Source organism: Neptunomonas qingdaonensis (assembly GCF_900113275.1).
In the GTDB taxonomy this organism is placed as follows: domain Bacteria; phylum Pseudomonadota; class Gammaproteobacteria; order Pseudomonadales; family Balneatricaceae; genus Neptunomonas; species Neptunomonas qingdaonensis.
On the sequence record NZ_FOOU01000011.1, the window covers coordinates 57,672 to 157,848 of the forward strand.

Genomic DNA, 100,177 nt, shown 5'->3' on the forward strand with positions numbered 1-100,177 from the left:
TCGAGCTCATTTAGAGGGCTAAGAAGGTGCTTCTCATCTCTGAGCACCACTTCTAGAACCTCCCTCGATACTACCGGGAAACCTTCAATACATTGCCCGTCTAGTTCAATGGACGTATCAACTATCCAGCAGTGCAGTGCGTCGTATGATGTGTCTGAAGTGTACCCTAACTGTAGCTTGAGTTTTTCATCGTGCTGTATCGCCGTGATAAGTGCTTCTCGCTTTCGGTTTAACTGCCAGGCGGCTTTACGAAGAGTGCTGGTTTTGTGAAGCCATACCTCTTTTCTGCTACGACGGATGTAACCGGATTTAACTTCCAGCAATAACAGATTGCCATCGAGATGACAGATTAGGTCGATTTCACCGGGATTGTCGTTGCCAACAGTAGGTGGGTGATAGCCAACTACAACTTTAAATCCTCGTTGCTTAAACGACTCTCCTAGCCGTTGTTCGACTCGCCGCGTCTCCTCCTGAAGTTCTCCACGGTGCGTACCCAATCGCCGTAGATTATTGACTGCTGATGTTAGATTGTTCTGCTTACCCGCGACCCAGGGAAATTGAAAAATATAATGGCCAATCTTGCTGTAGGGGAGCTCTGAAATCCTCGGATTTTTTTTAGGAGTCAGGCTTTTTAAGTCGTTGCTCCAAAACTTGATAATGGCATCTGCAATGGCAATGCTGCCATTTGGGTATTCATCGCAAACCGTCCAACCTTTAATACGTTTAGCCTTTTCTGACGTAGTTGACCAGGTGATCGGTAAGCGATTTTCACCTTGTGCGAATCCGTCGAAGGCAAGGATGCTTAATGCCTCCGTTGTACTTTGTGTTGTACGTGCAAGTTTCTGTAATGGCTGAATGAAGGATTGCTCAAAGAACTGTGAACTTAATTCGCTTGCTAATAGTAGTTGGAACAGAGGGACAGATGTACCGTCATTCAAAGTGATATGGTCATCTAATCCATAAACCTCACCCAACTGTAGCCTGCTTCTTATAGCTTTAATATAGGCTAGCTGATTACCTTCATGGTTTTCCGGAAGTCCTATCGTTTTCAGTACAAGGTCTGTGCTGACAAATGCTTCCATAGCCCTGTTGATCCAGTAGTTCCAGAGAAGGTCAGATTTATGGCCTGTTTTTTCCCATTCGCGTGTTCCTGCATCACTAATGTTGTAGATGACAGATTCACCGGGAGCCATCTGGTAAGCGCACAGAGGATCAAAACGGAACCAATCGATGGAATCCTCATAATCTATTCGTTCTGAGGTGGCTGCAATCAGACATGCTAGGTCTTCGATATTTTGATGAGAGCTTTCGCGCCACCCCGAATTGGATGGGAATAACAGAGATGACAAATGACGTTTGAGGGATTTGCCTATTATTTTGTCATTCAACTGAAAGTCTCGAGGAGAGCACGATTTTAGTTTACGTTGAATGATACGGTCATATACGTTCCATTGTTGATGAAGCTTATTTGACGATTCTTCAAGCATATCGGAGCAGGCTATTACGCTTAGATAAGACAAAAGCTCTAAAAGCGACAGTTTTTGGAGCGGCTGTTCAAAGCGTTTGATTAATAGGTCAAAGGGTTGTAACTGCTCAAGGAGGCGGTCGCAGACATCAAAGAACGTATTCCAATCCTGACTTGTGCAATGAGAGCGAAGGTGAAGCCAAACTGGGGAGTTAGTCCGTTCAAACAGTCCAGAGTAGCGGATGGCCCAGCGCAGCGTGTCCGGGTTTTGAGATGCCAACTGATCTGCTAATTGCGTCGGTAAAAAATCGTCATAGTGCAGGACTTTACTTAGCGCCAGACTCGCTAAAGCTGAGTCTGAAATTGTTTTACTGTCTTTCCATAGTTCAGTTGTAGCCAGTCCATATGCTCTCGCCTTAGCGGTCAGATTCTTACCTTTGGGGCTCTGATTTAAAAAGCGATGTAAACAAGCATCAAAAGCTTTTTCTTTACTACCAGAGTTTTTTAAGTGGTTCTGAAAAACTGATTGATAGTAATCTCGGCATTGCTCATGATGCTCTTTTTGCACAGATACTCTCCCTGTATTTGCAAATTATTCGGGGAGTATAGCGCGTTATAAATATTATGCAGATCGTATTTTTCCAGCCACGATTAAGTTGGAATGCCGCAGTATTATTCAATCGGACAGAAAAGCTAACGCAAACGTTCGGCTTGAGGGTTAATCAGAAAGGGGTTACAAAGGTGCAGACTGTATTCCAATTTCTATAACTACTTTTTGAAAGGGTTGGGCCTGCTCAAGGTTTGAGGATAATGCCAAGCTTTGAATGGTCCGTGAGATACTTATTTCAATCTTCGTAGTGGGGCGTCCTTGAACTATCGGCATTTCAGGGGAGGGCGTTTAATTAATAGAGAGAAGCCACTGCTTAAGGCTTCTCTCTTGATTCTGGTTTGGGTGATGAGGCCCTTGTCAGTGCCTGGAGGAGGCATTAAAGGCTAAGTCTTAAGAGTCTATGCAATGGCACAGCTCATCCGATAGCTGTGCTTTTATGCAGAATGAAAGATTTCTATCAACCGGCAAAGGCTTCTTTCGTACGGGCAGCCAGCTCATCTTTAGACAAGTTTTCAATCTTGGACGCCAGAGTCCAATGATGGCCAAACGGATCCGATATGATTCCGTATCGCTCACCCCAGTAGGCATCTTGCAAGCCTGTAACAGGGGATGCGCCGCAATCTAGCGCCTGTTGCCAGAGTGTATCAATATCATCGATGTAAAGGTGAAGGCTGGCAGCAGCGCCCCCTAGTGTTGAAGGACTCAAGATCTTGTTTTCTAATGACTCCTCCATCACGCGCACCAATGAGTTACCTATCTTAAGCGTGGCGGCAACCACCGTCAGCTCATCCGGACTGAGAAATTTATGACTCAGTTCAGCATTAAAGCAACCCTGATAGAATTCGATGGCGTCCTGAATCCCTTTAACCACAATTACTGGTGTTACGGTGCGATACCCTTTAGGTATCGGCGATACTTTTTTTCTCATAACAGATTCCTCGGTTATATTTTATAAACGATAATTTGTGTAAGCCTGAATAATTTTATTCAAGTCAAAAGACCACTCGGTAATGGTCTGAGTAAGTAGCATCAACGCATTTTTCGGGCTTCTGTTATCCAGTATGGGAGCTTATTCGTGGGCTGCGCTAAGTGTGAAGTCGTACCCTTTTTTTGTGGGAAATAGATCCTATGGATCGAGTCTTGAAATGCTCTACCCAAATACCTACCAGTAAGCTGGCTGTAGCCGAGGAGTTCTGCCTAAGTTAGAGAATTTTATCCATGTAGACCTAAATTGTAGACATAAAAAACCCGAGGGCCATAAAGCGCTCGGGTTTAAAATAACTGCTTATTTATCAAAGAGTTAAATGGTACCAGTGGCCGGACTCGAACCGGCACACCTTGCCGCAACGAATTTTGAATCCGTCGTGTCTACCAATTCCACCACACTGGCTCAACACTTAACTCTACATGGCTCCACAAGCCATTTTAAACACGATGCTTTAGCTATTTCAGCGCACCGGTACATCGATCAATACACCTTACTCGCGTAAAGTGTGGGCGTATTATAGGCAGCTTTCGCCGTACGTCAATCCCTATATTTTTAATGATGATAAAAAAATTAATTTTGCTGTACAATCACCGGCCTCTTTAACGGCCTTTTTGTAGTGATATGCAGGTAAAAGATTTTCATTTTGACCTCCCTGAGGAGCTAATTGCCAGTTATCCGCTAGCACAGCGTACGGCGAGTCGTTTACTGTGCATGGATGGTAATACGGGTGAGTTAGCACATCGTCATTTTTCGGATGTGCTGGAACTGTTAACGCCAGACGATTTGGTGGTTTTTAATAATACCCGGGTGATTCCTGCGCGTTTGTTTGGTGAGAAGGCCTCAGGCGGTAAGGTTGAGGTGCTGGTGGAGCGAGTGCTGGATCAGCATCGCGTGTTGGCGCATGTCAGATCCAGCCGATCACCTAAACCCGGGACGGTGTTGATACTCGAAGGTGTCGCGCAAGCGACGATGGTCGCACGCCACGAGAATTTGTTTGAGCTTGAGTTTGCCGGTGAAACACCGGTTCTTGATCTGCTTGAGCAGCATGGGCATATGCCGTTACCTCCTTATATGAAGCGTGAAGATCAGCTGGAAGACAGAGAACGTTATCAAACGGTGTATAGCTCGCAGCCGGGTGCTGTCGCTGCGCCCACCGCAGGTTTGCATTTTGATGAAGCATTGCTGGCTAAGCTGGATGAAAAAGGTATTCAAAAAGCGTTTGTCACCTTGCATGTGGGTGCGGGTACGTTTCAGCCGGTGAAGGTTGAACGTATCGAAGATCACATTATGCATGCCGAATATATCGAGGTGGATGAAAAGGTGTGTGAAGCGGTGAGAGCAACCCGTGCCCGTGGTGGTCGCGTTGTCGCCGTGGGCACGACCAGTGTTCGCTCGCTTGAAAGCGCCAGCCAAAACGGTGAGATTGAGCCTTTCTTTGGTGATAGCTCTATCTTTATTACGCCAGGATATGAGTTTAAAAGTGTCGATCTGCTCATCACTAATTTTCATCTCTCTGAGTCAACGCTGTTGATGCTGGTGAGTGCTTTTGCCGGATATGCGCATACGATGCACGCCTATGCTGTGGCGGTGAAGGAAAGATATCGATTTTTTAGTTACGGTGATGCTATGTGTATCAGTCGTAAAACAGACACAACGGAGGCTTTGTGAGCCGTAACTGCTTTATGAAATTTGAGAAGATCGCGACACAGGGCAAAGCTCGTCGTGGTCGTATAACCTTTCCACGGGGTGTTGTTGAAACGCCTGCGTTTATGCCTGTTGGTACCTATGGCACGGTGAAAGGGGTGTTGCCTAAAGATATTGAGGCGATCGGTGCGCATATGATTTTGGGAAATACTTTCCATCTGATGCTGCGCCCGGGTACTGAAATTATTCAGATGCACGGTGATCTGCATGACTTTATGCAGTGGCAAGGGCCTATTTTGACGGACTCCGGTGGTTTTCAGGTGTTCAGTCTGGGTAAGATGCGTAAAATTACCGAGCAGGGGGTGACGTTCCAGTCACCGGTGAACGGCTCTAAAGTTTTTATTGATCCTGAGCGTTCGATGCAGGTGCAGCGTGAGCTGGGCTCTGATGTGGTCATGATCTTTGATGAGTGTACGCCTTATCCTGCAACCGAAACGGAAGCGGCTCAGTCGATGCGTTTGTCGTTACGTTGGGCGAAGCGCTCTAAAGAGGCGCATGGCGATAGCCCTTCGGCACTGTTCGGCATTATTCAGGGCGGAATGTACGAGCATCTTCGTGATGAGTCGTTGGCTGGATTGACCGAGATCGATTTTGATGGCTATGCCATTGGTGGTTTATCGGTAGGCGAGCCCAAAGACGAAATGGTTAAAGTGCTGGATCATCTGGCACACCAGATGCCTGAAGACAAACCGCGTTACCTGATGGGTGTCGGCAAGCCGGAAGATCTGGTGGAGGGCGTACGTCGCGGTGTGGATATGTTCGACTGTGTTATGCCCACGCGTAATGCACGAAATGCCCATCTGTTTGTTTCTACAGGGGTTGTAAAACTAAGAAACGCCTCCAATAAAACTGATACGCGTCCATTAGATGAAACTTGTGATTGCTATACCTGTCAGAATTTCAGTCGCGCTTATCTGCATCATTTGGATAAGTGTCATGAGATTTTGGGCGCGCAGTTAAATACTATTCATAACCTACGCTATTACCAGATATTGATGGCAGGTTTGCGTGCGGCTATTGAACAGGGTAAATTGGACGACTTTGTAACAGAGTTCTACAGCAATCGGGGTATGGAAGTGCCGCCGTTAGCCAAAAATTAATTTTAATTTCATAACGTTAGGAGTAGCAATGAGCTTCTTTATTTCCCCAGCTTACGCTGAAGCAGCAGGTGCTGCCGGAGAAATGGACCCGGGTTTTTTCAACATTATTTTTCTGTTGGGCTTTGGTTTAATTTTCTATTTCTTCATGTGGCGCCCACAGGCTAAGCGTGCCAAAGAGCATAAAGCACTGATCAATGATCTGGCCAAAGGTGATGAAGTGTTAACCGCTGGTGGTATCTTGGGCAAAGTTGTTAAGCTGAACGATGATTATGTAGTTCTTGAAGTAAGCGCTGGTACTGAGCTGACTTTCCAGAAAGTACACGTTGCAGCTGTATTGCCTAAAGGTACTCTGAAAAGTATCTGATACTTAAGTTTGTTTGAAACGCCACTCTTCTTAGTGGCGTTTTCGTTTGTATACAAGGAACGGGCACCATGCTCAACCGCTACCCACTGTGGAAAAATCTACTTCTCATCTTTGTATTGCTGATTGGTGCGTTGTACGCATCCCCCAATCTGTATCCTGAAGATTATGCTGTGCAGCTGTCAGGAAATCGTGACATTCATCAGGTAGATCAACCACTGATGGATACCGTGATCTCTGCCTTAAAACGCGAAGGTTTGGCGTATAAAGAGGTTGAGCTGGCGAATAATAGTGGCTTGATTCGTTTTGCTGATGGTGAAACGCAATTGCGTGCCAAAAAAGTCATCAGCACTGCGGTGGGTGACAACTATGTGGTTGCACTTAATCTGGCAGCCACTACACCGGAATGGCTGGAAGCGCTTGGCGCAGGTCCGATGAAGCTTGGGCTTGATCTGCGCGGTGGTGTGCATTTCTTGCTGGAAGTCGACATGGCGACGGCTGTTGCACAGCGTCTTGATGTTTACGTTTCAGAAATCAAACTGAAGCTTCGTGAAGGAAAACTGCGCTACCGTTCGGTAGACCATCGTGACGATGGCAGTTTGGAAGTGAAGTTTGCGGATGCAGAAATCCGCGATAGTGCCTTGGCATTGATGCGCAAAGACTATACCGAATTTCTCTATGAGACCGATGATAACGAAAATGGTAATTATCTGGTCATTACGCTGACAGAGCAAACAACGCGTGCGATCGAAGATTATGCGATCAAACAGAACCTGACAACCTTGCGTAATCGAGTTAATGAGCTGGGTGTCGCTGAGCCGTTGGTGCAGCGTCAGGGGCGTAATCGTATTGTCGTTCAACTGCCGGGTGTGCAAGATGCCGCCGCAGCGAAACGTATTATCGGTAAGACGGCTAATCTTGAGTTCAGGCTTGAAGCAAAATCAGATGTTAGCCGTGCGTTGACTGAAACGTATGAGTTCCGCAATGAACCAGGGCGCACGGCGGTGCTGGAGAGAGATATTATCATCACCGGCTCGAGTGTCTCGAATGCGCAGTCAACGTTTGACGAGAATGGCCAGCCTCAGGTGTCGATCACGCTCGATAGCAAGGGTGGGCAGCTGATGGGTCGTACCACGCGTAATGCGGTGAAGCGGCGTATGGCAGTAATTTTTGTTGAGCATAAAGCGCGTACCTTGATTGAGACTGTTGATGGGGAGCAGGTCGAAAGGCGTATCCCTTATATCGAGAAGAAGATTATTTCGCTGGCGACTATTCAGTCGGTACTGGGTTCTTCGTTTCGTATAACAGGTCTGGATGGCGGTGGTGAATCTTCAGAGCTGGCGTTGTTGCTACGCGCAGGTGCGTTGGCGGCTCCGGTGTATTTTGTTGAAGAACGTACCGTTGGGCCGAGTCTGGGGGCTGAAAATATTAAACAGGGTATTACCTCAGTGCAGATAGGCTTTGCCCTGGTGCTGCTCTTTATGTTGGTGGTGTATCGCGTATTTGGCTTGCTGGCGAATATTGCCTTGTGTGTTAACTTGGTATTACTGGTGGCGGTCATGTCCTTGCTATCGGCAACACTGACGCTTCCGGGCATCGCGGGTATCGTCTTAACCGTGGGTATGGCCGTTGATGCTAACGTGCTTATATTTGCGCGTATTAAAGAAGAACTGAAGAATGGTCTGCCGCCGCAGTCAGCTATTAATGCGGGTTTCGATCGTGCATTTACCACTATTCTTGATTCCAATATTACCACCCTGTTAGCCGCTGTAATTTTGTTTGCGATGGGAACCGGGCCGGTGAAAGGGTTCGCGATTACATTGTCGGTGGGTATTTTGACCTCAATGTTCACTGCAATTCTGGTGACACGAGCGTTAGTCAACTTAACCTATGGTGGCCGTCAGCTTAAGTCGCTGTCGATCTGAGGTAATTGAAAATGTCTGCACATCTAAAAACTTATAACTTCATGGGTTTGCGTAAGCTGGCCACGATTTTTTCTGTGATTTTATTGCTCCTCTCAATCGGCTCGATGGCGGTCCGTGGCCTGAACTTTGGGTTGGACTTTACCGGCGGTAGTTTGGTTGAAGTCGGTTATGAGCAGGAAGCGGATCTTAATAATATTCGCCTGCAATTGCAGAATGCTGGTTTTGAAGGCGCAGTGGTGCAAACCTTTGGCGCATCCACTGATATTCTGATTCGTTTGGGATCTGATCATGATCCTAAGTTGGGCGACAAAGTCTTGGCTGCGCTTCAGGAGGGTGAAACTCAGACCATTGAGTTACGTCGTAATGAATTTGTCGGCGCTCAGGTTGGTGAAGAGCTGCGTGAGCAGGGCGGGTTGGGATTGTTGCTCGCGCTGTTTATGATCATGGTTTATGTGTCATTTCGCTTTCAGCTTAAATTTGCTGTGGGTGCGGTGGTGGCACTGGCGCATGATGTCTTAATTGTTGTCGGCTTCTTTGCTCTGTTTCAGATTGAGTTTGATCTGACCGTGCTGGCAGCGGTATTGGCGGTTATTGGTTACTCATTAAACGATACCATCGTTGTTGCCGACAGAATTCGGGAGAACTTCAGGAAGTTACGTAACGAAACCTCAATCGAGATTATGAATATCTCCCTGAGCCAGACGTTAAGCCGAACCCTGATGACCTCGCTTACTACTTTGCTGGTGCTGGTTGCATTAGCGTTTTTTGGTGGTGAGATGATTCATGGTTTTGCGATTGCGCTGTTGGTGGGGGTGGTTGTGGGTACCTACTCTTCTATCTATGTAGCAGCCAACGCGCTCATTATGATGGGGCTTTGTAAGGAAGACTTAATACCACCGCCTAAAGATGATCAGGAAGCGATAGACGAGCTTCCATAAATAAGAAAAACACAGGCCGGCATCTTGCCGGCCTGTTTGTTTATGCGACATACTGTTAAAAAAAGTTGTTCTATTGGATGGAAAGTCATGAGTAAAGATTGGACCCAGAATGATCCAGAAGCTCAGCGCGAAGCTGATAAATATCAGAATCCGGTACCTAGCCGTGAGTATATTCTTGATTTTTTGTTGAGTTGGGGGGCTCCAATCAGCCATGGCAGACTATGTGCTGAACTGAAGGTTGACGACGAGGATGGCATAGAAGCGGTTTCCAGACGACTTAAAGCGATGTGTCGCGATGGTCAGTTAATGAGTAATCGTAAAAACGAGTTTGGTCTGATTAAGAAAATGGATCTTATCTCTGGGCGAGTGATTGGGCATCGTGATGGTTTTGGTTTTGTGAAACCGGATGAAGGCGGTAATGACTTGTTTATCAGCCCACGACAGATGCGTCAGGTGTTTGATGGTGATCGTGTGGTGGTGCAGGAGATCGGCGTTGATCACAAGGGGCGGCGCGAAGGTAAGATTGTTGAAGTACTGGAACATTGCACGCATAAATTGGTAGGACGTTTTAAAGGATCGGCTGGTTTCGGGCATCTGCGCCCAGAGAATCAGCGTATCACGCAGCAGGTGATGGTGATTGCTGATCCTGACAGTGCCTTGGTTTATGAAGATGATCAGCTGGTGGTGGTTGAGCTTACTCAGCAACCAGGTAAGCGAAATATGCCACAGGGGCGTGTCATCGAGGTTCTCGGTGACCATATGGCTGCCGGAATGGAGATTCAGGTTGCCATTCATAATTACGATATTCCGAATGAATGGCCAGATGCGATTCATCAGGAGATCGGTGATTTAACACCCGAGGTTGAAGAATCAGCCAAACTGAACCGTGTTGATTTGCGCCATCTGCCTTTTGTGACCATTGATGGTGAAGATGCCCGGGATTTTGATGATGCTGTTTATGCAGAAGTAAAGGGCAGTGGCGGCTGGCGTTTGTGGGTCGCTATCGCAGATGTGTCCTGGTATGTGCTCCCTGCCACGGCGTTAGATCAGGAGGCGCTTAAACGCGGCAACTCGGTCTATTTTCCTGAGTTTGTGGTGCCGATGTTGCCTGAGCTGCTCTCCAATGGCTTATGCTCGTTAAATCCGAATGCGGATCGTTTAGCGATGGTCTGTGAGATGACCGTGAGTGCGGCAGGGGTTCTCTCGGGTTACCAGTTTTATGAAGCGGTTATCAACTCTCAGGCAAGGCTTACCTATACAAAAGTAGGCGCTATGCTGATGGAGCCTGAGTCAGATGACGGTGCTGCTTTGCGCAATGAGTACTCACACGTCGTACCTCATCTGGAACATTTATATTCTTTATATTTTGCCTTGAGAGCTGCGCGCGTTAAACGCGGGGCGATTGACTTCGATACTACCGAAAGCCGTATGATTTTCGGTCCGCAGAGGAAGATTGAGCAGATCATACCTGTGATACGTAATGACGCTCATAAACTGATCGAAGAATGTATGTTGTGTGCCAATGTGGCCACCGCACGCTTTCTCAGCAGTGCCGATATGCCAACCCTTTATCGCGTTCATGATGGCCCTAAAGTCGGGCGCCTAGAGAGCCTTAGGGCATATTTAGGAGAGCTGGGGCTTAACCTGGGGGGTGGTGATGAGCCCGATCCTAAAGATTATCAGCAGCTGGCTGAATGGATCGAAGAGCGTCCCGACCGGCATGTGATACAAACCATGATGTTGCGCTCTATGGCACAGGCTGTTTATAGCCCCGAGAATCATGGTCATTTTGGCTTGGCTTATCCTGCCTATACGCATTTTACATCGCCGATTCGTCGTTATCCTGATCTGCTGGTACATCGGGCTATTCGAGCCCTGATTCATTCTGATTCACAGGCACGTACGATTCGTCGTCCGGAGGGTTTTTCTCCAAACCCTGCTTTTCGCTATCGCTATACCACTGAGCAAGTGGTGCAGCTAGGTGAGCACTGTTCAATGACTGAGCGGCGTGCCGATGATGCTACCCGTGATGTCGAAGCCTGGCTCAAATGTGAGTTTATGCAGGACCAGGTAGGGCATGAGTATGAAGGTGTGGTTTCAGCGGTAACCGGCTTTGGGCTTTTCATCGAGCTTGAGTCTGTTTATATCGAGGGGCTGATACATATCACCGCTCTGCCCAGTGATTATTATCACTTTGATGCGGCAAAACAAAGGTTGGTAGGTGAGCGTACGCGTAAAGTATTTAAGCTGGGTGATCGCTTGCGTGTACAGGTGGCAAGAGTTGATCTGGATGATCGCAAAATAGATTTTGAATTGATCGGTACCTTGAATAGCGGCCAGGAAGTTAAAGCGAAAGTGAGTCAGCGGCAATTGTTGGCTGAAGGCAAAATCGGCCCTGAAGGCGATCGGCCTAAGTCAAAAGAACGTAGCGGCCGTGGCGCCTCTAAATCTAAGACTGGCGGTAAAGGTAAGACTGACACTAAAAAGAGTGGGCATCAGGGCTCGGCGCATAAAAAAGCGCATCTGTCCGCGGCTGAAAGAGAAGTGGCGGCGCTTTCTAAAGGTGGCGAAGGGAAAAGCAAGAAGGCGCGCAAACGGCGTTCGAAAAAGACTAAAAAACCCACCTCAGCTAAGTGATCTGAAACCAGCAAGTGATTCATGGCGGATTTCCTTTGGTATAATCCGCCCATTATTTATTGGCAAAATGTGTAGTTAAGCTGAACTGGAAGATTTGATGAAAGAGATTATCCTGTTAACGATTTCTGGTGAAGATAAGCCAGGTGTTACGTCCACTATAACGTCCATTCTGGCTGGCTTTCAGGTCAATATTCTGGATATTGGCCAAGCCGTTATTCACAATACCTTGTCTTTGGGTATTCTGATTGAAGTACCCCAGGTTTCAGAATCTTCGCCTATTTTGCGTGATCTTTTGTTCAAAACCCATGAGATGGATATGAAAGTGCGCTTTCAGCCTATCGATGAGGATGCGTATGAGCAGTGGGTGACAGGTCAGGGTAAAGCGCGCCATATTATTACTCTGCTGGCGCGCAAAATTACCGCAGCGCAGATTGCGACAGTGACGGATGTGGCGGCTCAGCATGGCCTTAATATCGATAAGATAACGCGTCTGTCCGGGCGTTTATCCTTGCTAAATGATGTGCCTGAAAAATCTAAGGCCTGCGTAGAATTCTCGGTTCGGGGTGAAACGCCAGATATATCGCTGGTACAGAAGGAGTTTCTTCGTACAGCCAATGAGTTAGATGTCGATATCGCTTTTCAGGAAGATAATATATTCCGTAGACATCGCCGTTTAGTGGTGTTTGATATGGATTCGACGCTGATTGAAGCAGAAGTCATTGATGAGTTGGCTAAAGAGGCGGGTGTCGGCGATCAGGTGATTGAAATCACTGAAGCAGCTATGCGTGGTGAGCTCGATTTCAATGAAAGCTTCCGGCGTCGGGTAGCGTTGCTCAAAGGGTTGGATGCGAGTGTGCTCGAATCGGTTGCACAGCGCTTACCTCTGACCGAAGGGGCGGAAGATCTGGTTTCTCATCTGAAAATGCTGGGCTTTAAAACCGCTATTCTTTCGGGTGGTTTTACTTATTTTGCTGAAAAGTTGCAGAAGCAGCTTGGCTTTGATTACGTCTATGCTAACCAGTTGGATATTCGTGACGGTGTGGTGACGGGCGAGGTGGTCGGCGAGATTGTCAACGGAGACCGCAAAGCTCAATTGCTCAGAGAGATAGCCGAACGTGAAGGTGTGCGTCTTGAGCAAACGATTGCGGTAGGAGATGGCGCAAACGACCTGCCAATGCTATCTATTGCTGGGTTGGGGGTTGCCTTCAGAGCTAAGCCGTTAGTGCGTCAGAGCGCCAAACAGGCGATCTCAACACTCGGTCTGGATGGTATCTTATATTTGATTGGCTTTAGAGACCGCGATTCGTTGCGTTAACCTGATATTTGATTAGCATGTAAAAAAATGCCAGTGAAACCCGTGATGGAGTTCACTGGCATTTTTTATTGTTCTTTTTAATGCCAACCTTGTTACCCGTTTTTCCCCGCCTTATTGCCCTTCGAAAAAATCATAATCCATCTTGTCACGCGGTGGCTGTAGATAATAGCCTTGAATCAGGCCGACTCCCGACTTCCATAAGCGGCTCATTATTTTAGGGTCTTCAACAAGTGGCGCGATTGTGATCTTGCCTTGCGATTTTAATGCTTCTGCCATTGTCTCAAATGTCACATCAAGCGCGTTGGTGGTAGCTAGCTCCTGAACAAAGGAGCCGTCCAGTTTTACGTAGTCTGCATTGATTTGTCGTAGCACCTGAGTGGCGTTACTGGAGCAGCCAAAATGTTTGATGCAAATCAGGCAGTGTAATTTCTTCAAACCGGCAGTGAATGCCTGAGCAGCGGCTAAATGGCTGGAGCAGTCACTTTCGCTGATTTGGAAAACCAGATGGTCTGCCGGGATGCGAAGCTCCCTTAGCTGCTCGGCTAGCCATTCAAGAATCTCCGGATCTCCCCAGGTTTTTTTGGTTACGCTGATAAACAGGCGGTGTTTATTGCCTTTGTTGAGTTCTTCGCGTAAGTGGTGGATACACTTGAGTATTACCCAGCGATCCATGGTTATGCTGAGTTCGGCAAGTTCCACTGTATCTAAGAAGGTGGTGGGGGAGAGCTCGTTTTGGTTTTTGTCGAGTAATCTTAAGAGTGCTTCGTAGTGACTTAGTTGGCTGTTGTACGAAAGTGGAACGATAGGCTGAAACAATAATTTAAAGTTTTGATTCTGCACCGCTGCCTTGAGCGCCTTAACAGCGTCAGGGTTATCTAGTTCGGTGGGCGAATTGTCAGGGATGTAAAACTTAACGTTATTGGTGCCTGTTGTGATGCTTTCGGCTGCCTGCTTGGCGCGCTCAATCAGTTCGACTGTGCCTGGTGACGTATCGGTAATGGTCACAATACCGATGGAGCAAGTGAGTGGCAGCTGAATATTGTTGATAGTGGATGTATGTTGCCTAATGATGGCACTTAGCTCCTCAGCGACCGACGCGGCTTTGTCCTGACTGGGGTCTTGGAAAATAACACTAAAGGTGTCTTCTGAAAGTCGGGCCTTAATGTGTACCGGGTTGATGTTCTTTTTTAGTATGTCGGCCAGGTCGCGGGCAATATGGTCGCAGCTGTCGCTGCCGTACTCGGCACGAATTTGGGCGTGATTATTTAAGAGGATATAAAACAGGTGGCAATCACGTCCGCCGGGCAGTGCAGCCTGGATGGTTTCGTCCAGGCGTCGCTGGAAAAAATCAGCGTTATATAGTCCGGTAATAGGGTCATGCTCGCTGAAAGACTGTTTACTTTGGTGTTGGCTTTCGGCGCGTACGATAATCTGCACGCAAGGTTTGTTGTTGATGCGTGTCTCTTGTAGTTCTAAATGCGCTTTAAAGTTAGAGTCGTCTGCCCGGCGGCCGGTAAGCTGGAAGATAAGCTCTTTTAAGTTCTCTTCGGCAAAATAGCGAACCTGTTCATATAGCTCATTGCTATCTTGTGGAACGACAAACTGATCAATCAGTTTGCCCTGAAGTTTTTCCGGGTTGTCATAGCCAAAGAGTAACGCAAATGCGTTGTTAGCGAGTAATAAGCGTTCTGCATCAAAATAAGCAATCGCCAGCGTAGAACGCTCCATTAATAAGCGTACGCGCTTCTCTGCTTCGGTCAACTGAGACTCTACCAGACGCATCCGCCGGCGGTTCTCCAGGTGCTCCAGTTCTCTGCGAATAGTGATGAGTAGTAGCTCTTTCTCATCCAGAGGAACAACCGCCTGCATATTGGCTTTTAATCCTTGCAGTAGAAGCTGGCTATCCGGGTGGGGTACTAATTGAATCACAGGGATGTCTTTATCAAAGCGTTTGAGGTGTTGCATGGCTTGCTTAATGGCAAAGTCTTCACGCTCAGAAGTGCATATAATCAGATCCCAGGAGCGTTCGCTGAGTGCTTCAATGAATTCGCTTTCAGTATTTAACTGTCGACCACGAGGGGCGAGGCGTGCGCCACGTAGCAGTGAAATAATGGGGTTGGTTTCTTCCGACCTAAGGCCTAGAAAAAGAATCTGGACGTTTTTACGTAGTCGCTGCCTGCGCTGATCAGATAACCGCTGTATCAGAGCGTCAGATGTGGTGACCGCCTCTTTCATCCAAAATTCCCTTAAATCGATAGCTGAGTACTGCATAAAAACGTACGCTAAAGTTTAGCTGGTTTGCTAAGATCTGTCAGGAAAATATAGAAGGAAGAAATGGCAGGGGTAGAAGGATTTGAACCTACGCATGCTGGAATCAGAATCCAGTGCCTTACCGCTTGGCGATACCCCTGTAACAAAGAATATGAATCTAGAGATTCATCAGAGAATGGTAGGGGTAGCAGGATTTGAACCTGCGCATGACGGGATCAAAACCCGTTGCCTTACCGCTTGGCTATACCCCTATATCTCTACGAATGGTGGCGATGGCGGGATTTGAACCTGCGACCCACGCATTATGAATGCGTTGCTCTAACCAACTGAGCTACATCGCCGTAGTCATTCGAGGCGCGCATTATTCTATTTTTTCTAAATTGTGTCAACACGTAAAATGTAAAAAATTAAAATAGCGTTGATTTATATGAAAAAGCCGACAGAAAAGTCGGCTTTTGGTTGTGCGTGTGGCTTTCCGCTAACCCGTAGAAGGGTAGCGTTTACACGTTGAAGCGGAAGTGGACTACGTCACCGTCTTTTAATAAGTAGTCTTTACCTTCCAGACGCCATTTTCCGGCATCTTTCGCGCCTTGCTCACCTTTAAATTCGATGAAATGCTCATAACCAATCACTTCTGCGCGAATAAAGCCTTTTTCAAAATCAGTATGGATGACGCCGGCGCCTTGTGGAGCCGTAGCGCCGATAGGCACAGTCCAGGCACGGACTTCCTTAACACCTGCAGTAAAGTAGGTTTGCAGGCCTAAGAGCACGTAACCTGCGCGGATGAGGCGATCCAGTCCGGCTTCTTCCATTCCCAGGTCCTGGAGGAATTCGTTTTTCTCATCGTCATCGAGTTCGGCGATTTCAGCTTCAAGTTTATTACAGATAGCAACAACCTGAGCGCCTTCTGCCTTAGCGAATTCGTTGACCTGATCCAGATAAGGATTGTCTTCAAAACCGTCTTCATCGACGTTGGCGATATACATCATCGGTTTGATGCTGATCAGGTGGAAACTCTTGATGATTTTCAGGTCTTCAGGGCTGAAGGTTAATGCACGAGCCGACAGTCCCTCTTCCAGGTGAGGCTTAAGGCGTTCGAGTAACGCTTTGGCTTTAATGGCGTCTTTGTCGCCGCCTTTGGCTTGTTTCTGGACTTTAAACAGCTGCTTCTCGACCGAATCCAGATCCGCTAATGCCAGTTCCATATTGATGATTTCAATATCGGCAATAGGGTCTATTTTGTTAGCAACATGAATAACGTTGTCATTATCAAAACAACGAACAACATGTGCGATAGCGTCTGTTTCGCGGATGTTGGCAAGAAACTTATTGCCTAAACCTTCACCCTTGGAAGCACCTGCTACCAGGCCTGCAATGTCCACAAATTCCATGGTAGTTGGCAGTACGCGCTCTGGTTTAACAATCTCTGCAAGCAGATCCAGGCGTGCGTCAGGCATAGGGACAATGCCTGAATTGGGTTCGATCGTGCAGAAGGGGAAGTTTTCTGCGTCAATGCCGGCTTTGGTGAGTGCGTTAAAAAGTGTTGATTTACCTACGTTAGGCAGGCCAACGATTCCGCATTTAAAACCCATAGTGTATTACCTTTCGTTAGCCTTTAAAGCTGTGGAGTTTATTCATGGCTTTTGCCCAATCGCCGCTCACTGCTTCAGGAAGATAGCGGATCGATTCTTCAATCGCTGCCTGAGTGTTATTGCGTTCGCTGATAGGCCCTTTACTGAGTACAAAATCTGCAACGGCGCTGGCGTGACCGGGGTGACCGATACCAAGACGCAGTCGATAAAAATTCTTGTTATTTCCCAGCTTGCTGATGATATCTCTGAGGCCGTTATGCCCACCGTGTCCGCCGCCCTTTTTTAAGCGCGCAGTGCCGGGTGGCAGGTCTAGTTCGTCGTGAGCAACAAGGATGTTTTCAGGAGGAATTTTATAAAAATTGGCAAGTGCTGAGACTGACTGCCCACTGAGGTTCATAAAAGTCATGGGTATCAGCAGATGTATCGTCTGATTGTTCAGAATAATCTTCCCGTACAAGCCGAAAAACTTTTTATCGGCTTGCAGGGAAGTGAGTTGTTGGGCAGCAAGCTGCTCGACAAACTCTGCTCCGGCATTGTGACGGGTTTTAGCGTATTGAGCACCCGGGTTACCGAGGCCTACAATGAGCTGTATTGTGTCTTTCATGCCAGAGTTGATGTCCTAGAGCGTTTTAGTCTGCTTTAACACCGCGTGGGGAGTATACATAACCGATACCCTGGTTATGGTCTTCACCACGACGTAAAGCAGCAATTTCGATGCCTTTTGGTAGAGTAATGTCAGAGAAGTGAAGCGTCTGTGCGATTTCAATACCTGAAAGATCTACGTTCAGTGATTCTGGTAAGTCTGCTGGCAAGCAAAGAATTTCAACAACGTTGCTCTCAACTGCAAATTTTGCAGCAGCTTTAGAGGCTGCAGATTGTGCAAAGTTTACGAAATGAAGAGGCACTGTGATTTTGATTTTGCTGTCTTTATCAACGCGCTGAAAATCAGCGTGCATGACGACTGACTTGGCAGGATGACGCTGCAGATCTTTGATGATTACTTTTTCTTCTTTACCGTCGATTTTTAGTGTCAGGATTGAAGAGAAGAATGACTCATCAGTGATTAACTTGGTTAAATCTTTGTTGATCATGGAGATAGAAACAGGTGTTTCACTGCCATATACAACGCCTGGTACCAGGCCTTCGTGACGCAGGCGGCGGCTCGCACCTTTCCCCTGATCTACACGAGTTACAGCTTCAACTACAAAATTAGACATTTTTTTACCTATAATTAAACTACCTTCAGAACCTCGCGACCAGGGCCCTAAAGTGATTTTAAATAGCCCTTTTCAGGACTTCGTATACCCGGTAGCGGGCTTCTTTTCAGACTATGTTCGTTATTAACGAAACATAGCGCTGATAGATTCTTCGTTGCAAACGCGTCGAACGGCTTCTGCCAGTAATGGCGCTAAAGTCAACTGACGGATTTTGCTGCATTGCTGCGCATCTTTTGACAGAGGAATGGTGTCAGTGACAACCAGTTCATCCAGCATAGAGTTTGTAATGTTTTTAATAGCAGGGCCTGACAATACGGCATGTGTAGCATAAGCGATGACGCGTGCCGCGCCGTTCTCTTTCAATGCCTGCGCTGCTTTGCAAAGTGTGCCTGCTGTATCGCACATGTCATCGACCAGAATGCAGGTGCGGTCTTCGACATCACCGATGATGTTCATCACCTGAGATTCATTGGCACGCTCGCGACGTTTGTCAATGATGGCCAGGTCACAGTCCAGCTGCTTAGCGACTGCACGCGCACGTACTACACCACCCACATCAGGAGAAACAACCATTGGGTTTTCGTACTGTTGATCAACGATATCATCCAGTAATACTGGCGAACCATAGACGTTATCTACAGGGACGGAGAAGAAACCCTGAATCTGATCAGCATGCAGGTCAACGGTCAATACACGATCCACGCCGATAGTTGTCATCATGTCGGCGACAACTTTGGCGGTAATGGCAACACGAGCTGAACGCGGACGACGATCCTGTCGGGCGTAACCAAAATAAGGTACAACAGCCGTGATACGGGCAGCAGATGCGCGACGTAGAGCATCTGCCAGGACAATCAATTCCATGAGGTTGTCGTTGGTCGGTGCACAGGTGGATTGAATAATAAAAACATCTCTGCCGCGGACGTTTTCCTGGATTTCGACACTGACTTCACCGTCGCTAAAACGCGCAACGTGTGCTTTTCCCATCGGTATGTCGAGTCTCTCGACAACTTTGAGCGCAAGCTCTGGGTTAGCATTGCCAGTGAAAACCATCATTTCAGACATGGATTGCACCTTTTCGGACTTGTCATCATTGGAAGTCATGTTGAGTGGGAACTCATCATTGATTACTGGCTGGGGTAGCAGGATTCGAACCTGCGGATGCTGGAATCAGAATCCAGTGCCTTACCACTTGGCGATACCCCAGTATATTCTCTGGAGGATGTTCCCCTCAAAAAGAGGGCGCTATTCTCTTAAAAACAGCCTAAATGGTCAAGTAAAAATGAAAATTGTGCTCTTTTTAATCAATTCTGCGCCAGTTACCGATGATAAGAGTGAGTTTTAGCGATTCTCTGCTCAGAGTCAGCTTGCCTGGCAGGCTGGTTTCATCAGCTTCCAGATAATTCTGATATTCAATTTCCCATCCTTGCTGAGTAAGTCTGGCTAAACGGTTTTCATACAGAACGGTGTCATAATCGCTGCCTGGTGCAGGGATGCCTTTTATCCAGTATTGAGCATCTTTTACCGGAATTTCCCAGCCAAGGCGAAGGCTTAGTAGTTCTTCTGGAGACCCCGCGGCCATTGGTTGTTCTCCGGGGATTTCCAGGGTGGCGGAATGTTGATCACCGCTTATGGTGGCGCCGCCCTGACCCAGAGGGCCTTTCAGGCTGATTTCATACGCCTGCTGATCTTGTTGCCAGGATAAAGAGGCGGATTGAGAGTCATCCGGAGTGCGAATGCCAATTTTCCCGGTCGCGACCCAGCGAGTCATTTGGCTGACGTTTAATTGATGCTCTTCCCAGCTATAGGTGGCCGTTGGTGCGGGGACTTCTCCGCGGGGGATCAGGCTACAGGCTGACATAAAAAAAGGGATAAAAAACAGTAAGATTATTTTTTTCATAAAGGCGCGTTCAGTGCTCTCTGGGCATCCGGTAGATGTGGACTATCCGGAAATTTTTTGGATAGCTCGGTGAAAATCTGTTGTGCTTTGGGGCGCTGATTTAATGCGACCAAAACAGCGATAAGATGACCTCCTACTTCCGCATCAGGGTATACCTTGTAGGCTTTTTGTAAATAATTGAGTGCCTCTTCATGGCGTTGTAGTTTGAATAACACCCAGCCGATCGAGTCCATAATAGCAGGGTCGTCGGGCTTGATTTGAATCGCTCTGTTGAGCAGTTCGTATGCCTCGTTATAACGTTCGGTATAAAGAGACAGTGTGTAGCCCAATGCATTCAGTGCCATGGCGTTGTCAGGCTCTTTCTCTAAAATGAAACGAAAGTCGATTTCGGATTGCGGAAACTCTTCGGGTGGGCGCATCATCGCCCGGGAGTAGCGTAAATTTATGTGTTCGGGATATGCACTGACTCCTTCACTCAAGCGGCTAATGGCCTTGTCGTTAAAGTCAAAGCTTCTCAGCCAGTCTGCATGCAGGTTGATTAAGTCCGGGGCGAGATTGGCGTGTTTATTGATCGCATTTTCCATAATAGTGTTGACGCGAGTTTCGTCCTGAGCGTTGCTCAGCAGTGCCAGGCTGCGATTGTATGACGGTAAAATGTTGTTGCCGCGATCGACCTGCAGATAATGTTGTATAGCCAGTTCCGGGTTGTTTTGTTGCTCTTCTATCAGGCCCAGATAAAAATTCAGAGTGTTATCCCGGGTTCGTGCAAAAATAGTTTTCAGCATGCTTTTGCTGTCATCGAGGCGATTGAAATCCAGGGCGAGCAAGGCTAGATAGAGATGAAGTTGGTTGTCGGTGCTGTAGTCTGAGATAAGCTGCTGGCTGTGTTTGACGGCCGCATTAGGGGAGTCAGCTTTATAAAGCGTCTGCACTTTGAGAATAATTAATTGCTTATTTTCGGGGTCTTTGTCCAGCCATTGAGAAATGACCGCTAGCGCCTCTTTAAATCGTCCTGCATCTTTCAGTAAATCTGCTTTTTGTACAAAAGCAGTTTCAGCCTCAGGGTTGTAGCGAATGGCCTTATCAAAACTTATTAATGCCGCTTCTGTTGCATTCAGGTGGCGCTCGAAGACTCCCCTGGTTAACCATAGATCAGAATTCTTTGGCGTGATTTTGCTTTGCTTAATGAGTACGTCCAGATATGCCTGCGCATCGGCGGCTGACATTTTTGTAGCACGGCTATTGAGTAAAGCTAAGATCGGATGGCTATCGGTGGCGAGTGCCTTATCAATAAAGGGGAGTGCCGTTGAAAATTTACCCTGCTGAATCAGCATGCCAACCAGTAATGTTTGCGGTTCATTGCTTTCAGGTTCGTACTTAACCCAGATTCTGGCGGCTTTTTCCAGTGCAACTGAATTTTTTGTAAACTGTGCGATACGTGCAGCACGTCGGATAACACCCGGGTCGCCGGTGAGTTCGGCTTGTTTCAGGTATTTTTCAAGCGATATGTCATATTGCTGCTGATGACCGGCCAGCTCGGCAATGAGCAGATCATACAGCGACTCGCCATTAAGCTCGCCTTGTTGATAAGTACTTTCCCATAGTGGGCTTGGCGTGACGGTTTCTTTTACAGTCTGCGTTGAGCTGCAGCCGGTCAGTATCCCTGTACTGAAAACTATCAAGTAGAATATTTTTTTTAGCACAATATATGATCGATCCAAGGTTGATGTACTACTGACTACCGTCACTATAGTAGAGATTGATAGGCCTTGTCATCGCCAAAGCATACCCAGATTAGTGTAATACAGCTTTAATAGGTTCCATTTAATGTATTTTCAATCCCCGGGTAATTTATGTTTTAGGCTAAACAGGTGTATCATTGCGCGCTTATTGAATGTCTGGTGTAGTTAATCGATCCATGTCACTTCTTGCTTTAGGCATAAATCATAAAACGGCATCTGTCTCCGTTCGCGAACGGGTGGCATTTAGTCCGGATAAGCTGGCGGATGCCCTGCGGCAAGCGCATGGATTTGCACAGCTAAAAGAAATCGCCATCCTGTCTACCTGTAATCGAACAGAGCTGTATTGTTCGACAGAGTTGCCGGGTACTCGTGCTGTGCTGGAATGGCTGGGTGAGTATCATGGTCTTGAGCTGAGCGAGCTTGAGGCGTGTGCCTATACTCATTGGGATGAGTCTGCAGCAAAACATATGATGCGGGTTGCCAGTGGTCTTGATTCGTTAGTGCTGGGTGAGCCGCAAATTTTAGGTCAGCTTAAGTCTGCTTACTCGGTCTCTCAGGAACAGGGCTTTGTCGGCGCCGAACTCGGCCGTTTATTTCAACAAACGTTTTCGGTGGCCAAAAAAGTTCGCACCGATACCGCTATTGGTGAGAACCCTGTCTCTGTGGCGTATGCTGCGGTTAATCTGGCTCAGCATATTTTCTCTGATCTTAAAGACAGTCGGGCGTTGCTGATTGGCGCAGGGGAAACGATTGAGCTGGTCGCTCAGCATTTAGTCAATGCAGGGGTCAGCCAGATTACCGTCGCGAATCGCACCATCAGCCGTGCTTTAAACGTTGCGCAAGCCTTCAATGGTAAGGCCATCATGCTGGGTGATATCCCCGATGCTTTAGTCGACGCCGATATCATCATCTCCTCTACTGCCAGTCAGTTACCTATTTTAGGCAAAGGGGCTGTTGAGAAAGCGTTGAAAAAACGTAAGCATCGTCCTATTTTCATGGTGGATATTGCAGTGCCGCGGGATATTGAATCACAGGTTGCAGAGCTGGATGATGTTTATCTGTATACCGTAGATGATTTGCGTGAAGTGATTGAAGAAAATCAGCGTAGCCGTGAAAGCGCAGCAATAGAGGCAGAAGCGATCATCGACGTCGGTGCGCATGACTTTATGCGCCAGTTACGCTCATTGGATGCCGTAGATACCGTGACCCGGTTACGAGGCAGTTATGAATCGCTACGGGATCAAGAAGTAGAAGTGGCCTTGAAACAATTGAAAAAAGGCACAGACCCTGAAGAAGTGCTAACTCAGATGGCGCGACGTTTAACCAATAAAGTACTTCACCACCCAACAATTCAACTTAGAAAAGCAAGCGCCGAAGGGCAGTCTGACATTGTCAATGCTGCGCAAACGCTTTTCCAATTGTCTGATTCGGACGAAAACTGATACATGAAAGAGTCTATACAAACCAAGCTGGAAAAGCTGGCAGATCGCTTTGAAGAGCTATCCGCGTTATTAAGTGATGCGGGTGTTATCTCAGACCAGAATAAATTCCGTGATTATTCTAAAGAGTATGCTGAACTTGAGCCTGTGGTGCAGTCGTATGCCGCTTACCAGCAGGCAAAAGATGATGTTGAAGAAGCGCAGCTGATGATGGAAGACAGTGATCCGGATATGCGCGAGATGGCTAAAGATGAGTGGTCGGATGCTCAGGCGCGTATCGCTAAGCTCGAAGAAGAGCTGCAGGTGCACCTGTTACCTAAAGACCCTAATGACGGCAGTAACGTTTTTCTTGAAATTCGTGCCGGTACCGGTGGTGATGAAGCGGCTATCTTCTCAGGTAACCTTTTCCGTATGTACTCAAAGTTTGCGGAAGCGCAGGGTTGGCGCATAGAAATTGTCAGTAGCAGTGATGGCGAACATGGCGGCTATAAAGAGCTGATCGGACGGATTGTTGGTCAGGATGTTTATTCGCGGATGAAATTTGAGTCCGGTGCACATCGCGTACAGCGTGTTCCTGAAACCGAATCACAAGGGCGTATTCACACGTCTGCCTGCACTGTGGCGGTGATGCCTGAGCTGGATGATGTTGAAAAAATCCAGATTAATAAATCCGATCTGCGTGTAGATACTTACCGTGCGTCGGGTGCGGGTGGGCAGCATATCAACAAAACAGACTCAGCGATCCGTCTGACCCACATTCCGACAGGTGTGGTGGTGGAGTGTCAGGAAGAAAGGTCACAGCATAAAAACCGTGCCAAGGCGATGGCGCTGTTGGCATCGCGCTTACAAGCAGCTGAGATGGAAAAACATGCTGCCGAGCAGGCGACTACTCGTAAAAGTCTGGTCGGTAGCGGTGATAGATCGGAGCGTATTCGAACCTATAATTATCCTCAGGGGCGAGTCACTGATCACCGTATTAATCTAACCCTCTATAAGCTGGATGAGATTATGGAAGGTAAGCTGGAAGAGGTGATTAACCCGCTGATGCACGAATATCAGGCAGAACTGCTGGGGGCTCTCTCTGAATAGAAGGGTCTGAATACCCGGATCTGATTCAATAGATCCGAATAAACGGGAAGGGCTGTGATGCGAATTGCTGAAGCGTTAGCGTTTTCGAAAAGACTTGAAGACATCAGTGATTCGCCACGCCTGGATACTGAAATTTTTCTCTGTCATGCGTTAGAAAAACCCTCCAGCTACTTAATGACCTGGCCGGAAAAAGAGCTCACGTCTGCTCAAATTGAGCGCTTCACTGCCTGTCTGCAACGCCGCCAAAACGGCGAACCTGTTGCCTATATACTCGGCACACAGGCTTTTTGGACGTTAGATCTTGAAGTGACTACCGATACCCTGATTCCCCGGGCCGATACCGAAGTGCTGGTTGAGGTCGCGTTGAATCTTTTTCCTGAAAACACCCCCTTACGCATAGCTGACTTAGGAACCGGAACCGGAGCCATCGCATTAGCACTGGCAAGTGAGCGGCCTGCCTGGGAGGTCTGGGGTTGTGATCGTATTGATGCAGCCGTTGATCTGGCAAAGCGTAATCAGGCAAGGCTGGGGTTGCCTGATGTGAATTTTGTTCAGGGAAGCTGGCTGGCACCGCTTGGCGGGCGCTTTGATATGATTGTCAGTAATCCCCCTTATATCGATCAGCACGATGAGCATTTAAAGCAAGGCGATGTTCGATTTGAACCGTTGAGCGCGTTAGTCGCGGCTGAAAACGGGCTGTCTGATATTATGCATATTATCAATACCGCCCCTGATTATTTGCTCAAGGGTGGCTGGTTGTTGTTTGAGCATGGTTATCAACAGGCTGCCGCTGTCAGAAAGCTGTTTTGCGATAGTGGCTATGAGCAGGTGAATACCTATCAGGATTACGCCGGCAATGATCGTGTAAGCCTGGGTTGTTGGAATCGGTTGTAGAAAATAGTTTGCTGGAGAAATACGAATGCTAAGTGATGCACAATTATTACGCTATAGCCGTCAGATAATGCTGGCCGATGTTGATATTGATGGTCAGGAGCGTTGGCTTGCATCTAAGGTGCTGATTATCGGTTTAGGTGGATTGGGTAGTCCGGTCGCGCTTTATCTGGCAGCCGCGGGTGTGGGTGAATTAGTGCTGGTGGATGATGATCAGGTTGACCTCTCCAACTTGCAGCGACAGATCGTGCATACCACCGCACGTATTGGCATGAATAAAGTCGATTCGGCTGCACAGATGCTGCGTGAAATTAATCCTGATATCAATATAGTGACACGCGCTGAGCGACTGGATGAGAAGGCATTGCAGACATTGGTTGCTCAGGTCGATCTGGTGTTGGATTGTACAGATAACTTTTCAACGCGTTTTGCGGTGAATCGCGCCTGTGTAGAGCATCAAAAGCCGCTGGTGTCGGGTGCGGCGATTCGTATGGAAGGCCAGATAGCTGTTTTTCAACCAGGCGTAAAGGGTAGTCCTTGTTACCAATGCTTATACAAAGAAGGTGACGATGAAACGCTAACCTGTTCAGAATCCGGGGTGTTATCACCCTTGGTTGGTATTATTGGTTCGATGCAGGCATTGGAAGCACTCAAAGTACTCGCTAATATTGGCACTTCATTGACCGGGCGCCTGCTGTTACTGGATGCTAAGCATATGGAGTGGCGTTCTCTTAAACTCAAACCAGATCCTGCATGTCCTGTCTGCTCGCAAAAGGAGTTTGTTGTATGAATGAGATAGAAACGGTTAAACGTATACTGGAAAATAGTCGGGTAATCGCGTTGGTGGGCGCCAGCCCTAAGCCGGAGCGTGCCAGCTATCGTGTGATGGCTTTCTTATTGCGGCAAGGCTATCGGGTCATTCCGGTGAATCCTCTTAAAACGGGAGTTGAGATTCAGGGGCAGAAGGTTGTCGCTTCGCTGAGTGATATAGATGAGCCGCTCGATCTGGTGGATATCTTCCGTAACTCTGATGCGGCAGGTGGGGTAGTCGATGAGGCTATTGCTGTCGGTGCCAGGGCTGTGTGGATGCAGTTGGGTGTGATTGACCATGCTGCCGCTGAACGTGCCACAGCAGCCGGATTAGATGTGATCATGGATCGTTGTCCGGCCATTGACATTCCAAGACTGGGTATCGCCGCAATTACATCATAATCTGTGATCGCCAGAATAAATAACACGGTTAACCTTTACGGTTTAGCCGTGTAAATAGCGCTGTGTAGTTAGAGTGTCATCTCGCCCAGTAATGGCTTGGCCATGAGTGTTTTGATATGCGGGATGTCAGTTTCAGTGGCGAGTAAAAAAAGCAGTTTGGTAAAGGCTGCTTCAACCGTCATATCCCCCCCGGGAATGACGCCTAATTGATTGAGCTTTGCGCCGGTCGCATAGGAACCCTGAATGACCTGTCCGTATGAGCATAATGTCAGATTAATGATAACGACCCCACGTTGATTCGCTTGCTCAAGCAGAGACATTAAATATTGGTTGTTATCGGGTGGGTTGCCTGCACCGTAACTGAGCATGACAACGCCGCGGATAGCGTCATTATCCAGGGTTGCTTTCAGCTGGGCATTATTGATCCCCGGATAAAGATGTAATTGAGCAACCTGATGCGTGAATTCTGCTACCTTAAAGTCTGGCACCTTAAAATCAGGAGTCTTAAAGGTTAATTTCTGTTTAGCGGTTACATGAGTATCTGCAGACGTAGTCAGGCAATCCCCGTCCTGTGCATTCTCATTAGCCCGACTTCTCTCATTAACCCTTACAGTCTCATTAAATAGCTGAATGTTAATACCAGACTCGCCGAGTGCTCTGAAGTTGGGTGAGTCAAAGGCTCGCAGTGATGACGTATGAATCTTTTTAGCACGATTTCCTCTGAGTAATTTTCCATCAAAGCAGATACATACTTCCTGATTGTTTGGCTTGCGGGCAAATTCAATCGCGTTTAATAAATTATTGGTGGCATCGGTACGCGGTTGCGCTAAAGGGATCTGAGAGCCGGTAAGTATCACTGGTTTGGTTAATCCCGTCAGCATAAACGAGAGTGCCGAGGCAGTATAGGCCATCGTATCCGTGCCGTGTAATATCACAAATCCATCATACTGATCATAATGTTGAGTAATTAAGTGAGCCAGCGTTGTCCAATCCTTTGGCTCAATGTTTGAGCTGTCGATCAGATTTTCAAGCTCTATAATGTCAAATGGCTGGAGTGCCGAAATAGAGATCTGATTCAGTCTCTGTTTCAACAGCGCATCAAAGCCACCTTGTGGTACATAGCCACTGGATGAGGGCCACATGCCGATAGTGCCGCCCGTGTAAATAATTAAAACTCTGGACTTATTCATAGGCAGGCCTCATCGGGGGAGTATTCATACCGCTGTTTTCATGGAGGGAGTCACGGCGGTGGAGGTAAAGCGACTTAATGATGTCGCATCCAATAGTTTGTCTTTTAGTGCTTGCTCTGCAGTGGGTAAATGGCGATGAGGCATTTGTGCAGTCATCATCTCCGAGTTGTTTGCGGTTACACCGCGGATACAGCGATGATCCAGCATGTAGATAGCCGAACTCAGCATTTTCATTGAGTTCAGTATGTTGTAGATAATCACCGGCTCCATGGCGTTGTGCTGCAGGTTTCCGGCTTGGGCGGCTATGCAAACTGTCAGGCTATGGCCCATCACCTGAAACGCAGTCTGATTAACCGCTTCAGGAATAACCGCTGTTGTCGTGTCACTTGCAATGGAAGAGCCCGCTTGTGCTGCGGGTAAATTAATCTCATTAAATCCGTTACGCTGGTTACTGGATAACAGGCATAAATCATTGCAGATGCTGGACAATTTAACGGCCAGGTGTTTTTGTATTTCTGAAATGGCTAACAGTGCCTTTATATCTGCATCAGGTTCCATCGGCTGGCTTGAAAACGTAACCGGTAACGAGGATATCAGAGCCAGATGGCTGATCACCAGAGTTGAATAGCTTTTGTGTTCACTCATTGAGGAGATATTAACAGTGGAGCCTAAGTTGACTTTGCATAGCTGTATACAGGCTGTTTCAATGTGCTGGATTTCATCTTCGAGCATCTGCGCAAACGCTTGAAATGATTCTCCTAAGATAACCGGTGTGTGATCTTGAGTGGATGTCATCCCGACTTTCAAAATCCCGGAAAACGCCTCCGCTTTCTTTTCAAAGCTGCTTTTTATTGAACGCAGCGCATGAGAGAGGGTTTGCGTGCTGAGAACAACCGCTAAGCGGGCAGCCGTGGGGTAAGCGTCATAGGTTGATTGTGACTTATTTATATCATTGTTGGGGTGTAGATACTGATATTCACCTTTTTCGTGCCCCATGATGGTCAGAGCGAGGTTGGCGATGACCTCATTGGCATTCATGTTGGTTGATTGGCCGGCTCCCCCCTGAATCAGGTCGACGACAAACTGATTATGCAGTTCTCCTTCCCTGATGCGCATGCATGCCTGGCGTATGGCGTCATTTTTTTTGCTATTGAGCAATCCTAATTCGTGATTAGCTTCTGCCGACGCTTGTTTCACCATGGTTAATGTATTGATCAGATCCTGAAAGTGGTGAATCGGTACGCCGGTGATGTTGAAGTTACGCAGCGCCCGCAGGGTCTGTATTCCGTACCAGGCTGTATCCGGTAGCGTTTCATCGCCTAATAAATCGTGTTCAGTTCTGCTGCTCATTAGGAATTACGCTCTTAGTTATAGTTATATAGGATATTGAAGCATACTTAAGTAGTAGTTAACGATTGGGCATAGATGCAGTTTGTGATGCATATTGTTGCTTGTAGTGCGTCATACAGCGTCGCTATAATAGGAGTATCTAAATTATAGGTTTTTGGTATGTATCAGGATCTTTCCAGTAATTTGAAACTGCTTTGTAGTTATTATGATTCGATAGCTGAGGTCTGCCGGCGTGTGGACCTTAACCGAACCCAGTTTAATCGCTATCTGAGTGGCCGTTATAAACCTTCACCCAAAACTATGCGTAAACTGTGTGATTTTTTTGGTGTTGAGGAATACGAGCTGCTACTGCCAGCGACGCAGTTTGAGCGCTTGATTCAGGTGCGGCCTAAAGTTCAGGTTGCATCAGGATTGCCGCGTATCGAAGACCGGCATTTGGAGGCCCTGAGTCATGCCGGTTCGTTGCAGATGGAAAAGTATCTTGGATATTATTTCGAGTATTACATGTCGATGGCGTGTCCGGGGAAGATTCTCAGAAACCTGATATGTATCGAAAAACGAGATGAAGGTTTTTATTATCAGCGCACCGAGCGTTTGAAAGAGCATCCGGAAGAGCCTGCTTTTCATAGTAAGTACCTTGGCGTCGCATTGTTTCTTACCGACCGGATTTTCATGATGGATTATGAAGCGCTGGCGACGAATGAGATTACCGAAACCATTTTGACTCCCAGCTATAAAAACCGTATTACCCGTTTAAATGGTTTACGCATCGGTGTGCCGGCTAATGGTATGCGTACGCCGAGTTGTGCGCGTGTAGTGATGGAGTATTTAGGTTTGCAGGTCGATATCAGGAAAGCGCTGGGTCTATGCGGGCTTTATGAATTGCAGGATGACGCTATTGATGAATCTATCAAGTTGGCGGTACGCAACTCCATGAGTGGTGCCGAATGGCACTTTACTGCACTTGCTTGAGGGGGCTTGCCTGATTGCACTTGCTCGAGGGCTATTTCTCGAAGGAAACCAGTAAAAAAGTTACTGCTCCAGAAACATCTGCCTGATACGCATGTCATCTACACAGCGGTTGAGATACACCTTTAACGCTTCAGGAGTCGACTCAGGCCAGACCTGTGGCGTGTTGGCTCCCGAGACGATCAGAAAATTTAATAGCTCTTTGTTTTCGGTTTTCAGTGCATGCTCCAATGCTGTTAAGCCTTGGGAATCTGGTTGGTTCAGGTCCATACCGTATTGTATAAAACGGTTAAGATGCAGCATCAGTGTTGTCGAAGAACAATGCTGAAAACAGGCCGTTACTGCATGAGTATCTGACACTGTTATTATTTGCTGAGGATCAGCGCCGGATTGTAAAAGCACACTAATGAGTGGCAGGCTGTGTTCCTGCTGTAAGGCTAATAGTAGGTAAGGCTCGTTTGTTGATGCTAGGTGCTCAAGATTGGCTCCTGCGTCAATCAGCATGCCCAGTGCTTTGGCCTGGCCGGCACGTATGGCTATTTCGATAGTGCTTAATCTGTCCGTCTGTTGGTTTAATAATTCGGCATCAATCTGTTTAAGGCGCTTGGAAAGCGTGTTCAGATCTCCAGTTTCAATGGCTTTTAACAATTTGGATTCTTTTTGTTTTTTGAAGAGGGCGAGCATACTTAGAAGACCTCCAGCAATTTCATCAGATAAATGCCACCGCTTAGTGTAAATACAGAACCAATGGTGGTGGTCAGAATGATATTAGCTGCCAGTTGTGCGTTGCCACCCATCGCTTTTGCCATGACAAAACTGGCAGCAGCTGTTGGGCAGCCAAACAGCACAAACATTAATACCAGGTCCTGTTCTCTGAAACCGAACAGCCAGGCACCGTATGTCAGTATAACGGGTAGAAGTATCAGCTTGATGGCCGTGGCCCAGAATGCCTGGGATGATGAGTGCTTCAGGCTTTTCAAATTCAGGGTGGCACCGATGGTGAGCAGCGCTAATGGTAAGGTTAGATTGGCAAAGTAACGGCCGGTTTTTTCAGCCACTTCGGGTAAAGTGAAACCAAAATAAGAAAAGGGTAATGCTAATAATACGGCAATGATCAGAGGGTTCTTCAGAATTTCTAAAGCGATACCTGATAGCGATAATGCTTTGCTGTTTTTCATCGGAAATGAGAGTGCGATAATAGCCAGCACGTTATAAAGAGGGATGATCAGCGCGAGTAATAATGAGGCTTTCGCTAATCCCGTCTGGCCAAATAAGTTGAAACAGACCGCCAAACCGATAATTCCAAAATTACCTCTGAAAGCCCCTTGAATAAAAACGCCGAGATTTTCTGCTTCGCTAATCCAGCGTTGTGCCAGCCACCAAATAGCCGCAAAAGTGATCAGCGTACCCATGGCAACATAACTGAGCTGTGCCGGATTAAAGACGGCATGAAAGTCGGTACGGGCAATACTCATAAAAACCAGAGTGGGTAAGGTAACAACAAACACCAGTCGTGAGCCGGTGCTGACAAACGCATCGTCGATGAGCTTGACGCGTTTGAGTAAGACGCCCATGAATACGATAAAAAAAATCGGGGCCACGATGTTGGCCGTAAAAGCCAGCGTGTCTAAGTAAAGGGCCACTGTGGATTCCTGATCAGATAAAAATTGGATGATACTGTTGTCGGAAGCGCTATTCTATAAATAAAGAACGCTATTAAAAAGAAGAGTTAGCAATAAAGACTGTTGCAATAAAGAGTACTAATAAAAGAGCCTGTTAACGCCTGCCTGAAAGAAATATTTTGCTCTATTTCTGAGCCTGCTTCTTAGTCACTTTCTGGTGCAGTTTGGGATAATCAAACCATTCAAGCGTGCCACAGCCTTCGCTTAATTCAGACCAGCAGGTGACCCCTAAATGAATATGCATGACGCCACAGGTGGGAAGGTTGGGTATCTGCTCTGCACTCAGGTACTCGCCTAAACGTTGCAAGCCCGGGTTGTGCCCAAAAACCATGACGTGGTGGTCTTTATCTGAATGGCGTTGTAACACGTCTAGCAGTGTTTCCATGCAAGAGTCATAAAGCTCTGGGATAACTTCGATCAAGGGGCGATTAGGCAGTCGTTTACTGGTGGCTTTCGCGGTCAAAAAAGCACGGGTTGCTCCGCTGGAGAGGCACTTGTCCGGCGTAAGCCCGGCGTTTTTCAGGCGTTCAGCCATCGCGGGCAGATCCCGCTTTCCGCGTTTGTTGAGAGGGCGGTTAAAGTCCTCAATATCCGGGTTTTTCCAGCTGGATTTAGCATGCCGGATCAGAGTGATTGTGCGCATAAGGAGCTCCGCTGTGCAAAACGTATGCTCGCAAGATATCATGCTTTGCGTTGTCTGCAATAAAAATCAGGCAGCAAACTCGCTGTCTTTTGGTGTGTTTTCCAACATACGCTTCCAGATAGAGCGCATATGCCGCATCGGCATGCTGCCCACATGTTGTAAGTTCATCGGGCCATCATTAAACAGGCGCGGGTCCATCAGCACATAGTCGTCATCGATTATGGGCAAAAAATCCATCTGGTCGAGGATGTCGGTTTGCAGGTCAACCCCCGGCGCTATTTCCAGTAGTTTGAGTCCGTCTGGCGTGAGTCGAAACACGGCTCTTTCCGTGATAAACATGACATTTTGCTGCTTTTTAAGAGCGAACTGTCCATTAAAGGTAATCTGTTCAACTGCAGCAAGAAACTTGCGAATAGGGCCATTCTGAACGACAGAGAGTTGGTTGTTGTTGATGTCGAGTTGTTGTGCTCCTGACGTGAAAGTACCGAGAAAATAAAGATCCTGAGTATTTTGGGTGATGTTGATAAAGCCGCCGCAGCCCGACAGCCTGTCACCAAAACGGCTGACATTAATATGGCCTTCGGGGCAGGTTTCTGCCAGCCCTAAGAATGCCTGATCTAAGCCGCCGCCATCATAAAAATCAAATTGGGCGGGTTGATCGATAATGGCATCTGCATTCGCAACGGCACCAAAGCTCAGTCCACTGGCCGGTGATCCGCCAATACCGCCGGGTTCGACTGTCAAGGTGAACTCTTTCAGGCGGTTTTCTTCTGCGGCCACCTGGGAGATTACTTCCGGCATACCGATACCCAAATTAACAACCGCGCCTTTGCGTAGCTCCATCAGCGCACGTCGGCCAATGATCTTACGGGCTGAGAGTGGAATAGGCTGTAGCGGGTTGCCGCTACGGATCTCACCACAGTACGCAGGGTTGTATTGCTCAGCAAAAGTTTGCGGATGATCTTCAGGTTCCGATAAAACAACATAATCGACCAGAATCCCCGGAATGCGGACGCGGTCGGGTGTTACCTGATGCTGTTCTGTCGTGCGTTCAACCTGAACGAATACCAGTCCTCCGCTGTTTTTCACGGCTTGCGCAATCGCCAGTGTTTCTAACGGCAGTGCTTCCTTTTCCATTGAAATATTACCGCGCCGGTCAGCGGTGGTGCCGCGTAGCAGCGCGATATTAATCGGGAATGCCTTATAAAAAAGGTAGGGCTCGCCCGCCAGATCGATACGTTGAACTATCTCTTCTGTAGTGAACGAATTGATTTTGCCTCCATCCTGTTCCGGATCGACAAATGTATGTAAACCTACATGGGTCAGTGTGCCGGGTTTACCCGCGGCTATATCACGAAACAGATGGCAGATAACGCCCTGAGGCAGGTTGTAAGCTTCTATTTTATTCTCAAGTGCCAGTTTTCCCAGACTGGGTGCCAGCCCCCAGTGCCCGCCGATGACACGCTTAATCATGCCCTCATGACCAAAGCGGTTCAGCCCACGGCTTTTTGCATCGCCTTGTCCTGCTGCATAAACCAAATTCAGGTTGGATGGGTGTCCTGTGTCTAAGAAACGTTTTTCAATGGCCTTTGCGAGGGTTTCGGCGAAGCCGATGCCAATAAACCCGGCCGTTGCAATAGTGACGTTATCATTGATAAGTAGTGCGGCTTCTTCTGCTGAAATTAGACGAGCTGACATCTTGGTACCTGCATAATTTTATTTTTATATCAGTGCTTTTTCGATTAGTAGAGCAAAAGCCAGGCCAGTCGGTTTTATGTCAATAAAATCAGTTGGTTGCTTATAAATCGTCAGTGATGGCTATTGTTATATGTCTGATTTTATAAACACTTCTGTACGTTTTGTGTATAGTTTGTGTGTGGTCTGATTAGTTATCCGGACTTTTTTTTAAGCGCTCATACAAGGTCGCCCGGGAAATACCTAGCAACTTAGCGGCGCTACTCTTATTTCCCCTTGTTTGTTGTAACGCGTCTTGCAGTGCGCCTTGCTCTGCTTTTAAGCGCGTCTCAGCCAAACTGGTAAGTGAAGTGTCAGTATCAATACCAGTGACAATAGCAGAATCAGGACAGGGTAGGTCATCCAGAGCCCCTAAGTCTTCTGGTTCAATAGCTGTGCCTTCTGCCATCACACAGCCCCGCTCTAAACGGTTATGAAGTTCGCGGACATTTCCAGGCCAGCTGTATTGAAATAGCCAGGCTAATGCTGAATCAGTCAAGGCGAGTGCCGGAATTTGTGCCTGTTGTTGGATGCTCTGTAAAATATGAGCACAGAGTAATGGGATATCTTCTTTTCGTTCTCGCAGTGGTGCTAAGCGGATGGGGAGTACGTTCAGGCGGTAATAAAGATCGGCACGAAATTTTCCTTCATCGACCAGTTGTTTAAGGTTTCCGGATGTCGCGGCAATAACACGCAGATCGACGTGCTCTAAGCGATTGGATCCCAGCGCCTCTACTTCGCGTTCCTGAAGTACCCTGAGCAGCTTGGCTTGCATGCTAAGCGGCATTTCGGCAATTTCATCCAAAAATAGAGTGCCGCCATCTGCCAGCTGTATTTTTCCTTTTCGTCCGTTTTTATCAATACCGGTGTAGGCTCCGGGCGCAGCCCCAAACAGTTCTGCTTCGACTAACGATTCTGGTAGCGCGGCCATGTTGATGCCAACAAAGGGGCCTCCGTTACGTTGGGAAGCATGATGAATGCCTTGGGCAAGTAGTTCTTTTCCTGTGCCTGTTTCGCCCAGGAGGAGCACGGTGGTATCCAGCAGTGCTGCTCTGCGTGCTTGTCTTTTTAGTTGCTGGATGATGGCAGACTGGCCAATTAAGTCATCTAACGCATAACGGGAAGGGCGAATCAGCTTTTGCTGTTCGAGCTGTCGTTTGAGGCGGGCAAACTTATCAAAGAGCGGCCTCAGGCTTTCCAGATCGGTATAAAAAATAAATCCAATAGCGCCCATCACTCTGGCGTCGTTATCTTTTAGCGGCATGCGTGTGACGACACACCAGCGACCGTTAATTTGCATCAGATCGACGAAGGTTGGTTTTCCACTTTTTAAGACGCGTGGCAGTTGTGTGTTAGGCAGAAGTTCCTCAATGGGAGTGCCGATGAGTTCTTTATCTTCAGGTATATTAATCAGCTGCCGATATTTAGGGCTCATCCAGATAATACGACAGGCCGTGTCTACGGCAATGGCGCCCTCACAGAGGCTCGACAGTAGCTCAAAAGGATGCTGTTTGATGGTTTGCCCGCTAAGTAACTCATCCAGGCAGATGTGTTGCTCTGGCAGGTGATTTGTCGGCTTTATCAATGAGGCATCCCTTGCTATGTAAAAATGTTTTGTTTGCATTAGGTCTATAAATTTGTACTCATATGTCGCATGGAATACAAGTGTTAGTCTTAAATTACGCCACTGATTAATCGCCTTTCAGGAAATGCTGCATGGATAAAATATCAACCACAGCCTTATCAAAATTACGCGGCATGTCGAGCAAAGCGCTGTTTGCTCAATTGGAAAATGCCGGGTGGATTGTGCGTTTGGAAAACAGCTGGGAATTAACCCACAATGGCAGGGAGCAGGGCGGAGAAGTAAAACAGAGTGACAAGTTCGGCTCTTACATTGTATGGCCTCCTCAGTTAAAAATTGAGGGCAGTGAAGTAGTGGTCGCGTATGAAAAAGAGGATCTTCACAGTGCCGCCAATATAGGACAAAAAGTTGAGTTATCTGCCCGGCAAGTCAATGCGGTGTTTTCTGAATTGGGGTGGGTCAATCGCCACCGCAAAGGCTGGCAACTTACAGAGCAGGGGAAAGCGCTGGGGGGCGTACAGAAAGAGAATCAAAAAACAGGTATTCCTTATGTGCTGTGGCCGTTTGCTTTTATTCACAATCTGGCTTTTCAGCATTCTTTAAAAGCCTTGAAAGGAGACCTTGGGCAAGCATTAGGATTGAATGAGGCTAGTAACGAAGCAACATCGGCTTTCAGGAAAAAATTCCCTGCCAACTTTCGTGCGGTTGATGGGCATCAACTGCGCTCAAAGGCTGAAGTGCTGATCGATAATTGGCTCTATCTGGCTGATATAGCGCATGCTTATGAGCGTCGCTTACCGATTGATGAGGATGTATATAGTACTTTTTATATTCCAGCGGGGAAGATATATGTTGAGCTCTGGGAGCATGAAAATGATGCTGACTATCAAAGAATTAAGCAACAAAAGCTACAAGCCTATGCAAAGCATGGACTCACACTCATGGAATTGAGTGTGAGTGATCTGGCACGTTTGGATGATGTCATGCCTCGCTTGCTGCTAAAGCACGGTATAGAGGCCTATTAAGGCTTGTGGAAAGTAAACTAACTACTCAACCATACATCACTAATCCAATCCCACAGATTATCCCATTGCTCTTCTGAGACCTCTTCTTCTGCTGACCAGAAGCCAATAGAACCATCTTGCTCGATAAAATAGTAACCGTCATTCGCTTCACAAATTGGAATCAACTCGCGGGGTAATCCGAGTGACCAGGCCGTTGCTGTCAGTTCTGGCAGATGGGTTTGTTCGTGAGGCTCGGTTGCCGTTACAGGAGACAAGCTGCCATAGACAACATCGCTGGCCTCCAGTAAAAACTCTTTCAGGTCGGCAGGAATAGAGATAAGAATTTCTTCTTCCAATTCTACCAATTCATCTTCAGTCGGAAGGCGCATTGAGTTAAAACGATCTTGGTTCAACTCACGCAGTTCATCAATCACGTCGTTCATATCGGTTTCTGGGTGTCCTGAGGCCGGAGCCATTTTACAGTAGAATTTTATCGGCAGTTTACAGTATAAATCAGAATACTGTCTGGCCTTTATGCTCTACTTCTTCTTCGTCACTTTCCTCCTCTTTTTTGTCTTCTTCAAGGCTGAAATTAAGCCCGCCGGCGTTGCTGCTACTGCTCTCTTCGCTGAGTTTGAACTTTAAGCGCAGGTTGTTGGCAGAATCGGCATTCTTGATCGCTTCTTCTTCGCTGACTTTTCCCTCTCTGACAAGCTTAAAGAGTGCTGAATCAAAGGTTTGCATACCGAGGGCTTCTGATTTGTTCATAATCTCTTTGATACCGTCGATGTCACCTTTGAGTATCAGTTCTTTGATCGTCGACGTACCTAAGAGGATCTCGATAGCCGCCGCACGTTTGCCATCAATGGTATGTACCAGCCGTTGTGAGACGATGGCGCGAACATTCAGCGAGAGGTCCATTAATAGTTGGTTGCGTTTTTCGTCGGGGAAAAAATTAATGATCCGGTCAAGGGCCTGATTGGCGTTGTTGGCGTGTAGTGTTGAGATAGCCAGGTGGCCTGTTTCGGCAAAAGCCAGACAGTGCTCCATGGTTTCTTTATCGCGTACCTCACCGATCAGGATGACGTCAGGGGCCTGTCGTAACGTGTTGACCAGTGCATTGTGGAAGCTGCGGGTATCAACACCGACTTCGCGTTGATTGACGATCGATTTTTTGTGGTGGTGGACAAACTCGATTGGATCTTCGATGGTGATGATGTGACCGCCGCTGTTACTGTTACGATGGTCTATCAAGGCTGCCAGTGAGGTTGATTTTCCTGAGCCGGTCCCGCCGACAAACAGTACCAGGCCGCGTTTTGCCATAACGACTTCTTTTAATATCTCCGGCAGACCCAGATCGTCCATCCGTGGAATATCGGTTTTGATATTACGCGCAACGATGGCCACGTCATTGCGCTGTTTGAAAATATTCAGACGAAAGCGTCCCGTCTTCTCAACTGAGATAGCCAGGTTCATCTCTAGTTCGTGCTGAAATTTTTCGCGCTGTTCGGCATCCATCACTTGTAGCGCTATTTTTTCAATATCACCCGGCTGATAAGGTGTTTTGCTAAGGGGTTTTAACGCTCCCTGAAACTTGGCACACGGTGGCGCTCCGGTGGACAGGTAGAGGTCTGAACCATCTTTCGCCGCTAACAGGCGAAGGCAATCATAAAATTCCATTGTCGAAGAATCCTGTTTATCCGTCAGCGTTAATCTGTGCGATAAGCTTCAGTAATGTGTCTTCAGCTTTGTCATTGTCTACCTGGCATGTTCCTGCGGCCTCATGACCACCCCCGTGATAGGCCAGCATTAGCTCGCCAACATTGGTTTTTGACGAGCGGTCAAAGATGGATTTACCGGTGGCAAAAACCGTGTTCTGTTGTTTAAGACCCCAGAGTACATGAATAGATATATTACATTGAGGGAAGAGGGCGTAGATGACGAAGCGGTTTCCAGCGTAGATCACCTCTTCATTACGCAGATCCAGTACGACTAAATTTCCGTAGACTGTTGCGCAACGGTTGATCTGATCTTTGAACTTTGTTTCCTGGTCAAAATAGAGGTCAACACGCTCTTTAACATCAGGGAGTTCGAAAATCTGGTCGATTGAATGGTGCTTGCAGTAATCGATCAGATCCATCATCAGATTGTAGTTGGAAATACGGAATTCACGAAAACGCCCCAGACCCGTGCGGGCATCCATCAGGAAGTTCAGCAGTTCCCATTTTTTAGGATCGAGCACTTCTTTCTGGTTGTATTGGGCGGAATCGCCTTTATCGACGGCCTCCATCATCTCATCCCATTCTGCGGGAAAGGCATCGTGGCCGCCGTAATGCAGCCAGACGACACGAGCAGCGGAGGGTGCTTCAGGATCGATAATATGGTTGGTTCTTGTGCCTTGATTACGAATCGTTTCTGATGAGTGGTGATCAAAGCTTAAGTGAGCTGATGCGACATAGGGTAAGTTGGTCGTAATGTCGTTTGCATTGATATCTACGCTGCCGTCCTGCATATCTTTGGGATGAACAAACTTGATATCGTTGATCAGATCAAGATGTTTGAGTAATACTGCGCAAACCAGCCCGTCAAAATCGCTACGGGTGACTAATCGAAATTGGGACATACCTGTATTCCTGCGTTAGCTTCCAGATTTTATAGAAAGCAGTATAGTCAAGGATTAGCGATATGCAGGCCCAGTTATCAGGAAAGTTATCAGGAAAGTTGTTAGGAAGGTTATTTAGAAAAGTGATAAAAAAAGCCACTCGTTATGTAAATAGCGAGTGGCTTTTTGGTTCAGTGTTAAGTCCGGCACTCTGGCAGTCTGCTAGCCACCCAAGTAGGCTTTACGTACTTCAGGGTTTGTCAGCAGGGCATCTCCGCTATCACTAAGAACCACACGGCCGTTCTCCATGACATAACCACGATCAGCAATACGCAGCGCCTGATTGGCGTTTTGTTCTACTAAAAAGATGGTAACGCCATCATCGCGCAGCTTCTCAATAATGGAGAAAATCTGTTGAATAATGATAGGCGCAAGCCCCAATGACGGCTCATCCAGCAAAATCATACGTGGACGACTCATCATGGCGCGGCCGATGGCTAGCATTTGTTGTTCGCCACCAGACATAGTGCCTGCTCGCTGATCAATGCGTTCCTCTAATCGGGGGAACAGCTCCAGTACGTGTGCCAGGCTTTCCTTGTATTCAGCGTTACTGCGAAAATACGCACCCATGTGCAGGTTTTCCTGCACGGACAAGCGGGAGAATACGCGACGGCCTTCAGGCACGACAGCCAGTCCTTTGCGCATGATTTCAGGGGTGTTAACAGAGGAGATATCCTCTTCATCGAAAAATATTGTCCCGGATGAAGCACGAGGATCGCCACAGATAGTCATCATCAGTGTGGTTTTTCCTGCCCCATTCGCGCCGATCAGCGTTACGATTTCACCTTTGTGTACGTCGATGGAGATATCGTGCAATGCCTGAATCTTGCCGTAATGAGTGTTTACATTTTCCAGTTTCAGCATCTTACGACTCCCCGAGGTAGGCTTTGATGACATCAGGATTGTTCTTGATCTCGTCGGCATTGCCGTCGGCCAGAGGCATCCCTTGTGCAATCACATAAATGTGATCTGAAATACCCATGACCAGCCCCATATCGTGCTCGATCAGCAGGATAGATATTTCATGTTCATCTCGTAGCCTGATAATCAGCTCATCCAGTTCCTTGGTTTCATTCGGGTTCAAGCCTGCTGCAGGCTCATCCAGCATGAGTAATTCTGGCTGGGTGACCATACAGCGGGCAATCTCCAAACGGCGTTGCTGACCATAAGAAAGGTTGCCTGACTCACGGTTGGCCGAATCCAGCAGATTGACCTCCTTCAACCAGAAAACCGCTCTGTCCATGGCTTCCCGCTCGAGGCGACGGTATGAGGGGGTCTTAAATAGTCCGGATAGCAGGCCAGTATTTAAATGGCGATGCTGTGCAACCAGCATATTTTCAATAACCGTCATGTTGGAAAACAATCGTACGTGCTGAAAAGTGCGGACTAAGCCCTGACGAGAGATCTGAAAATCTTTCATGCCGGCTATTTCTTTGCCTTTGAAAAGGACACTGCCGGTGGTTGGAATATAAAAACCGGATAAGCAGTTAAACACGGTAGTTTTACCTGCACCATTGGGGCCAATGATAGAGACGATCTGGCGGTTTTTTACCGTTATATTTACCTTGTCTACTGCCTTCAGTCCGCCAAACTGCATGGTCAGCCCATTCACATCGAGTAATAACTGACTCATTATTTTAACTCCAGAACAGGGCGTTTCATGGGGACTAAACCTTGTGGGCGCCAGCGCATCATCAGAACCATGGTTAAGCCGAACAACAGCATGCGGTACTCAGAGAACTCACGCGCCAATTCAGGCAGAATCGTCATGACGATAGCGGCCAGAATGATGCCTATCTGTGAGCCCATCCCCCCCAGAACAACAATCGCCAGAATGATGGCGGATTCAATAAAGGTGAATGACTCAGGGCTGATAAAGCCTTGTCTGGCAGCAAAGAACGAGCCCGCAAAACCCGCTGTCGATGCACCAATTGTGAAAGCCGACAGCTTGATCGCAGTACGGTTAAGTCCGAGTGAGCGACATGCGATCTCATCTTCACGCAATGCTTCCCATGCGCGGCCAATCGGCATACGCATCAGACGGTTGATGACGTAGATGACGAAGGCAACCAAGACGACGGCGATCAGGTAAAGGAAAATCACCTTGTAGGTGCTAGAGTAATCGATACCGAAAAACTCATGAAAAGTCGTACCACCTTCGCTTGGGCGGCGGGAAAACTCCAGCCCGAACAGGCTTGGCTTATCGATGCCGGAGATACCGTTAGGGCCGCCTGTTACTGCTGTCCAGTTATTCAGTAGAATACGGATGATTTCACCGAAGCCTAAGGTCACAATGGCGAGATAATCACCGCGTAACCGCAGGACCGGGAAGCCTAGCAGAAATCCGAAAAGTGCTGCCATCCCGGCAGAGATCGGTAAACAGACCCAGAAAGATAAGCCGAAATACTGGGACAGCAACGCATAGGTGTAGGCACCGACTGCATAAAAAGCGACATAACCTAAATCCAGCAGACCGGCCAGTCCGACCACGATATTCAGACCAAGGCCGAGCATGATGTAGATCAGCGCGAGTGTCGCCAGGTCAACAGAACCACGGGACACCAGGAAAGGCCAGATAACCATACAGACAAAAACACCGGCAAGCAGCCAGGGTTTCAACCGCACCATTTTGTCGCCTTCAGGTATTAGGTTGCTTAGGTTTGGCTTAGGGATTTTGCCAAAAGCAGCATCGATCTGATCAGCAAAAAGCTGTGAGAGAAAGACCAGTGCGATACCGCCAATAATCCAGCTCCATTGCTCAGGCGATGCGCCATGTACTTTTAGTGTTGTGCCGTCGGTGTCCAGCTTGACGCCAATCATCAAACAAGCCAGCACTAAAGCAATACCCGCAGAAAAAATTGCGTTGTAGAGTTTACCCATCAGACTTTCTCCACTTCCGGTTTGCCTAGCAAGCCGCTAGGACGGAACAGGAGGATGAGTATTAATAAGCTGAAGGCAACGACATCTTTGTATTCCGAAGGAAAGTACGCTGCTGTGAGTGCTTCGGTAACACCGAGTATGAGCCCACCCAATACTGCGCCAGGGATTGAACCGATACCGCCGAGCACCGCTGCTGTAAAGGCTTTCAGGCCTGCCATAAAGCCAATAAAAGGGTTCACTACGCCGTAGTAAAGGCTCAGAAGTAAACCGGCAATGGCTGCCAGGGCTGCACCAATAATAAAGGTCATAGCGATAACCCGGTTAGTATCAACACCGAGTAAGTTGGTCATGCCGAGATCTTCTGAACAGGCACGACAAGCGCGCCCCATACGCGAACGCGAGATAAACAGGGTTAAGCCTAGCATCGTGATGAAAGTAGCCACCCAGATGAATAGTTGCATATATGAAAAAGAGACTTCAAATAAGCTTGGATCGCCAAAGGTCCAGCCGCCGGAGATCATGGGAGGCAGCGCGACATCACGTGAACCCTGCGACAAAACAACATAGTTTTGCAGAAAGATAGACATACCGATTGCCGAGATCAGCGGAATCAAACGGTTCGTACCACGTAATGGGCGATAAGCAACACGCTCAACTGTCCAACCGTAGGTGCTGGCGATCAGTACGGCGATGACTAAAGCGATAAACAGAATCAGAGGCAGGCTGACCATGCCCATGCCGAGTAAACCAGCAATGACGATAAAGGATATGTAAGAGCCGATCATATAAACTTCGCCATGAGCGAAATTAATCATGCCGATGATGCCGTAGACCATGGTATAGCCAATAGCGATCAGGGCATAGGTCGACCCGATAGTCAGCCCGTTAATAAGCTGCTGAATCAAATAAAGAAGTGTTTCTGACATATGCGGGAACCGTATAATGAAACACCCTTGATCCCGGATCACGGAATAAGGGTGTTATTTTGGATCAACTCGGTACTGAGTACCGATCAGATTCTCTTATTGTTAACTGCATTACTGAACCGGTGTTTTAGTACCGTCAGCATGCCAGTCGTATACGACAAACGAGAACTCTTTCAGATCACCTTTTTCATTAAAGGAAAGCTCACCCGTTGTGGTTTTGAATGTATTCGCACGGATGTAGTCAGCTAATTTTTCTGTATCGGTTGTTCCTGTCGCTGTCATTGCTGCTGTCATGACTTCGATGGCAGAATAAGCAGGGAACACGAATGGGCCGCTTGGGTCTTCACCTTTATCTGTAATGGCCTTAACCAATGCTTGGTTAGCAGGGTCTTTTTCGAAGCTCTGTGGCAGTGTTACTAACAAGCCTTCAGATGCTTCGCCGGCAATTTTAGAGATATCCGGGTTACCCACACCTTCTGGTCCCATGAATCTGGCGTCTAAGCCTTTCGCATTTGCCTGACGCAGAATCAGACCGAGCTCCGGGTGGTAGCCGCCGTAGTAAACGAAGTCAACGTTGTTCCTTTTCAATTTAGCGATCAGCGCGGAGAAATCTTTATCGCCGGGTGTGACACCTTCAAACATTACAGGTTTGATGCCCGCCTTTTCCACTTCATTTTTCACCGCAGTTGCTAAGCCTTCACCGTACTGCTGCTTATCATGGATGATCGCCATGTTTTTTGGCTTAACGCTGTTAATAATGTATTGAGCGGCGAAGGGGCCCTGCATGCTATCCAGACCGATCGTACGAAAGATCATCTGATAGCCTTTCTCGGTGATACTCGGAGAGGTAGAAGCAGCGGTAATCATCAATACGCCTTCTTCTTCATAGATATCAGAAGCGGGTTCAGTCGATGATGAACACAGATGGCCAACAACGTGGAGAATACCATCGTTAACTATTTTGTTAGCGACCGCGACCGCTTGCTTTGGATCACAGGCGTCATCATAAATTACGCCTTCAAGCAGCATGCCATTGACGCCGCCCGCTTTGTTGATCTGTTCGATCGCTGCCAATACACCAATTTTCTGCATATCGCCGTATTGAGCAACAGGACCTGTTGCGGGGCCCGCCAGACCGATTTTGATGGTGTCAGCCTGCGCTGCTGCGCCGTATAAGCAAAGTGCAGTACCAACAGACAACAGCGTACGTGTAAATTTCTTCATGGGAAATATACCCTCTCCGTCCTTTGGCTCGATATAACGATGCCCGGACCCTATAGTTATTATTCAGACAGGTTGAATAAACTATAAATAAAAGAAAAAATCAATGTTTACTATAGGAAACGAGGTTTCTGAAAAGTTATCTGATCGATAATGTCACCAATGTTGGGAGCTTCTGTTATTGAGCGGATGTGATGAACAAACGATGCTATCAACAGGTTAAGAATGTCGCTTATCGTGGCAGGAAGAACATCACACAGAGTGTTATGCTGGTGTTTCTTTTGATTCCCCAAATAATGATAAGAAATGGGGGCTTTATGCTCAGTTTCACTAAAGTCTTGCAGCGTGCGCGCTGGTTTGTTTGTTGTTTATTGCTGGCAATGACGGCGTGGGTGTCTGCGGCGGCAGATCGGATAGATACCCCCAGCTTGCTGTCGTCACGGGCAAGTGAAGGGTTGTTGCTGGATATTGCAAAAGCCGGTGATCGTCTTGTGGTTGTGGGTGATCATGGGCGTGTTCTTGTTTCGGATGATCAGGGAGAAGACTGGAAACAGGTTCAGACCCCGGTCAGTGTATTACTCACATCTGTTTACTTTTCTGATGACCAACACGGGTGGGCGGCAGGTCACGATGGTGTTGTCATTCATACAGCGGATGGCGGTGACACCTGGATCAAGCAACTTGATGGACGACAGTTAAACCAGTTGCAACTAGACACTTACCAGGCGTTATTTGATGCAGGAGGTGATCCTAAGGCAGCGGATCTATCACTCGAGGATCTGGAGCTCTTCTTAGATGATGCCATGGTAGCGGTAGAAGAGGGGCCGACTCAGCCAATACTGGATATCTACTTTGTTAATAACCAGAAAGGCTTTGTGCTGGGTGCGTATGGCCTGCTACTGAAAACCGAGGATGGCGGAAGCAGTTGGGCGGTGTTGTCGCATCATGTGCCCAATCCGGACCGTTTTCATCTGAATGCACTTTTAGCTGATACGAAACTAGTTAATCAGCAGTCAATCAATCAACAGATGACAGACCAGCAAACACTTATCATCGCCGCTGAAGCAGGCCTGTTATTCAGATCAGACGATCAGGGGGAGTCATGGGTGGCACTGGACTCTCCTTATGAGGGCTCATTTTTTGGCTTATCCGCCTATCAAGATCAGGTATTAGCACTGGGTTTACGAGGCCATCTGTTTGCCAGCCAGGATCAGGGTGATTCATGGCAGCAAGTGGCGTTGATCCGTTCGGCATCCATGTCGGGTGCAGCCACCTATATGGATGAGAAGAAGGAAGAGATTATGTTGGTGGGGCAGGGAGGATTAGTCTTACACGGTCGGTCGCTTGATCAACTTAACGTATTTGATGCGCAAGATCGTCGGGCATGGAGTAGCGTTGTTCGTGTCAAAGATGGATGGGTGCTGGTGGGCGAGAAAGGCATAAAACGGATAACGGATAAGGCACTGGAGGCGAGTTATGAGTAGTTCATCGCCTACGCCAGAAAAAACATCAGGGCTGACATCCGCGTTATTAGGGCCGATTAAGCTATCTGAGCAAATTATAGAGCGGGTGCTGTTTCACAAACGCTTGCCGGTATTACTGATTTTTGTGCTGATGACGCTTTGGTTAGGCTTTCAGGCAGTACAGATTCGACCGGATGCCAGCTTTGTTAAGATGATTCCGACCAGCCATCCCTATGTTGAAAACTATCTCAAATACAGAGACGACCTGTCCGGCCTGGGCAATAGTTTACGCGTGGTGGTGGAAGCAAAAGAAGGCGATATTTTCACTGCGAAGTTTCAGGACACGCTCAAACAAGTCACCGATGAAGCTTTTTTTATTCCGGGCGTAGATCGCTCGGCGCTTAAATCGATATGGACGCCTAACGTACGTTGGACCGAAGTGACCGAAGAGGGCTTCGAAGGCGGACCGGTTATTTCGCCTGAATATGATGGAAGCGCCGCCAGTCTGAATCAGCTGCGCACTAACGTGCTGCGCTCAGGGCAGGTGGGTATTCTGGTGGCGAACGATTTTAAATCCGCCATTATCCAGATGCCGCTGTTTGATAAAGATCCCTCCACCGGCGAAAAACTTAACTATCAAGCCTTCTCCGGCAAGGTGGAAGAATTAATCCGCCAGAAGTATGAAAACGAAGACATTCGTATCCGTATTACCGGCTTTGCCAAAATCATCGGTGATCTGATTGATGGCGCCAAATCGGTCGCACTCTTCTTCGCCATTGCTATCGGCATCACGCTGGTATTGTTATATCTCTACTCCGGCAGTGTGACCGGTACGCTGATTCCGATTGGCTGCTCGCTGGTGGCTGTTGTCTGGCAAATGGGTTTATTAAAAACTCTCGGTTATGGTCTCGATCCTTACTCCATGCTGGTGCCTTTTCTGGTATTTGCCATTGGTGTGAGTCACGGCGTACAGGTAGTGAATACGATTCGCCTGGAACAGTCAGAAGGCGCCGATCCGTGGTTAGCCGCCCGTCGTGCTTTTCGTGCGATCTATATTCCTGGCTTAACCGCGTTATTGTCGGATGGCTTAGGCTTTGTCACCTTAATGGTGATCGATATTCAGGTGATACAGGATTTAGCGGTAGCGGCCTCTGTGGGTGTCGCGGTTATCGTTTTAACAAACCTGTTATTGCTGCCATTGCTGATGTCTTATGTGGGCGTGGGTGACAAAGCTATCGCTAAAATGCACGCCAGCCAGAATAAAGCCAGCTCCCGTTGGGAAGTGCTCACGGTGTTTGCAAAACCTCGCGGTGCTGCTATTGCTGTGGCCTTTGCGTTGCTTGCCTTGGCTGCAGGTCTCTACGGAAGTCAGAATCTGAAAATTGGCGATCTGGATAAAGGTGCGCCCGAGCTGCGGGCTGATTCACGTTACAACCTCGATAATGCTTTTGTAACGGACCATTATTCCACCTCCAGCGACATCTTTGTCGTGATGGCTACTACGGCAAGAGACAAATGTACCAGCTTCGCAACGTTGTCGATGGTAGATAACCTCCAACAGTTCTTAACCAATGTGCCGGGTATTCAAAACAGTGTATCACTGGTGGATGTCTCTAAACGTGTCACCTCGGGTCTGAATGAAGGTAACCTGAAGTGGCGCAGTGTCAGCCGTAATCAGTATGTGATCAACGCGTCGCTGGCGTATGTCCCTTCCGGCTTTATGAATGGGAGCTGCTCGCTGTTACCGGTGATTATCTTTCTCGATGATCATAAAGCAGAAACACTGGAGCGTGTCTCGACCGCCATTGCCAGTTTTGCCGCTGAACATAACAGTGAGGAGCTGAAATTTGAAATGGCTGCCGGAAACAGCGGTTTTGAAGCAGCGACTAATGATGTTATCGGCACAGCACAATACGAGATGCTTGCCTGGGTGTATGGTGTGGTGAGTATTCTCTGCTTGCTGACCTTCCGCTCAATCAAAACAGTGATCTGCATTATTGCACCGTTAGCGCTTACCTCTGTGCTGTGTCAGGCGTTGATGGCGTACCTGGGTATTGGCGTTAAAGTTGCCACCTTGCCGGTTATCGCTTTAGGTGTCGGTATCGGTGTGGATTATGGCATCTATATCTATTCACGCTTGAGTACCTATCTATTGGAGGGTAAACCTTTGCCGGAAGCCTATCTTGCTACATTGAAAACTACCGGCTCCTCAGTTGCATTTACCGGACTGACGCTGGCGATAGGTGTGGTCCTGTGGCTATTTTCACCAATTAAATTCCAGGCCGACATGGGCGTGTTGCTTACCTTTATGTTCCTCTGGAACATGTTGGGTGCACTCATCTTGTTGCCAGCGTTAGCCTGCTTGCTGCACAAACGGGAAGTGGTTCAGGCCGAGGAGAATTTGCATGTTTAATAATAAGATACTGGTGGCACTGGATGCCAGTGACGCAGCCGAAAAGGCGTTTAAGCGCGGTGTGTTAATCGCCGATCGCATGGGCTGTAAACTGGAAATTCTCTGGTTGTTTGTACCCTTGTCGGACCACCCGCTAAAACGTTTAGTTGCGGCACTGGAGGCTGATGGGCTCACGATTAAAGAGCACTATCAGGAGGAAAAAACCTTATTGCAGGATGTATTAACACGTTGGCAAGATGATCATTTCTCACTGCTGGTTAAAAGCTGCGAAGCCACCCACAAAGGCCTGATGGCACCGCTGGATTGGCAACTGCTGCGCCAAACCCCCTGTCCTGTGTTACTGGTAAAAAGGGACAGCCTGTGGGAAGGCGGCAAGATTATAGCGGCGGTAGACCCGCTTTCGCGCAAAAAAAGTTGCTTACAGCTCAATCAAGGCGTTTTGATGATGGCCGAATTTGTCAGCAGAGAAGCTAAAGCCGAACTGCAGGTGGTGGTTTCATATGCGCCGCCGATGTTAGGTGCCGAGCCCGTCAATCAATCCGCCAGCCTCTCGGAAGAAAGAGCAGCCAGCGCCGCAAAATCACTGCTTAGCAGCATGCAACTTAAACCCTCCGCATATCATTTGGGAGAAGGACCGCCAGAATACTGGATTCCCAAAGTAGCCGAAGATCAACACGCCGCGCTGGTGGTTATCGGCACACATGGCCGCGATGGCATAAAAGGCGCCTTGCTTGGTAATACCGCTGAACGCATACTCGATCGTCTTAGCTGTGATGTGCTGGTATTGCGTGCGGGCTTATGCGTGGATATTGATAAAAGTTTGTAGCCCGCCAAAGAATCTCTACAATAGCGACAAGCTCCTAACCTTCTGATAAGCACGGGAGCACTAAGGAGCTTGTATGCGTTTGAAAATGATCACACTTACCCTGTTAACATTGGCTTTATCCGCTTGTTCAATAATTCCCGACCTGCCCGGTCCAATTGGCATTCCTGGCTTATAAGCTGGGTTTTATGCTTCATTGTTATTATTAACAGGTGTTCTCCCTGCGCATAAAATTAAGCGCTAACATCGGGAGCATGCTGATTCCCGACCCATATAGGCAATAGGCTGAAATCCATTCTGTAAAATTCCTTGTTCAGTGAGCCCTTTCCAGTTAATAAGAAAGTATTAGTGATAGCTCATTGATCTTTAAGGCAATAGGTTTATTCTCATGCTAAAGGAATGAATAACAGCAAGAGCATGGAGGCTTCTTTTGTCGATCAACGCCACTCCCATGCTTCTTTCAAGTTATTGGTTTATAAAATTATGTGCCGCCAGTCTTATTGTTTGTCTCCTTGTTAAGGGACAAATAGTTATCAGGCTGCGGGCTTTATAATTTTAGCGGTTAGAATTTTTTTAGGGCATATAGGGATATCTGATGAGAAGAGGACGATATTATCTTGGCCGAGTCGTTAAAATAAATCTCGATCAAGTAAGCTTGATGAATGCTATTGCAAACGCTCCTATCATTACGATCGGTAAATTCGACTGGACTATTACAGACATTACAGATAATAGGCATGATGAATTTCCTTATGTTTTTGGAAAGTTGTCTAAATATGCAAAAGATGGTCATGCGAAAGTCATTGACGAAATTAGTCGCTCACAAATAGACGCGGATGTACCTAATCTCCTCGAGGCAAGTTCTTCCTTTGTATATTTACCTGAATGTTCAGGAATAGCTTTTTTACATGTATGGAACGGAATTCAAGAAGATGTATTCACTAGAAGGTTTAAATCTGTAATTGAGGCTGCATTTGACGGTTTTATGGTCGCTTGTGATGTCGAGCCAATATCGGATTACCGTGCGTTTACTAGTCGGTTGAAAAAGTTGAGCCACTTTACAGAGTTTTCGGCAACTGTTTATCCTCCCAACCCTTTATTTGGCCGATTGTGGGGGAGTCTAAATGAATATATTGATAGCCGGAATGCATCAGAAGTCTCAGTTAAAGAGCTTACCTCCAAGCCAAAAGGTTTGAAATCAAAAATAATCGAGCTTATGGATAAGATCATGGATTCTCCAGACTATGAGCCAGATGAAGTACCCGCGATTGGTGATGCAGCAATACTCATGGCTGCAGATGGTTATGGAAGAGGTAAAGTAGTTGGTTTTGACGGTGTTGATGAAGTTGTAATTAAAACAAGCGACACCCAGAAAAGCTTCCTCCATGAAAAAGAACCAGCGCCTAATGAACTTGCTTTAAAGGCAAAATCTCAGTTTGATAAAGTTTCAAGAGAAAGGGATATGAAGCACTAATGAAAGCGCTCTACTATTTAAGAGTTTTTTTCATCAGCTATGAGTTCGTTTTCCTAATTTTAAGTTTTGCTATCTATATCTTTTACGGGGAATTTATTGGGAAGTATTTTCTGACGATGTCAATAAATGAAGATGCCCTAAAGTGGGCAATGTTTTTCCCGATTAGTATTTCTGGTTGGACACTGAAAGAAGGAATTGGTGTGCTTTTTCCTGACGACCGGACTTCCAAAATATTACATTCATGGCCCGATTATTGGAGGCTCAAAATTCATTTTAATGTTGGTGTTTTGAATTGTATTATTTATCTTCTTCCATGTATCGGTGTCTGGTTTGTTGGTGGACTGAATACATTTGATGGAGCATGGTTGTTTTTCATGTTTGCTGTTGCTATCTCACTGAATGCTATTAGTTTCTACACTGCGAAAATAAGTATTAGAAGTGCATTAATCAGGTCTATTGAGTAGAAAAATTCTAACAAGAGCGTCAATATGATGCTCTGATGCTCGATCGCAATAAATGGGATCAGAGTAAACTTACTGTTGTGGATTAGTTCCTCTGACCTTAATCTGGGAGTTGAATTCGTGCTCAACTAAAGCCTGAGAGCTGGTTAGGGCCTCCAAAAAAAGCAATTGAAGCTCATCGAAAAATCAAGGAAAAAAATAATGAAAAAAGTAGTACTTTGCGCTGCTGTAACGGTGTCACTCTTATCAGGATGTGCCTCTGTTCCAATGGAGTCTCTAGAGCAAACTGAGATGGCAAAACAGTTTAATGCTCCTTCTGCTGGAAATGCTGGATTATATATTTATCGTGCAGGCTCATTTGGCGGAGCACTCAAGAAAGATGTCTGGGTTGATGGCAAATGTATCGGGGAAACGGCGCCTAACATTTTCTTCTACGAAGAGGTTAGCGGTGACGCGGAGCATAAAATATCCACAGAATCGGAGTTCTCACCAAACGACCTTCTTCTAAAAACAGAAAATGGTAAAAATTACTTCGTGAGTCAATACATTAAATTAGGTGCTTTTGTGGGCGGGGCTAATGTAGAACTGGTTGATGAGGAAAAAGGAAAGGCAGCCGTTGCAAAACTAAAAATGGCGAAAAAGGGACAATGCAGTAAATAGAGCAACACGTGTGGCGTGTTGTGTAGCTGCAATCTGCCTTATTCATTCGCCCGATGTACGAAGTTTTAGCTGTTGAGGAGCCCCGCATGTTCCATTTACTGTACAAGTTGACCTGCTGAGACTAAACTTGTCTTATTAGTTGTACATGTGGAGGCTGTATGAAAATCGTATCTTTTACAGAAGCTAGAAATGGCTTAAAAGCGGTTTTAGATGGTGTGGTTAACGATGCGGATACCACCGTCATCACACGTCGGGATGCCGAAGATGCCGTTGTGATGTCTTTAGATTATTACAATAGCCTAATGGAAACCGTGCATTTATTGCGTTCGCCGGCAAATGCAGAGCATTTGAACCGTTCAATTGCACAGTTCAAAGCAGGCAAAGTCACTCAAAGAGATTTAATGGATGAGTAGTCGTTTGCTTTCATGGACGGATGAGTCATGGAGTGACTACTTTTATTGGCAAACACAGGACAAAAAAACGCTTAAACGTATCAATAAGCTCATCAAGGATGTTAAGCGTTCCCCTTTTGAAGGCATTGGTAAGCCTGAACCTTTAAAAGAAAATTTAGCTGGTTTATGGTCTAGGCGTATCGATGATACGAATCGCTTGGTTTATGCTGTTGATGACAATGTAATTACGATAATTTCATGCCGCTATCACTATTAAATTTGGAGCTGTGCCGTGCAGCCCACAGATCTGAACCTTGTCTATTAAATAAGCCCAAGTAACGCTTATAGGCCGTGTCAGTGGCCAACCATAAAACCATCTGCAAGGCTGTTTACTTCATCTGTCTTTGTTGGCTGTTAAGTGTACTTAACAACCAACATACGGTTACCCCCCTACGCTTTTATCTTTCCTGCGAAGCTTTCAATCACCTGTGTTACTTTAGATGAATATTTTATTGGTTTTTTTACAGGGGCTTTTGTGCAGCCAGAGCAGATAGAAATTCAGCGCTTTTTACAGCGTTTCCCACCTTTTGATGCGCTACCGGATGAGGCATTGTCGCATTTAGCTAAGAAAGTCGAGATTGCCTACTATGTGGCGGGTAGCGATATCCTCAATTACGGTGAGCCGGTTAATGATTTGTTTGTTGTGCGCAGCGGTGCGGTGGAAACCTTTCGGCGTAATGGTGAGCTATACAACCGTCTGGACGTTGGAGGGGTTTTTGGCCAGATGGGGTTGATGATGCGTGGCCGGGTGCGCTTTCCCGCCAGAGCGCTGGAAGATACTCTGGTATATTGCATCTCGGCGGATCTGTTCAATGATTACTGCGATCAACATGATGACTTCTCCAATTATTTTGAAGTGGATAACGCCGCTTTGCTGCACCAGTCTGTTGCTGATCAGACTAACAAAAATGATTTGACGACGGATAAAGCAAAGAGTCTGCTGATGCATGGTGTCGTGACGGTGACTAAAGATACGCCAATCTGTAAAGCAGCGTTGATTATGACTCAGGAGAACGTGTCATCTTTATTGATCACCGATCCCGATAAGCCCATAGAAAATGATCCGGAAGATGATGACGGACAAGCCGTTGGCATTATTACGGATAACGACTTCATTAGCCGTGTCATCGCACAAGAGTTAGATTTGCAAACGCCGATCAGTGAAGTGATGTCCACTGATATGGTGTCGTTGGATGAAAATGCTTATGTCTATGAAGTGATGTTAACCATGTTGCGTTTTAATCTGCATCACTTGCCACTTCTTAAAAAGAAAAAGCCGATAGGCGTTGTTACTCTGGAGGATATTGTTCGCTACGAGTCCAAGAGTAGCTTGTTTTTAGTCAGAGGAATCTTTGCACAGAATAACGTTATGGAACTTGCCCGCTATGCTGAGTTAGTACCTGAAGCTTTCGTGCGCATGGTCAATGAAGATGCTAACTCGCACATGATTGGTTCGGCGATGTCGGTCATTGGGCGCAGTTTCAAACAGCGATTGTTAGAACTGGCGGAAGCAGAGTTGGGTCAACCGCCGATCCCGTATTGTTTTCTTGCGCTGGGGTCTATGGCGAGGGATGAGCAGTTACTGGTGACTGATCAGGATAATGCCATTATTTTTGATGATAGTTACGATGCCGATCTTCACGCTGAATACTTTTCTGCACTGACTACATTTGTTTGTGATGGTCTGAACGCTTGTGGTTATAGCTATTGCACCGGCGGTATTATGGCGACCAACCCTAAATGGCAGCTAACACGGAGCCAGTGGAAGAGGCTGTTTAGTCAATGGATTACCCGTGCTGATCCTGAGGCATTATTACACTGCTCAATTTTCTTCGATTTGGAGGGGGTGTGGGGCCGAGAGCAGTGGGCGACTGAATTACGTCGGCATATAGCTACTCAGGCAAAAAACAATAGCAGGTTTCTGGCAGCGCTGGCCAGAAATGCCTTATCCCGTACGCCGCCATTGGGTTTCTTTAAAGCATTTGTTATGGAAAAAGATGGACGGCATAACAATACCATAAACCTTAAACGCCGGGGGACAGCACCCTTGACCGATGTGATTCGTGTACATGCATTGGCGGTTGGGTCCAGAGCACGCAATTCGTTTGAGCGTCTCGACGATATCATTGAGACTAAATTGTTGCCGGAAGGCAAAGCCCAGGATCTGAGTGATGCGCTTGAGTACCTTTCTATTGTCAGGGTTAGGCATCAGGCGCACGATGTAAATCAGAAACTGCCGCCGGATAACAATATAGAGCCGGATAACTTGTCTCGTTTTGAACGACGAAACCTGAAAGAGGCGTTCCAGGTGTTAAGTGTAGCGCAGAATTTTCTTAAATTTCGCTATACGGCAATTACGCCTATCTCAGGTAAAAAAGAGTGACTACTGAGCGCGATCTACCCTTGGATTGGGTTGAATATTATATGCAGCGCTCGACCTCCTGTAAGAGTGAAATGGTCTTTGATTTTTATAGACAGGGAGTTATAAACCCCGAAACCCCGATTCGACAGGCACCGATGGTTGCGATGGATTTTGAAACCACGGGTTTGTCTTTAGAGGACTCCGAGATTGTCAGTATTGGTCTTGTGCCTTTTGATATCAGGCGGATTTATTGTGGTGAATCTAAGCATTGGGTTGTAAAGCCGGAGCAAGACATGACGGAGGAGTCCATCGTGTTTCATGGTATTACGCATTCTGCGGTGGAAGCCGCACCACCCCTTGAGGTAATTCTGGATGAGGTGCTGGATGCTATTGAAGGTAAGTTGGTCGTGGTTCATTATCGTTACATAGAAAGAGAGTTCTTTCATAAGGCGGTCATGGAGCTGTTGCATGAACCGCTTCTGTTTCCGCTGCTTGATACGATGCAGATAGAGGCAAATATCCTCAAGGGGCAGCAGGGGTTCTTTGAAAAATTACTAAAGAAGCCGCTTGATCCGGTTAGGTTAGGGTATTGTCGCAGACGTTATAATCTCCCACATTACGATGCACATAATGCTCTCACGGATGCGGTGGCCACTGCTGAGTTATTGCAGGCGCAGATTGCGCATCACTTGGATCCAGATATGCCTGTTAAGGATTTATGGGCATAAAAAGCTGGGCATAAAAAAGCTCGGCGAACCGAGCTTTGTGAATTACAGCATCAATTAATTAATTAATTGTATTTTCTTTCTGTTCTCAAGCCTAAGACCAGGCTCACACACATCAACAACAGTACGATGGTGAAAGGTAGGCCGGTAGAAATAGCACCGGCTTGCAATGCCTGGATAGCTTCTGTGCCGCCTATCCAGAGTAGCGCTGCTGCAATCGCACCTTCTGTGCTTGCCCAGAAAATTCGCTGAGGTACCGGAGCATCTATCTTACCGCCTGAGGTGATGCTGTCGATAACCAGTGAACCTGAGTCAGAGGAGGTAATGAAAAATACCAGAACCAGCAGAATGCCGATGACAGACAGAATAGTACCCATTGGCAGCTCATCAAACATCTGGAACATCGCCAGAGGTACTGATGTCAGGCCATCTGTGCCTAATGCTCCTATATTGTTCACCACCTGATCAATCGCAATGCCTCCATACACAGACATCCAGATGACAGTGACGCTGGTAGGGATAAGCAGTACGGCGGTGATGAATTCGCGGATGGTACGGCCTTTGGATACACGCGCAATAAACATACCTACAAAAGGAGACCAGGAGATCCACCAAGCCCAGTAGAAGACAGTCCAGCCCTGAAACCAGGCCTCATCTTCACGTCCATGCGGGTTGCTTAATGGAATAATATTTCCCAGATAGGCGCCGATTGTCTTTGGAATAGTACCCAGAGAGATAGCCGCTGCAGAAAGCGCTACAAAGACCAGCAGGACAAAGGCAATGATCATATTGACGTTACTCAGCAGTTTTACACCGCCTTCGATACCTCGTACCACTGAAATGATCGCCAGCAATGTAACGACAACAATCACCAATATTTGCAGACCGACACCTGCTTCAATACCAAACACATGATTAATACCCGCTGCCGCTTGCTGAGCGCCAAGGCCCAACGACGTTGCCAGACCAAACAGCGTTGCTAATACGGCGAGTATATCAATGATATGACCGGGCCATCCCCAAGTACGATCACCTAACAAAGGGTAAAAGACGGAGCGGATGGACAGTGGCAAGCCCTTGTTATAGGTGAAAAATGCGAGGGATACCGCAACCACCGCGTAGATTGCCCATGGGTGCAAGCCCCAGTGGTACATAGTGGCGCCCAATGCCATACGAGCGGCTTCAGGTGTTAGTGGTTCAACACCTAATGGCGTTTCATACCATCCAGTGAAGTAAGCAACGGGTTCTGCAACTCCCCAGAACATCAGCCCAATTCCCATTCCTGCAGCGAACAGCATCGCTAGCCAGGAAATCGTAGAGTGTTCTGCTTTAGCATCATCACCACCCAGGCGAACTTTTCCCCAGGGTGAGACAATCAAAAATAGGCAGAAAATAACAAAGAAATTTGCAGACCACATAAACAGTACGTCAAAGGTACCGATAATGTTCCACTTTATGCCGTCCAGATATCCTTTTGCAGTGGCTGGGTCTGATAACAATGTTGCTAATAGGAAGATTAATACCAGCGCAGCACTGATACCAAAAACACGGTTGTGGATATCAAATCCCCACTTTTGGACGTTGTCCTGACCAATAGTATAGTCCGTGTTATCTATACTATATTTATCTGTTTGTTCACTCATTTAACCCTCTTTAACATCCGTTATTACTATAAAAATATCTAGAAATGCATCACTTACAGGTTGCTACTAAGGTGTAGTGATGCCGCGATACAATAACATTTACCAGCGCTAAATAGGCGTCTAACTCAAATTATATTGAGATCAGATTGCAATGATTGCCAAGACATGTTCTTTTCCGTTGTTTGTAATAATTAAAGTACCTTCCAGAGGGTATTCTGTAGGTCTGCCTTTAGAGAGGTTTTCGCATGTCCGAAGTCAAACAAGAAGCGGCTACTAAAGGAAACGTTACTGAAGTTTTTAAAACGTTTCTCAAATTAGGGCTCACCTCATTTGGCGGGCCTATTGCTCATATTGGGTATTTCAGGAAAGAAATAATTGAGCGGCAGGGGTGGGTGAGTGAAAGCCAATTCAGCCAACTGCTCGCGATTTGTCAATTTATTCCTGGCCCTGCCAGTAGCCAGCTTGGTTTTTCTCTCGGTTTATTACGCGCCGGTTGGCTGGGGGCTATCGCCGCTTTTATTGCGTTTACGCTTCCCTCCGTGATCATGTTGCTTGCTTTTGCATTGGCACTTCCCGTTTTGGATGGACACATCGGGGAGTCGGCAATTCATGGACTGAAACTGGTGGCTTGTGCTGTTGTTGCCGACGCCGTACTGAGTATGTCTAAAAAGCTCTGCCCAGACATCTATCGACAGAGTTTAGCGGTATTGGCTGCCTGTGCGTTGTTACTAATGGGTTCAGTGTGGGCTCAGATTCTGGTCGTATGTGGTGGTGCGATTGCCGGTATGGTGTGTTGCCGTGAATCGGCTCAGGCAGTTGATAATCATACCCAAGTGACTTATGGAAAGCGGCTGGGCTTAGTGCTATTGGCAATGTTCCTGTTCCTTTTGCTTGCATTGGGGGTGGGTCCGGAAAAAGAGGGGCTCTACTCAGTTGCACAGGCTTTTTATAATGCTGGGGCGATGGTCTTTGGTGGAGGGCACGTAGTCTTGCCGTTGCTCGAAGACTCTGTTGTGGCGACGGGATGGGTTTCTAATGAAAGCTTTCTTGCCGGGTATGGTGCAGCGCAAGCGATTCCGGGCCCCATGTTTGCCTTCTCTGCCTACTTAGGTGCCATTATTCCTACGGAGCACGGGAGTTGGTTGGTCGCGTTAGTCGCTCTGACTTTTATGTTTTTACCGGGGTTCCTTTTAGTAGCGGCAGTGTTACCACTATGGCAGGCCATTTCTGTTAATCCGATAGCAGTCAATGCCATCGCAGGTGTTAATGCGGTTGTTGTGGGCATTTTGGGTGCGGCGCTTTACGATCCGATTTTAACATCAGGGATTACATCCGGCAGCGATTTAGCAATCGCGCTTGTCGCTTTGGGCATGTTAACGATATGGCGACTCTCACCCTTGTATGTGGTCGTGTGGTGTCTGTTTGCAAGTGTACTCTCTGCGCTGTTGTAGTCGAAAATATATTACTTTTATATCATGAGTGTAGGTACACATCGTTCATGCATAGCAGGGAAAAGTATTATACGGGTGGGTTAAAAGTAACCCATATGCCTATTAAGCGTCTCCCTGTACTTAAGTCTCTGTTTATATTCAACAAAACAACAAAAAATCTATCAGCAAAGCAGCTGCTGTAGTTCTATGCTGGGTGTTTTTTGCCCTAGCTTAAAGAAACTTTTGCATTTAGTTATTAATAATCAATTAGTTATGTTTTGGCATGTGATTTGTATGATTTCTAATAATGACTGCCGTTAACAGGGTATTGTTATGCGGTTTATGGTTTTTAAGCTGAGGAGATCGACATGGATATGGCGAATATACCTCGTAGTTTTTGGCATGCGCTGAGTTTTTGTATGGTGGCTGCAACGCTGGGGCTGCTGTATATCGCACAGTCATCCAGCAGTGTCTCAATCGAGATTGCTAATGCAAAAATTGAGTTGTCTTCGGCTATTTCGCAAGTAAAGGATATTAAGAGCGACCTTGAAGCAGAAAATATACGTCTGGCTGAGGTTAACTTACAGTTACAGGAGAAAATTAAAAATTGGGAAGCCGCTGCCAGACGGGATCCAGGCGCTATGTCATTGGAAGATCTCAATCTGGGTGAGGTACTCGGTCGCCCCAGTCCTATTGTTCAGGAAGCTATCGATCAAAGGCCTGCTAATGAGAACCCTGTTGTTCCGAATTCAAGTGCGCAAAATCCCAGAATTGCCCCACCGAGTGACCCGTATAGGGATATAGATGCCAAGATTCAATCGGCTGAGCAATATATAAGAAGTGATCGCAGGTCGTCAGCGAACTGAGGTTTGATATGAATAGAATTGCGAATATTCATATATTAACGAAGCGGTTGATTATTATGACCGCCTTGGCTGTGCTGTTGTTTAGTGGCGTTTTTGCGCTTAGCTTCTATTTTAGCCATCGGTTGATGATGACGTGGGCTGGTTTTATGTGCGGCATTATTGGTGGCTTTGTGAGTATCCAGCAGCGCATTAAAACAGTTTCAGATGAGGAGCTTGTATTACTCACTCAATCTTGGTTTCAGGTTTTATTGATTCCGATTTTTGGTGGAGTGTTTGCGCTGGTACTTTATTGTATTTTTTTATCTGGAATGATCTCGGGGAATTTATTTCCCCTTTTTTATATTCCTGAGCCGCAAAATGATACGCCTGATACGGCGTTTATGATCGATATATTGACAAAAACGTATCCGCTGACCGGGCAGGATTTGGCGAAGTTTCTGTTTTGGTCTTTTGTTGCGGGGTTCTCAGAAAGGTTTGTTCCGCAAATTATCAGTAATGTCGTTCGTAGCACAACAGAGCCAAGCGATACAACGGCGGATCATGGCAGTGAAAAGGGCAGCGCAAAGTAAGAAATGAGCCTTGATAATCAATGAGTGGGATCCAGGGGGATGGCGCCTGCTACTCTTGCCTCGCTAGCGGTCTGCTTGTTTTTAGCTTCTATCCATTGCGCCATGTATTTTGTACTTTTGTGATGGTGGTGACGCAGCATCTGCCCAGTGAAGTTATTTAACCGGTGTGCTGTTAGCTGCTCCGGTTCTAACAGGGCTGTAATGCGTTCCATCAGCCTCGCTTGGATAATAGTCTGATCGAATCGTTTGTTAAGTATCTGATATCCTACTGTTTGTGATACTTGCCACTGTGTTGCATCGGTATATAAACGGACAGCCGCCTGTGCAAAATCGACGGGTGTGTTGGCTTGCTCTCCACTCCAGACCTCCAGAGGATCAATCATTCCTTCGGTTCCGATTGAAGTAGTCACTGAGGGTGTGCCGTTTCTCATGGCATCAACGAGTTTTCCTTTTATCCCGGCACCAAAGCGTAGAGGTGCCAGCAACACGCGTGCTTCACGGATAACCTGATGTGCATCGTCTACCCAGCCCTTGATAAAAAAACCTTCTTTTGCATTGTGCAATGCTGTGGCTTTTGGCGGCGGGTAAGCACCGTAAATATGTAACTCAGCATGGGGTAATTGTAGACGGATCAGCGGCCATAATTGTTGTTTTAGCCACAGAACCGCATCCCAATTGGGAGCATGGCGGAAGTTGCCGATACTGATAAAGTGCTGCCGATCTATAAATGCAGGTTTATGAGGTCGTTCGCGGGGCAGCATAAAGGGGCAGTGAATCAACTGACTAGCGGGAACGTTAAAGTGCTCGGTTAATAGCCGTATCTCGATATCGGAAATCATCAGTGTCAGATCGCAGCGGTAAATAGCTGCAATTTCCCGCTGCGCCAGGTCGGTGTTGGTCATGCTTTGATACAAAGCGGGTAGTGATGAACCTGAGGATAGTGCCGGGATATCTAATTGATCGTCACGTAATTGCTGTTTTAGTAGCTGATGGCGTGCTTGCCGAAGGCTGTGCAGATCTTCGCTATCCAGTATCCGCAGTGCATCAGGGCAGCATTTCTCAACCCGCCAACCAAACTGCTCTTCCATCATGAAGCGATCAAATAAAACAATATCGGGTTGTAATGGCTTGATCCAGTCATCGAAGCTTGTTGAATTAAGCTCGATTGCTACCTCATCTACGTTCAATGCGCCAAGATCTGCCCGGTGCTCACTTAACGCCGCCGGGCTGGCAAAGGTGACCTGCCACTGCTGTGCTAAAAATAGCTCGATAAACGAAAGCATGTGGTATCCCGCTGCCGATGAGCGCGGTTCTGGCCATACATAACCGATAATCAATAATTTTTTCATCGCGCTATTTTAAACTAAAAAATGCATTCTCAGTTATATTATAAAGTGTTGGTTGAATTAATTTGTCAGATTTTTGCAGTGCACAATTATAGTGTTTATGCAGGTTATTGGCATGTTGAAACTATTTGTTAGTGATATTGGCATCTTTTGTTATTGGTGGTTGTGAGGTTTTCATCCATTCTTACTGAAATGATGAAATTGATGCTTACCCATTACATCGTGTTTTGCGGGTGCATAAAAAATAAGAACTAAGGAATTGATGACCATGCCAGATTATAAAGCGCCTTTACGTGAAATACAGTTCGTGATGAATGAAGTATTGGAGTCGGAAAAACACTATGCCAGTTTGCCCGGTTGCGAAGATGCAACGCCAGATATGGTGAATGCGATCATCGAAGAAGGCGCTAAATTTGCTGAGCGCGTGCTCGCTCCGCTAAATCAGGTAGGAGATCAGGAAGGCTGCCAGTTTAATGATGGCGACGTGAAAACTCCAACCGGCTTTAAAGAGGCTTATCAGCAGTATGTTGAAGGCGGCTGGCCGTCACTGTCTCACGACCCTGCACACGGCGGCCAGGGTTTGCCTGAGTCCATTGGCACGATTATCAGCGAAATGGTCGGTACGGCTAACTGGTCATGGGGTATGTATCCGGGATTGAGCCATGGAGCGATGAATACGCTTAGCGAGCATGGTACCGACGAGCAGAAAGCGGTTTATTTAACTAAGCTGGTGAGTGGTGAGTGGACGGGTACTATGTGCCTGACCGAATCACATTGTGGTACTGATCTGGGGTTGCTGCGTACCAAAGCTGAGCCGCAGGCAGATGGCAGTTATAAAATTTCGGGCAGCAAGATTTTTATCTCTGCCGGTGAGCACGATATGGCAGAAAACATTATTCATATCGTGTTGGCTCGTCTTCCGGATGCACCGGCAGGAACAAAAGGTATCTCCTTATTTATCGTGCCTAAATTTATGCCGCAAGGCGATGCTGTTGGCGCGCGTAACGGGGTTGTCTGTGGTTCAATTGAGCACAAAATGGGTATTCACGGCAACGCTACTTGTGTGTTGAACTTTGATGATGCGACCGGTTATCTGATCGGCCCGCCGAATAAAGGTTTGAACTGTATGTTTACCTTTATGAATACGGCGCGTTTGGGTACGGCTTTGCAGGGGTTGGCGCATGCAGAGTGGGGCTTCCAGAACTCCCTTCCATATGCCAAAGATCGTTTGCAGATGCGCTCGCTAACGGGAGCAAAGAACACTGACGGTGCGGCTGATCCGATTATTGTGCATCCGGCCGTGCGAAATATGTTGCTAACGCAGAAGGCCTTTGCGGAAGGTGGCCGGGCATTGATCTACTTCTGTGCCCAGCTTGTTGATAAGGCCAAACTGGCGGGTGCGGATGAAAAGCTTGAAGCAGATGCGCTGCTTGCGTTTTTGACACCGATTGCCAAAGCATTTTTGACTGAAACAGGCTTTGAGTCGGCTAATCATGGTGTGCAAGTGTATGGCGGCCACGGATATATTGCTGAATGGGGTATGGAGCAAAACGTACGTGATGCGCGCATCTCGATGTTGTATGAAGGCACGACTCAAATTCAGGCACTAGACTTGTTAGGCCGTAAGGTATTGATGTCACAAGGTGAATCGTTGAAAGGGTTTACTAAAATAGTACATAAATTCTGTAAAGAACACGCAAATAATGATGCAATGAAGCCTTTTGTTGAGCCATTGGCTACGCTTAATCATGAATGGGGCGAGCTAACCATGAAAGTGGGTATGAAAGCGATGCAGGATCGGGAGGAGGTCGGTGCTGCTGCGGTTGATTATCTGATGTACTCTGGTTATGTGACCTTGGCTTACTTTTGGGCGCGAATGGCTCAGCAGGCACAGCTGGCATTAGATCAGGGAACGTCTGAGGAAGCTTTTTACAAAGCAAAAGTAACAACGGCGCGCTTCTACTTTGCCCGTTTGTTGCCACGCACGCGTGCGCATGCTGAAATTATGCAGTCCGGGGCAGAGAGTCTGATGGCGTTGGATACAGAACACTTTGTCTTTTAAGGCGTGGACTTTATAGTGAGGCCTTTAAAGTGTGGATAGTAAAGTACCGGGCTGGCCGTTGGCTTGCGCAGCAATTTTTAAGTTATAAAGCAACGCGTTATCAGAAGAAGCGTAACCATATAAATATAAATAAAGTGATAAGTAACCGAGTAGAGGGAACCACTATGTCTGACCTGAGCAATATATTTGAAGAGATGAAAAATCGTTTTAATAGTGCAGCAGCCGCTGGATTGGATGTAGTCTTTCAGTATCAGATTGACGATGGCGAACCGTACCATGTCACTGTTAGTGAGGGTAATTGTGTTGTTGCTCAAGGTGAGCATGATGAGCCTTCCGTTACTTTATCTATGGATAGCCAAACTTTGCAGGAAGTTATTTCGGGTGAAACCGATGGAATGCAAGCATTTATGACGGGGCGTATCCGTGCAGATGGCGATATTATGCTGGCAACACGTTTAACGGCGCTTTTCCCGGTCGCATAAAGAACTTAGGTATAGAACTTAGGTAAAGAGCTTAGATAAAGCGCTTAGGAATGAATTTAAAAAAGAGTCGTTTACCTCATGGTGAGCAGACTCTTTGCGCCTACCCATAACAATAAAAGCAGGGGCAGTTGATGGATAATGCACGTGGTACCTGGATTCCTGAAGATCTCAATCCCGAGGGATATAAAACCGTTCTCGATGTAGTGTCCAGTGTGTGTCAGCGTTATGCCGAGCGCCCGGCATTTACCAGTTTCGGCAGGACGTTGAGCTTTGATGAGTTGAACCGCCTGGCCGATGCGTTTGCGGTTTATATTCAGCAAGAAACAGATTTGCAGCCGGGCGACCGGTTGGCGATTCAGTTACCGAATTTGATTCAATATCCCATTGTACTGTTTGGTGCTCTGCGGGCGGGCTTAGTAGTGGTGAATACTAACCCCTTGTATACCCCGCGCGAGTTGGAGCATCAGTTCAAAGACTCCGGGGCTAAGGCACTGGTGATTCATGCCAGCATGGCGCACAACGCCGAAAAAATTATTGATAAAACTCAGATCAAACATATTTTTGTGACTCAGGTGGGTGATTTGCATGGTTTTATCAAACGTACGCTGCTGAATACGGCAATCAAATACATAAAGAAGATGGAACCTGATTACAACCTGCCGATGGAAATATCGCTGCGTCAGGCGTTACTCAGCCGGGTAGGGCAACAACCACAGCCTGTGGTAGTGAAAACCGAAGATATGGCCGTTCTTCAGTATACCGGTGGCACCACGGGAGTTTCTAAGGGGGCTGTGTTAACACACGGTAATTTGGTGTCTAACATGCTGCAGGGCAGAGACCTTATGCGTCAGGCTGATAGTCATTGGTCTGATACATCGATAGCGCCCTTGCCTCTTTATCATATCTACGCATTCACTCTATCGCAGATTGTTATGGAAGCCGGAGGACACAGTGTTCTTATCGCTAATCCTCGCGACATCCCTGGATTCGTTAAAGAGATGAAAAATTGGAGTATGACGAGCTTTATGGGGTTGAATACCCTCTTTGTAGCCTTGTGTAATAACGAAGATTTTAAAGCGTTGGATTTTAGTCAGTTGAGGGTGACCATTTCCGGCGGAATGGCACTCACGCATGCGGCGGCGGATCAGTGGAAAGTCGTGACGGGGTGCGACATTATGGAAGGCTATGGATTAACTGAAACCTCGCCTGCTGTTGCGATCAACCCACCCGGTAATGTGAAGATAGGTACCATTGGCTGGCCGTTGAAAGCGACGGATGTACGTATCATTGATACTACTGGTGCTGCTGCGCCAACGGGTGTGGCGGGTGAACTTTGTGTTAAAGGTCCTCAGGTTATGCAGGGATACTGGCTGCGCGAACGTGAAACCCAGTCATGCTTTACCGATGATGGTTTTCTGATAACGGGTGATGTGGCTGTTCGTGAAGAAGATGGACGTTTGCGAATTGTTGATCGTGCAAAAGATATGATTATTGTTTCCGGTTTTAATGTCTATCCCAATGAAATTGAAGATGTAGTGACATCTCATCCAGGTGTTGTTGAATGTGCCGCCATTGGTGTTAAAGATGAACGTAGTGGCGAGGTGCCAAAACTGTTTGTCGTACGCAAAGACCCCTCGCTCACTGAGAAGGAGGTGATCAAGTGGTGTAAAGAGCATTTGACCAACTATAAAGTGCCAAAATCCGTGGTTTTCGTAGATGACCTGCCTAAGTCTAATGTGGGTAAGGTGCTGCGTCGCATGTTAAAAGATGATGTTGGCCAGCAGAAGGATGCAGACTGAGGAATGAGAGATGTCTTTATCTAAGCCGGTTCGTCGTAAACATGCTCATCGGCGCACCATTATCTGTAATGGCTATGAGCGGGAAGATGGGATGTGGGATGTTGAAGCACAAATGACCGATGTGAAAGCCGACTCTGTGGATAACCCAGAGCGTGGCGGATATGTCGCTGCAGGTGAAGCTTTTCATGATATGAAGCTGCGTTTTACGTTAGACAAGACGTTCTTAATTCATCAGGTTGAAGCGGCCATTGATGAATCTCCATTTATGATGTGTCCCGGTGCTGTGCATGTATTTAAGCGCTTGGAAGGCACACGTATAGGGCCGGGCTGGCAACGTAAAGCTAAAGAATTAGTTGGGGGCGCGCAGGGCTGCACGCATCTGCATGAATTGTTACCTGTTATGGCCACGACCAGTATCCAGAGCCTCTGGCCGAGTATGGACGAGGATGTCATGGATGCGGGTGCTAAAGTAATGTTAAATACGTGCCGTACCTGGGCGCAGGATAGTGATGTGGTAAAGCGCTACCTGCCTGAGTTATATATTGAAGATCCCGCCCTTCAGGGTTCATAGAATCTGGTCTTTTTAAAATATCCATGAAAACTGAGTGAAAATTATGAGCCAAGGAACACATGTCTTGCAACAGCGAGATGAGACATTAATGTTACTGAAAATTAACCGTCCGGATAAAAAGAATGCGCTAACGCTGGATATGTATCAGGCGCTGATTGATGGGCTGGTCGGGGCTGAGCAGGATGATAGCGTTCGGGTCGTGGTGATTTCAGGAACGACTGATTGCTTCACCTCCGGTAATGATATATTGGATTTCATGGCGGCAGCCTCTCAGCCTGATAAAGGCGCGTTACCACTGAAGTTTTTACAGACAATATCGACGTTTAGTAAACCCATTATTGCGGCCGTAGAAGGTGCTGCAGTAGGGATTGGTACCTCGATGTTACTGCATTGTGATCTGGTTTTTTGTAGCGAAACATCACGTTTTCAGCTGCCATTTGCACGCTTAGGTCTGGTGCCTGAAGGCGGAACTAGCTTATTACTGCCTCAGCAATTAGGGCATCGGTTAGCATTCGAGTTACTGGTGTTAGGTAATGCTGTTGATGGCAGGCGTGCTGCTGAGTTAGGCCTTGTGAATTATGTTGTTAATGAACCATTAGCTGAAGCGTTGAAAACAGCCCGGCAACTAGCCAGTATGCCGCCTCAGGCAGTGAAACAGAGTAAGCAAATGCTGAAGAGTCATCATCAGGAACTATTACAATCGGTACTGATTGACGAAGTTGAGCAGTTGACTGAGCGTTTAAGTTCTGCAGAAGCCAAAGAGGCTTTTACGGCGTTTATTGAAAAGCGTCAGCCGAATTTTAATTAAGCTATCAGGATGATAGTTGCAGACAGTTGCAATTGAAGTGGTTGGTATCAGTTATTTAAGATTTCTTTTACGTTCGCCTTTACGTTTACGTTAAGGTAATATAAATAACTGCTAAAAGACTACGTAGTTTCCCTTGTATTTGCGGAGTGTTTTGCGAGAATGGATGCAGTCGTCCATGAAACAGATGTTTTGTTATTATGGCTTGGCGGTGCAGAGCTATTATTGACCTAGACGTAAGGTCTGGCGTTCAGACCATCAAAAGAACAACAAAAGCGAGGCTTGTATGAAGATACTTGTCGCTGTAAAACGCGTAATTGATTACAACGTCAAAGTACGTGTTAAAGCGGATAAAACGGATGTGGATTTGGCTAACGTAAAAATGGCTATGAACCCGTTCTGTGAAATTGCAGTTGAAGAAGCTGTACGCCTGAAAGAGAAAGGTGTTGCCAGTGAAATCGTCGTAATCTCGATTGGTGCTAAACAGTGCCAGGAACAGATTCGTACGGCATTGGCGCTGGGTGCTGACCGCGGAATTCATATTGAAACAGTTAATGCACCGGATTCACTGTCAGTGGCAAAATTGATGGCTAAAGTCGTTGCTGAAGAACAGCCAGGTTTGGTTATTCTGGGTAAACAAGCCATCGATTCTGATAACAATCAGACTGGCCAGATGCTAGCGGCATTGCTGGATCGTCCTCAGGCAACCTTTGCTTCTGAAGTTGTTGTTGAAGGTGATAAGGTCACTGTGAAACGTGAAGTAGATGGCGGTTTACAAACGCTTGAGCTGGACCTGCCAGCTATCGTTACTACTGACCTGCGCTTAAATGAGCCGCGTTACGCATCTTTGCCTAATATCATGAAAGCTAAGAAAAAACCGCTGGATGTGAAAACACCCGAAGAACTGGGTGTTACGCTGAGTAGCAATATTACATTGGTTGCCGTTGAGCCACCTGCTCAGCGAAAAGCGGGTATTAAAGTAAGCTCGGTTGCTGAGCTGGTCGATAAACTGAAGAATGAAGCGAAGGTACTGTCATGAGTATTCTAGTTCTTGCAGAACATGATAATCAGGAGCTGAAATCAGCAACACTGAATACCGTTGCTGCGGCAGTTCAAGTCGGTGGCGATATCGATATTCTGGTAGCGGGTAGTGGCTGTCAGGCAGTTGCTGAACAAGCGGCAAAAATAGCGGGAATTCGCAGCGTACGCGTCGCTGATAATGCTGTTTATGAAAACCATTTGGCTGAAAATACGAGTAAGCTGATTGTTTCCATCGCTGAAGGTTATACCCATATTTTTGCATCCTCAACGTCGGATGGTAAGAATATTTTGCCACGTGTTGCTGCATTGCTGGATGTTAACCAGTTATCTGATATCACTGCGGTTGTTAGCCCTGATACTTTCCAGCGCGCTATCTATGCAGGTAACGCCATTGCGACGGTTAAATCAGCAGACGCTGTCAAAGTAGCTACTGTCAGAGGTACTGCTTTTGACGCGGTTGCAGCAGACGGTGGTAGCGCATCTGTTGATGCCATCGCCGATGTGATTGCTTCTGAGAATTCACGTTTCTTGAGTGCTGAACTGGCTAAATCCGATCGTCCTGAATTGACGTCTGCATCTATTGTGGTGTCAGGCGGGCGTGGAATGGGTAACGGCGAAAACTTCGAGATGTTATACACTCTGGCTGACAAGCTTGGTGCGGCTGTGGGTGCATCACGCGCGGCAGTAGATGCGGGCTTTGTTCCCAATGATATGCAAGTAGGCCAAACCGGTAAGATGGTGGCGCCTGATCTGTATATTGCTGTCGGTATCTCGGGTGCGATTCAGCATCTGGCAGGTATGAAAGACTCTAAGGTTATTGTTGCGATCAACAAAGATGAAGAAGCGCCTATCTTCCAGGTGGCTGATTATGGTCTGGTTGCTGATCTATTCGACGTGATTCCTGAGTTGCAAGCTGCACTGTGATATCACAGTTGTTTTCGTAGCATCGCTACGGACCTCCAGAAGGGCTGCTTAATGCAGCCCTTTTTGTGCTCTGCATCATGATCTTTTCTTGGCTTTTACGCCTGCAGTAATTGCCATGCGCATGGCTTCTTCAACGCTGATATCTAGTCGGGTTAAGCGATTTTGTTCGACATAAACAGTAAACCCGCCTATCTGATAACTCATCGGCAAGTACACACCTACTTTATCCTCTTCAGCGAATAGCTTTTTTCCGGCGGCGACGCCCGTTACGAATCCTATCAGGTGGATATTGTTGCCCATGTCGATTGATACGACACTGCGTAAATCATCCTTTTTATTCGTAATATTAAAGACAGTGACAATGTCTTGAATGGTGCTGTAAACCGATTTTACCACCGGGATTTTTTCTAGCAGTCGGTCGCCTAATTTTACCAGATAGCGAATACCGTATAGATTCACCACTATGCCGATTAATACTAAGACGACGACACTGGCAAGAATGCCTAGTCCGGGGAAGTAGAAGGGAATGGGAATCAGTGAGAGCAGCAACGGTTTGGCGAGTTCCTCCATAAAAGTAAACAGCCAATAGATGAAATAAACAGTCAGCCCTAACGGCAGAACAGCAATAAGCCCCTGCAGAATAAATGTAAATATCCGGTTCATTTGTCGTCACTCTCTATGAGCTTACGCAGGTATAGCGCAATACTCTACCTGCGTATGCTATCAACATTGGTTGAACTTTGTTCGTATTTCGCTGCACTGCGGTATTAATAGCTTTGTGGAGTTTACCCCATGCTCATGAGGCTGGTTATCCACAGGCTCTGGGGGTAACTCTTCAGATGATTCCTGAGATAATTTTCAGGTGTGTCAAATCTCGTGAAAGATAAAAGCAGCCAAAAGGCTACTTATTGCTGAGGTGTCAACTATAGTTAAACTTTTGGTAGATATGATAGGGAGGAATATCCAGATATGATGGCAACTCTCGTACAGCAGATAGAATAAACATAATACGTTGGAGGATGTTGTCGACCGCCAACATTACACATGCTAATAGTGCGTAGGCCTCTGTTAGAGCCTTCTTTTCACTCGAAATAAATCAACACTCCAGACGCAGGCTCCTTACGGTGTTCGCTGACCAATTGGTTATTACACCTGAAAAGGGAGTGCAGAAAATAGGAAAATGAGTAACGGATCTTAACTGGCATACTGATAAATATCGTTTAATTTACTGGAAATATACGTGCAGAAAAATTTTAAAACACCAACAAAATTGAGTAAATTTAAGTATAAGGAAGATCGCTGGCCTGTTTTTATCATTCTAACACTGACTATTATTGATTTTGTCCTGTACTTTACAGTCAATAACATCGTGCTTCTTGTTAGCTATTATCTGTTGATGATTCTTCCAAAAGGGGTCATCTGTGCATGGAATCACCACCACCAACACCTTTTTACATTTCGAAATACCTTACTCAATCGCGGTTTAGAATTCATTTACGCTTTGCACACCGGTGTAACAACGCATCTTTGGCGCCTACATCATGTATTGGGCCACCATGTGAACTTTCTCAATCAAGAGCAGGATGAGAGCCGTTGGAAACGCAAAGACGGTACTCGTATGGGAGTGGTAGAGTACACACTAATTGTTGCCTTAACCGCTTATACACGGGGCTATAGCGTAGGAAAGCGCTACCCAAAACAATTTAAACCCTTTCTGATTTATACCGCGATAACATCTATTATCGTCGCCATTCTTGTCTGGTATAAGCCCGTTGCAGGCCTGTTGCTATTCGTCTTACCCATGATCACCAGCCTTCTTTTCACCGCCTATGTGACATACGATCATCATTCAGGTCTGGATACGGAAAACGAATTTGAAGCCTCTTACAACAACCTGGATCCGCTTTTCAATCGTTTAACCGGCAACCTCGGATACCATACCGCACACCACCATAAACAAGGAGTGCACTGGTCAAAATTACCGGCACTGCATGCGAAGATTGAAGCTGAAATTCCTACTCACCTTTACCAAAAATCTATTTTTACCCGAATGTTTGTTGGAAGATGAATCCGTTCATGTTTTGTCTTTTACTTCTGATTTTTATCTGCAATTGCGACTCTTTCCGCTCGATATTCTCAGGCCGGTTAAAACCAGCATCGTGGTTTAAATCTCGATCTTATCAGACACGCTGAAAGGCTTTTTCGCGTCTTATCTCGCTGCACTCAACATCAGGCAATGTATGGCTCTAACTGAATTAAATTGTTACTGATTGGTGTAATAGTATGTCCAGTGTTTATTGGGGTATATTGGCTAATGAAGGGTATCGTTAGTGATGCTGATTGAAACTGTCATTGTAACAATATCACTTCCGGCTAGACTGGAATAACTTAGCGACATAAGTCACAAAATAACAGTACATAACCTGACGTATGGAGTCATCCCATGTTAATGGAAGGTCAAGCGATCCGCTTGCAAGCAGTTGAAGAGGGTATTTATGAGGTGGTGTTTGATCTCAGAAATGAGGCAGTAAACACACTCAGTCAATTGGCTATGCAAGAACTACGAGAAGCGGTTACTCAGCTGCAAACAACGGCCGGCGTAACCGGCGTTGTTTTTACCAGTGCCAAAGATAGTTTTATTGTTGGTGCTGACATTACCGAATTTGCGCAGATGTTCGATCATGATGAGGAGACCATTGTCGCGAATCTGATCCGGCTACAAGGTCTGTTTAGTGAAATTGAAGACCTGCCATTCCCAACAGTAACAGCCATCAATGGTATCGCATTAGGCGGCGGTTTTGAGTTGGCGCTGGCGACAGACTATCGTGTGATGGCTGATACGGCCAAAGTAGGGCTGCCAGAAGTGAAGTTGGGTATTTATCCTGGTTGGGGTGGTACGGTGCGTTTGCCACGCCTGATCGGTATTGATAATGCTAACGAGTGGATCTGCGCTGGCGCTGAAAAACGTGCAGCAGATGCGCTGAAAGATGGTGCAGTTGATGCGGTTGTAGCAACGGCTCAGGTACGTGATGCGGCTATAGATCTTGTTAAGCAGTGCATTGCCGGTAAGTTTGATTATCAGGCACGCCGGGATGAGAAAAAAACACCGGTTAAATTGAATGCTATCGAACAGATGATGGCATTTGAAACCGCGAAAGGGCTGATTGGTGCTAAAGCAGGTCCGCATTATCCTGCACCTATGCAGGTGCTGAAAACGATTCAGAAATCCTGCACGATGAATCGCGAACCAGCGATGGAAGTCGAAGCGAAAAATTTTGTTAAGTTAGCAAAAAATGCAGTGACTCCGGCGTTGGTTGGTCTGTTTATGAAAGACCAGTACGTTAAAAAGGTCAGTAAAAAATATGAAGCGCAGGGTTCGCCGGTAAAACAGGCGGCTGTATTGGGCGCAGGTATCATGGGCGGTGGCGTCGCTTATCAGTCAGCGGTGAAAGGCACGCCTATATTGATGAAAGACATCAATCAAGGTGCGCTCCAGCTGGGGCTGGATGAAGCGAATAAGCTATTAGGTAAACAGCTGAAACGTGGCCGCTTAGATGTGACTAAAATGGCGCAAACAATCAATCGGATTACACCGACCTTGAGCTATGGTGATTTCAATCGTGTTGATCTGGTGGTTGAAGCGGTCGTAGAAAATATTAAAGTTAAAAAAGCAGTTTTGGCTGAAGTAGAAGGCCACATGCCTGAAGACGCGATTCTGACATCGAACACATCCACTATTTCGATTACTGAGTTGGCCAAGTCTCTGAAACGTCCTGAAAACTTCTGTGGTATGCACTTTTTCAACCCGGTGGCTTTGATGCCGCTGGTAGAAGTTATCCGTGGTGAGAAAAGTAGCGATGCTGCGATAGCACGTACGGTGTCATATGCTAAAGCGATGGGCAAAACCCCGATTGTGGTAAACGATTGTCCAGGATTCCTGATAAACCGCATTCTATTTCCTTACTTTGGTGGTTTTTCCGCCTTGTTAAAAGATGGCGCTGATTTCCGCAAAATCGACAAGGTGATGGAAGGTTTTGGTTGGCCAATGGGCCCGGCTTACCTATTGGATGTTGTCGGTATTGATACGGCTTACCATGCCGATGCCGTCATGGCAGCAGGTTTCCCGGATCGTATGCAGCACGAAGGTGAGAATGCGATTGATCGAATGTTTACATTAGAACGTTTTGGTCAGAAAAATAGTAAAGGTTTCTATCAATATGAAATGGACCGTAAAGGTAAGCCTAAGAAGCTTGCTGATGAAGAGGTCTTTACATTATTGGAGGGAGTCTTGGGTGATGCGCGTGACTTTTCTGATGAAGAGATTATCGCACGTATGATGATCCCGCTGTGCATCGAAACCGTTCGCTGTTTAGAAGATGGTATTGTTTCCTCTGCTGCAGAAGCGGACATGGGCCTGATCTACGGCATTGGTTTTCCTCCATTCCGTGGTGGGGCTTTGTATTATCTGGATCAGATGGGATTAACTGCATTCTGTGAACTCGCGGAAAAATATAAACATCTTGGTGGTTTGTATCAACCAACCGAGCGAATGAAACAGATGGCCGCCGCTGGCGAAACCTATTTCGGCGGGGAGAAATAATCATGAGTCTGAAACCAAATGACGTAGTGATCGTAGATGGCATCCGTACCCCGATGGGGAAATCTAAGGGTGGTTCTTTTCGTAACGTGCGTGCTGAAGCATTATCTGCTGCTGTTATGAATGGCTTATTGGCACGTAACCCCAATGTTAATCCGGCTGACATAGAAGATGTCGTCTGGGGATGTGTTAACCAAACCAAAGAGCAAGGCTTTAACATTGCGCGTAATGCGCTGCTGTTAGCGGGTTTGCCGCATACCATAGGCGGGCAAACAATTAACCGCTTGTGCGGGTCTTCGATGTCGGCGCTACATAATGCCGCACAATCTATCATGACCGGAAATGGTGATACTTTCATCGTCGGTGGTGTGGAGCATATGGGGCATCTGGATATTCTGCATGGTCTTGATATCAATCCAGAGATGTCTAAACATGTCGCTAAAGCCGCCCTGATGATGGGGGTTACCGCTGAAATGCTGGGCAAGATGAACGGTATTTCGCGTGAAATGCAAGATCAGTTCGGTGCGCGTTCACACCGCCTGGCACATGAAGCACGTGAAACTGGTCGCTTTGATAACGAGATCATCCCAATCGAAGGCCATGATGAAAATGGTTTTAAGAGCTTGTTAGAGCAGGATGAAGTCATTCGCCCTGAAACGACCTTTGAAGTCTTGCAAGGTTTGAAGCCTGTCTTTGTACCGAAAGTCGGTACTGTAACGGCGGGTACTTCATCAGCATTTTCTGATGGTGCATCTGGTATGCTCGTGATGTCTGCTGAAAAAGCTCAGTCACTAGGTTTGAAACCACGAGCCGTGATTAGTTCGATGGCTGTTGCTGGCTGTGATCCTTCTATCATGGGGTATGGACCTGTCCCTGCAACGCAGAAAGCGTTAAAACGTGCTGGTTTGAAGATGGATGATATCGATTATATCGAATTGAACGAAGCCTTTGCTGCGCAGGGACTTTCTGTATTGAAAGGCCTGAAATTGCTGGATCGCATGGAAGAAAACGTCAACCTTAATGGTGGTGCTATTGCATTAGGTCACCCGCTAGGCTGCTCGGGTACACGTATCTCCACCACACTGTTAAATGTGTTGGAACAGAAGAACGGTACGTTCGGTTTAGCAACGATGTGTATTGGTATGGGGCAGGGAGTTGCGACGGTATTTGAACGTTTAAATTAACGTTTATTGTCCAATACCTTGGCAGCAATAGCTATTAACTAAAAAGGGCCGCTGACTCATTTCAGCGGCCCTTTTTAAGTTCATTGAATTGTTCATTGAATTGTTCATTGAATGGTTTGTTGGGATTTTTCTGGCTTAAAGCCGCCGACTAGCGAATTGCATCCTCTGCCGTCTGATATTCATATCCCAATACGTCTGCAACGGCTTTATAGGTGATTTTGCCACGATGCACGTTTAAGCCATTACGCAGGTGCGGATCATCACTGAGTGCCTTCTGGTAGCCTTTATTGGCCAGCGCTAGAATAAATGGCAAGGTTGCGTTAGTTAAAGCAAAGGTTGAGGTACGAGCAACACCGCCGGGCATATTAGCCACACAGTAATGCACCACACCTTCTTCGATATAGATCGGGTCCTGGTGAGTGGTTGCATGCGATGTTTCAAAACAGCCGCCCTGGTCAATCGCGACATCGACTATCACGGCACCCGTTTTCATCTTTTTCAAATGATCACGCGTTACCAGCTTGGGTGCAGCTGCGCCGGGGATTAATACCGCGCCGACTACCAGATCTGCTGCAACGACTTCTTCTTCGATGGATTCAACATTGGAGTAAAGTGTTTTTAGTTGTGGGCCGTAAATCTCATCGAGTTGTTTTAGACGCGGCAAAGAACGATCCAGAATCGTAACGTCTGCACCTAATCCCATCGCCATGCGAGCAGCGTTGATGCCGACCACACCACCGCCAATGACGACAACTTTTGCGGGTGCAACACCCGGTACGCCGCCGAGTAAGGTACCTAGCCCGCCCTGAGCTTTTTCCAGTGAGTGTGCCCCAGCCTGAATCGCCATGCGTCCTGCGACTTCGCTCATAGGCGCAAGCAAAGGCAAGCCGGCGTGGTTATCGGTCACGGTTTCATAGGCAATGGCGACAGCGTCAGACTCTACTAAAAGTTTTGTTTGCTGGGGGTCTGGTGCAAGGTGAAGGTACGTGAATAATAATTGGCCAGAACGCAGCATTTTACATTCGTTAGGCTGTGGCTCTTTTACTTTGACGATCATCTCTGCGGTGGCGAAGATCTCTTCAGCCGTGTCGATGATGGTTGCACCCGCCGCTTCATATAGTTCATTGGTTAAGCCAATAGCGGTTCCTCCATCGCGTTCAATGATGACTTGATGGCCAGCCGTTACCAGCTCACGGACTCCCGCTGGCGTCATGCCAATGCGGTATTCATGGTTTTTGATCTCTTTAGGGACGCCGATAAGCATGTCGAACCTCCAGTTGTCTCATATAGTGGTCTGAGACAGGCATTTTTTATTGTTGGGGTAAAATAAATTCAGATTAGTATTATTCAGATTAGCACTGGATTGGCAGAATATTACGATGTTGTTGATCGATAATTAGACAATATCACTGCTTATTTGGTAGTTGATGGCAATAAAAACTGTGCTGTTGCACAAAATTGGCGTTATTTATGGGGGATAGCTCTTATCATTGTTTAAAGACCGAAACCAAAACGAAATAAGCTAAAGGCAAGCATCCCGACAACAATGGTTGTCAGCAGGTCTTTGCGGATAAACGCTGTGATGACGGCTATCAATGAAGCCAGTAACCAAGGGTTAGTGGGGCTTACCCATAGCTGCCCTTGTGGCATCAACACTGCAGGCATGATGATGGCTGTTAATACGGCAGGCGGTACAAATCCCAGGCCTGTGCTGAGCCAGGCGGGAAAATGCACACGTCCTGCAACTGCAAACAGTACATAACGTACGCTAAACGTCACAATGAACATACCAGCAATTAACAGTGCTTCATTCATGATAACTCCTTATAGATTCCTATAAGTCCTTGTTGTTTTTGTTATCTTGCTTACTTTGTCGCGCCAGCATCATTTGAAAAGATAAGCCAACAGCAATCCCGGATAGCGCGGCGAGTAACAGGCCTAGTTTGTGAGGCATGCCTGCGGTAGCTATCGCCATTGCCGCCGCAACAATAACGCAGGCCCACATCGGTTTGTTTTTAAGGTAAGGCACAACCATGCCAATAAAAGTAACTGACATTGCAAAATCCAATCCCCATTGGGTCATGTCAGGAAACAGCTCTCCTAGCGCTACACCTATAGCGGTACATAGCACCCAATTACCATACATGGCGCAAAAAGAGCCTAAGTAGAACCAGTGTGCGTTACGAATATCATCTTGTTGAAGGTAGCGGCTACTCACTGCAGCGAAGGTCTCATCGGTTAGCCCAAATGCCATCAGTATGCGCCAGCGCTGAGGGAGGTGGCGAACTTTGGGTACTAAGTTGGCGGCATATAGGATATGCCGCAAGTTGACGACGAAGGTTGTCGCAATAATGATAGGTAGCGCCGCGCCTGCTGCGAGCAAACCGAGTACGATAAACTGGCTGGCGCCAGCAAAAACAATGATCGACATAGCGAGGGCGCCAATTACTGATAATCCGCTGGGTTCTGCCAGTGTGCCAAAGATAATGCCGAACGGTATTGCGCCCACTATTAAAGGCAAGGTGGCTTTTGCGCCACCCATAAATTCATGGCGGCGTTGCTTTGTTGATGAAGGAGGTGTTGAAGGTAGCGTTGTTGTATGCGTCATGATTGTTTGCCATTCATCACAGGGTTAACGTTAAGCAGATATCGGGCCGAGGGTATATCGATGGCCTGTTAGGATGAAGTACTTTACAAAAACCAGCATTACCAGGCTCTGATGCTGTGAAATGAATTATATACTCCTGTTGGCTGATGTTTACGCAACAGGATACATAATTTAAAGCGAACCATTAAAAAGTAAAGGCTTGATTGTAAACCAGGTTTTTATGCTAAGAAGCGATTTTTCCAGTTGATACCTGCTAATGCCGATCCGCCCACAATGGCAGTGCAGGCTAACAGCAGTGTCCAGCTTAATTGGGCTTCTCCTGCGGCTATTAGTAAGAGAACCGAGATTAGCGGCGCAGCGTAAGCGAGTATGCCGAGTAGCTGTAAATTACCGTGCTTGATGCCGTAGTCCCACGTGAAAAAGGCGATGCCTACCGGGCCAAGGCCAAGCCCTGCTATTCCTGCCCACTGCATACCTGTGCTTGGCCAGACGGTAGGTTCCCATGCTAGATGGCATAGCAGCGCTAGTATCGCGGTTACGGCACAAAACCAGCCTACCGCATCGGTGGGTACGGCGCTTACTAGTCTGCTGGCAACAGAATATCCCGACCATATGAAGGCGCATGCTAGCGCTAATAAGTAGCCTGGGAGGTATTCGCTGTGAAACCCAATGCCACCTTTACCGATCAGTACCCCACATCCTAATAGTGCTAATAGGGCGCCGAGTAAGTATTTCAGCCTAAAGTGCTCTCCCGGCAACAGGGCTGCGAATAATACAATCAGCAGTGGCCAGAGGTAGGCCAGCAGGCTGACTTCTACTGCCGGGGCTTTTGTCATCGCAACGAAATAACAAAAGTGATAACCAAAGTAGCCCCCCACACCCAATATCCAGGCCAATTTGGGTTGGCGCAGGTGACGTAAACCTAAGTGCCCTTGGTACCACCAGCGTAAACTCATCAAGAGAAAAGCGATACTGAAGGTCATCGCCATCATTTGAAAAGGGGGTATCTGGCCATCAGTAAGGCGGGTAAATAATGCGAGTGCGCCCCATAAAATAATCGAGATGGAGCCTATGTAGGTTGCACGCTGTACTTGGGACATTAGTTCACCAACAATCATATTTAAGAGAATATCTAGTGTATGACCTGAGAAGTGCTACTGTCTTTGCTGATATGGCTGAACTCTTTGTCGATTCAGCGGAGTTCTTAGTCGATTTAGCTGAGCTCTATAATAATACAGGTGGACTAGTTGTCGATCTGGCGAAAGTGACGCGGTGAATGCCCGAAGTGCTTTTTGAACCGACTGCTAAATGCGGAAAGGTTGTTATATCCGACATGATCAGCGACCTGCTGAACACTCATGGTGGCTGTCTCCAGTAGCTGCCAGGCTTGCTGCATGCGTTTTTCAATTAAATATTGCTGCGGTGTCATGCCGAGTTGTCGGCGAAACAATTCATTGAGCTGGCGTTGGCTGATATTAGCAGCGGTTGCTAGCGTTGTGGCGGATATAGACTCGCTAAAATGATGATCAAGATAGCTTCTCGCCGCTTCAATACGACGATCTACTTGTAAAGGTTTGCCAAAACGTTCCTGTAATAATTGAATGAGTAACAAAAGCATCTGGCGTTCGCTATTGGTATTTTGAGACGGTTTGAGCAAAAGGTTCTGGTGCAGAAAAGTTACGTAGTGTGCGAGTGCACCGTCAAGGGGGATGAAGGCCGGTAGTTTCTCCAGTTCAGGCGCAAGTGCGGCGGGCACATCGGCAACAACAAAGCTGTTTTGATCAGAGGCAGAAAACTCGTGAGTTTCTCCTGCAAGGATCATAGCTGCTTGCCGGGGAGATACCTGGCCTTCTTGGTTGCCGATATTCATGGCAAGCTGCCCAGCGATAGGAAGCACCAGCTGATGGTAGTCGTGCTGGTGGGATTTAGCTTCATGACTATAGCTGCGCAGGTCCAATGTCAGGTTGGTGTGCTTCATTCAACATCACGAATAAGATCAGCAGGCGCTTGTTTAATAACCTCTATTGGCATACCCGCTTCAATAACCCCGCAGTTTTGTGCGATCAGGTTCTGACCAAACAGTGCGCCACCCTCATGAGCGCGGCGGTATTTTAGCATCGTTCGCAGCGGTTCCTGGTGTGGGTTGAATTCGATGGAGTGGGGTGGCAAAGTCGTCAGCTTACAGCGTTCACAAGGTGAGTGAACAGTAAAGCGGACTTCGCCAATTTGAATCTCTTGCCAGTCATCTTCCGCAAAAGGGAGGTTACCGCTAGCAACCAAGTTGGGTCTGAATTGCTGCATAGCGATGAAGTCAGGGCAGCGCTCTTGTAGCCAATCGAGTGATGCTGTGCTGGTTAATAGCAGCGGATAGCCATCGGCAAAGCTGACTTGTTGCTCTGTGAAATCTTTGATAGGACGCTCTGTTTTTTCACCAAAAAATAACAGTTGGCAAGGCGTGTCTAAAAATGCGCTAACCCATTGTTGTGCCTCTACACCACAATGCTGTGCTTGCATGAGCTGCTTCCATACCTCTGTTTCCCGGTAATCGTCCAGATAATCAGCTTCATGTAATTCCAGAGTTGGTGCGCCTTGGGCGGCGAGGATTACACCGCCATCAAACGGTGTTGCCATCAGTTGAGTGAGCTTGGGGTACTTGCGGGCTGTCATAAAAACCCCGCTTTCATCAGCCACCATATAACGGCGATCTCCACTTAATCCGAGTTCATCTATCCAGCCACGACTGAGCTCGATGGGAGCACAGGACTTTACCGGGTGCTGGTGAATACTATGTAAGTAGATATCGCTCATGAACTGAATCCCTGTTGTGCTAAATAGTCGTGCTAAACACTTGTATACATGGCAGATTAATCGCATAACAACAGGCTTGTACAGGCTTTTTTGAAGCCAATACGTATTTTATCGCAGGCGTTTTATTTCCCATTCGATGACCTGATTATCCATCATCAGTGGGATATCGAGTGATGTTGTTGAGCGCAAGTCTGCTAAGCCCTGGTGAGAACTGCTTTTCTGTTAGGTGTTATTTCGTGCGTGGAGTAGATGGCGAAAAAAAACCGGCCAATTGACCGGTTTCTTGATGGGCAAAGGGACGTTTACTAATTGAGCTTTGTTACCAAAGACAGTGTATTTGGCTGTGTTTGCTCGTGTGACTGAATAAACGCTTTAATCTTAGGGCCGACCTCTTCACGGAAACGACGTCCGTTAAAGATACCGTAGTGGCCTACTTCCGGCTGTACATAATGTTCACGCATGTTGTCAGGTATATTGCTTAGAATGTCATGAGCGGCTTTCGTTTGGCCTTTGCCGGTGATGTCGTCATTTTCACCCTCTACTGTTAGTAAGGCTGTGGCTTTAACCGCGGACGTATCGATTTTTTTGCCTTCAAAGAGCATTTCGCCACGGGGTAAGCGGTGGTCAAGGAAGACTTTACGAATGGTTTCCAGGTAAAAATCTGCCGGAAGATCCATAACCGCGAGATATTCGTTGTAGAACTCTCTGTGAGCCTCAGCACTATCGCCATCGCCTTTAACCAAATCATCAAAGAACTTAAAATGTTTTTTGATATGGCTATTCATATTCATGCTCATAAAACCGGAGAGCTGAATAAAGCCTGGATATACTTTTTGCCCTGCGCCAGCGAAATCGGCAGGTATTGTATTGATAACGTTATTTTCAAACCACTCTAAATCTTTGCCGGAGGCATAGTCATTGACTTCTGTAGGGTTGATTCGTGTATCAACAGGGCCGCCCATAAGCGTGAGCGAGCGAGGAATATTCGGGTTGTTGCGCTCTGCCATGATGGTTGCAGCAACAATAGCCGGTACGCTCGGCTGGCACACCGCAATGACGTGGGTGTCGGGGCCTAAAAACTCAAGGAACTCGATCAAATAGCGCACATAATCATCAAAGGTAAAGCCACCTTCGTTGAAAGGGACGTCCCGCGCATTTTGCCAATCGGTAATATAAACTTCGTGGTCTGGAATAAATTGCTCTACCGTGCCGCGTAACAAGGTTGCATAGTGGCCGGACATTGGCGCCACCAGGAGTACTTTAGGGTGGTTGTATTTGCCGGTGCGACGAAAATGTAACAGATCACAGAAGGGGAGTGCGTAGGGCACTTCTTCCCTGATACGAATTTTTTCGCCGTTAATTATTGTTTGGTTTATTCCGAATTCAGGTTTTTCGTAGTTGTCGGTGCAACGTATGATCAGTTCTAAATGCGCTAGTAATGTGCGTGTCATTGAGCCTTCCAAAAAAGGCTGCATCCAAGATAATTTAAGCTGTTTTTTCCACGCTTGTGCGAAAAGGTGCAAGGGTTGAACAGATTGGTTGATGGTGTGATGTAGTTGGTACAGCATAGAATAATTCCTTATCAATCTATATTGATTGATTCATTATTTATCTGCAAAAAATATATATTGCAGCGCAGCATTTAATGCTTAGTGTATAGGTTAATACTTTTATTTGGCAAGATAATATATCTTCTCTTTTTGATGTTGCGTAGCAGCAATGTTGTCAGGTATATATGCTTAATGGTTGCTTAAAGAGCGGGCGATTCATTATTGTTGTGATACCTTACTGGCATGCGTGAGCGGCCATCAGGGAGAGGTGTTTTGATTTCTGCGGATACATCTGGGGACAAGTATAAGGCAAGTAACAAGAGAGGTAGTGAATGAAATGGTCACCTCGTGTGCTGAAATTTGCACTGAATATTTATGGACCTTATCTGGGTGCTGGGATTCGTATTACGCATATTGATCCTGAGTGGCGTGAGATGCATGTACGCATGAAATTACGTTGGTATAACCGTAATATAATGGGCACGCATTTTGGAGGGTGTTTATACGCGATGGTTGATCCTCAGATGATGCTAATGCTGATGAATCGCTTGGGCAAAGAATATATCGTATGGGATCAGGCTGCAGAAATTGAGTATGTAAAACCTGCCAAAGGTACGGTAGAGGCTCATTTAAGTTTATCGGATGCTCAGTTGGATGAGATTAAAAGAAAAACGTCAGGTGGATTGGCGTATCGGCCTTCATTTGAAATAGCTATACGTGATGTAGATGGCATTGTGGTGAGCAAAGTAAAAAAAGTGCTGTATGTAAAACGCAAAAAACATTAAGTCTAAGTACTTATTTAATCTAGATATTGTTAATCTGGATATTCTTGGCCTGGAGTAGTTAAACAAAAATAATTAAGCCAGAATCACACAGGCGGCACCTAGTACAATTAAAGCTAACCCTGACAGATCCCTTGGGATGAGTTTTTCTTTAAACCAACGAGCCGAAATGAAGAGCGTAAAGAGCACTTCGATTTGGCCAAGGGTTTTAACCAGCGCAACCGTTTCTAAACTCATCGCAGTGAACCAGCCAAGTGACCCAAGGCAACTGAACACGCTAATGGTCAGGGTAAGTTTTGGCCGCTGCCATAATGCTTTGAGTGTGGCAGGTTCTTTAATCAGCAGCCAGGTGAGGAGAATAGCAGTCTGTGTTGCGATGACATAAAGTAAGACCCAGGCGGCACTGTAGGGAAAGGGTAAGCCGAGCATCAGGCTTGCTTCTCTAACCCATAACGTGGTTAACGCGAAGGCTAAACCACTGCCTAACCCCAATGCGAGCGTCTTTAATGACAGATCTTTTAATGAGCCGGTATTGCTCATAAGCCAAATAGCAATCGCGCCAATAATGACACCACTCCAGGCAAGCCCTGACAGCGGCGCAGCGAAAAATAACGCGCCTAATGTAGCGGCAATCACCGCTTCACTTTTCGCCAAGCCAACGCCCATTGCATAATTTCTGAGGCGAAACAGTTTTACCATCAGTGCAGTAGCAATAATTTGCGAGACCGATGCTAGTGTAATAGTCACCAGATAATTAGCACTCACTGTAGGAAGGGCGACAGGTTCAACTTGGTAGAGTATCCATAAATACAGCGCGGCCAGTGGGCTTGCATACAAAAAGCGTGCGAGCGTGACACCGGCAGTGCTGACCTCTTTGCTGAGCTTATTTTGGAAAGCATTGCGCCAAGACTGCATAAAAGCTGCAAAAATAGTAAAAGGAATCCACAGTCCCATTAACAATACTTCCCTGAGTAAGCGCTGGGTAAGCGACTATTTTTTGAAAAGAGAGCGGCGTAGCGCGGGTGTTGTTGGTTTTTCCGCTTCAGGTGCCTGGTATTGATGCTTAGGCTTGGTGTTTTTCTTTTGTAGCCTTTTGCTTTTTGCAGACTTAGGCTGGAGCGGTTTACCATCGACTAACTTACCATTGTCGATAAAAGGTACGGGTTGTAGCGGGATTCTTTTATTGATTAACGCTTCTATCTCAACCAGGTAGCATCTTTCGTCCGGGGCAACTAAGGATATTGCTTGTCCGGATAAGCCTGCACGTCCAGTACGGCCGATACGGTGTACGTAAGCTTCGGGTTGATTGGGTAAGTCGTAATTTACAACACGAGGGAGTGACTCAATATCAATACCCCGTGCTGCCACATCGGTAGCGACCAGTACTTTTATCTCACCCGCAGCAAATGCCTTTAGTGCATGAGTACGCTCGCGTTGCAGTTTGTCACCATGAATAGCCAGAGCGCTTATCTGCTCTGCTTGTAAAAATTCAGTGACTTGATCCGCACGTCTTTTGGTACGTGTAAAAACCAGGGTTTGGGTCCATTTTCCACCGTCAATCAGGTAACTCAATATCTCGGATTTATCTTGGTTATCTACTGCATAAGCAACTTGCTTAACCTGGCTCGTGGTGGAGTTGCGTGTGGAAACGCTGATACGTTTTGGTTCACGTAGTAAGGATTCCGCCAGTGCCTCGATGTTGCTGTTAAAAGTGGCTGAGAAGAGTAATGTTTGTTTATTTTTGGGAATGAACTTCAGGATTTTCTGAATATCATGGATAAAGCCTAAATCCAGCATACGGTCCGCTTCATCCAGAACAAGCACTTCGAGTTGTTCTAATGAAAACTTGTTTTGCTCCAGCATATCCAGTAATCGACCGGGTGTGGCCACTAAAATATCGGTGCCGCGTTTCATCTTGCGGATCTGGTTATCGAAACGCACGCCGCCATAAAGGGAGATAACACGTACTCCCAGTGCTCGGCCGTATTGCAGTGTGTGATCACCTACTTGCATAGCCAGCTCGCGGGTGGGTACGAGTACCAGCCCTCTTATGTGATGATACTCAGTACCTTGCGGCGCGCTACCGAATTTCTCGATCATGGGTAGCGCAAAGCTAGCGGTTTTACCCGTGCCGGTTTGTGCTTCGGCCATTAAGTCGTGCCCCTGGAGGATGGCAGGAATAGCCTGTGCCTGAATAGGCGTGGGGGTTTTGTGGCCTAACTCATCCAGAGTAAACAGTAGTTCAGGGCAGAGCTTTAGTTCAGAAAAAGCGGGCATGAGTCGTCCGGATAAAAACGCAAAGTAACAGGGCTGAATTTGGAGGCTAAGTTTACAGGATTAGAGCAAATTGAGCGATAGATGATGAAAACAGCTAAATGGTTGTTAGAAGTGCATATCGTAACAGACCCTCCATGATTGCTTTGTTAAATGAGCAGGCCGGATGTGAGTCCGTCTACCTTGGGGAAGATAAAAACCGAGCTTAGCTAGGAACTTAGTAATAACCGCTATACTCTAGTATTAGTATTGCGGTGAATGGCCGATTGCTTGATTGTCGTTCACTGCATGCGTTCCACAACATTGAGACATCACAGGAGCTTTTGATCAATGGAGGTGACTCTACTTTACTGGCATTGGCTGGTATTCGGTATGCTGTTGATGGCCGCCGAAATGTTTATTCCCAGTTTTACTATTTTTTGGTTTGGTCTGGGCGCTATGGTGGTTGCCGGGCTCTTAGGCGTTAATCCAGAGATTGCTTTAAGTTGGCAGCTTTTCTGTTGGGCCGTGGGATCATCAGTGTTTGCATTATTATGGTTTAAGTTATTGCGCCCGAAAATGACGGATCGTACTAAAGCAGGTATTGCACGCGAAGCAATCGCCGGTGAAAGCGGTCAGGTCATTAAAGCCCCTACTGAGCATTCACGAGGTATCGTGCGGTTTACAACGCCGGTATTAGGTGATGATGAGTGGGAGTTTATTTGCAATGCTGAGGTGATTATGGGGGACCGGGTTTTCATCAAAGAACTGTCCGGTAACACTTTGCTGGTTGAAAAACGCTAATCATATAGCACTGACGATAGTGCGCTGGTTACAGCGATGTATAGCTAATAATTACGATATTTAAATAGGGGAGTTTTGTATGGATGGATTGATAATCGCCGGCGTTTTAGTGTTTCTTGTGGTGCTTACGCTGGGTATGGGGGTTAAGACGGTGCCGCAGGGCAGCAAGTTTGTTGTGCAGCGCTTGGGTAAGTTCCATTCCACATTAGGCCCCGGGTTAAATATTATTATCCCTTACATTGACCAGGTCGCTTATAAAGTAACGACGAAGGATATCGTCATGGATATACCTTCTCAGGAAGTGATTACCAAGGATAATGCCGTCATTATTGCCAATGCGGTTGCTTATATTAATATCGTCGCACCTGAAAAAGCAGTGTACGGCGTTGAGGATTATAACCTGGCTATTCAGAATCTGGTGCAAACATCATTGCGTTCGATTATCGGTGAAATGGGTTTGGATGATGCGCTTTCTTCACGCGATCAGATTAAAGCAAAGCTGAAAACGGCTATTTCAGATGATATTTCAGACTGGGGTATCACCCTTAAAACAGTAGAGATACAAGATATTACGCCCTCGGACACGATGCAAAGCGCAATGGAAGAGCAGGCCGCGGCTGAGCGTCAGCGACGTGCTACCGTGACTCGTGCAGAAGGTGAAAAATCGGCCGCTATTTTAGAAGCAGAGGGGCGTTTGGAAGCGTCTAAGCGCGATGCAGAAGCGCAGGTTGTATTGGCGAAAGCCAGCCAAGTGGCTATCCAGCGGGTCACTGAAGCGATCCAGGATAATGAACTTCCTGTGATGTATATTTTAGGTGAAAAGTATGTAGATGCGATGGAGTCTTTAGCTAAGTCTACAAACTCGAAAACGGTTGTTTTACCGGCTGATATCCCGGCAGCCATTAGAGGCATGATGGGTGGGTTTAAAAAATAACTGAATTAATCCTGTATTCATCGCGGCATAAGACAATGGTGTTATTAGAAATTATAACCAGAGGGCTATGCTGTGAGTATGCTGAAAGAGTTCAAAGAGTTTGCTGTCAAAGGCAATGTGATGGATATGGCGGTCGGTATTATCGTGGGCGCAGCCTTTGGTAAAATCGTATCGTCATTTGTCGGTGATGTCGTTATGCCGCCTATCGGTTTGTTGTTGGGTGGGGTGAACTTCACCGATCTGGCTTTTGTGTTGCAGGAAGCGGCAGGTGATACCACCGCCGTTACTCTTAACTACGGAAAGTTTGCGCAGACAGTTATTGATTTTGTGATTGTTGCTGGTGCGGTGTTTGTTGCAGTAAAAACAATTAACTCGATGAAAAAGTCAGAAGAGGCAGCGCCTGCAGAACCCGTAGTGGAGCCTGAACCTTCTAAAGAAGAAGTATTATTGAGCGAAATCAGAGACCTGCTTAAAGCGCGCACCTAGTTACGTCATCTGTTCACTGTTTTTCTAAAGGTGCGCTATGGCGCACTTTTTTTATATTTGTGACGGATATTATGGCCAATTCTGAAAAAATAAAATCGCCCTGTATAAGGCAATGTTGTCTTGATCAGCAGGATATTTGTCTGGGATGCTATCGCTCATTGCAGGAAATTCTTGATTGGGCCGCTGGGTCTGATGATGAAAAGCGTGCAGTATTGGCGCGGACTGCTGTTCGTCAGACAGAGCGAGGCGAGCGGAATAAAGTGTTTAAAACTTTATTATAAATTTAGCTGTTATGTTGGCCTATGTGTCTATGCATTGTTTATAAAAAGGTTTTAAAAGGTTTTGATAAATTGTTGAGTCATTGCTGGTCATAATAGATCTATAGTTAATTGCTATGAGGGTTGTTAAAAAAAATAATTTTTACAATAGTCTCTGGTTGGTTATAGTTATTTTCAACGAAGTAAATGTTCAATAAATCAGGAGATTGCACCATGTTGGAAAATCGCGAAGGCCAGTCAGTACCTAGCGTCACTTTCCCTGCCCGTGTTGGAAACGAGTGGGTGAAAATTACCACAGATGAGTTGTTTAAAGGGAAAAATGTGATTGTTTTTGCATTGCCGGGCGCCTTTACGCCAACATGCTCGAGCACGCATTTGCCGCGCTACAATGAGCTGGCACCGGTCTTTAAAGAGAATGGTATTGATGACATTATTTGTCTGTCAGTAAACGATACGTTTGTAATGAACAGTTGGGCTGAGGATCAAAAGGCCGAGAATATTACCTTTATTCCTGATGGTAATGGTGAATTCAGTGCGGGTATGGGAATGCTGGTGGATAAAAGTGATATTGGATTCGGCAAGCGTAGCTGGCGCTACTCCATGCTGGTCAAAGATGGTGTTATCGATAAAATGTTTATCGAGCCGGATCTGCCAGGCGACCCGTTCGAAGTGTCTGATGGCGACACGATGCTGAACTACATCAATCCGAATGCCAAGCAGCCAAAACGCGTAACGTTACTGACTAAGCCTGGTTGTTCACACTGTACGCGGGCTAAAAAAGCATTACAGGCAAAAGGTTATAAGTACGAAGAGATTGAATTGGGGCAGCATGGCGTCAGTTTCTCCAGCTTGAATGCTATTTCTGGTCAGGGAACGACACCTCAGGTCTTTATTGATGGCGAGCATGTCGGCACGGCAGATGATCTGGAGGTTTGGTTAGCAGCTCGCAGCTGATTGGTTAAGATCGGTTTATGATGATAGCCATATAATATGTATACAAAGCGCCCTCTTGTTCAGGAGGGCGTTTTTTTTGGGCTGCTATTATGCGGCGCTGCGTCGAATGACCTCGCCATGATCTTCGGCTTCAAATGAGTACTTTATGGAGTGTCCTGATGGCATTTTCATAATCATTATCGGCAACAATACATTGCATTTCGACCTGCCGCTGTGTCGTTTGACGATATGCAAAGTTGGGAGCAGTCCATGCTGCTGGCAAGCCTGGAGAGAGTCGCTTAGATGCTGGATGCGCAGCACATTGATGCCGCTCCTGTGCTGGATATAGGGCAATTGGATCGCGCTTTTGAGTCAGAAAAACCTGAGTATATTGATAATACAAAACGGTAAGTGATTATTGTTTTTTCAGGAAATTCTTGGTTAATTATACTACTATTGGAGTAATGTATATCTGACGAGCGAGTCGCTTGGCTGCTGTAGGAGGAGGTGAATGACAGCTAATTTTACAGGAGCATTGAATGAGTTACGGCGCTTACTCGGTTCCCGATTTGACACATCGACGAGTGTTCGCTTGCACCATGCTCATGATGAATCATTTCATTTGCCAGCCTCCCCGGATGCAGTAGCCTTTCCTAAGAGTACGTCTGAAGTTTCTGAAATCGCCCGGATCTGTATGCGACACCACATGCCTATGCTGCCCTTTGGTACTGGCACTGCAATGGAAGGTGGCGTCAATGCTTATCAGGGAGGTTTGAGCATAGACATGTCACTGATGAATAAGGTGTTGAGTGTTTCAGCAGAGGATATGGATTGTTCTGTTCAGGCGGGAGTAACCCGCAAGCAGTTGAATGAATATATCCGTGATCAGGGGGTCTTCTTTCCTATCGACCCGGGTGCCGATGCGTCAATTGGTGGGATGGCGGCAACACGAGCCTCCGGAACCAATGCGGTGCGTTACGGCACAATGCGTGAAGCCGTATTATCGCTAACCGTTGTGATGGCTGACGGTAAAATTGTCAAAACCAGTAGCCGAGCGCGAAAATCAGCAGCCGGTTATGACCTGACGCGCCTTTTCGTTGGCTCTGAAGGAACGTTGGGAGTTATCTGCGAGGTTGCTTTACGCTTGCATGCGATTCCCGAGGCGATCTCTGCCGCTGTGTGTGCTTTTTCATCATTACAAGGCGCCGTTGAAACGGTTATACAGACTATTCAAATGGGGGTGCCTATTGCCCGGGTTGAGTTGTTAGATGCGGTTGCCATAGATGCGGTTAACCGTTACAGCGATAAAGACTTCCCATTGTTACCCCATCTTTTTTTAGAGTTTCATGGTACCAATGCTTGGGTTAAAGAGCAGGCCGAAATTGTTAGCGAACTGGCTGCTGATCATCAGGGAAGTGATTTTACCTGGGCGTTGAATACAGAAGATAGGAAGGCGCTTTGGCAGGCACGCCACGATTTTGCATATGCTGCCAGTGCGATGCGGCCAAATGCCAGGATCTTTTCAACGGATGTGTGTGTGCCTATCTCACAATTAGCGGATTGCATTCTGGAAACGGTGGCTGATATTGAGAAAACGGGTTTATCAATGCCCATTGCTGGTCATGTTGGCGACGGTAATTTTCACGTTGTGCCTGCCGTTGATCCGACTGATGCGGTTGAAATGAAAATGATAGAAGCGTTTCATGCAAGCCTTATCCGGCGGGCTTTGAGAATGGGAGGGACGTGTACCGGGGAGCATGGGATTGGCCAGGGGAAAAAAAAATATCTAATGGATGAGTTACCCGCAGGCGTTGAATTGATGAAAATAATTAAACGCGCATTGGATCCGGACAACCTGATGAATCCTGGTAAAGTGGTTGACCTGATATAACTGTTTTATTTTATTTAAATGGCTGATGTTAATGGCCTAGTTAGTTCATTTCCTTACTAAAGTTATCAATATAAATGGAAGGTATTTGTTTGAATCCAAACGGTAAAAGAAGGTGAGGCTTCTCCCGGTTCTTAAAAGATTATTTTTCCATAGCCCTGTCTGGTCGGCGATTCTGGTTGGCCTGTTGGTTTTATGTGTATCTTCATTATTTATCCAAAGTGAAGTTGAGCGGCTTAAGGGTGAAGCTTTATTCCGGGCGGCAAGTCAGGTGGGTATTATTCGTGCACGTCTGGAAGGCGAGATCAACGCTAATCTTGCTGTACTTAAAGCGTTGAAGGCCGAAGTTAGCATCAATCCAGAGATGGGGCAGTATCGACTAGACCAGTTAATGGAAGCGCTACTATCAGAGGAGTTGCATATTCGTCATGTTGCTTTAGCCCCTGATCTGACCGTGAAATATGTCTATCCGTTAGCGGGTAATGAAAAAGCGATTGGCTTAAATTATACGGCCAATAAAGACCAGGTGCGTTCCGTTCTTGATGCCATTCAGTTGAATAATACGGTGCTTTCCGGTCCTCTGCAGTTGGTGCAGGGCGGAGAGGCGTTGATTGCTCGATTACCGGTTTACCTGAGTAGTCAAAGTGATGCCCCCTTATGGGGAATTATATCCGCTGTTCTTGATTACCAGAAGTTGCTGGATGCTGCCGGCCTTTCTGAAAATTATTATGGCTTACTATTGGGTATTCGCGGAAAAGATGGCTCCGGTTCTGATGGCGCGTTCTTTTATGGGTCAGAACAAGCTTTTGGAAAAGAGGCTGTCATGACAAATATCAGCTTGCCTCATGGAGAATGGCAACTGGCTGTTTTGCCTGAGAACGGTTGGTCCGTACCTACAAAAAGGATCTACCTATTGTGGGCGAGCGCATTCTTTCTAGCCATTATCATGGGGGCGGCTGGTTATTTTCTGAGACTTGTTTATCAACAAAAAATCCAGGCAGTCACTATCGCTAACTATCGAGCTAACTTTGATGCATTAACAGGCCTGCCTAATCGTTTTTATTTCAGCCAGCGCTTAGAAAGTCTGATAAAGGAAGTACGTCGGGAGAGGCTTGATTTCGCTATTTTTTTTATCGATATAGATCACTTTAAACAGGTAAACGATAGTCTTGGCCATAGTGCCGGCGATGAGCTGCTTGCTGAATTCGCTTCGCGTTTGCAGCATTCAGCCCGTGATTCGGATATTGTGGCACGCCTTGGTGGCGATGAGTTTGTGATCGTATTGCGAAATGTTCAGGACGTGATACAGGCCGATCTTTTAGCTGAAAAACTCCAGAGTAGCATTCAGCAGCCTTTCAATATTGGAGAGCGTCCTTTTTTGGTGACAGCGAGTATCGGTATTGCAATGTACCCGATCGATGGAGAGGATGTAACGAGTCTGCTACTGCACTCTGATCAGGCCATGTATACCGCAAAGCGTGCCGGGCGTAATACTCACTTTTTCTTTAATGAAGGGATGCGTGAAGAAGCTGAGCAGCATTTGCAGCTGCATAATGATATTCTACGAGGCCTGAATGCGGATGAGTTCGAGCTGCATTATCAGCCAATCCTGAATATCAAAACCAATCAAATCGAAAAATGTGAAGCGCTAATTCGTTGGATGCATCCTGAAAAGGGGCGGGTGATGCCGGATGCGTTTATTCCGGTTGCTGAGCGTAGCGGTGCGATTGTGAATATAGGCAATTGGGTGTTGCAACAAGCATGTAAAGATATGCGGGTTTTGCTGGATGCAGATATTGATGTAAAAATATCGGTTAATCGCTCGGTGAGTGAGTTTCATTCTGAAAACGCATACGAAACCTGGGAAAATATTTTTAAGGAAAATGGTGTTGATAGTCACCGCTTTGTTTTTGAAATCACTGAATCTTTGTTTATGGATCAGAACTCCGCACGGGTAAATGTCATCTCTTCACTCAGGGATATCGGCGTTCAGTTTGCCATTGATGATTTTGGCACGGGTTACTCCGCCATCAACTATCTGCGTACCTATCCGGTCGATTATCTGAAAATCGATAAAAGCTTTATCCAGGATCTGTTGATAGATGAGCAAGACAAAACCCTGGTAGAGGTTATTATAAAAATGGGCAGGGCGTTGGGTATTCTTGTCATTGCAGAAGGAGTTGAAGAGCCAGGGCAGTTGGAGGTGTTACAGCAGTTCGAGTGTGACTATATACAAGGTTACTGGTTATCCAAACCGCAGCCGCTGTCTCAAACGGTCAGCATCTGTCACGAACATATGAGCAAACAGAACACCCTCTGATTAGCTGATGCAGCATCGTTGCGAGGGTATCCTGCTTGTATAAGAACTACTTTCTTTTTAAAGGCGCAAATCCATCCAGGACAACACGGTTTTTAGAGTCGCCCGAACGGGGTGTCGGTTTCTTCTTATCCGTTTTAGACTTGGGTTTAGCCTGAGCGGCTTTTTTATCAAGCTTTTTCTTTTTGCTTCCTGCTGCTTTACCCGAGGCTTTTAGTTTTTTGGGTCCGGCATAGCTACCCTCTAAACCTTTTATAACGCGCTTTTCAAATTGAGTTTTAAGGTAGCGCTCAATGCTGGACATTAGATTCCATTCGGTCGGCCCTATCAGTGAGATAGCAACGCCTTGTTCGCCAGCTCTGCCGGTTCTGCCAACCCTGTGTGTGTGATCATCACCGCTGCGGGACATCTCAACATTGATAACCAGGTCTATACCTTTGACATCAATCCCTCTGGCGACAACATCGGTTGCTACCAGTACGTTGATCTTTCCACTGGCCAGCAGTCCCATTGCATGATTACGTTGCTCTTGTGTCAGATTGCCATGAATCACACCGGCTCGTATGTCGTGGTATCTTAAATAACCATTGAGGCGCGTAGCATTGATGATGGTATTAGTGAAAACAATGGCTTTCTCAAACGTATCATTTTTCAGAAGCCAGACCAGTTGCTTGTCTTTAAGCGATGCGTCGTTAGAGAGAATGACCTGCTGACGGATGCTGGAATGTACTTCTCTGTGGCTGTTTAGCTTAATAGAAACGGGATCTTTCAAAGAAGTAGTGATGACAGAACGCATGCCCGTATGAGCTAATGTTGCTGAGAAAAGCATGGTCTGGCGGTTTTCTGGGCAGGTGTTGCAGATACGCTCGACATCTTCCTGAAAACCCATGTCCAGCATTCGATCAGCTTCATCCAGAATTAAGAATTCGATATCATCTAAACTTATGGTTTTTCTGTCCAGATGATCGATGAGGCGTCCGGGGGTTGCTACCAGTATTTCAGGGTTTTTTCTGAGTCTGGCTGCTTGCGGTTTGAATGTCTCACCACCACATACCGTATCGGCTTTCATAAAATTGAACTGCGACAGGTCCGTAATGTGATTCATGACCTGCTGTGCTAATTCTCGGGTGGGTGTGAGAATTAAGGCACGCGCACCACTTTGCGGAGTGGGATTGTTCAGCATGGCATTTAATATAGGTAAGGCAAAGGCTGCTGTCTTGCCGCTGCCTGTTTCGGCGGTTACTAATAGATCCTTGCCAGCCATAGCCGCAGGTATCGTGGCTTTTTGTACTTCAGTTGGCGTTGAAAAGGACAGTGCGTCGAGTGCTTTTAGCAAACGCGTATCAAGTGAAAAATCTGTGAACACCGTGTGCTACTCTCTGAAAATTCGTTGTCAGAGTGCATCCTACCAGAAATGCTTATTACAGGAGAGCATAAAAGTAAAAACGGCAAGTGAGATCACTTGCCGCTTGAGGCTTTTCAGAACAAATTTTCTTAGTAGTGAATGGCGCGTGGTAGCGCTTTAGCCTGCTTGACCCATTCTTCTACCTGAGAGGCGGCTGGCATTTTTTCTACCAATTTTTGCTCACTGTTGCACTCATCCATTTTCGCATGCAGGTTGGCACCGTTGCGCTGAGCCAGTTCTGGTACAGTATCAACGCCTGCCAGTTCCAACAGATCCGCATAGAGTGTGCTGACGCCTTTAATGCGTGCCAAATCTGCACGGTTCAACCAGCCAAGTATCTCTTTTTCATCAATTCCTGTTTTTGCGGCAACTTCTTTGCGTCCTTTTTTATCACCGCAAGCAGTCAGGAAGCTTTCCTGAGTTGTTGCTCCGGCGACTTTCAGTTTTTCTGCAGAAGTTTCGTTAATGCCTTTGATATCAGTCAGTTTAGCCATGCTTGGGTTTCCTCAGTTTAGTATAAGCAGTCCATGAGTCATTGTAAGTGTGCTACCTGAACAGCAGCGTAACACCACCACTGTACACTGATTTTATTCTAGATTTTCATAATATAATAACCTATTAAAATCTATCCGCTGATTCAACCCGCATACTTAAAGAGGAGGGTCGGCTCTGTTCACGGATGAGTTATTAACTCTGAACCATCCGGCGATGCTATATCGGTCTCTGAAGGTTTTTTTTACTTCATGAGGGAACTCATCACTTAAAAATACAACCAGAGTCCCGGCTTCCGGTTTGACTTGTAGAAGCGTTTGGTCCGCAAGGTCATAGATAACAAGATCACCACCGTCAGTGTCACCCCATTGTTCATTTAAATAGAATACGGTTGTGAGTATACGGTTTGTCTCTCCTTTAAACGCATCAAGGTGTTTTTTATAAAAAGCACCGGATGGGTAATGGGCAAAGTTTGCCTCGTAATCAAAAAGCCCCATGAACAGACGTTTATTCATAGCAACACGTAACCCTTCCATTTCGCACAGGTAGGCCGCTTCAATAGGGTTGGTTGCGTCAATCCATCTGATCTGATCGGTTCGAACGACCCGGTTAAGTTGGTGTTGGTTTTCTCGTCCGATCCCTGCCCGTTTGAATTGTGCTTCGTAATTAATAGCGGTTGTCAGCAGTTCATCAATTAGATCAGTGGGTAATGCATCTTTTAATATGATATGGCCTTGCTGGGAAAGTGAGCTGGCTATTAGGTTTAACGTGTCTTCTGTTATTGTCGGGCTATACTGAAGTGATGTAGTACTCAATTATGCGAATTTCCTATGCGAACTTCTATGGCGTAATTAGGTGATACGCTAAGAGTAATGTAATTAGCTAAAGTGTTGTTAGTGATTAATGATGAATATAAAAAATGTTAAGGGGAAACCCCTGTTGTATCTGAGAGGCTTGGGTATCGGCATCATTTTAAATACGATGCTGGTGGGGTGCGCAAGCCATAAACCCTACACTCACTCTCCTGATGAAGTGGCTTACGTGCCTGTAAAAAATCAGTTGCAAGCGCATTATTCCCGCTGGAATGGAACGCCCTATAAGTTTGGGGGTAATTCACAGCGGGGAATCGATTGCTCTGCTTTTGTTGCGCGGACCTACCGGGAGGTATTTGATCTCTATCTACCCAGAACGACTAAGGGGCAGGCAAATATAGGAGAGGAGGTCTCTCTTCATGCTGTACGGCCTGGCGATCTGGTATTGTTTAAAACTGGTTTTAAAAATAGGCATGTAGGTATTTACGTGGGTAATCAAACGTTTATGCACGCATCATCGAGTAAAGGTGTGACGAAATCCCGGTTGGATAACCCTTACTGGGTAGATAAGTACTGGAAAACTATTCGGCCAGCAGATCTACTATTAAATTAGCCTGATTAAAAAGTGATCAGATGTTTTGCGCCTATGATTTATATCGTCCCTATTAAAGGACTCATAGGTTATCCACAGCTTGGTGCTGCTTTTATACAGAGAAACTGTCTATAAGTTTTTTAGCAACCTTGTGAGGGTCGCACAGATTGTAAAAAAGAGGGCTGTCAGCCCCCTTGCGTGCGCTTCTTAATATGAAAAGTCGAAAGCGTATTCCTAAGAGCGGGTTGCCGTGTCTTTTGCAGTTTGAGCACTTGCCTTTTTAATAGCAGTTTTTGAATCAGACGTCGTGTTCTGTTTGCTTTCCTTCGTGGTTTTTACTTCAGTAGATTCTTTTATTGAAGATTGTGGTTTAGCTCTGCAGTGCCCTTTTACATTGGCCCCATCTGAACGTTTATATCCTGTTACCCAATAGCATGAGCCATTCTGGTTGCAGGCAGTGTCTGTTTGTCCTTTACAGGCTGATGCAGCGAATGTTTGAGATGCTGTTAGCAGGGTGAAAGTGATGACGAGTGTACGTATTAAAAACTGAGGCGTAAGTGTTGGCATTTTTTATTTCCCTATAAAAATGATGTGATTGCGAATTCCTTCCGCACAAGCATTAAAATCTATAATAAATGAATATAAGCTGAATGAATGTGTAAATTATCTATTTTTTTAGAAGGGTGGCTTTTTCTATTACTGCTACACTGATATGTAATCGAAAAGACTGTGGATAGTGTATGTTTTCTCTGTTTTATAAGCCCATTTTTCTGCTATTAATTGTAATTTTTTCGTTACCAGGGTGCACCAGTGAGCAACCCAGCACATTGAAAGTTGGCACCAATGTCTGGCCTGGTTACGAGCCTCTGTATTTGGCGCGTGAATCGGACCTTTGGGAATCAGGCCGCATTAGTATCATTGAATACAATTCGGCGAGTGAGGTGCTGAGAGCGTTTAGGAGCGGTTCGTTAGACGTTGCGGCGCTCACATTGGATGAGGCGATTTCGTTAATTGCAGATAGGCCGGATACACGCATATTTATGGGAACAGATTTTTCGGCCGGAGCTGATGTTGTCATCGTTCAGCCGGATATTGAGGTTGCCGAAGCGTTGAGAGGAAAATCAATTGGGGTTGAGAGTACGGCAGTAGGGGCATATATGCTTGCCCGATTTTTGGAAGTAAACCAATTAATATTATCAGATATCAATATTGTTTTTATGGCGGTTGATCGGCATGCACAGGCATTTGCTCAACGTGAGATAGATGCTGTCGTTACCTTTGAACCAGTAAAAACACAGTTGTTGAAGCAGGGTGGGCGCACGTTGTTTTCGAGTAACGATATTCCGGGTGAGGTGCTTGATGTATTGGTAACCAGACAGGATATTGTTGAGGAAAAAGCTAAACAGCTCCAGGCATTAACCGATGGATGGTTTCAAAGTCTTAGTATTATAAAAGAGCACAGAGAAGTAGCGCTGTTAAAAATGGCGCCTCGGTTGGGTGTCACTTCCAAGGAGCTGGATATTGCGATGCAGGGAATAAAATTGTTGAGCCGGGAGGATAACCAGCGCTTACTGGCATCCAGAAGCGCAAGCATCAACGAAACCGCGATAAAAATAGAAAAATTAATGCTATCAAATGGACTGCTAGCAAAACCTGTTTTTGATGAGGGACACATCAGTAGCCAATTTGTTGATACAAAATGATGGCATTACCTCAGATATCATTACGTCGTAGCATTCTACTTTTCATCATCACTCTTTCATGTGTACTGGTGTCATTTAACCATTTTGTATTAGGTCCGCAGCTTAAGTCGGTTATGCAGGACGATGCCTATAAGGATATTGTTGCGATGGTAGACAGGATCCAGGGAAGTGTCGAATACATGCTCAGAAATAATGATATGAGTGGTATAAGGCGTGAAATTGCGGCGAATAGTGTGCATGAGGAAATTAAGTACTTGGTTTTGTTTGATGAGGCTCTGCATGTGGTGGCAGCGTCGAAACAAGCGTTTGTTGGACTACATATATCAGATTTACCGCTACATCTGGAAGTCAATATCATGGATGAAGTACTTTCGAAAAAGAAACAGATTGTTTTTGAAAGTCAGGCTGAAGAGGACACCTTGTATGCCCTCGCTCCTATTAATATTCTGGGCAATCAGGGGTTAAGAGACAGTCGTTGGGGGGTATTAGTCTTAGAAGTTGACTTAGGTATTCGTCAAAATCCGTTATTACATCAAATAGATCGTTTTTTTTGGCAGGCCTCTTTTTTAGTCGCATTACTTGGGCTGTTGTTTTGGTTTGGTTTTCGAAAAACAATTAATAGCCGGTTGGGTACGATTATCAGTGCCGCAAAAAAAATAGCTGAGGGAGAGTTTGCTACTCGAATAGGCCTTTTGGGGAAAGATGAACTCGCAGAAATTGCCGGCGCAATGGATGTGATGGCCGCAAGGATAGAGGAGGATCACAAAGAGCTGGTTAGTCGTCATATACAGTTGGAAAGTATTCTTCGAAATATTCCATCCATGGTCTATATCAAAAATACGAACGGCCAATATTTAATGGCAAATCAACGCTTTATAGAAACTTTTCCTCGTATTGATGTCGCTACTGGACAAACGGTGTACGATATTTTGCCGAAGGATGAAGCTGATCGATTCACGCGTTATGATGCCAAAGTGTTGGAAACGGAAGCAGCAATAAGTAAGCGTGTGTTCTTTACAGTTAATAGTAAAGAACATCATTTTTTTATGGTGAAATTCCCTTTATTTGATAGCACTAACCTTGCTTATGCTATCTGTACTATTGCCACCGATTTGTCAGAGCAGGAGCAAGCTGAAAACCTTCTGAATATTTCAAACAGCATCTTTGAAAATACCATCGAAACTATTGTGATAACGGATGAAAAGCGCCGTATTATCGATGTGAATCAATCATTTTTGAAAATGACAGGATACGCAAAAGACGAGGCTTATGGTAAAGATCTTCGTTTTATTGGGGTGCGAGAATCCAGTGCTGTTCATCAGGATATATGGAACTCTTTGTTTGATCTTGGACATTGGGCGGGGGAGTTGATTAGTCAAAGTAAAAATGGTCATGAGTATCACGAACGGGTTTCTATTAACTCAATTGTTAATCAGGACAATAAAATTACCGGGTATGTCGCGATCTCACAGGATATTTCTTTGGAGAAAGAAAGCAGTGAAAACCTTCTCCGCTTGGCGTTCAGGGATGCATTAACGGGCTTACACAACCGCGAATCATTTAAGAATAACTTAGCTACTGCTACTGCGCATGCGCAGAGAACTGGAGAGTCCTTAGGTGTGCTGTTCATTGATCTCGATTTTTTTAAAGAGGTAAATGATTCACAAGGTCATGGGTTTGGAGATCGTCTGCTGGTTATGGTGTCTGAGCGTTTGCTGCAACGTACCCGCATTGTGGATGTTGTCAGTCGCCTCGGAGGAGATGAATTTACTATTCTGGTGACAGGCAGTGTGACGGATGCTGGTTTGGCTGTTTTGGCTAGCCAGATTATTAAGTCGTTAAGTCAACCTTATCATATTGATAATAACGAGGTCATCATCGGGGCTAGTATAGGCATTGCTATTTTCCCAAGAGATGGCAGTGATGTTGAGCTGTTAGTGAAGCATGCAGATGCTGCCATGTACCATGCTAAGGAGCTTGGCCGTGGGCGCTTTTCATTTTTTGATTTTAGTATCAATGAAAAAAATCAGCGATTAATTAAGGTTAAACAAGCATTACGCTCAGCCATCGAATCTTCGGAATACCGATTAGTTTATCAGCCTAAAGTGAATCCGCATCAATGCGTACTGACAGGTTATGAAGCACTGTTACGTTGGAATAGTCAGGAGCTTGGTATGGTCTCTCCTGATGAGTTTATCCCCATAGCTGAGGAGTCTGGTGAGATTGAGAAGATTACTGATTGGGTAATCAGACGCGTGGCCATGGATAAGCAGTATTCTGCTCACCTTCGGCACGCTAATATTGCGATTAATATTTCGGCTAAGCAGTTTAAAAGTGATAGTTGGGTTAATACGTTACGCATTATGCATGACTCTTCTGAACTGGATGTCGCTTCAATAACGGTCGAAATAACAGAAACTGCACTTATCGACTCTTTTGAGGTGACTTTAGAGCAACTGTTAACGGTTCGGGGGCTGGGTGCTACGATTGCAATCGATGATTTCGGAACCGGCTATTCATCATTGAGTTATTTGAAAAAAATGCCGATTGATTATGTGAAGATAGATCGCAGTTTTGTACAGGATATCGGTATTGACCCTGATGATCAGGCGATAGTACAAACGGTCATTGCTATGTCTCATGCATTGGATATTAAAGTGGTTGCTGAAGGCGCTGAGTCTGCAGAGCAAATAGACTTCCTCAAATCTAAACAGTGTGATGAGATTCAGGGATACTATTATTCCAAGCCAATAGAGTTAGCGGACCTGGATAGCTTTATACTGCAGTTATAAAAATGTATGGTTCCCCTCATGATTGCAACACAGATTTGTGATCATGAGGTGGTTTTGCGCTAATGTATTCGGAGTCTTTAATTAGGAATGTGTTATTCCCGCTCCACGATGAGCATCCGCGCCAGATAGCCCTTAAAAAGCCGGCAGCTTTTCACAGCTGTTTTTTATGACAGGTTTGCCACCCGGACGGTCAACCGTTTTCATCATCACGCTCTATTATTGCAAACCCGATTAAACCTGTTGTGCCTGATAAGGCTCATTCTTACTTAAAACAGCATAGGCTATCCGCGACAACTTGTTCGCCAGTGCAATGCATACCACATTAAATGACTTACTTACTCGCAGCTTT

88 protein-coding genes and 5 tRNA genes (1 of these 93 running past the window's edge) are annotated in these 100,177 nt (G+C 46.5%); 48 read left to right on the forward strand and 45 right to left on the reverse strand.

What is annotated here, in order from left to right:
• The 3 genes from BM099_RS14765 to BM099_RS14775 all read right to left on the reverse strand — a co-directional run.
• On the reverse strand, window positions 1-2,033 hold the 5' portion of the coding sequence (locus BM099_RS14765; protein ID WP_090728903.1) for an NERD domain-containing protein. It extends 94 nt beyond the left edge of the window; the window shows 2,033 of its 2,127 coding nt (coding positions 1-2,033); it begins with the start codon at window positions 2,031-2,033; the stop codon falls past the left edge of the window.
• Between the two features lie 499 nt (window positions 2,034-2,532).
• Entirely contained in the window at window positions 2,533-3,003 is a 471-nt protein-coding gene (locus BM099_RS14770; protein ID WP_090728904.1) for a VOC family protein, read from the reverse strand.
• 377 nt (window positions 3,004-3,380) lie between these two features.
• Window positions 3,381-3,465 (reverse strand) — tRNA-Leu (locus BM099_RS14775).
• Between the two features lie 219 nt (window positions 3,466-3,684).
• Here BM099_RS14775 and queA point away from each other — a divergent pair.
• From queA to serB, 7 genes are all read left to right on the forward strand, one after another.
• Window positions 3,685-4,731, forward strand: a complete 1,047-nt coding sequence (queA, locus tag BM099_RS14780; RefSeq protein ID WP_090728906.1) for a tRNA preQ1(34) S-adenosylmethionine ribosyltransferase-isomerase QueA — start codon at window positions 3,685-3,687, stop codon at window positions 4,729-4,731.
• 14 nt (window positions 4,732-4,745) lie between these two features.
• Window positions 4,746-5,867, forward strand: a complete 1,122-nt coding sequence (tgt, locus tag BM099_RS14785; protein ID WP_090729042.1) for a tRNA guanosine(34) transglycosylase Tgt — start codon at window positions 4,746-4,748, stop codon at window positions 5,865-5,867.
• 28 nt (window positions 5,868-5,895) lie between these two features.
• Window positions 5,896-6,231: a preprotein translocase subunit YajC gene (gene yajC, locus BM099_RS14790; protein WP_090728908.1), complete on the forward strand. Its 336-nt coding sequence runs from the start codon at window positions 5,896-5,898 to the stop codon at window positions 6,229-6,231.
• Between the two features lie 68 nt (window positions 6,232-6,299).
• Window positions 6,300-8,153 carry a protein translocase subunit SecD gene (gene secD, locus BM099_RS14795; RefSeq protein WP_090728910.1) on the forward strand — a complete coding sequence of 618 codons (1,854 nt, stop codon included), beginning with the start codon at window positions 6,300-6,302 and terminating at the stop codon, window positions 8,151-8,153.
• Window positions 8,154-8,164: 11 nt separating this feature from the next.
• Window positions 8,165-9,091, forward strand: a complete 927-nt coding sequence (secF, locus tag BM099_RS14800; protein WP_090728912.1) for a protein translocase subunit SecF — start codon at window positions 8,165-8,167, stop codon at window positions 9,089-9,091.
• 87 nt (window positions 9,092-9,178) lie between these two features.
• A complete protein-coding gene (gene rnr, locus BM099_RS14805) occupies window positions 9,179-11,728 on the forward strand; it encodes a ribonuclease R (protein ID WP_090728914.1) in 2,550 nt (849 codons plus the stop codon).
• Window positions 11,729-11,825: 97 nt separating this feature from the next.
• Complete coding sequence (gene serB / locus BM099_RS14810; RefSeq protein WP_090728915.1) at window positions 11,826-13,043, forward strand: phosphoserine phosphatase SerB; 1,218 nt, start codon at window positions 11,826-11,828, stop codon at window positions 13,041-13,043.
• 111 nt (window positions 13,044-13,154) lie between these two features.
• On the opposite strand, the gene BM099_RS14815 is transcribed toward serB, so the two are convergent.
• The 11 genes from BM099_RS14815 to BM099_RS14865 form a co-directional block, all read right to left on the reverse strand.
• Complete coding sequence (locus tag BM099_RS14815; RefSeq protein ID WP_177201200.1) at window positions 13,155-15,278, reverse strand: EAL domain-containing protein; 2,124 nt, start codon at window positions 15,276-15,278, stop codon at window positions 13,155-13,157.
• Window positions 15,279-15,378: 100 nt separating this feature from the next.
• Window positions 15,379-15,453: transfer RNA gene (locus tag BM099_RS14820), tRNA-Gln, on the reverse strand.
• Window positions 15,454-15,490: 37 nt separating this feature from the next.
• A tRNA-Gln gene (locus BM099_RS14825) sits at window positions 15,491-15,565 on the reverse strand.
• 13 nt (window positions 15,566-15,578) lie between these two features.
• A tRNA-Met gene (locus BM099_RS14830) sits at window positions 15,579-15,655 on the reverse strand.
• Window positions 15,656-15,814: 159 nt separating this feature from the next.
• Window positions 15,815-16,906 carry a redox-regulated ATPase YchF gene (gene ychF / locus BM099_RS14835; RefSeq protein ID WP_090728918.1) on the reverse strand — a complete coding sequence of 364 codons (1,092 nt, stop codon included), beginning with the start codon at window positions 16,904-16,906 and terminating at the stop codon, window positions 15,815-15,817.
• Window positions 16,907-16,922: 16 nt separating this feature from the next.
• On the reverse strand, window positions 16,923-17,510 hold the full coding sequence (pth, locus tag BM099_RS14840) for an aminoacyl-tRNA hydrolase (RefSeq protein WP_090728919.1): 588 nt from the start codon (window positions 17,508-17,510) through the stop codon (window positions 16,923-16,925).
• Window positions 17,511-17,535: 25 nt separating this feature from the next.
• Window positions 17,536-18,123, reverse strand: a complete 588-nt coding sequence (locus BM099_RS14845; RefSeq protein ID WP_090728920.1) for a 50S ribosomal protein L25/general stress protein Ctc — start codon at window positions 18,121-18,123, stop codon at window positions 17,536-17,538.
• Between the two features lie 123 nt (window positions 18,124-18,246).
• On the reverse strand, window positions 18,247-19,188 hold the full coding sequence (locus tag BM099_RS14850; protein WP_090728921.1) for a ribose-phosphate pyrophosphokinase: 942 nt from the start codon (window positions 19,186-19,188) through the stop codon (window positions 18,247-18,249).
• A gap of 66 nt (window positions 19,189-19,254) precedes the next feature.
• Window positions 19,255-19,329: transfer RNA gene (locus BM099_RS14855), tRNA-Gln, on the reverse strand.
• Window positions 19,330-19,423: 94 nt separating this feature from the next.
• On the reverse strand, window positions 19,424-20,023 hold the full coding sequence (gene lolB / locus BM099_RS14860; RefSeq protein WP_090728922.1) for a lipoprotein insertase outer membrane protein LolB: 600 nt from the start codon (window positions 20,021-20,023) through the stop codon (window positions 19,424-19,426).
• Window positions 20,020-21,726: a tetratricopeptide repeat protein gene (locus tag BM099_RS14865; protein WP_090728923.1), complete on the reverse strand. Its 1,707-nt coding sequence runs from the start codon at window positions 21,724-21,726 to the stop codon at window positions 20,020-20,022. Before BM099_RS14865 ends, lolB begins: the two co-directional genes overlap by 4 nt.
• Before the next feature lie 215 nt (window positions 21,727-21,941).
• Here BM099_RS14865 and hemA point away from each other — a divergent pair, with 215 nt between their 5' ends.
• Genes hemA through BM099_RS14890 form a run of 5 tightly spaced genes read left to right on the forward strand, consistent with a single transcriptional unit; the run spans window position 21,942 to window position 26,396 of the window.
• Window positions 21,942-23,207, forward strand: a complete 1,266-nt coding sequence (gene hemA / locus BM099_RS14870) for a glutamyl-tRNA reductase (protein ID WP_090728924.1) — start codon at window positions 21,942-21,944, stop codon at window positions 23,205-23,207.
• A gap of 3 nt (window positions 23,208-23,210) precedes the next feature.
• On the forward strand, window positions 23,211-24,293 hold the full coding sequence (gene prfA / locus BM099_RS14875) for a peptide chain release factor 1 (RefSeq protein ID WP_090728925.1): 1,083 nt from the start codon (window positions 23,211-23,213) through the stop codon (window positions 24,291-24,293).
• Window positions 24,294-24,350: 57 nt separating this feature from the next.
• On the forward strand, window positions 24,351-25,187 hold the full coding sequence (prmC, locus tag BM099_RS14880) for a peptide chain release factor N(5)-glutamine methyltransferase (protein WP_090728926.1): 837 nt from the start codon (window positions 24,351-24,353) through the stop codon (window positions 25,185-25,187).
• A gap of 25 nt (window positions 25,188-25,212) precedes the next feature.
• The gene (locus BM099_RS14885) at window positions 25,213-25,974 is read left to right on the forward strand and encodes a HesA/MoeB/ThiF family protein (RefSeq protein ID WP_090728927.1); all 762 of its coding nucleotides are present in this window, start codon (window positions 25,213-25,215) and stop codon (window positions 25,972-25,974) included.
• Window positions 25,971-26,396, forward strand: coding sequence for a CoA-binding protein (locus BM099_RS14890; RefSeq protein ID WP_090728929.1), 426 nt, complete (start codon window positions 25,971-25,973; stop codon window positions 26,394-26,396). Before BM099_RS14885 ends, BM099_RS14890 begins: the two co-directional genes overlap by 4 nt.
• Window positions 26,397-26,464: 68 nt before the next feature.
• On the opposite strand, the gene BM099_RS14895 is transcribed toward BM099_RS14890, so the two are convergent.
• Together BM099_RS14895 and BM099_RS14900 are read right to left on the reverse strand one after the other, a co-directional pair.
• Window positions 26,465-27,586 (reverse strand): asparaginase, encoded by a 1,122-nt coding sequence (locus tag BM099_RS14895; protein WP_090728931.1) that lies wholly within the window; start codon window positions 27,584-27,586, stop codon window positions 26,465-26,467.
• Between the two features lie 24 nt (window positions 27,587-27,610).
• The gene (locus BM099_RS14900) at window positions 27,611-28,936 is read right to left on the reverse strand and encodes a lyase family protein (protein ID WP_090728933.1); all 1,326 of its coding nucleotides are present in this window, start codon (window positions 28,934-28,936) and stop codon (window positions 27,611-27,613) included.
• A 159-nt stretch (window positions 28,937-29,095) separates the two neighbouring features.
• Between BM099_RS14900 and BM099_RS14905 the strand changes: the two genes are divergently transcribed.
• Window positions 29,096-29,908: a helix-turn-helix domain-containing protein gene (locus BM099_RS14905; RefSeq protein ID WP_090728934.1), complete on the forward strand. Its 813-nt coding sequence runs from the start codon at window positions 29,096-29,098 to the stop codon at window positions 29,906-29,908.
• 60 nt (window positions 29,909-29,968) lie between these two features.
• Here the strand turns inward: BM099_RS14905 and BM099_RS14910 are convergent, their stop codons facing one another.
• The 5 genes from BM099_RS14910 to BM099_RS14930 all read right to left on the reverse strand — a co-directional run bounded on the left by BM099_RS14910 (window position 29,969) and on the right by BM099_RS14930 (window position 35,549).
• Entirely contained in the window at window positions 29,969-30,589 is a 621-nt protein-coding gene (locus BM099_RS14910) for an ankyrin repeat domain-containing protein (protein ID WP_090728936.1), read from the reverse strand.
• A 2-nt stretch (window positions 30,590-30,591) separates the two neighbouring features.
• Complete coding sequence (locus tag BM099_RS14915) at window positions 30,592-31,548, reverse strand: AEC family transporter (RefSeq protein WP_090728938.1); 957 nt, start codon at window positions 31,546-31,548, stop codon at window positions 30,592-30,594.
• A 163-nt stretch (window positions 31,549-31,711) separates the two neighbouring features.
• A complete protein-coding gene (locus tag BM099_RS14920) occupies window positions 31,712-32,230 on the reverse strand; it encodes a SixA phosphatase family protein (protein WP_090728940.1) in 519 nt (172 codons plus the stop codon).
• Window positions 32,231-32,296: 66 nt separating this feature from the next.
• The gene (locus BM099_RS14925; RefSeq protein WP_090728941.1) at window positions 32,297-33,928 is read right to left on the reverse strand and encodes an acyl CoA:acetate/3-ketoacid CoA transferase; all 1,632 of its coding nucleotides are present in this window, start codon (window positions 33,926-33,928) and stop codon (window positions 32,297-32,299) included.
• Window positions 33,929-34,115: 187 nt separating this feature from the next.
• Window positions 34,116-35,549 (reverse strand): sigma-54 interaction domain-containing protein, encoded by a 1,434-nt coding sequence (locus tag BM099_RS14930; protein WP_232348806.1) that lies wholly within the window; start codon window positions 35,547-35,549, stop codon window positions 34,116-34,118.
• A 131-nt stretch (window positions 35,550-35,680) separates the two neighbouring features.
• Between BM099_RS14930 and BM099_RS14935 the strand changes: the two genes are divergently transcribed.
• Window positions 35,681-36,571, forward strand: a complete 891-nt coding sequence (locus BM099_RS14935; protein ID WP_090728943.1) for a hypothetical protein — start codon at window positions 35,681-35,683, stop codon at window positions 36,569-36,571.
• 17 nt (window positions 36,572-36,588) lie between these two features.
• Here BM099_RS14935 and BM099_RS14940 read toward each other — a convergent pair whose 3' ends face one another.
• The 8 genes from BM099_RS14940 to BM099_RS14975 form a co-directional block, all read right to left on the reverse strand.
• Entirely contained in the window at window positions 36,589-36,993 is a 405-nt protein-coding gene (locus tag BM099_RS14940; protein ID WP_090728944.1) for an SMI1/KNR4 family protein, read from the reverse strand.
• A 70-nt stretch (window positions 36,994-37,063) separates the two neighbouring features.
• Window positions 37,064-38,230, reverse strand: a complete 1,167-nt coding sequence (locus BM099_RS14945; RefSeq protein ID WP_090728945.1) for a PilT/PilU family type 4a pilus ATPase — start codon at window positions 38,228-38,230, stop codon at window positions 37,064-37,066.
• 16 nt (window positions 38,231-38,246) lie between these two features.
• A complete protein-coding gene (locus BM099_RS14950) occupies window positions 38,247-39,173 on the reverse strand; it encodes an exopolyphosphatase (RefSeq protein ID WP_090728946.1) in 927 nt (308 codons plus the stop codon).
• Window positions 39,174-39,374: 201 nt separating this feature from the next.
• Complete coding sequence (locus BM099_RS14955) at window positions 39,375-40,076, reverse strand: ABC transporter ATP-binding protein (protein WP_090728947.1); 702 nt, start codon at window positions 40,074-40,076, stop codon at window positions 39,375-39,377.
• A 1-nt stretch (window position 40,077) separates the two neighbouring features.
• Window positions 40,078-40,845 carry a high-affinity branched-chain amino acid ABC transporter ATP-binding protein LivG gene (gene livG, locus BM099_RS14960; protein ID WP_090728949.1) on the reverse strand — a complete coding sequence of 256 codons (768 nt, stop codon included), beginning with the start codon at window positions 40,843-40,845 and terminating at the stop codon, window positions 40,078-40,080.
• A complete protein-coding gene (locus BM099_RS14965) occupies window positions 40,845-42,095 on the reverse strand; it encodes a high-affinity branched-chain amino acid ABC transporter permease LivM (protein WP_415860128.1) in 1,251 nt (416 codons plus the stop codon). Before BM099_RS14965 ends, livG begins: the two co-directional genes overlap by 1 nt.
• The gene (gene livH / locus BM099_RS14970) at window positions 42,092-43,018 is read right to left on the reverse strand and encodes a high-affinity branched-chain amino acid ABC transporter permease LivH (protein WP_090728953.1); all 927 of its coding nucleotides are present in this window, start codon (window positions 43,016-43,018) and stop codon (window positions 42,092-42,094) included. The genes BM099_RS14965 and livH overlap by 4 nt, the downstream gene beginning before the upstream one ends.
• Window positions 43,019-43,129: 111 nt before the next feature.
• Window positions 43,130-44,242 (reverse strand): branched-chain amino acid ABC transporter substrate-binding protein, encoded by a 1,113-nt coding sequence (locus BM099_RS14975; RefSeq protein ID WP_090728955.1) that lies wholly within the window; start codon window positions 44,240-44,242, stop codon window positions 43,130-43,132.
• A 314-nt stretch (window positions 44,243-44,556) separates the two neighbouring features.
• Between BM099_RS14975 and BM099_RS14980 the strand changes: the two genes are divergently transcribed.
• The 10 genes from BM099_RS14980 to BM099_RS15025 all read left to right on the forward strand — a co-directional run bounded on the left by BM099_RS14980 (window position 44,557) and on the right by BM099_RS15025 (window position 55,075).
• Window positions 44,557-45,723 (forward strand): WD40/YVTN/BNR-like repeat-containing protein, encoded by a 1,167-nt coding sequence (locus BM099_RS14980; protein ID WP_177201201.1) that lies wholly within the window; start codon window positions 44,557-44,559, stop codon window positions 45,721-45,723.
• Window positions 45,716-48,115: an efflux RND transporter permease subunit gene (locus tag BM099_RS14985; RefSeq protein WP_090728958.1), complete on the forward strand. Its 2,400-nt coding sequence runs from the start codon at window positions 45,716-45,718 to the stop codon at window positions 48,113-48,115. The genes BM099_RS14980 and BM099_RS14985 overlap by 8 nt, the downstream gene beginning before the upstream one ends.
• A complete protein-coding gene (locus tag BM099_RS14990; RefSeq protein ID WP_090728959.1) occupies window positions 48,108-48,941 on the forward strand; it encodes a universal stress protein in 834 nt (277 codons plus the stop codon). Before BM099_RS14985 ends, BM099_RS14990 begins: the two co-directional genes overlap by 8 nt.
• A gap of 592 nt (window positions 48,942-49,533) precedes the next feature.
• Window positions 49,534-50,412: a hypothetical protein gene (locus tag BM099_RS14995; protein WP_090728961.1), complete on the forward strand. Its 879-nt coding sequence runs from the start codon at window positions 49,534-49,536 to the stop codon at window positions 50,410-50,412.
• The gene (locus BM099_RS15000) at window positions 50,412-50,876 is read left to right on the forward strand and encodes a hypothetical protein (protein WP_090728962.1); all 465 of its coding nucleotides are present in this window, start codon (window positions 50,412-50,414) and stop codon (window positions 50,874-50,876) included. Before BM099_RS14995 ends, BM099_RS15000 begins: the two co-directional genes overlap by 1 nt.
• A 198-nt stretch (window positions 50,877-51,074) precedes the next feature.
• Window positions 51,075-51,533 (forward strand): DUF2846 domain-containing protein, encoded by a 459-nt coding sequence (locus tag BM099_RS15005; protein WP_177201202.1) that lies wholly within the window; start codon window positions 51,075-51,077, stop codon window positions 51,531-51,533.
• A gap of 158 nt (window positions 51,534-51,691) precedes the next feature.
• Entirely contained in the window at window positions 51,692-51,946 is a 255-nt protein-coding gene (locus BM099_RS15010) for a type II toxin-antitoxin system Phd/YefM family antitoxin (RefSeq protein WP_090728964.1), read from the forward strand.
• Window positions 51,939-52,202 (forward strand): Txe/YoeB family addiction module toxin, encoded by a 264-nt coding sequence (locus BM099_RS15015; RefSeq protein ID WP_090728966.1) that lies wholly within the window; start codon window positions 51,939-51,941, stop codon window positions 52,200-52,202. The genes BM099_RS15010 and BM099_RS15015 overlap by 8 nt, the downstream gene beginning before the upstream one ends.
• Window positions 52,203-52,460: 258 nt before the next feature.
• On the forward strand, window positions 52,461-54,368 hold the full coding sequence (locus BM099_RS15020; RefSeq protein ID WP_090728967.1) for a DUF294 nucleotidyltransferase-like domain-containing protein: 1,908 nt from the start codon (window positions 52,461-52,463) through the stop codon (window positions 54,366-54,368).
• Window positions 54,365-55,075, forward strand: coding sequence for a 3'-5' exonuclease (locus BM099_RS15025; protein WP_198064017.1), 711 nt, complete (start codon window positions 54,365-54,367; stop codon window positions 55,073-55,075). Before BM099_RS15020 ends, BM099_RS15025 begins: the two co-directional genes overlap by 4 nt.
• Before the next feature lie 62 nt (window positions 55,076-55,137).
• On the opposite strand, the gene BM099_RS15030 is transcribed toward BM099_RS15025, so the two are convergent.
• Complete coding sequence (locus BM099_RS15030) at window positions 55,138-56,715, reverse strand: BCCT family transporter (protein ID WP_090728969.1); 1,578 nt, start codon at window positions 56,713-56,715, stop codon at window positions 55,138-55,140.
• Between the two features lie 245 nt (window positions 56,716-56,960).
• Here BM099_RS15030 and chrA point away from each other — a divergent pair, with 245 nt between their 5' ends.
• From chrA to BM099_RS15045, 3 genes are all read left to right on the forward strand, one after another.
• Window positions 56,961-58,166 carry a chromate efflux transporter gene (chrA, locus tag BM099_RS15035; protein WP_090728970.1) on the forward strand — a complete coding sequence of 402 codons (1,206 nt, stop codon included), beginning with the start codon at window positions 56,961-56,963 and terminating at the stop codon, window positions 58,164-58,166.
• 347 nt (window positions 58,167-58,513) lie between these two features.
• Window positions 58,514-59,011 carry a hypothetical protein gene (locus BM099_RS15040; RefSeq protein WP_090728972.1) on the forward strand — a complete coding sequence of 166 codons (498 nt, stop codon included), beginning with the start codon at window positions 58,514-58,516 and terminating at the stop codon, window positions 59,009-59,011.
• A 77-nt stretch (window positions 59,012-59,088) separates the two neighbouring features.
• Window positions 59,089-59,580 carry a hypothetical protein gene (locus BM099_RS15045; protein ID WP_198064016.1) on the forward strand — a complete coding sequence of 164 codons (492 nt, stop codon included), beginning with the start codon at window positions 59,089-59,091 and terminating at the stop codon, window positions 59,578-59,580.
• Window positions 59,581-59,597: 17 nt separating this feature from the next.
• Here the strand turns inward: BM099_RS15045 and BM099_RS15050 are convergent, their stop codons facing one another.
• Window positions 59,598-60,929, reverse strand: a complete 1,332-nt coding sequence (locus BM099_RS15050) for a glycosyltransferase (protein WP_090728975.1) — start codon at window positions 60,927-60,929, stop codon at window positions 59,598-59,600.
• Between the two features lie 265 nt (window positions 60,930-61,194).
• On the opposite strand from BM099_RS15050, the gene BM099_RS15055 reads away from it, so the two are divergent.
• The 7 genes from BM099_RS15055 (at window position 61,195) to BM099_RS15085 (ending at window position 68,610) form a co-directional block, all read left to right on the forward strand.
• Window positions 61,195-62,988 (forward strand): acyl-CoA dehydrogenase C-terminal domain-containing protein, encoded by a 1,794-nt coding sequence (locus BM099_RS15055; protein ID WP_090728976.1) that lies wholly within the window; start codon window positions 61,195-61,197, stop codon window positions 62,986-62,988.
• A 164-nt stretch (window positions 62,989-63,152) separates the two neighbouring features.
• A complete protein-coding gene (locus BM099_RS15060) occupies window positions 63,153-63,470 on the forward strand; it encodes an SCP2 sterol-binding domain-containing protein (protein WP_090728978.1) in 318 nt (105 codons plus the stop codon).
• Window positions 63,471-63,601: 131 nt separating this feature from the next.
• A complete protein-coding gene (locus tag BM099_RS15065; protein WP_090728980.1) occupies window positions 63,602-65,269 on the forward strand; it encodes an AMP-binding protein in 1,668 nt (555 codons plus the stop codon).
• Between the two features lie 10 nt (window positions 65,270-65,279).
• Complete coding sequence (locus BM099_RS15070; RefSeq protein ID WP_090728982.1) at window positions 65,280-65,840, forward strand: DUF2889 domain-containing protein; 561 nt, start codon at window positions 65,280-65,282, stop codon at window positions 65,838-65,840.
• A gap of 43 nt (window positions 65,841-65,883) precedes the next feature.
• Window positions 65,884-66,648: an enoyl-CoA hydratase gene (locus tag BM099_RS15075; protein ID WP_090728983.1), complete on the forward strand. Its 765-nt coding sequence runs from the start codon at window positions 65,884-65,886 to the stop codon at window positions 66,646-66,648.
• A 283-nt stretch (window positions 66,649-66,931) separates the two neighbouring features.
• The gene (locus BM099_RS15080) at window positions 66,932-67,684 is read left to right on the forward strand and encodes an electron transfer flavoprotein subunit beta/FixA family protein (protein WP_090728986.1); all 753 of its coding nucleotides are present in this window, start codon (window positions 66,932-66,934) and stop codon (window positions 67,682-67,684) included.
• Window positions 67,681-68,610 (forward strand): electron transfer flavoprotein subunit alpha/FixB family protein, encoded by a 930-nt coding sequence (locus BM099_RS15085; RefSeq protein WP_090728987.1) that lies wholly within the window; start codon window positions 67,681-67,683, stop codon window positions 68,608-68,610. Before BM099_RS15080 ends, BM099_RS15085 begins: the two co-directional genes overlap by 4 nt.
• Window positions 68,611-68,685: 75 nt before the next feature.
• On the opposite strand, the gene BM099_RS15090 is transcribed toward BM099_RS15085, so the two are convergent.
• The gene (locus BM099_RS15090; protein ID WP_090728989.1) at window positions 68,686-69,273 is read right to left on the reverse strand and encodes a DUF502 domain-containing protein; all 588 of its coding nucleotides are present in this window, start codon (window positions 69,271-69,273) and stop codon (window positions 68,686-68,688) included.
• A gap of 577 nt (window positions 69,274-69,850) precedes the next feature.
• Here BM099_RS15090 and BM099_RS15095 point away from each other — a divergent pair.
• The 3 genes from BM099_RS15095 (at window position 69,851) to fadA (ending at window position 74,391) form a co-directional block, all read left to right on the forward strand.
• Window positions 69,851-70,678: a fatty acid desaturase gene (locus BM099_RS15095; RefSeq protein ID WP_090728991.1), complete on the forward strand. Its 828-nt coding sequence runs from the start codon at window positions 69,851-69,853 to the stop codon at window positions 70,676-70,678.
• Window positions 70,679-71,053: 375 nt separating this feature from the next.
• Complete coding sequence (gene fadB, locus BM099_RS15100; protein ID WP_090728993.1) at window positions 71,054-73,210, forward strand: fatty acid oxidation complex subunit alpha FadB; 2,157 nt, start codon at window positions 71,054-71,056, stop codon at window positions 73,208-73,210.
• A 2-nt stretch (window positions 73,211-73,212) separates the two neighbouring features.
• The gene (gene fadA, locus BM099_RS15105) at window positions 73,213-74,391 is read left to right on the forward strand and encodes an acetyl-CoA C-acyltransferase FadA (protein ID WP_090728995.1); all 1,179 of its coding nucleotides are present in this window, start codon (window positions 73,213-73,215) and stop codon (window positions 74,389-74,391) included.
• Between the two features lie 148 nt (window positions 74,392-74,539).
• On the opposite strand, the gene ald is transcribed toward fadA, so the two are convergent.
• From ald to BM099_RS15140, 7 genes are all read right to left on the reverse strand, one after another.
• A complete protein-coding gene (gene ald / locus BM099_RS15110; protein WP_090728997.1) occupies window positions 74,540-75,655 on the reverse strand; it encodes an alanine dehydrogenase in 1,116 nt (371 codons plus the stop codon).
• Between the two features lie 230 nt (window positions 75,656-75,885).
• Window positions 75,886-76,206 (reverse strand): AzlD domain-containing protein, encoded by a 321-nt coding sequence (locus tag BM099_RS15115; protein WP_090728999.1) that lies wholly within the window; start codon window positions 76,204-76,206, stop codon window positions 75,886-75,888.
• 19 nt (window positions 76,207-76,225) lie between these two features.
• Complete coding sequence (locus tag BM099_RS15120; protein WP_090729001.1) at window positions 76,226-76,999, reverse strand: AzlC family ABC transporter permease; 774 nt, start codon at window positions 76,997-76,999, stop codon at window positions 76,226-76,228.
• 218 nt (window positions 77,000-77,217) lie between these two features.
• Complete coding sequence (gene yddG / locus BM099_RS15125; protein ID WP_090729003.1) at window positions 77,218-78,099, reverse strand: aromatic amino acid exporter YddG; 882 nt, start codon at window positions 78,097-78,099, stop codon at window positions 77,218-77,220.
• Window positions 78,100-78,242: 143 nt separating this feature from the next.
• Window positions 78,243-78,977: a helix-turn-helix domain-containing protein gene (locus BM099_RS15130; RefSeq protein WP_090729005.1), complete on the reverse strand. Its 735-nt coding sequence runs from the start codon at window positions 78,975-78,977 to the stop codon at window positions 78,243-78,245.
• Window positions 78,974-79,807: an MOSC domain-containing protein gene (locus BM099_RS15135; RefSeq protein WP_177201203.1), complete on the reverse strand. Its 834-nt coding sequence runs from the start codon at window positions 79,805-79,807 to the stop codon at window positions 78,974-78,976. The genes BM099_RS15130 and BM099_RS15135 overlap by 4 nt, the downstream gene beginning before the upstream one ends.
• 305 nt (window positions 79,808-80,112) lie before the next feature.
• A complete protein-coding gene (locus tag BM099_RS15140) occupies window positions 80,113-81,375 on the reverse strand; it encodes a polyhydroxyalkanoate depolymerase (RefSeq protein ID WP_090729008.1) in 1,263 nt (420 codons plus the stop codon).
• Between the two features lie 314 nt (window positions 81,376-81,689).
• Here BM099_RS15140 and BM099_RS15145 point away from each other — a divergent pair, with 314 nt between their 5' ends.
• Window positions 81,690-82,142, forward strand: a complete 453-nt coding sequence (locus BM099_RS15145; RefSeq protein ID WP_090729010.1) for a DUF4442 domain-containing protein — start codon at window positions 81,690-81,692, stop codon at window positions 82,140-82,142.
• A 72-nt stretch (window positions 82,143-82,214) separates the two neighbouring features.
• Here the strand turns inward: BM099_RS15145 and BM099_RS15150 are convergent, their stop codons facing one another.
• Window positions 82,215-83,093, reverse strand: a complete 879-nt coding sequence (locus tag BM099_RS15150; RefSeq protein ID WP_090729011.1) for a DMT family transporter — start codon at window positions 83,091-83,093, stop codon at window positions 82,215-82,217.
• A gap of 36 nt (window positions 83,094-83,129) precedes the next feature.
• A complete protein-coding gene (locus BM099_RS15155; RefSeq protein ID WP_090729013.1) occupies window positions 83,130-84,416 on the reverse strand; it encodes a DEAD/DEAH box helicase in 1,287 nt (428 codons plus the stop codon).
• Between the two features lie 327 nt (window positions 84,417-84,743).
• Here BM099_RS15155 and BM099_RS15160 point away from each other — a divergent pair, with 327 nt between their 5' ends.
• The 7 genes from BM099_RS15160 (at window position 84,744) to BM099_RS15195 (ending at window position 92,035) form a co-directional block, all read left to right on the forward strand.
• The gene (locus tag BM099_RS15160; RefSeq protein ID WP_090729015.1) at window positions 84,744-85,196 is read left to right on the forward strand and encodes an NfeD family protein; all 453 of its coding nucleotides are present in this window, start codon (window positions 84,744-84,746) and stop codon (window positions 85,194-85,196) included.
• A 79-nt stretch (window positions 85,197-85,275) separates the two neighbouring features.
• A complete protein-coding gene (locus BM099_RS15165; protein ID WP_090729017.1) occupies window positions 85,276-86,130 on the forward strand; it encodes an SPFH domain-containing protein in 855 nt (284 codons plus the stop codon).
• Window positions 86,131-86,208: 78 nt separating this feature from the next.
• A complete protein-coding gene (gene mscL, locus BM099_RS15170; RefSeq protein WP_177201204.1) occupies window positions 86,209-86,616 on the forward strand; it encodes a large-conductance mechanosensitive channel protein MscL in 408 nt (135 codons plus the stop codon).
• A 71-nt stretch (window positions 86,617-86,687) separates the two neighbouring features.
• Window positions 86,688-86,897 (forward strand): DUF1289 domain-containing protein, encoded by a 210-nt coding sequence (locus BM099_RS15175; RefSeq protein WP_090729048.1) that lies wholly within the window; start codon window positions 86,688-86,690, stop codon window positions 86,895-86,897.
• Window positions 86,898-87,107: 210 nt separating this feature from the next.
• Window positions 87,108-87,848, forward strand: coding sequence for a glutathione peroxidase (locus BM099_RS15180; RefSeq protein ID WP_090729021.1), 741 nt, complete (start codon window positions 87,108-87,110; stop codon window positions 87,846-87,848).
• Between the two features lie 490 nt (window positions 87,849-88,338).
• Window positions 88,339-89,718 (forward strand): FAD-binding oxidoreductase, encoded by a 1,380-nt coding sequence (locus tag BM099_RS15190; protein ID WP_090729023.1) that lies wholly within the window; start codon window positions 88,339-88,341, stop codon window positions 89,716-89,718.
• Between the two features lie 112 nt (window positions 89,719-89,830).
• On the forward strand, window positions 89,831-92,035 hold the full coding sequence (locus BM099_RS15195; RefSeq protein WP_090729025.1) for a putative bifunctional diguanylate cyclase/phosphodiesterase: 2,205 nt from the start codon (window positions 89,831-89,833) through the stop codon (window positions 92,033-92,035).
• Window positions 92,036-92,081: 46 nt separating this feature from the next.
• On the opposite strand, the gene BM099_RS15200 is transcribed toward BM099_RS15195, so the two are convergent.
• From BM099_RS15200 to BM099_RS15210, 3 genes are all read right to left on the reverse strand, one after another.
• Window positions 92,082-93,398, reverse strand: coding sequence for a DEAD/DEAH box helicase (locus tag BM099_RS15200; RefSeq protein ID WP_090729027.1), 1,317 nt, complete (start codon window positions 93,396-93,398; stop codon window positions 92,082-92,084).
• A gap of 128 nt (window positions 93,399-93,526) precedes the next feature.
• Window positions 93,527-93,931 carry a DUF4332 domain-containing protein gene (locus BM099_RS15205; protein WP_090729029.1) on the reverse strand — a complete coding sequence of 135 codons (405 nt, stop codon included), beginning with the start codon at window positions 93,929-93,931 and terminating at the stop codon, window positions 93,527-93,529.
• Window positions 93,932-94,087: 156 nt separating this feature from the next.
• Window positions 94,088-94,744 (reverse strand): 2OG-Fe(II) oxygenase, encoded by a 657-nt coding sequence (locus BM099_RS15210; protein ID WP_232348805.1) that lies wholly within the window; start codon window positions 94,742-94,744, stop codon window positions 94,088-94,090.
• Between the two features lie 91 nt (window positions 94,745-94,835).
• Between BM099_RS15210 and BM099_RS15215 the strand changes: the two genes are divergently transcribed.
• Window positions 94,836-95,354: an NlpC/P60 family protein gene (locus tag BM099_RS15215; protein WP_090729051.1), complete on the forward strand. Its 519-nt coding sequence runs from the start codon at window positions 94,836-94,838 to the stop codon at window positions 95,352-95,354.
• 213 nt (window positions 95,355-95,567) lie between these two features.
• Here BM099_RS15215 and BM099_RS15220 read toward each other — a convergent pair whose 3' ends face one another.
• Window positions 95,568-95,900 (reverse strand): hypothetical protein, encoded by a 333-nt coding sequence (locus BM099_RS15220; RefSeq protein WP_090729032.1) that lies wholly within the window; start codon window positions 95,898-95,900, stop codon window positions 95,568-95,570.
• Between the two features lie 173 nt (window positions 95,901-96,073).
• On the opposite strand from BM099_RS15220, the gene BM099_RS15225 reads away from it, so the two are divergent.
• The gene (locus BM099_RS15225; protein ID WP_090729035.1) at window positions 96,074-97,036 is read left to right on the forward strand and encodes an ABC transporter substrate-binding protein; all 963 of its coding nucleotides are present in this window, start codon (window positions 96,074-96,076) and stop codon (window positions 97,034-97,036) included.
• Window positions 97,033-99,828, forward strand: a complete 2,796-nt coding sequence (locus BM099_RS15230) for an EAL domain-containing protein (RefSeq protein ID WP_090729037.1) — start codon at window positions 97,033-97,035, stop codon at window positions 99,826-99,828. Before BM099_RS15225 ends, BM099_RS15230 begins: the two co-directional genes overlap by 4 nt.
• The last annotated feature ends 349 nt before the right edge of the window (window positions 99,829-100,177 follow it).

Excerpts from the sequence above, each read along its gene's own strand:
- BM099_RS14895 (WP_090728931.1), bottom strand. The coding sequence starts at position 27,586 with ATGAATAAGTCCAGAGTTTTAATTATTTACACGGGCGGCACTATCGGC.
- rnr (WP_090728914.1), top strand. The coding sequence starts at position 9,179 with ATGAGTAAAGATTGGACCCAGAATGATCCAGAAGCTCAGCGCGAAGCT.
- BM099_RS15055 (WP_090728976.1), top strand. The coding sequence starts at position 61,195 with ATGCCAGATTATAAAGCGCCTTTACGTGAAATACAGTTCGTGATGAAT.
- BM099_RS15085 (WP_090728987.1), top strand. The coding sequence starts at position 67,681 with ATGAGTATTCTAGTTCTTGCAGAACATGATAATCAGGAGCTGAAATCA.
- BM099_RS15030 (WP_090728969.1), bottom strand. The coding sequence starts at position 56,715 with ATGAGTGAACAAACAGATAAATATAGTATAGATAACACGGACTATACT.
- secD (WP_090728910.1), top strand. The coding sequence starts at position 6,300 with ATGCTCAACCGCTACCCACTGTGGAAAAATCTACTTCTCATCTTTGTA.
- BM099_RS14920 (WP_090728940.1), bottom strand. The coding sequence starts at position 32,230 with ATGCGCACAATCACTCTGATCCGGCATGCTAAATCCAGCTGGAAAAAC.
- BM099_RS15160 (WP_090729015.1), top strand. The coding sequence starts at position 84,744 with ATGGAGGTGACTCTACTTTACTGGCATTGGCTGGTATTCGGTATGCTG.
- livG (WP_090728949.1), bottom strand. The coding sequence starts at position 40,845 with ATGAGTCAGTTATTACTCGATGTGAATGGGCTGACCATGCAGTTTGGC.
- tgt (WP_090729042.1), top strand. The coding sequence starts at position 4,746 with ATGAAATTTGAGAAGATCGCGACACAGGGCAAAGCTCGTCGTGGTCGT.
- BM099_RS14995 (WP_090728961.1), top strand. The coding sequence starts at position 49,534 with ATGAGAAGAGGACGATATTATCTTGGCCGAGTCGTTAAAATAAATCTC.
- BM099_RS15040 (WP_090728972.1), top strand. The coding sequence starts at position 58,514 with ATGGATATGGCGAATATACCTCGTAGTTTTTGGCATGCGCTGAGTTTT.
- BM099_RS15205 (WP_090729029.1), bottom strand. The coding sequence starts at position 93,931 with ATGGCTAAACTGACTGATATCAAAGGCATTAACGAAACTTCTGCAGAA.
- BM099_RS15155 (WP_090729013.1), bottom strand. The coding sequence starts at position 84,416 with ATGCCCGCTTTTTCTGAACTAAAGCTCTGCCCTGAACTACTGTTTACT.
- BM099_RS14945 (WP_090728945.1), bottom strand. The coding sequence starts at position 38,230 with ATGGAATTTTATGATTGCCTTCGCCTGTTAGCGGCGAAAGATGGTTCA.
- prmC (WP_090728926.1), top strand. The coding sequence starts at position 24,351 with ATGCGAATTGCTGAAGCGTTAGCGTTTTCGAAAAGACTTGAAGACATC.
- BM099_RS15005 (WP_177201202.1), top strand. The coding sequence starts at position 51,075 with ATGAAAAAAGTAGTACTTTGCGCTGCTGTAACGGTGTCACTCTTATCA.
- BM099_RS14975 (WP_090728955.1), bottom strand. The coding sequence starts at position 44,242 with ATGAAGAAATTTACACGTACGCTGTTGTCTGTTGGTACTGCACTTTGC.
- BM099_RS15065 (WP_090728980.1), top strand. The coding sequence starts at position 63,602 with ATGGATAATGCACGTGGTACCTGGATTCCTGAAGATCTCAATCCCGAG.
- BM099_RS15165 (WP_090729017.1), top strand. The coding sequence starts at position 85,276 with ATGGATGGATTGATAATCGCCGGCGTTTTAGTGTTTCTTGTGGTGCTT.
- BM099_RS15080 (WP_090728986.1), top strand. The coding sequence starts at position 66,932 with ATGAAGATACTTGTCGCTGTAAAACGCGTAATTGATTACAACGTCAAA.
- BM099_RS15090 (WP_090728989.1), bottom strand. The coding sequence starts at position 69,273 with ATGAACCGGATATTTACATTTATTCTGCAGGGGCTTATTGCTGTTCTG.
- fadA (WP_090728995.1), top strand. The coding sequence starts at position 73,213 with ATGAGTCTGAAACCAAATGACGTAGTGATCGTAGATGGCATCCGTACC.
- BM099_RS15150 (WP_090729011.1), bottom strand. The coding sequence starts at position 83,093 with ATGGGACTGTGGATTCCTTTTACTATTTTTGCAGCTTTTATGCAGTCT.
- yajC (WP_090728908.1), top strand. The coding sequence starts at position 5,896 with ATGAGCTTCTTTATTTCCCCAGCTTACGCTGAAGCAGCAGGTGCTGCC.
- BM099_RS14925 (WP_090728941.1), bottom strand. The coding sequence starts at position 33,928 with ATGTCAGCTCGTCTAATTTCAGCAGAAGAAGCCGCACTACTTATCAAT.
- BM099_RS15050 (WP_090728975.1), bottom strand. The coding sequence starts at position 60,929 with ATGAAAAAATTATTGATTATCGGTTATGTATGGCCAGAACCGCGCTCA.
- serB (WP_090728915.1), top strand. The coding sequence starts at position 11,826 with ATGAAAGAGATTATCCTGTTAACGATTTCTGGTGAAGATAAGCCAGGT.
- BM099_RS14935 (WP_090728943.1), top strand. The coding sequence starts at position 35,681 with ATGGATAAAATATCAACCACAGCCTTATCAAAATTACGCGGCATGTCG.
- mscL (WP_177201204.1), top strand. The coding sequence starts at position 86,209 with ATGCTGAAAGAGTTCAAAGAGTTTGCTGTCAAAGGCAATGTGATGGAT.
- BM099_RS15230 (WP_090729037.1), top strand. The coding sequence starts at position 97,033 with ATGATGGCATTACCTCAGATATCATTACGTCGTAGCATTCTACTTTTC.
- BM099_RS15010 (WP_090728964.1), top strand. The coding sequence starts at position 51,692 with ATGAAAATCGTATCTTTTACAGAAGCTAGAAATGGCTTAAAAGCGGTT.
- BM099_RS14955 (WP_090728947.1), bottom strand. The coding sequence starts at position 40,076 with ATGCTGAAACTGGAAAATGTAAACACTCATTACGGCAAGATTCAGGCA.
- BM099_RS15140 (WP_090729008.1), bottom strand. The coding sequence starts at position 81,375 with ATGCTGTACCAACTACATCACACCATCAACCAATCTGTTCAACCCTTG.
- BM099_RS15015 (WP_090728966.1), top strand. The coding sequence starts at position 51,939 with ATGAGTAGTCGTTTGCTTTCATGGACGGATGAGTCATGGAGTGACTAC.
- livH (WP_090728953.1), bottom strand. The coding sequence starts at position 43,018 with ATGTCAGAAACACTTCTTTATTTGATTCAGCAGCTTATTAACGGGCTG.
- pth (WP_090728919.1), bottom strand. The coding sequence starts at position 17,510 with ATGAAAGACACAATACAGCTCATTGTAGGCCTCGGTAACCCGGGTGCT.
- BM099_RS14980 (WP_177201201.1), top strand. The coding sequence starts at position 44,557 with ATGCTCAGTTTCACTAAAGTCTTGCAGCGTGCGCGCTGGTTTGTTTGT.
- BM099_RS14940 (WP_090728944.1), bottom strand. The coding sequence starts at position 36,993 with ATGAACGACGTGATTGATGAACTGCGTGAGTTGAACCAAGATCGTTTT.
- BM099_RS15215 (WP_090729051.1), top strand. The coding sequence starts at position 94,836 with ATGAATATAAAAAATGTTAAGGGGAAACCCCTGTTGTATCTGAGAGGC.
- BM099_RS14910 (WP_090728936.1), bottom strand. The coding sequence starts at position 30,589 with ATGCTCGCCCTCTTCAAAAAACAAAAAGAATCCAAATTGTTAAAAGCC.
- BM099_RS14885 (WP_090728927.1), top strand. The coding sequence starts at position 25,213 with ATGCTAAGTGATGCACAATTATTACGCTATAGCCGTCAGATAATGCTG.
- BM099_RS15175 (WP_090729048.1), top strand. The coding sequence starts at position 86,688 with ATGGCCAATTCTGAAAAAATAAAATCGCCCTGTATAAGGCAATGTTGT.
- yddG (WP_090729003.1), bottom strand. The coding sequence starts at position 78,099 with ATGTCCCAAGTACAGCGTGCAACCTACATAGGCTCCATCTCGATTATT.
- BM099_RS14770 (WP_090728904.1), bottom strand. The coding sequence starts at position 3,003 with ATGAGAAAAAAAGTATCGCCGATACCTAAAGGGTATCGCACCGTAACA.
- BM099_RS15130 (WP_090729005.1), bottom strand. The coding sequence starts at position 78,977 with ATGAAGCACACCAACCTGACATTGGACCTGCGCAGCTATAGTCATGAA.
- BM099_RS15060 (WP_090728978.1), top strand. The coding sequence starts at position 63,153 with ATGTCTGACCTGAGCAATATATTTGAAGAGATGAAAAATCGTTTTAAT.
- BM099_RS14850 (WP_090728921.1), bottom strand. The coding sequence starts at position 19,188 with ATGTCTGAAATGATGGTTTTCACTGGCAATGCTAACCCAGAGCTTGCG.
- prfA (WP_090728925.1), top strand. The coding sequence starts at position 23,211 with ATGAAAGAGTCTATACAAACCAAGCTGGAAAAGCTGGCAGATCGCTTT.
- BM099_RS14990 (WP_090728959.1), top strand. The coding sequence starts at position 48,108 with ATGTTTAATAATAAGATACTGGTGGCACTGGATGCCAGTGACGCAGCC.
- BM099_RS15070 (WP_090728982.1), top strand. The coding sequence starts at position 65,280 with ATGTCTTTATCTAAGCCGGTTCGTCGTAAACATGCTCATCGGCGCACC.
- chrA (WP_090728970.1), top strand. The coding sequence starts at position 56,961 with ATGTCCGAAGTCAAACAAGAAGCGGCTACTAAAGGAAACGTTACTGAA.
- BM099_RS15135 (WP_177201203.1), bottom strand. The coding sequence starts at position 79,807 with ATGAGCGATATCTACTTACATAGTATTCACCAGCACCCGGTAAAGTCC.
- lolB (WP_090728922.1), bottom strand. The coding sequence starts at position 20,023 with ATGAAAAAAATAATCTTACTGTTTTTTATCCCTTTTTTTATGTCAGCC.
- BM099_RS14845 (WP_090728920.1), bottom strand. The coding sequence starts at position 18,123 with ATGTCTAATTTTGTAGTTGAAGCTGTAACTCGTGTAGATCAGGGGAAA.
- BM099_RS15075 (WP_090728983.1), top strand. The coding sequence starts at position 65,884 with ATGAGCCAAGGAACACATGTCTTGCAACAGCGAGATGAGACATTAATG.
- BM099_RS14905 (WP_090728934.1), top strand. The coding sequence starts at position 29,096 with ATGTATCAGGATCTTTCCAGTAATTTGAAACTGCTTTGTAGTTATTAT.
- BM099_RS15225 (WP_090729035.1), top strand. The coding sequence starts at position 96,074 with ATGTTTTCTCTGTTTTATAAGCCCATTTTTCTGCTATTAATTGTAATT.
- BM099_RS15120 (WP_090729001.1), bottom strand. The coding sequence starts at position 76,999 with ATGACGCATACAACAACGCTACCTTCAACACCTCCTTCATCAACAAAG.
- BM099_RS14985 (WP_090728958.1), top strand. The coding sequence starts at position 45,716 with ATGAGTAGTTCATCGCCTACGCCAGAAAAAACATCAGGGCTGACATCC.
- BM099_RS14950 (WP_090728946.1), bottom strand. The coding sequence starts at position 39,173 with ATGTCCCAATTTCGATTAGTCACCCGTAGCGATTTTGACGGGCTGGTT.
- BM099_RS15180 (WP_090729021.1), top strand. The coding sequence starts at position 87,108 with ATGTTGGAAAATCGCGAAGGCCAGTCAGTACCTAGCGTCACTTTCCCT.
- ychF (WP_090728918.1), bottom strand. The coding sequence starts at position 16,906 with ATGGGTTTTAAATGCGGAATCGTTGGCCTGCCTAACGTAGGTAAATCA.
- queA (WP_090728906.1), top strand. The coding sequence starts at position 3,685 with ATGCAGGTAAAAGATTTTCATTTTGACCTCCCTGAGGAGCTAATTGCC.
- BM099_RS15145 (WP_090729010.1), top strand. The coding sequence starts at position 81,690 with ATGAAATGGTCACCTCGTGTGCTGAAATTTGCACTGAATATTTATGGA.
- BM099_RS15220 (WP_090729032.1), bottom strand. The coding sequence starts at position 95,900 with ATGCCAACACTTACGCCTCAGTTTTTAATACGTACACTCGTCATCACT.
- fadB (WP_090728993.1), top strand. The coding sequence starts at position 71,054 with ATGTTAATGGAAGGTCAAGCGATCCGCTTGCAAGCAGTTGAAGAGGGT.
- BM099_RS15190 (WP_090729023.1), top strand. The coding sequence starts at position 88,339 with ATGACAGCTAATTTTACAGGAGCATTGAATGAGTTACGGCGCTTACTC.
- secF (WP_090728912.1), top strand. The coding sequence starts at position 8,165 with ATGTCTGCACATCTAAAAACTTATAACTTCATGGGTTTGCGTAAGCTG.
- BM099_RS15115 (WP_090728999.1), bottom strand. The coding sequence starts at position 76,206 with ATGAATGAAGCACTGTTAATTGCTGGTATGTTCATTGTGACGTTTAGC.
- BM099_RS14900 (WP_090728933.1), bottom strand. The coding sequence starts at position 28,936 with ATGAGCAGCAGAACTGAACACGATTTATTAGGCGATGAAACGCTACCG.
- ald (WP_090728997.1), bottom strand. The coding sequence starts at position 75,655 with ATGCTTATCGGCGTCCCTAAAGAGATCAAAAACCATGAATACCGCATT.
- BM099_RS15000 (WP_090728962.1), top strand. The coding sequence starts at position 50,412 with ATGAAAGCGCTCTACTATTTAAGAGTTTTTTTCATCAGCTATGAGTTC.
- BM099_RS14890 (WP_090728929.1), top strand. The coding sequence starts at position 25,971 with ATGAATGAGATAGAAACGGTTAAACGTATACTGGAAAATAGTCGGGTA.
- hemA (WP_090728924.1), top strand. The coding sequence starts at position 21,942 with ATGTCACTTCTTGCTTTAGGCATAAATCATAAAACGGCATCTGTCTCC.
- BM099_RS14815 (WP_177201200.1), bottom strand. The coding sequence starts at position 15,278 with ATGAAAGAGGCGGTCACCACATCTGACGCTCTGATACAGCGGTTATCT.